This is a genomic window from Parabacteroides sp. B2-S-102, assembly GCF_023656665.1.
GTDB classification, from domain to species: Bacteria; Bacteroidota; Bacteroidia; order Bacteroidales; family Tannerellaceae; genus Parabacteroides; species Parabacteroides distasonis.
Window position 1 is genome coordinate 115343 of the sequence record NZ_JAMOKM010000006.1, and the last position, 115343, is coordinate 230685.

At 44.4% G+C, this 115343-nt stretch carries 105 protein-coding genes, 2 tRNA genes and 2 pseudogenes (2 of these 109 running past the window's edge); 52 read left to right on the top strand and 57 right to left on the bottom strand.

Features of this window, described 5'->3' with window-relative positions; all coding sequences use genetic code 11:
- A pseudogene (locus NBH07_RS10080) lies at positions 1-364 on the bottom strand (alpha-L-arabinofuranosidase family protein) (it extends 1588 nt beyond the left edge of the window).
- Positions 365-406: 42 nt separating this feature from the next.
- Positions 407-2005: an aspartate:alanine exchanger family transporter gene (locus tag NBH07_RS10085; RefSeq protein WP_008780166.1), complete on the bottom strand. Its 1599-nt coding sequence runs from the start codon at positions 2003-2005 to the stop codon at positions 407-409.
- 130 nt (positions 2006-2135) lie between these two features.
- On the opposite strand from NBH07_RS10085, the gene truA reads away from it, so the two are divergent.
- The 3 genes from truA to NBH07_RS10100 are packed head-to-tail and all read left to right on the top strand — an operon-like array spanning position 2136 to position 4435.
- Entirely contained in the window at positions 2136-2894 is a 759-nt protein-coding gene (truA, locus tag NBH07_RS10090) for a tRNA pseudouridine(38-40) synthase TruA (protein ID WP_039848834.1), read from the top strand.
- Between the two features lie 3 nt (positions 2895-2897).
- Complete coding sequence (locus tag NBH07_RS10095) at positions 2898-3794, top strand: DMT family transporter (protein WP_005854727.1); 897 nt, start codon at positions 2898-2900, stop codon at positions 3792-3794.
- Positions 3795-3805: 11 nt separating this feature from the next.
- Positions 3806-4435: a DUF3256 family protein gene (locus tag NBH07_RS10100; RefSeq protein ID WP_009018197.1), complete on the top strand. Its 630-nt coding sequence runs from the start codon at positions 3806-3808 to the stop codon at positions 4433-4435.
- Positions 4436-4544: 109 nt separating this feature from the next.
- Here the strand turns inward: NBH07_RS10100 and NBH07_RS10105 are convergent, their stop codons facing one another.
- The 5 genes from NBH07_RS10105 to NBH07_RS10125 all read right to left on the bottom strand — a co-directional run bounded on the left by NBH07_RS10105 (position 4545) and on the right by NBH07_RS10125 (position 8432).
- The gene (locus NBH07_RS10105; protein ID WP_009018198.1) at positions 4545-5387 is read right to left on the bottom strand and encodes a PepSY-like domain-containing protein; all 843 of its coding nucleotides are present in this window, start codon (positions 5385-5387) and stop codon (positions 4545-4547) included.
- A 49-nt stretch (positions 5388-5436) separates the two neighbouring features.
- Positions 5437-5880: a PepSY-like domain-containing protein gene (locus NBH07_RS10110; RefSeq protein ID WP_005854734.1), complete on the bottom strand. Its 444-nt coding sequence runs from the start codon at positions 5878-5880 to the stop codon at positions 5437-5439.
- Between the two features lie 67 nt (positions 5881-5947).
- Complete coding sequence (locus tag NBH07_RS10115; protein ID WP_008780170.1) at positions 5948-7219, bottom strand: sensor histidine kinase; 1272 nt, start codon at positions 7217-7219, stop codon at positions 5948-5950.
- A gap of 2 nt (positions 7220-7221) precedes the next feature.
- Positions 7222-7902: a response regulator transcription factor gene (locus tag NBH07_RS10120; RefSeq protein WP_005854737.1), complete on the bottom strand. Its 681-nt coding sequence runs from the start codon at positions 7900-7902 to the stop codon at positions 7222-7224.
- Positions 7903-7979: 77 nt separating this feature from the next.
- A complete protein-coding gene (locus NBH07_RS10125; RefSeq protein ID WP_005854740.1) occupies positions 7980-8432 on the bottom strand; it encodes a PepSY-like domain-containing protein in 453 nt (150 codons plus the stop codon).
- Between the two features lie 69 nt (positions 8433-8501).
- On the opposite strand from NBH07_RS10125, the gene NBH07_RS10130 reads away from it, so the two are divergent.
- The 7 genes from NBH07_RS10130 (at position 8502) to NBH07_RS10160 (ending at position 13314) form a co-directional block, all read left to right on the top strand.
- On the top strand, positions 8502-9053 hold the full coding sequence (locus tag NBH07_RS10130; protein ID WP_005854742.1) for a GFO_1088 family ECF-type sigma factor: 552 nt from the start codon (positions 8502-8504) through the stop codon (positions 9051-9053).
- Entirely contained in the window at positions 9044-9589 is a 546-nt protein-coding gene (locus NBH07_RS10135) for a PG0215 family putative anti-sigma factor (RefSeq protein ID WP_005854744.1), read from the top strand. Before NBH07_RS10130 ends, NBH07_RS10135 begins: the two co-directional genes overlap by 10 nt.
- 13 nt (positions 9590-9602) lie before the next feature.
- Complete coding sequence (locus tag NBH07_RS10140) at positions 9603-10067, top strand: DUF6108 family protein (protein WP_005854747.1); 465 nt, start codon at positions 9603-9605, stop codon at positions 10065-10067.
- Positions 10068-10088: 21 nt separating this feature from the next.
- A complete protein-coding gene (locus NBH07_RS10145; protein ID WP_008780172.1) occupies positions 10089-10994 on the top strand; it encodes a Rossmann-fold NAD(P)-binding domain-containing protein in 906 nt (301 codons plus the stop codon).
- A gap of 218 nt (positions 10995-11212) precedes the next feature.
- The gene (trxA, locus tag NBH07_RS10150; protein WP_005854752.1) at positions 11213-11683 is read left to right on the top strand and encodes a thioredoxin; all 471 of its coding nucleotides are present in this window, start codon (positions 11213-11215) and stop codon (positions 11681-11683) included.
- A gap of 119 nt (positions 11684-11802) precedes the next feature.
- The gene (locus tag NBH07_RS10155) at positions 11803-12639 is read left to right on the top strand and encodes a helix-turn-helix domain-containing protein (RefSeq protein ID WP_009018201.1); all 837 of its coding nucleotides are present in this window, start codon (positions 11803-11805) and stop codon (positions 12637-12639) included.
- A 93-nt stretch (positions 12640-12732) separates the two neighbouring features.
- Positions 12733-13314, top strand: coding sequence for a DUF417 family protein (locus tag NBH07_RS10160; RefSeq protein WP_009018202.1), 582 nt, complete (start codon positions 12733-12735; stop codon positions 13312-13314).
- Between the two features lie 54 nt (positions 13315-13368).
- Here the strand turns inward: NBH07_RS10160 and NBH07_RS10165 are convergent, their stop codons facing one another.
- Both NBH07_RS10165 and NBH07_RS10170 read right to left on the bottom strand, forming a co-directional pair.
- Positions 13369-14856 carry a RagB/SusD family nutrient uptake outer membrane protein gene (locus NBH07_RS10165; RefSeq protein ID WP_009018203.1) on the bottom strand — a complete coding sequence of 496 codons (1488 nt, stop codon included), beginning with the start codon at positions 14854-14856 and terminating at the stop codon, positions 13369-13371.
- A gap of 33 nt (positions 14857-14889) precedes the next feature.
- Complete coding sequence (locus NBH07_RS10170; RefSeq protein WP_008773400.1) at positions 14890-17976, bottom strand: SusC/RagA family TonB-linked outer membrane protein; 3087 nt, start codon at positions 17974-17976, stop codon at positions 14890-14892.
- A gap of 237 nt (positions 17977-18213) precedes the next feature.
- Between NBH07_RS10170 and NBH07_RS10175 the strand changes: the two genes are divergently transcribed.
- Complete coding sequence (locus NBH07_RS10175) at positions 18214-18606, top strand: YkvA family protein (protein ID WP_005854762.1); 393 nt, start codon at positions 18214-18216, stop codon at positions 18604-18606.
- A gap of 7 nt (positions 18607-18613) precedes the next feature.
- Here NBH07_RS10175 and bioD read toward each other — a convergent pair whose 3' ends face one another.
- The 12 genes from bioD to NBH07_RS10235 all read right to left on the bottom strand — a co-directional run bounded on the left by bioD (position 18614) and on the right by NBH07_RS10235 (position 33742).
- Positions 18614-19294: a dethiobiotin synthase gene (bioD, locus tag NBH07_RS10180; protein ID WP_005854764.1), complete on the bottom strand. Its 681-nt coding sequence runs from the start codon at positions 19292-19294 to the stop codon at positions 18614-18616.
- A gap of 219 nt (positions 19295-19513) precedes the next feature.
- Positions 19514-20275, bottom strand: a complete 762-nt coding sequence (gene bioC, locus NBH07_RS10185) for a malonyl-ACP O-methyltransferase BioC (RefSeq protein WP_034527241.1) — start codon at positions 20273-20275, stop codon at positions 19514-19516.
- On the bottom strand, positions 20266-20931 hold the full coding sequence (locus NBH07_RS10190) for a DUF452 family protein (RefSeq protein WP_009018204.1): 666 nt from the start codon (positions 20929-20931) through the stop codon (positions 20266-20268). The genes bioC and NBH07_RS10190 overlap by 10 nt, the downstream gene beginning before the upstream one ends.
- Positions 20932-20968: 37 nt before the next feature.
- Positions 20969-22162: an 8-amino-7-oxononanoate synthase gene (locus tag NBH07_RS10195; protein WP_005854770.1), complete on the bottom strand. Its 1194-nt coding sequence runs from the start codon at positions 22160-22162 to the stop codon at positions 20969-20971.
- A 30-nt stretch (positions 22163-22192) separates the two neighbouring features.
- Complete coding sequence (gene bioA, locus NBH07_RS10200; protein WP_009018205.1) at positions 22193-23473, bottom strand: adenosylmethionine--8-amino-7-oxononanoate transaminase; 1281 nt, start codon at positions 23471-23473, stop codon at positions 22193-22195.
- On the bottom strand, positions 23470-24453 hold the full coding sequence (gene bioB / locus NBH07_RS10205) for a biotin synthase BioB (protein ID WP_005854774.1): 984 nt from the start codon (positions 24451-24453) through the stop codon (positions 23470-23472). Before bioB ends, bioA begins: the two co-directional genes overlap by 4 nt.
- A gap of 19 nt (positions 24454-24472) precedes the next feature.
- Positions 24473-24922 (bottom strand): hypothetical protein, encoded by a 450-nt coding sequence (locus NBH07_RS10210; protein ID WP_008773395.1) that lies wholly within the window; start codon positions 24920-24922, stop codon positions 24473-24475.
- Between the two features lie 17 nt (positions 24923-24939).
- Positions 24940-26595: a peptide MFS transporter gene (locus NBH07_RS10215; protein ID WP_005854778.1), complete on the bottom strand. Its 1656-nt coding sequence runs from the start codon at positions 26593-26595 to the stop codon at positions 24940-24942.
- Positions 26596-26621: 26 nt separating this feature from the next.
- Positions 26622-27689 (bottom strand): DUF4831 family protein, encoded by a 1068-nt coding sequence (locus NBH07_RS10220; protein ID WP_005854780.1) that lies wholly within the window; start codon positions 27687-27689, stop codon positions 26622-26624.
- A 160-nt stretch (positions 27690-27849) separates the two neighbouring features.
- Positions 27850-28590 carry an endonuclease/exonuclease/phosphatase family protein gene (locus tag NBH07_RS10225; RefSeq protein ID WP_009018206.1) on the bottom strand — a complete coding sequence of 247 codons (741 nt, stop codon included), beginning with the start codon at positions 28588-28590 and terminating at the stop codon, positions 27850-27852.
- 86 nt (positions 28591-28676) lie between these two features.
- A complete protein-coding gene (locus NBH07_RS10230; protein WP_022192032.1) occupies positions 28677-30323 on the bottom strand; it encodes a RagB/SusD family nutrient uptake outer membrane protein in 1647 nt (548 codons plus the stop codon).
- Between the two features lie 17 nt (positions 30324-30340).
- Complete coding sequence (locus NBH07_RS10235; protein ID WP_009018208.1) at positions 30341-33742, bottom strand: TonB-dependent receptor; 3402 nt, start codon at positions 33740-33742, stop codon at positions 30341-30343.
- 81 nt (positions 33743-33823) lie between these two features.
- Here NBH07_RS10235 and NBH07_RS10240 point away from each other — a divergent pair, with 81 nt between their 5' ends.
- Both NBH07_RS10240 and NBH07_RS10245 read left to right on the top strand, forming a co-directional pair.
- On the top strand, positions 33824-34081 hold the full coding sequence (locus NBH07_RS10240) for a sigma-70 family RNA polymerase sigma factor (protein ID WP_005854787.1): 258 nt from the start codon (positions 33824-33826) through the stop codon (positions 34079-34081).
- A gap of 82 nt (positions 34082-34163) precedes the next feature.
- Entirely contained in the window at positions 34164-35033 is an 870-nt protein-coding gene (locus NBH07_RS10245) for a FecR family protein (protein WP_009018804.1), read from the top strand.
- Positions 35034-35150: 117 nt separating this feature from the next.
- Here the strand turns inward: NBH07_RS10245 and NBH07_RS10250 are convergent, their stop codons facing one another.
- From NBH07_RS10250 to NBH07_RS10270, 5 genes are all read right to left on the bottom strand, one after another.
- A complete protein-coding gene (locus NBH07_RS10250; RefSeq protein ID WP_005854791.1) occupies positions 35151-35441 on the bottom strand; it encodes an RNA polymerase sigma factor in 291 nt (96 codons plus the stop codon).
- 98 nt (positions 35442-35539) lie between these two features.
- Positions 35540-36394 carry a sugar phosphate isomerase/epimerase family protein gene (locus tag NBH07_RS10255; RefSeq protein WP_009018210.1) on the bottom strand — a complete coding sequence of 285 codons (855 nt, stop codon included), beginning with the start codon at positions 36392-36394 and terminating at the stop codon, positions 35540-35542.
- 21 nt (positions 36395-36415) lie between these two features.
- Positions 36416-37930: a glycoside 3-dehydrogenase gene (locus NBH07_RS10260; protein WP_005854795.1), complete on the bottom strand. Its 1515-nt coding sequence runs from the start codon at positions 37928-37930 to the stop codon at positions 36416-36418.
- Between the two features lie 28 nt (positions 37931-37958).
- Positions 37959-39200: a 3-keto-disaccharide hydrolase gene (locus NBH07_RS10265; protein ID WP_370510636.1), complete on the bottom strand. Its 1242-nt coding sequence runs from the start codon at positions 39198-39200 to the stop codon at positions 37959-37961.
- 721 nt (positions 39201-39921) lie between these two features.
- The gene (locus NBH07_RS10270) at positions 39922-41433 is read right to left on the bottom strand and encodes a bifunctional ADP-dependent NAD(P)H-hydrate dehydratase/NAD(P)H-hydrate epimerase (RefSeq protein WP_005854801.1); all 1512 of its coding nucleotides are present in this window, start codon (positions 41431-41433) and stop codon (positions 39922-39924) included.
- A gap of 123 nt (positions 41434-41556) precedes the next feature.
- Between NBH07_RS10270 and NBH07_RS10275 the strand changes: the two genes are divergently transcribed.
- The 9 genes from NBH07_RS10275 (at position 41557) to rny (ending at position 48097) form a co-directional block, all read left to right on the top strand.
- Positions 41557-42093 (top strand): phosphoribosyltransferase, encoded by a 537-nt coding sequence (locus NBH07_RS10275; RefSeq protein WP_034527250.1) that lies wholly within the window; start codon positions 41557-41559, stop codon positions 42091-42093.
- A gap of 36 nt (positions 42094-42129) precedes the next feature.
- Positions 42130-42702 carry an adenylate kinase gene (locus NBH07_RS10280; RefSeq protein WP_005854805.1) on the top strand — a complete coding sequence of 191 codons (573 nt, stop codon included), beginning with the start codon at positions 42130-42132 and terminating at the stop codon, positions 42700-42702.
- A gap of 15 nt (positions 42703-42717) precedes the next feature.
- Positions 42718-43872 (top strand): GTPase ObgE, encoded by a 1155-nt coding sequence (gene obgE / locus NBH07_RS10285; protein WP_009018212.1) that lies wholly within the window; start codon positions 42718-42720, stop codon positions 43870-43872.
- Positions 43844-44671 (top strand): peptidoglycan editing factor PgeF, encoded by an 828-nt coding sequence (pgeF, locus tag NBH07_RS10290; RefSeq protein WP_039848842.1) that lies wholly within the window; start codon positions 43844-43846, stop codon positions 44669-44671. Before obgE ends, pgeF begins: the two co-directional genes overlap by 29 nt.
- Positions 44672-44698: 27 nt before the next feature.
- On the top strand, positions 44699-45388 hold the full coding sequence (locus NBH07_RS10295; protein ID WP_005854811.1) for a B3/B4 domain-containing protein: 690 nt from the start codon (positions 44699-44701) through the stop codon (positions 45386-45388).
- Between the two features lie 122 nt (positions 45389-45510).
- The gene (locus tag NBH07_RS10300) at positions 45511-45711 is read left to right on the top strand and encodes a winged helix-turn-helix domain-containing protein (protein WP_005854813.1); all 201 of its coding nucleotides are present in this window, start codon (positions 45511-45513) and stop codon (positions 45709-45711) included.
- A 150-nt stretch (positions 45712-45861) separates the two neighbouring features.
- Positions 45862-46155 carry a coiled-coil domain-containing protein gene (locus tag NBH07_RS10305; RefSeq protein ID WP_005864886.1) on the top strand — a complete coding sequence of 98 codons (294 nt, stop codon included), beginning with the start codon at positions 45862-45864 and terminating at the stop codon, positions 46153-46155.
- A gap of 5 nt (positions 46156-46160) precedes the next feature.
- On the top strand, positions 46161-46451 hold the full coding sequence (locus tag NBH07_RS10310) for a cell division protein ZapA (protein WP_005864888.1): 291 nt from the start codon (positions 46161-46163) through the stop codon (positions 46449-46451).
- 107 nt (positions 46452-46558) lie between these two features.
- Positions 46559-48097 (top strand): ribonuclease Y, encoded by a 1539-nt coding sequence (gene rny, locus NBH07_RS10315; RefSeq protein WP_005854819.1) that lies wholly within the window; start codon positions 46559-46561, stop codon positions 48095-48097.
- 63 nt (positions 48098-48160) lie between these two features.
- Here the strand turns inward: rny and NBH07_RS10320 are convergent, their stop codons facing one another.
- The 3 genes from NBH07_RS10320 to NBH07_RS10330 all read right to left on the bottom strand — a co-directional run bounded on the left by NBH07_RS10320 (position 48161) and on the right by NBH07_RS10330 (position 52561).
- On the bottom strand, positions 48161-50029 hold the full coding sequence (locus NBH07_RS10320; RefSeq protein ID WP_009018214.1) for an LTA synthase family protein: 1869 nt from the start codon (positions 50027-50029) through the stop codon (positions 48161-48163).
- Positions 50026-51642: an ABC-F family ATP-binding cassette domain-containing protein gene (locus tag NBH07_RS10325; RefSeq protein WP_005854824.1), complete on the bottom strand. Its 1617-nt coding sequence runs from the start codon at positions 51640-51642 to the stop codon at positions 50026-50028. The genes NBH07_RS10320 and NBH07_RS10325 overlap by 4 nt, the downstream gene beginning before the upstream one ends.
- A 73-nt stretch (positions 51643-51715) precedes the next feature.
- Complete coding sequence (locus NBH07_RS10330; RefSeq protein WP_008773381.1) at positions 51716-52561, bottom strand: BRO-N domain-containing protein; 846 nt, start codon at positions 52559-52561, stop codon at positions 51716-51718.
- Between the two features lie 196 nt (positions 52562-52757).
- Between NBH07_RS10330 and NBH07_RS10335 the strand changes: the two genes are divergently transcribed.
- From NBH07_RS10335 to rodA, 9 genes are all read left to right on the top strand, one after another.
- A complete protein-coding gene (locus NBH07_RS10335) occupies positions 52758-53054 on the top strand; it encodes a nucleotidyltransferase family protein (protein WP_005854828.1) in 297 nt (98 codons plus the stop codon).
- The gene (locus NBH07_RS10340) at positions 53047-53397 is read left to right on the top strand and encodes a HepT-like ribonuclease domain-containing protein (RefSeq protein ID WP_005864896.1); all 351 of its coding nucleotides are present in this window, start codon (positions 53047-53049) and stop codon (positions 53395-53397) included. Before NBH07_RS10335 ends, NBH07_RS10340 begins: the two co-directional genes overlap by 8 nt.
- A 612-nt stretch (positions 53398-54009) precedes the next feature.
- The gene (locus NBH07_RS10345) at positions 54010-55104 is read left to right on the top strand and encodes an acyltransferase family protein (RefSeq protein WP_156682423.1); all 1095 of its coding nucleotides are present in this window, start codon (positions 54010-54012) and stop codon (positions 55102-55104) included.
- Between the two features lie 723 nt (positions 55105-55827).
- A complete protein-coding gene (purH, locus tag NBH07_RS10350) occupies positions 55828-57351 on the top strand; it encodes a bifunctional phosphoribosylaminoimidazolecarboxamide formyltransferase/IMP cyclohydrolase (RefSeq protein ID WP_005854829.1) in 1524 nt (507 codons plus the stop codon).
- An 11-nt stretch (positions 57352-57362) separates the two neighbouring features.
- Entirely contained in the window at positions 57363-58382 is a 1020-nt protein-coding gene (locus NBH07_RS10355; protein WP_005854830.1) for a rod shape-determining protein, read from the top strand.
- A gap of 102 nt (positions 58383-58484) precedes the next feature.
- Positions 58485-59339, top strand: coding sequence for a rod shape-determining protein MreC (mreC, locus tag NBH07_RS10360; protein ID WP_156682422.1), 855 nt, complete (start codon positions 58485-58487; stop codon positions 59337-59339).
- Complete coding sequence (gene mreD, locus NBH07_RS10365) at positions 59332-59850, top strand: rod shape-determining protein MreD (protein ID WP_009275822.1); 519 nt, start codon at positions 59332-59334, stop codon at positions 59848-59850. Before mreC ends, mreD begins: the two co-directional genes overlap by 8 nt.
- The gene (gene mrdA / locus NBH07_RS10370; RefSeq protein ID WP_250833507.1) at positions 59840-61708 is read left to right on the top strand and encodes a penicillin-binding protein 2; all 1869 of its coding nucleotides are present in this window, start codon (positions 59840-59842) and stop codon (positions 61706-61708) included. Before mreD ends, mrdA begins: the two co-directional genes overlap by 11 nt.
- The gene (gene rodA / locus NBH07_RS10375; RefSeq protein WP_008773375.1) at positions 61698-63143 is read left to right on the top strand and encodes a rod shape-determining protein RodA; all 1446 of its coding nucleotides are present in this window, start codon (positions 61698-61700) and stop codon (positions 63141-63143) included. The genes mrdA and rodA overlap by 11 nt, the downstream gene beginning before the upstream one ends.
- Here the strand turns inward: rodA and gldH are convergent.
- The 3 genes from gldH to spt form a co-directional block, all read right to left on the bottom strand.
- On the bottom strand, positions 63103-63675 hold the full coding sequence (gldH, locus tag NBH07_RS10380; RefSeq protein WP_009018219.1) for a gliding motility lipoprotein GldH: 573 nt from the start codon (positions 63673-63675) through the stop codon (positions 63103-63105). The genes rodA and gldH overlap by 41 nt on opposite strands.
- Positions 63596-65086, bottom strand: coding sequence for a PSP1 domain-containing protein (locus NBH07_RS10385; protein WP_009018220.1), 1491 nt, complete (start codon positions 65084-65086; stop codon positions 63596-63598). Before NBH07_RS10385 ends, gldH begins: the two co-directional genes overlap by 80 nt.
- A gap of 174 nt (positions 65087-65260) precedes the next feature.
- Positions 65261-66448: a serine palmitoyltransferase gene (gene spt / locus NBH07_RS10390; RefSeq protein ID WP_005854840.1), complete on the bottom strand. Its 1188-nt coding sequence runs from the start codon at positions 66446-66448 to the stop codon at positions 65261-65263.
- Between the two features lie 198 nt (positions 66449-66646).
- Here spt and NBH07_RS10395 point away from each other — a divergent pair, with 198 nt between their 5' ends.
- Positions 66647-67618, top strand: a complete 972-nt coding sequence (locus tag NBH07_RS10395) for a diacylglycerol/lipid kinase family protein (RefSeq protein ID WP_005854843.1) — start codon at positions 66647-66649, stop codon at positions 67616-67618.
- Here the strand turns inward: NBH07_RS10395 and NBH07_RS10400 are convergent.
- Complete coding sequence (locus NBH07_RS10400; RefSeq protein ID WP_009018222.1) at positions 67603-68316, bottom strand: tRNA1(Val) (adenine(37)-N6)-methyltransferase; 714 nt, start codon at positions 68314-68316, stop codon at positions 67603-67605. The two genes, NBH07_RS10395 and NBH07_RS10400, sit on opposite strands and share 16 nt — an antisense overlap.
- A gap of 88 nt (positions 68317-68404) precedes the next feature.
- Between NBH07_RS10400 and lon the strand changes: the two genes are divergently transcribed.
- Positions 68405-70876: an endopeptidase La gene (lon, locus tag NBH07_RS10405; protein ID WP_009018223.1), complete on the top strand. Its 2472-nt coding sequence runs from the start codon at positions 68405-68407 to the stop codon at positions 70874-70876.
- Between the two features lie 137 nt (positions 70877-71013).
- Here the strand turns inward: lon and NBH07_RS10410 are convergent, their stop codons facing one another.
- The 5 genes from NBH07_RS10410 to NBH07_RS10430 form a co-directional block, all read right to left on the bottom strand.
- Positions 71014-71829: a sugar phosphate isomerase/epimerase family protein gene (locus tag NBH07_RS10410; RefSeq protein ID WP_039848843.1), complete on the bottom strand. Its 816-nt coding sequence runs from the start codon at positions 71827-71829 to the stop codon at positions 71014-71016.
- Positions 71830-71831: 2 nt separating this feature from the next.
- Positions 71832-73313, bottom strand: a complete 1482-nt coding sequence (locus tag NBH07_RS10415) for a glycoside 3-dehydrogenase (RefSeq protein ID WP_009018225.1) — start codon at positions 73311-73313, stop codon at positions 71832-71834.
- Between the two features lie 51 nt (positions 73314-73364).
- Positions 73365-74246, bottom strand: coding sequence for an endonuclease/exonuclease/phosphatase family protein (locus tag NBH07_RS10420; protein ID WP_009018226.1), 882 nt, complete (start codon positions 74244-74246; stop codon positions 73365-73367).
- A 69-nt stretch (positions 74247-74315) separates the two neighbouring features.
- Positions 74316-75479: a Gfo/Idh/MocA family protein gene (locus tag NBH07_RS10425; RefSeq protein WP_009018227.1), complete on the bottom strand. Its 1164-nt coding sequence runs from the start codon at positions 75477-75479 to the stop codon at positions 74316-74318.
- Between the two features lie 21 nt (positions 75480-75500).
- Positions 75501-76277 (bottom strand): 3-keto-disaccharide hydrolase, encoded by a 777-nt coding sequence (locus tag NBH07_RS10430; RefSeq protein ID WP_005854859.1) that lies wholly within the window; start codon positions 76275-76277, stop codon positions 75501-75503.
- Positions 76278-76445: 168 nt separating this feature from the next.
- Here NBH07_RS10430 and NBH07_RS10435 point away from each other — a divergent pair, with 168 nt between their 5' ends.
- Positions 76446-77339, top strand: a complete 894-nt coding sequence (locus tag NBH07_RS10435) for an AraC family transcriptional regulator (protein ID WP_005854860.1) — start codon at positions 76446-76448, stop codon at positions 77337-77339.
- Between the two features lie 74 nt (positions 77340-77413).
- On the opposite strand, the gene NBH07_RS10440 is transcribed toward NBH07_RS10435, so the two are convergent.
- From NBH07_RS10440 to nusB, 10 genes are all read right to left on the bottom strand, one after another.
- Positions 77414-78004: a sugar O-acetyltransferase gene (locus NBH07_RS10440; protein WP_005854862.1), complete on the bottom strand. Its 591-nt coding sequence runs from the start codon at positions 78002-78004 to the stop codon at positions 77414-77416.
- Between the two features lie 64 nt (positions 78005-78068).
- Positions 78069-78998, bottom strand: a complete 930-nt coding sequence (locus NBH07_RS10445; RefSeq protein ID WP_009018228.1) for a glycyl-radical enzyme activating protein — start codon at positions 78996-78998, stop codon at positions 78069-78071.
- Positions 78988-81267, bottom strand: coding sequence for a pyruvate formate lyase family protein (locus tag NBH07_RS10450; protein WP_009018229.1), 2280 nt, complete (start codon positions 81265-81267; stop codon positions 78988-78990). The genes NBH07_RS10445 and NBH07_RS10450 overlap by 11 nt, the downstream gene beginning before the upstream one ends.
- Positions 81268-81332: 65 nt before the next feature.
- Complete coding sequence (locus NBH07_RS10455) at positions 81333-82073, bottom strand: N-acetylmannosamine-6-phosphate 2-epimerase (RefSeq protein ID WP_005854869.1); 741 nt, start codon at positions 82071-82073, stop codon at positions 81333-81335.
- Between the two features lie 11 nt (positions 82074-82084).
- Complete coding sequence (locus NBH07_RS10460; protein ID WP_156682420.1) at positions 82085-83050, bottom strand: ROK family protein; 966 nt, start codon at positions 83048-83050, stop codon at positions 82085-82087.
- Between the two features lie 207 nt (positions 83051-83257).
- On the bottom strand, positions 83258-83695 hold the full coding sequence (locus tag NBH07_RS10465; RefSeq protein ID WP_005864934.1) for a DUF5606 family protein: 438 nt from the start codon (positions 83693-83695) through the stop codon (positions 83258-83260).
- 210 nt (positions 83696-83905) lie between these two features.
- A complete protein-coding gene (coaE, locus tag NBH07_RS10470) occupies positions 83906-84487 on the bottom strand; it encodes a dephospho-CoA kinase (protein WP_009018231.1) in 582 nt (193 codons plus the stop codon).
- The gene (locus tag NBH07_RS10475; protein WP_009018232.1) at positions 84480-85493 is read right to left on the bottom strand and encodes a YbbR-like domain-containing protein; all 1014 of its coding nucleotides are present in this window, start codon (positions 85491-85493) and stop codon (positions 84480-84482) included. Before NBH07_RS10475 ends, coaE begins: the two co-directional genes overlap by 8 nt.
- Before the next feature lie 14 nt (positions 85494-85507).
- The gene (gene yajC, locus NBH07_RS10480; protein ID WP_005864940.1) at positions 85508-85822 is read right to left on the bottom strand and encodes a preprotein translocase subunit YajC; all 315 of its coding nucleotides are present in this window, start codon (positions 85820-85822) and stop codon (positions 85508-85510) included.
- A 62-nt stretch (positions 85823-85884) separates the two neighbouring features.
- Entirely contained in the window at positions 85885-86811 is a 927-nt protein-coding gene (nusB, locus tag NBH07_RS10485) for a transcription antitermination factor NusB (protein ID WP_005864942.1), read from the bottom strand.
- A gap of 223 nt (positions 86812-87034) precedes the next feature.
- Between nusB and NBH07_RS10490 the strand changes: the two genes are divergently transcribed.
- Positions 87035-87424 (top strand): DUF3276 family protein, encoded by a 390-nt coding sequence (locus NBH07_RS10490; protein ID WP_005864945.1) that lies wholly within the window; start codon positions 87035-87037, stop codon positions 87422-87424.
- Between the two features lie 107 nt (positions 87425-87531).
- Here the strand turns inward: NBH07_RS10490 and fdxA are convergent, their stop codons facing one another.
- Complete coding sequence (gene fdxA / locus NBH07_RS10495; RefSeq protein WP_005854886.1) at positions 87532-87702, bottom strand: 4Fe-4S ferredoxin; 171 nt, start codon at positions 87700-87702, stop codon at positions 87532-87534.
- A 153-nt stretch (positions 87703-87855) separates the two neighbouring features.
- Between fdxA and porT the strand changes: the two genes are divergently transcribed.
- Complete coding sequence (porT, locus tag NBH07_RS10500) at positions 87856-88557, top strand: type IX secretion/gliding motility protein PorT/SprT (RefSeq protein ID WP_008778155.1); 702 nt, start codon at positions 87856-87858, stop codon at positions 88555-88557.
- Here the strand turns inward: porT and NBH07_RS10505 are convergent.
- From NBH07_RS10505 to rsfS, 3 genes are all read right to left on the bottom strand, one after another.
- Positions 88544-89377 carry a phosphatidate cytidylyltransferase gene (locus NBH07_RS10505; RefSeq protein WP_005854890.1) on the bottom strand — a complete coding sequence of 278 codons (834 nt, stop codon included), beginning with the start codon at positions 89375-89377 and terminating at the stop codon, positions 88544-88546. The genes porT and NBH07_RS10505 overlap by 14 nt on opposite strands.
- A 142-nt stretch (positions 89378-89519) precedes the next feature.
- Entirely contained in the window at positions 89520-91574 is a 2055-nt protein-coding gene (gene ftsH / locus NBH07_RS10510) for an ATP-dependent zinc metalloprotease FtsH (protein ID WP_005864950.1), read from the bottom strand.
- A gap of 30 nt (positions 91575-91604) precedes the next feature.
- Entirely contained in the window at positions 91605-91964 is a 360-nt protein-coding gene (rsfS, locus tag NBH07_RS10515; RefSeq protein WP_156682419.1) for a ribosome silencing factor, read from the bottom strand.
- A 287-nt stretch (positions 91965-92251) separates the two neighbouring features.
- Between rsfS and NBH07_RS10520 the strand changes: the two genes are divergently transcribed.
- Both NBH07_RS10520 and NBH07_RS10525 read left to right on the top strand, forming a co-directional pair.
- A tRNA-Gln gene (locus NBH07_RS10520) sits at positions 92252-92322 on the top strand.
- A gap of 33 nt (positions 92323-92355) precedes the next feature.
- Positions 92356-92426: transfer RNA gene (locus NBH07_RS10525), tRNA-Gln, on the top strand.
- A 50-nt stretch (positions 92427-92476) separates the two neighbouring features.
- Here NBH07_RS10525 and NBH07_RS10530 read toward each other — a convergent pair.
- From NBH07_RS10530 to dnaG, 5 genes are all read right to left on the bottom strand, one after another.
- Positions 92477-95092, bottom strand: a complete 2616-nt coding sequence (locus NBH07_RS10530; RefSeq protein WP_156682418.1) for a sensor histidine kinase — start codon at positions 95090-95092, stop codon at positions 92477-92479.
- Positions 95089-97641, bottom strand: coding sequence for a sensor histidine kinase (locus NBH07_RS10535; RefSeq protein ID WP_044545649.1), 2553 nt, complete (start codon positions 97639-97641; stop codon positions 95089-95091). Before NBH07_RS10535 ends, NBH07_RS10530 begins: the two co-directional genes overlap by 4 nt.
- Before the next feature lie 260 nt (positions 97642-97901).
- Complete coding sequence (locus tag NBH07_RS10540; RefSeq protein ID WP_057319814.1) at positions 97902-99218, bottom strand: ABC transporter permease; 1317 nt, start codon at positions 99216-99218, stop codon at positions 97902-97904.
- Positions 99215-100087, bottom strand: a complete 873-nt coding sequence (locus NBH07_RS10545; protein WP_008780206.1) for an ABC transporter ATP-binding protein — start codon at positions 100085-100087, stop codon at positions 99215-99217. The genes NBH07_RS10540 and NBH07_RS10545 overlap by 4 nt, the downstream gene beginning before the upstream one ends.
- Before the next feature lie 12 nt (positions 100088-100099).
- A complete protein-coding gene (dnaG, locus tag NBH07_RS10550; protein WP_044546048.1) occupies positions 100100-102217 on the bottom strand; it encodes a DNA primase in 2118 nt (705 codons plus the stop codon).
- A gap of 226 nt (positions 102218-102443) precedes the next feature.
- Between dnaG and NBH07_RS10555 the strand changes: the two genes are divergently transcribed.
- The 14 genes and pseudogenes from NBH07_RS10555 to NBH07_RS10610 all read left to right on the top strand — a co-directional run.
- Positions 102444-102980 (top strand): UpxY family transcription antiterminator, encoded by a 537-nt coding sequence (locus NBH07_RS10555; RefSeq protein ID WP_008780208.1) that lies wholly within the window; start codon positions 102444-102446, stop codon positions 102978-102980.
- A 63-nt stretch (positions 102981-103043) separates the two neighbouring features.
- A complete protein-coding gene (locus NBH07_RS10560) occupies positions 103044-103451 on the top strand; it encodes a transposase (protein ID WP_039848847.1) in 408 nt (135 codons plus the stop codon).
- Positions 103409-104311 carry an IS3 family transposase gene (locus tag NBH07_RS10565; protein ID WP_156682416.1) on the top strand — a complete coding sequence of 301 codons (903 nt, stop codon included), beginning with the start codon at positions 103409-103411 and terminating at the stop codon, positions 104309-104311. The genes NBH07_RS10560 and NBH07_RS10565 overlap by 43 nt, the downstream gene beginning before the upstream one ends.
- Positions 104312-104970: 659 nt before the next feature.
- A complete protein-coding gene (locus NBH07_RS22605; protein WP_122368864.1) occupies positions 104971-105120 on the top strand; it encodes an IS66 family transposase in 150 nt (49 codons plus the stop codon).
- A pseudogene (locus NBH07_RS22610) lies at positions 105108-105470 on the top strand (IS66 family transposase); the annotation flags it as partial. The gene NBH07_RS22605 and the pseudogene NBH07_RS22610, both read left to right, overlap by 13 nt.
- Before the next feature lie 237 nt (positions 105471-105707).
- A complete protein-coding gene (locus NBH07_RS10570; RefSeq protein ID WP_232284140.1) occupies positions 105708-107132 on the top strand; it encodes a flippase in 1425 nt (474 codons plus the stop codon).
- Positions 107129-109141 (top strand): pyruvate formate lyase family protein, encoded by a 2013-nt coding sequence (locus NBH07_RS10575; protein ID WP_009018242.1) that lies wholly within the window; start codon positions 107129-107131, stop codon positions 109139-109141. Before NBH07_RS10570 ends, NBH07_RS10575 begins: the two co-directional genes overlap by 4 nt.
- Entirely contained in the window at positions 109128-109958 is an 831-nt protein-coding gene (locus tag NBH07_RS10580) for a 4Fe-4S cluster-binding domain-containing protein (RefSeq protein ID WP_009018243.1), read from the top strand. Before NBH07_RS10575 ends, NBH07_RS10580 begins: the two co-directional genes overlap by 14 nt.
- 7 nt (positions 109959-109965) lie before the next feature.
- A complete protein-coding gene (gene glf, locus NBH07_RS10585; RefSeq protein WP_039848909.1) occupies positions 109966-111093 on the top strand; it encodes a UDP-galactopyranose mutase in 1128 nt (375 codons plus the stop codon).
- A 3-nt stretch (positions 111094-111096) separates the two neighbouring features.
- Positions 111097-111987, top strand: a complete 891-nt coding sequence (locus tag NBH07_RS10590) for a DUF4422 domain-containing protein (RefSeq protein ID WP_009018245.1) — start codon at positions 111097-111099, stop codon at positions 111985-111987.
- 37 nt (positions 111988-112024) lie between these two features.
- Complete coding sequence (locus tag NBH07_RS10595; protein WP_009018246.1) at positions 112025-113362, top strand: O-antigen polymerase; 1338 nt, start codon at positions 112025-112027, stop codon at positions 113360-113362.
- A gap of 22 nt (positions 113363-113384) precedes the next feature.
- A complete protein-coding gene (locus NBH07_RS10600) occupies positions 113385-114128 on the top strand; it encodes a glycosyltransferase (protein ID WP_009018247.1) in 744 nt (247 codons plus the stop codon).
- A gap of 148 nt (positions 114129-114276) precedes the next feature.
- Positions 114277-115095, top strand: coding sequence for an AAC(3) family N-acetyltransferase (locus NBH07_RS10605; RefSeq protein ID WP_158593837.1), 819 nt, complete (start codon positions 114277-114279; stop codon positions 115093-115095).
- Positions 115096-115117: 22 nt separating this feature from the next.
- Positions 115118-115343, top strand: the 5' portion of a protein-coding gene (locus tag NBH07_RS10610) for an acyl carrier protein (RefSeq protein ID WP_009018249.1). It continues 14 nt past the right edge of the window; 226 of the gene's 240 nt are visible here — the first part of the coding sequence; its start codon is at positions 115118-115120; its stop codon lies off the right edge, out of view.

The window sequence follows — 115343 nt, forward strand, 5'->3', positions numbered from 1 at the left end:
CCGATACCTTTGAAGCCTTCGTTCTCCAGACCGGTTCTGGTGATTTGCCCGGTATAAGTCAGGTGTGCGTAATGGGGTTTTTGTTGAAACAGGGATTCTTCTCAGCTATACTTACATCGCCGAAAGGCTCCCAACCTCCCCATGGATTCTCAAACTCGAAGGAGCGGTTCTTGATTAGCTCCGCATACAATCCTCCATCTGCCCCGAAATTGATATCCTCGAAGAAGATTCCATACATGGTTGACTGGATAGGCGAGCCTACTTTCTGTATATCGATGTCAAACTCATGGACAGGAACGATGTCTTGTGCGGTCATGCAGTTTACACCTACACTTAAGAGGAATAAAGCCGCGGTTTTTTTCATGTTCTTTCTTCTCATATTCTATGTTTTTCAATAAATAAAGATTTAGACAATCAAATTCGCTATCATCTGTATAAACAAGATCAGGAATACCATCGCTATCGGATAAACCGTTGCGTAAGCCACGCTTGGGGCTGGGCTGTCTGTCATAGAATCTGCGGCGGCAAGTCCCGGGGTACTGGTCATACCACCGGCGATTGTTCCGACTAAATCGAGAATGTTGATCTTAAAGAAATAATATCCAGCTAATACGGCTATAATCATAGGGATCATTGTTATAGCGATACCGACTCCGAATAAAGTTAAACCGCTTGATTGGAAAGTGGAAACCAGATTTACACCGGCGGATGTCCCGACCTCGGAGAGGAATAGCAATAATCCCAATTGGCGAAGCAGGTTATTAGCGGAACCGGACATTGACCAGATGATCGGACCTGTTTTTCCGATGGCGCTTAATACCAAGGCAACCATAAGGATACCGCCGGTTAGTCCCGGAGAGAATGAGAAGGAATCCGAGAAGGATATATTTAATTTTCCAAACAATACGCCTAATACGATACCCATAGCGATCGGGAAAAAGTCTGTATCCGAAAGACGTTTCTCATCATTGCCAATGAATTGGGCGAGTTCATTTACGCTTTCTTTCTCGCCGGCGACCATCAACTTATCTCCAAACTTCAACACCAAATTAGGTTCCGGGGAAAGGTCGATTCCGCTTCGACGTACACGGGTTACCGTACAGCCGAAAGTACCTTGTAAATTTAAATGGCCTAGCGATTTATTGATAATGCTCTTATTGGTCAGTAACAGGGATTGCAAGGTCTGTCCGCCACTTAACGGCAGATCTCCCTCGATACGTTCTCCCAACAATAATGTCAGTTGCTCCAAGGCTTTGTCGTTACCTACGGCCTTCAGTAAATCTCCCTCGTTAAGCGTGGTATGGGGAGTTGGCATAGATATGACATTGTCGTGTTTTATACGGGAGACTACCGCTCCGGTCATGGCCCGTACCTGCAATTGTGCCAAACTCTTTCCGCAGATGTTTTTATTCGTGACTTTAAATGCGGCGGTATGTAATGTAGGATATTGGCTTTTCCGTTGGGCTTCCAGCGCTTTAGCCTCGGCTATCAAATCCTTGCGAAGCATTTTGGGCAATAGTTTCACGAAAAGGATCACGCCGATTACGCCGAACGGATAAGCGATGCCATAGGCGATGGATGCTGCGGATGATTGCGTGGAGTCGATCGCTACCGCTAAACCGGGCGTACTCGTCAATGCCCCGGCGATCAGACCGACGATACTCGGGGTATCGATATCCAAGATATACTTGAATAAGATTCCTGTCAAGCATGCCGAACCGACAATTAATAACGTCAGGATAATGAGTGTCTTGCCTTTGGAACGGAAGGAGTCGAAAAATCCGGGGCCCGCTTGGATACCAATGGTAAAGATGAATAACACCAACCCCATATTCCCTAATTCCTTGGGTATGATAACCCCAAAATGACCGAATAACAGGGCGATGAAAATAACTGCCGATACATCTAGCGAAAGACCTTTGATCTGTATCCGGCCTAGCATGAATCCAAGCGCTATGATCAGAAACAGGGCAAAATAAGAAGACTGAAGTAATGTTTCAAACATGTCAGATAGTTTTGAAGTGAAGCTATTAATGATGCAAAATTAAACTTTTTAGCCCATTCGGGCAACGGCTTGGCAGGATTTCTGTACCTTTGTGCCATATTTTAGAAAAGAGAAAGTAAAGAGCATAAGCGTGAGACGATATTTTATATATCTGGGATATAACGGAAAGAATTTTCGGGGCTGGCAGATCCAGCCGAATGGTATGACGGTGCAGCAATCTATAGAGGAGGCCTTGGCCATCTTGATGCGTAAGCCCGTGCCTATTGTGGGGGCCGGCCGTACCGATGCCGGCGTACATGCCCGCTTGATGATCGCACATTTTGATTGGGAGGAACCGATCGGGGATTTGGTATTCCTCGCGGAAAAATTGAATAGGCTCCTGCCCAAAGATATCGCCGTTTATAAGATCGTGCCGGTCGTACCGGAGGCGCATGCCCGCTTCGACGCTACCTCGCGAACCTATAAATATTATGTTACGACAAAGAAAGACCCGTTTAATCACGAGCTGGTTTATAAGCTTCCCGGTCGTTTGGATTTCGAGGCGATGAACGAGGCGTGTAAGGTCTTATTCGATTATATCGATTTTACGAGTTTCAGTAAGTTGCATACGGATGTAAAGACGAATAATTGCCATATCCAACATGCGGATTGGACGCAAGAAGGGGATATTTGGGTGTTTACGATCCGTGCAGACCGTTTCCTTCGTAATATGGTGCGTGCGATCGTTGGTACTTTATTGGAAGTCGGAAGAGGACGTTTAACGATAGACGGCTTCCGAAACGTGATTGAGGCAAAGGATCGTTGCAAGGCCGGAACCTCCGTGCCGGGACACGCCCTGTTCTTGGTAGATGTCACGTACCCGGAAGAACTCTTTCCAGTGGAGGATTAAACCATGTGGTTAGCTCTAGCCTTCCTCTCCGCCTTCTTGTTAGGTTGTTACGAGGTCAATAAGAAAATGTCGTTAAATGGGAATGCCGTTATTCCCGTTTTATTCTTCAATACGCTCATAAGCAGTTTGATTTTCGTCCCGTTCATCTTGCTCTCTTTTTATACGGATTGCTTGGACGGGACGATGGTGTATGTACCCCGTGCCTCTTTGGAGGACCATCTGAAGGTATTGATAAAGGCGGTGATCGTCTTATCCTCTTGGATATCGGGGTATTTTGCCTTGAAACATTTGCCGCTGACGATAACCGGGCCGATCAAGGCCAGCCAGCCCGTGCTTACATTACTGGGTGCGATGCTTCTGTTCGGGGAACGGCTGAATCTATTTCAATGGGTCGGAGTCTTGCTTTCTATCGCTTCCTTTTATCTCCTTTCCTCATCGGGGAAGAAAGAGGGGATTCATTTTGCCCATAATAAATGGATCTTCTTCACGGTCCTGTCTATCTTGACCGGGGCGATGAGCGGATTGTATGATAAGCATTTGATGCGTAGTATGGATGTAATGACGGTACAAGTCTGGTTTAATGTCTATCAATGTGTTATCATGTCATTTATCCTGTTGTTTCTATGGTATCCGAACCGGAAAAAGAGCACGCCTTTCCAATGGCGATGGAATATCATCTTTATCTCCGTATTCTTATGCGTGGCGGATTGGGTGTACTTTTATGCTTTGACATTCCCGGATTCCATGATCTCGATCGTATCGATGGTACGTCGGAGTAACGTATTGGTGACATTCTTGGCGGGAGCCATCTTCTTCCATGAAAAAAACTTAAAGAACAAGGCGATCGACTTATTCCTTGTGTTGTTAGGAATGATATTCCTATATTTGGGGACAAAATAGAAAATTAGATAATGAGACGAGTTATAGTTACGTTGTTGATCTGTGTCTTTGCGTTGGGAATGAACGCACAAGATATGACAAGTGTGTTCACGGCGATGCCAGACCAATACATTCCTCAATTGGAGCACGCTTGGCGAAAGGATTTGGTGGATCTTTATACTTCAGGAAAAGAATCCCGGCTGAAAAATACGATGAATGGCTTTTCTACCTTGCGAAAGCTAACGAACGATTACCTTTTGCTACAGACTACGGAGCGTAGCACGGTAGAGATGAAATTACTTCCCTTGGTAAACAATACCTACGTGGTTTGTATGATCTCTACGGTAAACGGCCCGGTTCCGGATAGCCGTATCGAGTTTTTCACGACCAATTGGGAGCCTTTGGCAACATCCGATTTATTCACGCAGCCAACTTCCGATTGGTATATCAAGCAGGGAATAGATAAGAAAGACGAAGCCTATCAAGAGGCCGCCTCACATTTGGATATGGATTTAATTCAATATCGATTGAGTCCGGATGATCAGACTTTGACCGCCATTTATACGACTCCTCAATATCTGAGCCAAGAGGCTCGTGAGAAAATAGAGCCGTATCTCAGTGAACCGAAAGTCTATACGTGGCAGAAATATCATTTTCAGTAATTCTTTCCTTATCCATCCACTCCGATATAGTTCATGAGGTTTTACTGCAACCCGCTTTGCAGTACTACTGCACGTGGGTTGCAGTAGTACTGCGATAAAGAGTCTTTTTTTAATGGGTAGGAGAGACTAAGATCCCTTCTTCATTAAAAAGAATTGTTATATCTCGGTCTCCTTGCTCCAGCTCGAACTCATAAGAGAGTCCTTCCGCTTTTTGAATGACATGGATATCATCGATTTGATAAGAGGCATATGCGGAGGCCTTGAATGCGGTCATCACGATATCGGGTACTTGGGAAGAGCGTATTTCCCACTCCGTATATAACCATTTGTTCTGGGTATCCAGCCAAACTTCCTTATGGATATTCTCATGAAGGATATCCACCTCGGTACCTTTTGTCTCCATATCTATCTCAAGGATTGTCGCTCCCGGATACATCTCTGAAATGAGTTCCTTAATAGCGCTGGGGGTAACAGAGGGACGATGCTCGTTGTCGCCGTTACCATCGGTTACTTCCTTGATGAGAATACCACCTTCCGTATAATGTAGGTCTGCATCTTGCTCGCCATTTTCAACGTCGAGAACGTAAATGGTACCAGCGTCCGGACGTTCTAGCATATCTACATCGTCTATCTTCCATTTAGCGTATAGGCTTGCCTCGAAACTGTTTTTTACGGTTTGGGGCAAAGCGTTGTAAGGAAGATCGGTCTCTGTCAGCATCCAGTTGCCTTGCGGATCAAACCACGCTTCAGCCTCATATGAACCGGTGTAAAATTCTGCTTTGACATAGCCTGCCTCGTTCTCCCAACTGACACGTTGCGCATCCGGATATTTTGTGTCAAAGGCTTTTGTTACAATACTCTCAGGTGTGAATTTGTCATCATCGTCATCACATGACATGAATACGAATGAGCTGCAAACCAAAGTTGCCATTATGAATGCTTTTGTTTTCATACGATTGATTTTAATTAAAAATATATTAATACTTATCTTAGAGTGTCTATTAGTCATCGATATCAATCAAGTTCCCTTTTAAGTCGAATGTCATCTCAAGACCGTTATCTAGCTTTATCTCATAATCCCGTATCTCTTTTTCTATTTTAACAACCTTATTCGATGAATAGTTTTTCTTGATAAGGTCTTGTATTACCTCCGGAATGATCGCTGGCGGGATAGGGAGCCCATGCCGTTTAATCTCTTTCCATTCTCCTTTATGGTTAAACTCAACATTGGTCCCGTCCGTGAGGATCACGTCGTAACTGCTAATCCGGATCAGATTTTTCTCTATTTGGATATGCGATACTGGGATGTCTTTAAAATGATCCGATATGAATTGGCGGCTGGAAACCGGCAATATGTTGGTGTCACTCGTGATCTTATCGTTGCCGGCACAAGCCATGACAGATAATAATGATAAGACTATCAGTAAATAATTGATCCTTTTCATATGCCTTGTTTTTTATTATACCGCAAAGAAAAGGATGCATTTTGGAAAAAATTGGGAATTTCGGCCGTTAATAGAATAATAATGTGAATGTATGCATGCCATTTGCGTATTGGTAATCTATCCGGATCGAATATAGATCGACTATTGATTTGACAATGGCCAACCCAAGGCCCGTCGATTCTTGTTGTTTGCTTTGGCTGGCAAAACGGGCAAATAATAATTCCTTATCAAGGGTTTTGTCGATTCCCGTATTTGCGATTGTAAGCATACGGCGAGAGATCGTGATTCCTATATCCCCTTTCTCGTAATTATGGACATAGGCGTTTTTAATGAGATTGGTGATTAACGTAGTGGCCAGCGATTCATTCATGGTGCATACCAAACTCTCTTTTTCTGAAACTCGTAAGTGGAGAGCTTTTCTTTCGTATATGTCATTAATTCCTTCTAATATCTTATGGATAAGATGATTTAGGCAAATATCCCGGGTCTCGGGGAATTGTTTGTTATCTATCCGAGAAAGTAATAGGAGGGATTTATTCAACCGGATGATGCCGTTCAACGCTTGATGCAAGCCAGCGATCTCTTTCAGTTGATCTTCTGTGCAATCTGGATGTTCGCTTAATAATTCTAATTTGTTCATGCATACGGCCAATGGAGTTTGTAACTCGTGGGCGGCATTCTCTACGAAATGTCTTTGTTTGTTGTATAGCTTGTCGCTCTGGTTGACGCTTTCTTGAACGGTCTCGTTTAATATCTTAAATTCCTCGATGGGTGTAGGGTTGTTTAATGGAGGATTATATTTGCCTACTTGAAAACTTTTCAGCCAGCTTAATAGCTTATATAAAGGCTTAAAGCTTCTTTTGAATCCTCGATGGATCACGAATAAGATGCAACTTATCAATGCGATATATAAGACGGCCATGCTCCAGATAATCGTCTCGATCATATCTTCTTGTTCTAAGGTGGATAACTCCAGCGTCAGTTCGTAGAATTTACGATCTTTTGTCATGAAATAAGTGCGTAAGGCACGAACCGGTTCGTATTCTTGCTCTATCTCTATGTATACCGTAGTATCGTAGAACTCGTCCTTATCTAGTTTCGCTTCGCTTTCCGGAACCTCACGAATGTAGTACCGGGTCATGATATCCACATGATCTTTCAGCAATGTGCTGTCCGCTAAGGCGGAGCGGATGATAATCTCTTTGTAGTTCTCAAGGCTGTCATTTGTCTCGTCTTCTACCTCATGTAGAATCATAAGGCAGAAAACACATCCCCAAGCGGCGAAAATGACCAATATGGGGACAAATAAATTGCGGAGGGTGTAATGGATTAGCTTCATATTTATTCCTCGTCGGTCATTTTGTAACCGAAGCCATAGACCGCCTTTATTTCGGGGATGGCTCCGGCGGCTTTTAATTTCTTTCGCAAGTTTTTTACTTGGCTATAGATGAAGTCGAAATTATCGGCTTGGTCTATATAATCTCCCCAGACGGACTCGGCTAAAGTAGCTTTGCTGATCAAACGGTTGGGGTTGGATATGAAATAGTAGAGCAGATCGAACTCCTTACGGTTCAATACGATCTCTTTCCCGTTTATATAGACGGAATGTTTATCGGGATATATCGTTAGGTTCGCTAAAGACAGTTGCAATTCCCCATCTTGTTGCTTGCGGCGGATAACGCTCTTGATGCGGGCGTTCAATTCCGCCAGATGGAAAGGCTTGGTCAGATAATCATCGGCCCCAAGATCTAATCCTGTAACTTTATCCTCGATAGAGTCTTTTGCGGAGATAATGATGATACTGTCTTTCTTGCGTAAGGCCCTTAATTCCTTCAAAAGGGTAAGGCCGCTACCTCCCGGAAGCATGATGTCCAATACGATACAATCGTAATCATAATCATTTATTTTAAGAGAAGCTTCCCGGAAAGAGGAAGCGCTCTCTACCACATATCGTTCTTTTTCAAGAGAACGAACGATAACTTCTCTCAGTGCGTTTTCATCTTCGACTACCAGAATTTTCATAGGCTAGCTTGTTAATCACACAAAGCTACTGAAATATTCTGATAAAAATCTGGAATAAGAAAAGATTCAGTATCGTTCTACTTCAATAATTGGGCCTCTGAGTTAAACGTGAGACGAACCTCATTGTTCTCATGCTCTAGTTTGAATACGTAAAATGTTCCCGAAGGCTTGTCTATTTGTGTCACCTCATCTATCTTATATTCATGATAAGCCGAATTTGTTAGGTTATCCATGATGTCTACGGGAACATCTTCGGCATGGATATCGAATTTCGTACTTAGCCACTCGTTATTTTTGCCGAGCAGAACCTCTTTCTTAACGCCTTTATCCTTGATGTCGACTTCTACACCTGCGGCATCTTTATCGTAATCGGTAATGGTCGCCCCCGGATATTTTATCTGGATCACCTTTTGAATCGCTTGAGAGACCGATTTGTCATCGAAACCTTGTTTCTTTTGTTGGCAACCTACGGTGAGGAATAAGCAGCAGCTCATGAATAAAATGGCTGTAAATGATACTTTTAGTTTCATAACGTTTAAGTTTTCTATTACAAACAAACGGGTGACAGGCAAAGTTTTTTCCAAATAAGTTAATTTTCCATGATATGTTTTTCTTCCTTTGTCGTCTTGATTATAGAAATGGAACTTGAGACGTTTAAAATAACCGTACTACCTCTCCGGCAGAAGATGTTGAATTTCTCCCGGAGACTGGTTGAGGACGCAGCCGATGCTGAGGATGTGGTGCAAGAGGCATTCATAAAGCTTTGGTATATCCGGGAAAAACTGGATGCCTACCATAGCGTGGAGGCGCTGGCTATGCAGGTTACGAAAAATCTCTCATTGGATAAGATAAAGTTGCGAAAGCCGCAGGGATCGGAGTTGGAGAGCGTTACATTGATATCGGAAGCGGTAAGCCCGGACGAACAACTGGAGCAAAAGGATGCCGCCGAGTGCATACGGCGCTTGATCGCCCAGTTGCCCACTTTGCAGCAAACCATTATCCGGATGAAGGATATAGAAGGCTATGAGTTAGCCGAGATCGCGGAGATCACGGCTACACCGGTCGAGAATGTCCGGGTGAATCTCTCAAGGGCTCGGAAAAAGATACGGGAACAGTTTTTACAATTAAATAAACAAGAGAAATGGACATAGACGAGTTATTAAACCGATATTTTGAAGGAGAAACCTCTTCGGAAGAAGAGCGGGAACTTCGAGCCTTCTTTACTTCCGGGAATGTTCCGGACAGGTTGGCGGTCTATACGCCTATGTTTACCTATTTGGAGGAAGAGAGTCGGAAGGAACGACAGCCAGATGAGGCATTGATTCCGATTGATGAGGATATCCTTTTTATGCTGGATGCGGAAAAGGTGGAGGAAAAGAAGACATTTACTTTACGATCCGTGTTGTATTTGGTATCCGGTATCGCCGCCAGTTTCTTGCTGCTTTTGGGGCTTAACCATCTGTTGAATCCGGTAGATCCTTGCTTCTGCTCGGATAATTATGTCGTTATAAACGGTCGTTGTTATACGGATATTCATAAAGTTCGCTCCATGGCGCTGGAAGCTTTGCAGGAGGTGGCCACTCCTACGGACGAGTACTTCCCGGAAGTGGATCTTGATGAGGCCGATCGTGTGATTATAGATAACCAATTGGACGAGCTTCGTTCTTTATTTGATGATAATGAATAAAAATACTGTAAATATGAGACGGTTCAAATACATGTTATGGTTGCTGGTGGCGGTATTTTGCTTAATGCCTTGTGGTGTCTCGGCTGCCGAGACACAGAAAGATTTGAAGATTCAGGAAGTCTTTCAACGATATGGCAAAAAACGTAATGTCACGATGGTGGAGTTGTCTAACGAGATGTTGGAAACGTATGGCATGACTCGTTATAAGAGTATTACGATCAAAGATGATCCGGAAGCCCTGCGGTTTACCCGCCAATGTCTGGAAGCGGACCAGAAAGGGGCCCGGAAGATCAAAGAGGTGACGGACGATGGAGGGGTAGTCTCCGCTTATTACCAGTTGAAGGGCGTAGAAGCAGATATCAACCGTTTTGTCCTTTTTAAGGTCAGCAAGAAAGGGGTAATAACCTTGGTGTACATTGAGGGAGATTTGGATAGTGATGATTTAATCACGCTATTATTTACGAAGAAAGATTTATAAACAAACAAAACAGATAGGAAGATGAAAAGAATACTTTTAGTCTTAATGGCTTGCTTCCCGGTAATCGGGTTGATGGCCGCTGAGGTTGAGCCTTTGGCTGGGGATACGATTATCACCCTTGAGAGAAAACGTATCGAGGTGAAAGATAATGGCGATCGCATGAAAGTCAGGGTGTATGAGGTAGACGAGGATGGTGATTCCGTGGACGACGAGTTGATCTTCGAAGGGCATTACCGGGACGGACAAAGCTATGAACGCCGTAAACACGTGAAGTCTATCAATATCCCTGTGCCTACTTGGGATAAAGACTTCAATCCGCATTGGGCCGGTTTTGGAATGGGCTTCGCGAACTTCGCGGATGGGAGTTTACATGTAAATGATGTAGACGGAGTCTCCCTTCGTAGTGGAAACTCATTGGAATATAATTTGAATGTATTGGAAAAAGCGTTCCCGTTCTCTCGGTATCGTTGGGCGGTGGTGATCGGTGCCGGTATGCGTTGGAGCCGTTACCGGATAGATACGAATGAGTATTTCAAGGAGATAGACGGTGTTACGGCTTTACGTCCGGCTCCTGAGAGTGTTACGTTGAAAGCGAGTAAGCTGAATATCACGAGTCTGACCATTCCGTTGTTATTGGAATGGCAACCTAAAAAGCGTTCGAGTGAATTCTTCTTGTCTGCGGGTGTAGTCGGTGTGATCAAGACTTGTTCTTCCTCGAAGATCGTATATAATGACGCTTCCGGTAAAAAGCACAAAGAGAAAATGGATTCCGGTATGAATATCCGTCCGGTAACTATGGATTTCTTATTTCAAGCCGGTTGGGATTGGATCGGTCTTTACGCCAAGTACTCACCGATCGACCTCTTTGAAAATGGGAAAGGTCCGAAGGTGCATCCGGTTTCTATCGGCTTGCAGTTGCATTTGTAGGTCGTTGAGTTTTTGCGAGATAAAGAACGTACGATATGCCGGATCTTGTTAGCAAGGTTCGGCATTTATCTTGAAAAAACTTATTTTATACTTTTTTGATGGGGATCGGGAAGTATTGCAAACTTATCCGGCGATATGGCCATTTCTTAATCGTGGAAATAAGATGAACTTTGCAATATAAATAGAAGACAAAGTAATAAATAAAAAGGAGGTTCAAGATGGGTTTTATTAAGGTCGGTGCCGTATTGTTCGCAAGTCTTTTGGTAGGAATGGCGAACGCTAGTAATGGAAATAAGAATAATAACAATAAAACAGAAAATAAAATGACAGTAACAGAATTAACACAAGAAGATTTCGTAAAGAAAGTGTATGACTTTGAGACAAACCCGAACGCATGGAAGTTCGAGGGTGATAAACCTGCGGTTATCGATTTCTATGCCACTTGGTGTGGCCCTTGTAAGATGATGTCTCCTATCTTGGATGAGATCAGCAAAGAGTACGAGGGTAAAATCAACGTATATAAGGTGAATGTCGATAAAGAGGCGGATTTAGCGAGTGTTTTCGGTATCCGTAGTATTCCTTCTTTATTGTTTGTACCGATGAAGAAAGAACCGAGTATGGTTCAAGGGGCTATGCCGAAGAATGAGTTGAAGAAATTGGTAGATGATATTTTATTAGAGTCGAAATAACTCGTATAGTGTGTTTTGGGGATTAGTGACGCGGAAGTTTGCTGGGAATAAAGTGAACTTCCGCTTTTTGTTTATATAATATTGTTATCTTTATCCGTCTTAAAATCCGGAAGAAATCTATGGAATATATTTTTAATACTCGCTTAAGAGGTAATATAGCGTTGACCGATTCGTATCACACGAACCTTGCTTTGCAGAAAGATAATACGCTTTACAAGTTTATTTGGGTACAAAGCGGTTCGTTGCAACTGGAGATCGATCACGTACCGACTACCTTAATGAAAGGTGAGATTATTCCCTTGACTCCTTTGCACCATATCGAGTTCAAGGCGATCAATGGCGAGTACTTGACCCTTCTGTTTAACAGTAACTTCTATTGTATTTTCGGACATGACAATGAGGTGTCGTGTAATGGTTTTCTTTTTAACGGGACTTCCAATGTGATGCAATTGAAATTGAGCGAATCCCAAGTTGCCTCTTTGCGCGATATCACCGACAGCCTAACGAGTGAGTACGCCATAAAGGATAATTTGCAAGAGGAGATGCTGCGTATCTTACTGAAACGTTTCATTATTTTGTGCACCCGGATCGCACGTGAGAAGTTTTCGGTAAGCCCGGAACGGGAAAAGGCGTTCGATATGGTTCGCCAGTTCTATGTATTGGTAGATAACCATTTTAAGGAAAAGAAGATGGTCCAAGATTATGCGGATATGCTGCATCGCTCCCCAAAAACCCTATCCAACCTTTTTACGACTTGCGGATTACCTTCTCCGTTACGGATCATTCACGAACGAATTGAGGCTGAGGCCAAACGATTGCTATTATATAGCCAGAAGAGCGCGAAGGAAATCACGGAGATCTTGGGCTTCGAGGATCAAGCCACATTCAGCCGTTTTTTCAAGAAAATGACGGGAGAAAGCGTCTCTGAGTACCGGAAAAGAGAGAAACAGGAATAATTGCTAACTCATCCGGTAAAATCGCCATTTACGGGATAGGTGTTTCTACCGATCTTTGCGGTATAAGTTCAATACTATAAAACAAATAATAAGATGAAAAAGTTGAATGATCTGTTTTACTTGTTTTTGCAAGTGGCGGCCTCTACTCAAAAGCTAGGTATTAATTTGATCCGTATATCGATCTTGATCATATTTGTGTGGATCGGCGGTTTGAAGTTCTGGAATTATGAAGCGGAAGGCATCGTTCCGTTTGTGGCGAACAGCCCTTTCATGAGTTTCTTCTATACGAAAAGCGCTCCCGAATATAAGACGTATAAATTAAAAGAGGGTGAGTTCGATCAAGCGAAGCATGAGTGGCATCAAGAGAATAACACGTATGGCTTCTCTCGTGGCTTGGGAATCTTGATCATGGCGATCGGTATCTTGACTTTCCTCGGCATTTTCTCGCCGAAGATCGGTTTGGTAGGAGCGGGGTTGGCTATAATCATGACGTTCGGGACGTTGTCCTTCTTGGTCACGACTCCGGAGGTCTGGGTACCTAATCTCGGCAGCGGGGAATTTGGTTTCCCGTTATTATCGGGGGCCGGGCGATTGGTGATAAAAGATACGGCGATACTGGCCGGTGCGATCGTGGTGCTGTCGGATTCGGCGCAACGGATCTTGAAAAAGAAATAAGCGAAACAAGAAAAAGGGGAATGGTTTTAATGCCATTCCCCTTTTTCTTGTTGGTTACCGTTTATTCTGTACGATATTCGGGTTTGCGTCGATCTCGCTTTGCGGAATCGGGAGTGCTACCCAGGGATCGGAAGCGTTGATCACCTGTGCGTCGGTAGGTAATTGCGGCAAATGCCAACCGCCCTTGCGGATTACCGGAATATTGTTACGCATGTAATCAAAGAACGCATGTCCTTCGCCAACCAATTCTTTGCGGCGTTCTTTAAGGATTCTCTCTAGGGAAAGCTCGGAGTCGCTAACGGATTTATTGGGGTTGGCTCGGCTTACGATTTGATTCAGGTAGCCTAACGCCTCGCTACGTTTTCCTAGCTTGAAAGCCGCCTCGGCCGCATTTAAGTATATCTCGGACAGACGGATGATGCATAGGTCATTGTCTTGCGGATTGCCGGTCAATACATCTCCTGTTTTTCCGGGATACTTCGCCAGATATTTAGGATGTCCGGTCGAACCGGTTGGAAGGATATCCTCGTCCGGTTTTTGAGGTAAGCGGCATAAGGCATGGCGAACATCATCCGGGTCTTCACCCAGTAAATCCAAGAAATCTTTCGTCAAGACCAAATTGTTCCAATCTTTCACGTTATCGGCATATACCATGGGAGCGCCCTCTCCGCCACTACCGCCGGAAGGCTCGGTAAGCGTAAAGTAGAACTCGAACAGGGATTCGGAATTGAAGTCTTTTCCCCATACGGAGGTATACTCATCGTGCGTGAACAAGGTATAAAGACCTCCGTTATTGATTACTTCTTGAGCGTATTTAAGGGCGTTCTCGTTATCGTTCATATATAAATAGATACGAGATAGAAGTGCTTTCACGCTCCATACATTTTGGTGACCGTCGGATTTGGTTGTAACAAGGTTGGGTAAGGCTTCGGTCAGGTCTTTGATCACTTGGTTGTAGCATTCGGCTACCGTGTTGCGAGACGGTTGGTGAGTCGGCAACTCCGTCTTGATCTCGATGGGCACACCCAAGGACGCTCCATTATCCAGTGTATAAGGCATACCAAAGAGGCGGGTTAAATCGAATAAGGCCAAGCCACGCATAGCTAACGCCTCTGCTTTTATACGGGCGATTTCTTGCGTGTCGGAGGTTTGGACGCTACCGTTGTCTATTTTCTCGATTAAGCTGTTCGCTTGATGAATCACGATATAGGGTTGGTTCCATACTCTCGTGATATTAAAAGCGTCGTCGGCGGCTACGTTGAACAGATAGTACGGAGAGACACGTCTGCCGGGACCTTTGTCAATACGAGCTTGTACGTCTTCGCCACGGCAGTCGGCATAATAGAGGTAGTTGTCTCCATAATAACTATGCTCGGATGCTATGCGATAGATTCCATTTAATGCGGTTTTAGCGTCTTCCAGTGACTGAATAGCGTTATCGCTGGTCACGGAAGTGGAGGGATCCAGATCCAGCCAATCTCCGGAGCAAGCCGTGAATAAGAAAGGAAGAGCGCTTACGATATATTTAATTGACCATTTCATTGTATTTCTTTTTTATCGAATGAATTGTTGTGTTTAGAAATTAACTTCCACGCCGAAACTAAAGGTGCGCATGGGCGGTGTCTCACAGAATACCTCGCCGGATACGGGCACTTCCGGATCATATTGCTTCCATTTCGCCCAAGTCAGCAAGTTGCTGCCGGAGAAATAGACACGGACTTTATCCAGCAAGACTTTATCGGTCCAGTTATGAGGCAGGGTAAACCCGAACGTCAGGTTCTTTAACCGCAAGTGATCCGTACTATGTACGAAGCGAGAGGAACCACCGCTCACTTTGTCGGAGCGTCCCAATACGAAACGGGGAATGTCGGTGATATCACCGGGCTTTTGCCAACGGTCTAACTCATAGATGGGCAGGTTGCGGTTTCCTTCGCTGGCTCCGTCTGTCTCGATATACGTACCGGTCTTGTCGAAAGAATAGCCGCCCAATGAATAAGAGAGCGTAAAGGCCAAGTCGAACCATTTATAAGAAAGGATATTGGTAAGGCCGCCGGATATCTTCGGATCTACTTGTTTATAAGGAACCGCTTGCGCCTCATTGACATCTTGGGTCAAGGTGCGGTCTAGATTGCCGTTCTCGTCTTCCGTATTTTTATAATACAGCGCATTTCCGCTCGAGGGATCTACCCCGGCGAATTCCTTTACATAGAATGTATTGAATGGCAATCCTATTTTCCGGATAAACCAACTACTTTCCACCACTTGATCGAGATTACCATCAAGGGCCACGATCTTATTCTTGTTATGTGTCAAGTTCAATACCGTAGTCCAATTAAAATCTGCGTTTGAGATATTCAAGGAACGAACCTCCAGCTCGACACCTTTATTGTTTAACTGCCCCAGATTACCCAGATAGTTCAGGAATCCGGTCGTGGCGCTGATCGGACGGTTGTAAAGCAAATCCTTGGTGTCACGATTGTAATACTCGAGCGTTACGAAGATGCGATCGATAAACGCGAGGTCTAGTCCGAGGTTCATATTATAGTTCTTCTCCCATTTTAGATTGGGATTAGCTTGTGTGCTTTCATACGAACCGGGGTTATCCATATAGTTCTTTCCGTAACTATATAAACCCATATAACCGTAATAAGATCCCGGCTGATTACCGTTCACGCCATAAGAGGCACGGATCTTGACATCGCTCAACACCGGCTTTACGGCTTTCATGAAATCCTCGGCTCCCAGATGCCACATGCCTGAGACCGACCAGAAATTACCCCAGCGATGCTCCGGTGCCAATCGGGAACTACCATCCCGGCGGAAACTTCCGGCGATATAATACCGGTTGTCGTAATCATAATTCAAGCGGGTTAGATAAGAAAGCAACCGATAATCCTGTGTAGAGGATACGAAACTGTTTATAACGGCGGCATTGTCCGGTTCGAATAATTGGTCGGACGGCATCTTGCTTTTCTCACCGGCGGCTTTATCCGTCTGGAAACTTTCCGCCTCATAAGCGGCTAGTACATCCAGATGATGTTTGTTGGCGAATGTCCTCACGTAGTTCAACGAGGTAGAAGAGATCAATTTCCCGTATTCGATAAAACCTTTGGACGATTGGGCATCGCTACCGCTCTTGGGACCCGCCCCGCTTAATGCGTTGAAATAGCGGGCATCCTTTTGGATGCTATAATCATAGCTGAGTACTTCCTTTAATTTAAGTCCTTTGATAATCTCTACCGCACCGTGCGCCGTACCGAAGATACGGGTCATACGAACCCGGTTATAGTCGGTACGCATATCCCGCAAAGGATTTACGTTCGTTCCGGGATAGGTATTGGCGTAGGAACCATCCTCGTTAAATACTGGGTAGGAGGGAGGAGTGGCTACTGCCATGCAATAGAAAGGATTGATACTGGATGTACGTTCCTCGTTCATCTCTTGATTCACTTGCGAGAACATGAGGTTCGCTCCGGCCTCGCCTCGTTTGCCGATCTTTTGTTGTACGTTAAAGCGTCCGGAGTATCGTTCCATCGATGAGTTCTCCACCAGACCCTCTTGTTTTTGATAACCCAAGGAGCTGTAGACCGTCGTGTTCTCGGAGCCACCGGAAACGGAAGCCTCATAATTTTGATGTACGGCCTGTCTCATCAACACGTCTTTCCAATCGGTATAGCCTAAAGCGGGAACAGAGGTGTATGCCCCGATATTGGCGTTGGCGTACTCTTCCGGAGTCTGGGTGAAAGATGCGGGATCTTTGGCGATCTGGTCTTGCGCGTAATTAACCAAGCCTTCATAAAGTAGTTCCCGGCGTTGCTCTCCGTTGAGGGTCGGGCGGAAGTCTACCGCCGCGTCCGAGAATCCTGCGCTAGCGTTCAACGTGACCCGGGTACGTCCTTTCGATCCTTGTTTGGTCGTGATCAAGATAACACCGTTGGCCGCACGGGAACCGTAAAGGGAGGCGGCGGCGGCATCCTTGATAACCGTGATATTCTCGATATCGGAGGGATTGATCGTACTCATGATGTTGGTCTTGGCATTGTTCATGTAGGAGGCCTCCGATCCGCTTCCGGTACTTAGGTTTCCCGAGGTGACGGGAACTCCGTCTATCACAAACAAAGGTTCGTTCGATGCGTTGAACGAGCCCATACCACGGATACGGATGGATGCGTTCGCTCCCGGTTGCCCGGAGCTTCCCGTGATATTGACACCGGAGGTCATGCCTTGTAGTTTTTGTTCTATGGAAACCACCGGCATCTCTTTCAGTAGGTCAGCCCGTAAAGTGTTGGCGGAACCGGTAAAGGAAGAACGTGAGAAGTTACCGTAACCGGTTACCACGACCTCATCGAGGTTCATCGCCTCCGGTTGTAAAGCCACGTTTAAGATACCGCTTTTCGGGATAGGTACTTGGGTCTGCTTCATGCCGATGTAATCGACAATAATGAATTTGGCGTCAGGATCAACTTCCAGCGTGAAATGCCCGTCAAGATCGGTCTCCGCTCCCGACAGGCTCCCTTTTACGATAACGGTCGCTCCTATCAGAGGCTCCTTGTCCTCTTGGGAAATCACCGTTCCTTCGATCTGTCTTTTTTGCGCATACGCTACCCCGGGCAATAGAAGTAGACATAGGAATAGTATGCCCCATGTTTTTACATTTCTCATCTCTTTTTGTTTAAAACGTCTTATTAATACCTATACTAACTAAAGGATTATCTGAAAAAGGCGTGCCAGATGTGATAAATCCTGTAGATTTCTTTATAATTGTTTTCTTATGAGATTATTACGAAAAGCTTTGAATACGGGTGTGGAGGTGGCATTGTGTAATATTTCCTCATTTGATGTGCAATTTTTCTACACTACTTGTTATCTTTGTGAAAGATGATTTAATAGGATTCGTTTATGGACACAAGAAAGATTGAGGATGTTCCTTTCGAGGAAGTACATGAGATACAAAGATATGGGACTTATTTCTCGGAGAAGAGTTTCTGGAAGAAGATAGAGCGGGTAGCGAAGAAAGTGGGGGCTACGGTATTGCGTCCTGTCTTCACGCTGTATTATATGTTGCAGGATGAAAAGGTACCTCTTCAACATAAGGCTTATATAATCGGGGCTTTAGGATACTTTATATTGCCTTTCGACTTGATCCCGGAGAGCGTGCTCCCCATTATCGGCTTCACGGACGATGTGGCGGTGATGACTTTCGTATTGAAAATGGTGAAGGATAGCATTACACCGGAGATCCGGAGAAAAGCGGATCAGAAAATATTGGATCTGTTTCCTGATCCGGCTTGATAGGGCGTTATAGCAACGGGCGAATATCGGGAAGCTCCTCGCTTCCCTTTTTCATTTCCGGAAGGAGGATTAAGGGGATCTCCGGGAATTTGGCCTTTAGATACTCCAAGGTATTCGCCTCGATCAGTGGGTCGATGCTTGGATATTGGTTATAGACGATGGCTTTTACCTCGATACCGTATCGTTCGCAGGCGTACAGGCTGAGCAAAGTATGATTGATACTTCCCAGCTTGCCGGACGTGACTAGTATCAGGGGATACGCCTGTTCCTTCACATAATCGATCGTAAGGGATTCCATGTCGTTCGGAACCATCAGTCCTCCGGCTCCTTCCAGTAATACATACTCGTAGGTCTCTCGCAATCGCCGGGTGGCTTGGGTGATCGTTTCTAAATCGATACGTCTTCCATCTTTCGCCGCCGCCATATGAGGAGAGCAGGGATAGGTGAAGATATAAGGACAAGTCAGTCCTTGCGTATCCTCGTCGGTAAAGGGGAGCCCTTGGATTTGGCGGTGTGCCTCGATATCCTCCGATACGTGCTCGCATCCGGTCTGTATCATCTTTTGGGTGATCACTTTCTTTCCGGCTTTCGCCAATGCCTTGGCGATCATTCCGGTGGCTACGGTCTTTCCGACGTTCGTGTCTATGCCGGAGATAAATAATACATTTTCTTTCGTTTGATGGTTCATTGTTCTGTTGTTTAAATAGTTGCTTGATTAATCTTTTGTCTCTATGGATATTACTCCTTGTCTCTAAGAGATTTATTCCTTTTCTTCTGCGCTATTGATCTTTTCACCTTTGTGAAAAGAACGTATCACCTTTGTGAAAAGATCGTTTCACCCTTGTGATACGATCATATCATATAGGTGAAAGGATCAATACCTCGGAAGAGGCGATCTACCTCACCTTTATCTTTTGACCACTAAGATATAGAGTGGACGGTAAGTTAATGTGACCCCACCATCCGCCGAGGGGAATCTCTCTTGATAATCCCGGCAGAAACGTTCCTGTTTTCCCCGTGTCCAGACGCAAGAGGCGTTGGCCGTGACACCCGTGTACTTTAGATGTCTTAGCACCTCCAGCGGGTGCCGGAAGGTCAGGGCGATATTTCCTTCCTCTTCATGGACGATCCGGAAGTAGGTGGATAACCACTCCCTTAATTGTCCGGCGGTAGGATAGGTGAGCCCTTCTCCGGTCAGTTCCTTGATCTCGTGAAGGTTGTCTGGCGTGAAGGTGTTGAAAGCCAGCATGCCTCCGGGCGATAGGGTGGACGATAGCTTATGGAGGAAACGTGGAAGGTCTTTCATCCATTGCAGGGCGGAGGCCGAGGCAATCAAGTCGAACGTGCCGGGAAAAGCCAGTCGCTCGGCATCACCGGCCAAGAATAGAGGAGTGGCGGAAGGAAACAACTCCTCGATGGCGCTTTGCCAAGTCTCGCAAAGATCGTTGAGTACCCATTCCTCGATTTGGCATTCTTGTTTTAATAAACGGGTGAATCCGCCGCTTCCGCAACCGATTTCCAGCACCCTGCGGAAATGAGAGGAGGTGTATACGGTCAATAGCTGTACCAGATGGGCGCATATCCGTTTCTGGGCATCCGCATGATCGTCGTATGTATTCACCGCTTGGCTGAAACGCCGGCGGATCCGTTCTTGTTCGATTACTTCCATAATTCGTTCCATGATTGATAGTGGTAAAAAGGAAGATGAGGCGCCTTGATCTCTTGGATGGGGCAACGGCCTTGCCAGTAGTTCCGGAGGTTGGTTGCCGGGAATATCTTATCTTCGGTGGATAGGATGGCTTGATCCCAGAAGGTGGATATCCGCGGATCGGCTGATTCGAGCTTTTCCGGGAGGATCTGATTATATAGAGATTCCAGTTCCTCCTTGATCTCCTCCAGCGGACGTGGTGAGAGTTCCGAATAGCAATTGAATGTCTCCTTGTCTCCGCACATCCTGCGGTTAAAGCGACGCATACCTTCCTCGCTGATATGATGGAGGGTTCCCTCGAAGATTGCGGTCGGGATGCCTAGCGTATCGTGCATGGGAAAAGGGGTACCGTTCAGGGCGGTCGCCGTGGTAAAGGATCGGTGGCCTGCCCAGAGTCGGGTGGCTACCCATACGCCTAGAGACCAAGCGACCAGATGTACCTCTTTATAGGGGGCGAATGTCTCTTCGAATGCGAGCGTCCTGTAATCGTAGGCAATCCATAGGTCTGTCTGCTCCGGTACTTCCAGATGGCGGAAAAGCTCCGGCGAGGTGGACCAGCCGGCGAGACAGAGGATCAGACTAGGGGATAGCTTATTTATTATCTTATCTATATACATACTATCAATTCAATTTATATACATACTATCTATCCAGTTATCTATCCGGGGGTGTAGAGACGGGGCATGTCCCGGTGGGAGACAAGGCACGCCCCGTCTCTACAATCAGTTGATGAATATTTTTTATTGTGAGGTTTGCCGTAAGGGAGAAGCGGATACGGGAGGTACCTTTGGGCACTGTCGGCGGGCGAACGGGGAGGCAGTAGAAGCCTTTTCGTTGTAGCTCTTCCGCTTTCCGTACGCAATCCTCGCTCTCTCCCACAATGAAAGGGATGATGTGGCTTTGGCTGATCTCGCCTCCTTTGCCCGTTAAAGCCTCCGCCAGCAATCGGCTATATGCTAGAAGATTCTCCCGTTCCTTCGTGAACGAGGGGAGTTGCTCCCAGATGAAGGAAGTCCATGCGATTTGGAACGGTGGCAGGGCCGTACTGAATATGAGCGGTCGCATCGTATTGACCAGATATTCCCGTATCGTACGGGAACAAACCAAATAGGCCCCCATAGACGCTAACGCCTTGCCGAAAGTACCGACCAATAGATCGATCTCTTGGATACAACTTTGTTCCTCGGCGATACCTAGCCCCGTCTTTCCACGGGCTCCGATGGCATGAGCCTCGTCTACGTACAATAGGATATTGGGATATTGCCTTTTGATAGCTATCAGGCGGTTTAAATCCGCTACATCCCCGTCCATGCTGAAAATGCTTTCGGTCAAGATGATGATCGTCTCGTATTGACAGGCGTTCTTTTGTACGAGGCGTTCCAGTTGGTCATAGTCGTTGTGGCGGTAACGGAGGAATGGGGAGCCACTCAACAAGATGCCATCGATGATGCTGGCGTGCACCAGCTTGTCGGCGAGTAATAAGGTCTGTTTATCGGTTAAGGCCGGGAGGATTCCGGTGTTGGCATGATAGCCGCTATTGAAGATCAATGCGGCTTCCCGGTCGAAGGAGCGGGCGATCTGTTTCTCCAGTTTCGTATATACGGAGAAATTACCCGTCAGCAAGCGGGATGATGATGAGGAGTAGGGATAGAAGCGGTCTTGTGTGGATGCTTGAAACTCCTCTTGTAAATCCTGCCGGCTGGCTAATCCAAGATAATCGTTGGAAGAGAGATTCAGCATACGCTTTCCCTCTTTTAATATCCATATTCCTTGATGCTCGACTTCCGGTAGGTGCCTAAGATTCCCGGAGGCTCGTAAAGCCGTAAGTTGCTCGTTATATGATTTCATATATCTATATATTACCCGGTTGTAGATATGTTAATTATGCGTTAATACTCTCAATAATCCGGAGGTTAGTCTGGATAGTTCATTCATGGAGATAATGAAAGGAGGCATGAGGTAAACCAGCCGTCCGAACGGACGTACCCATATCCCTTCCTCTACGAATTGGCGTTGTAATACCGCCATATCCACCGGATGCTTCATCTCGATAACCCCGATCGCTCCCAATACCCGTACCTCAGCGACTTCAGGCAGCTTGGCGGCTGGCGCTAACTCCGCCCGCAATTGCTCCTCTATAAGCTTCACTTTCTCCTGCCAGTGACTGGCGATCAATAAAGAGATCGAGGCCGAAGCGATAGCGCATGCCAAGGGATTTCCCATAAACGTAGGCCCATGCATAAAGCATCCCGCCTCGCCGGAACAGATCGTGTCGGCTATCGGCTTCGTCGTGATCGTGGCGGAAAGCGTAAGATAACCTCCCGTCAATGCCTTTCCGATACACATGATATCGGGTTCGACTCCCGCATGTTCCCATGCGAACAACTTTCCGGTACGTCCGAAGCCTGTCGCTATCTCGTCGAATATCAATAAGACGTTATACCGCTCGCAAAGTTCCCGGGCACGAACGAGGAAAGTGGGGGAGTAGAAATACATACCTCCTGCCCCCTGTACGACCGGTTCCAAGATCAAGGCGGCGATCTCGTCGGCATGCCGCTCTAGTAAATCCCGCAAGGGAGCCATGGCCTCCTCTCTCCATTCCTCGCCGAATCGGACCGAAGGTTGAGGTATGAAGTATTGGATGGGTAGGCTTCCGGAGAAGATCCCATGCATACCCGTCACCGGATCGCATACCGACATGGCGTGCCAAGTATCCCCGTGATAACCGCTACGGATCGTGGCGAAGGTATGTTTTCCCGGTATGCCTTTGGACTGCCAGTATTGGATCGCCATCTTTAAGGCTACCTCCACGGCTACCGAGCCGCTATCCGCTAGGAATATCTTTTCTAGGGAAGGGGGCAATAGCGGTAATAATTTAGCGGCCAACTCGACAGCCGGCTCGTGCGTGAATCCCCCGAACATGATATGACTCATCTTATCCAATTGGGCTTTAGCCGCCGCGTTAAGTACCGGATGGTTGTATCCGTGGACTGCCGCCCACCAAGAAGACATTCCGTCTATTAGCTCCCTGCCGTCCGCAAGGGTTATCGTTACGCCCTCCGCTTTGGATACCAGATAGACGGGAAGTGGATCGATGGTCGAGGTGTAGGGATGCCATAGATGATCCCGGTCGTATTGTAAAAGTTCGGTTGTTGTCATTTTTCCCAATCGGTGTTTTCGGTGAGTGAATAGCCTTCGGAGGTAAATAAGACTTTGTCTTCCTCTACCTTGCTTCCGATAGTCGTTAATAAGTCTCCGATGATTGCGGAGTTAATCCCTATATATAGGGATTTCCGTTGCGTGGCCTCGCTTAATTGTGCCCGTCCGCCGGAGAAACGGAGAAATGCGTTCGGATTGATCAAGCGGAAAAGGGCGATCGTTGTTAGCCATTCCTCTTCTTCTAGGATATGTGTATTCTCCATAGGAGTTCCCGGTATCGGCTGTAATAAATTGAGAGGGATGGATAAGACACCTTCTTTCTGTAAGAAACAAGCCATCTCGATTCGTTCCTCCATCGTCTCGCCCATGCCGATAATACCACCGCAGCATATACGGAAACCGATTTCCCGGGCGGTATGGATGGTTTCCATCTTCTGCTCGATCGTATGCGTGGAACAGAGTTGACGGAAATAGGAAGGGGCGGTCTCTATATTGCAGTGATAGTTCTCCACTCCGCTATCGTAAAGCGATTGGAGTTGGGAGCGGGTTAGCAATCCCATGGAGGCACAGCATTTAATATCGCTTTGCTGCTTGATTTGCCGGATCGTATCGGTGATCTGTTCCAATTCTTTATCCGATACTCGCTTACCGCTAGTCACCAAGGCAAAACGCCGGATGCCCTGTTTCCGGTTATATACCGCATGATAGACACATTCCTTGGCCGGAAGCAAAGGATATAAGTTTACGAGGGTCTTGTAATGTCCCGACTGTGCGCACCATTTACAATCCTCGCTGCAATTACCGCTTTTGGCGTTGATGATGGAACAAGTGTCGAACTTATTCCCCATAAAATGGCGGGTGATTTGGTGGGCGGCCTCGTAAAGTGCCTCTTTGTCCGGGTGATTCGCCAAGCTTAAAGCCTGTTCCTCAGTAATCTTCCTACCCTCTAGGATGTACTGCTTTGCTTCTTCTATTGTCATTTTCTCTCATTTAATAATTCTACGTATATATACCCAGTTGTAGAGACGGGGCGTGCCCCGTCTCTACAACCAGATGGAAATAAGAAAGGCGGGAAGTATCCGAAAGAATACTTCCCGCCTTTACTATATTATATAATGTATAGTGAGCTACACGATGAGCCGGATGAGCGATCTCATTTGATACCAATACCGGGAGTAATGCCGTAAACAGTCCATGCGATACCGCGAGGCTCCGTTTGTTCTCCTCGGTATTCTCCCTCTCCTCGTCATCCTCTTCGGAAAATCCGTCCGTGAACGTACCGATACCGGTATGTAAAGACTGGTTCTTTTTCTCGAAGCGATCGGCTACGGAAAAGGATAATTGTCCGATCGTAACAGCTCTCTGTACACTGATGAAAGCCGCATACGCCTTCCGGCTCCATCTTCTGAAACGGAGTGCCTGCGAACGATATGTATACGACTTCCTCATCCTCTAATTTTCAATTGTCAAGCCACTTTATCCAGTTTCTTCATGATAGAGAACATGAACAACGCAGACAGTAAACAAAGAACGATCAACACGCTCCATACCATCCATAACTGCATGCCTCCCCACAAATAACCGATGATAGCGACCAGATAGTTACCGATAGCCGTAGCCACGAACCACCCACCCATCATCATACCTTTGTATTTAGGAGGAGCCACTTTGGATACGAAAGAGATACCCATCGGAGAAAGCAATAATTCGGCGAAGGTCAATACCAGATAAGTCGATATCAACCAGTTCGGAGAAACCAATACCTGCAATTTGCTATCCGCCGCTAAAGCGTCCGGTGTAGGCAAGCCCATAGAACCGATCGCCAAGATCAAGAAACCGCAAGCGGCGATCATCATACCCAATCCGATCTTACGAGGAGCGGACGGCTCTTTCTTCTTATTAGCCAGATAACCAAAGATCGCCAACGATACCGGAGTCAATACAACCACGAAGAACGGGTTAAATTGCTGGAAGGTCTGCGGAAGGATCGTTACGGTTTCCGGCATAGCCATATATTTGATACCTAGAGCGGCTAATGCGGCCACGGTCACGATGCCGGCGATCGTTTTGCCTTTGCTCGTTGTGGATTGTGCGATAGCGAATCCTCCATACACGGCGATAACCAATAATGTTAAGTTAATCACATCAAAGCCGATACGATCCAGTCCGGTCACTTGGTTGGCCGTATAGTCGCGAGCAAAGAACGTCATTGTCAGACCATTTTGATGGAAAGCCATCCAGAAGAACAATACCACGGCGAATACCAGCAGCAAGGCGGTGATACGTTGTTTCGTCTCGGCAGGTGACAATTCCTCTTGCGGAGCGTGGGAAGCCTTTGCTTGTTTGGTATTGACATCCGCATGCTTAAAGGTAGAGCGGAATCCCATATAGATAGCCATCGATATGATCAATGAGATACAAGCCACACCGAATCCATAGTTGTATGCCTCAGACAACTTCTCGATATACGTGGAACAGAACGTAGCCATATCGCCGGTGAAACCTTGTGCGCTTTGCAGAGCGGCGAGTGCCTCTTTGTTCTCTGCGGAGATGGTTCCGTTTAAGAATTGGTGAGCGAGTGCCGGAATTTGTGACTCGTAGAAAAGGTTATACTTACCCAACATCCAGTCTGTCATTTTAGTGGCAGCCGTAGGTGCGTACATGGCACCGATATTGATCGCCATATAAAACAAACTAAAGGCTTGGTCACGTTTACTTCTATATTCCGGGGCATCATAAAGATTACCTACCATCACTTGTAAGTTACCTTTAAATAATCCGGTACCGCAAGCGATTAGCGCTAGCGAGCCGAACATCATGATTTTTCCCGAGGCGGCATCTGTTGGGATGGCTAATAAAAGATAACCGACAAACATGATGATGATACCCGAGGTAACCATCTTTCCATAACCGAACTTATCGGCCATCATACCGCCAATCAATGGCATAAAATACACGAACGCTAAGAAGCTAGCGAAAATCGTTGATGTCTCAGCGGCCGTATAGCCGAATTTCGCTTGCAAGAATAATGTGAAAATCGCAAGCATCGTGTAATAACCGAAGCGTTCGCCCGTGTTCGCGAGTGCTAGGGCATAGAGACCTTTAGGTTGTCCTTGTAACATGTGTTTTAGATAATATTAGTTTATACTTATTGAATAATTTGCTTTATGGCGCCGGTTTCCGGATAGAAAAGAACTTTGACGGGGGCTTTCTTATCCTCAAACATAACAGGGGCTAATCCTTCCCGTGTTCCGAATTGAGTGATTTGGGCCTCTCCTTTGTAGAGCGTTTTTTTGTTCATTAGTATTTCTATGCTGGCTTTTCCCGGAACATTGTAGACGATTCCTTTCAATGATTTGTCTTTCTTCTCGGCTTCCTTGGCATCAAGGATCGGAGCTCTTTCTGTCGCTTTCAAGTTCATATAGACAGGGGTACCGCCCAAATCGTCAGCGTCTACGATACCTAGCTGCTTGGAGAAACGGAACAATACTTCTTTATCTAGGTTGTCGTGGGGGATGATACTTACCTCATAATGCTCGGTTTCTTTGGTCAAGATTCCGGTGAATAGGTTTGTTAATGCTTTTTCTTGCTCCTCCAATTGCTGGATCACCAGTTTCATGGCTTCACCATCGGGAGGTAAATTATCCGCCTCGCCGGTCAAGATGTTCAAACGGCTTTCCCGGATACGGTAAATTTGTTTAGCGGCCACCTCCGCTTGTTTGGCGGTGGAGCCTGCCATTAGTAATTCCTCTGAGAAAACGGAAGCGTCTGTCACTTTTTGTTGGGAGCCTTTATTTTTCTTTGCGGCATCTAGCTCGGATTCAACTGGTGTATATTCTGCGTTTATCGAGCATAATAATCCATCTTCGGTAAGATAAGCGTAAGGGGCGACCGTACCTTGTTTGAATTCTACGATATAGGTATTATCCGCATCGGGTAATCCCCGGTTGATCAGACTGATTTTTCCGAGATCGAAATAAACCTTGTCTTCCGTGACCGCATCCTTTACGCCTAGATACTTCTCTGCATATTGATAGTAAGGCCCGGCTTTGCAAGTTACTTTCGTCACTTCGGCGTCTACGACTAGCGAGGTCTTGGGCAACGAGTAGGTGATTCCGAAATTATTGGCTTTTACGGCGTTCTTTTTTACCACCTTGGTTTGTGCCATAAGCGGCATCCCGAGGAGTAAACTAGCTATAATGATTATATTCTTCATATCCCAGTTTATTTTAATTCTGTATATTATTGCGCAAAACTAGGAAATATTTTGCTTAAAACCAATTGGAAGTATTCTTATTGCATGAAAATCCCGGACAACATTAAGAATTTCTAGATTCGCATTGTTCGGGATTCTGAGGATGTCCGGGGGAGAAAGCTTAAAATAGCACGTCTATATAGATCGGCAGGTGATCGGACGACTGGATATCGATCACTTGGTCGTTGATAATCCTAAATTCATGCCTTAGGTCGCCGAAGATATAATCTAAACGCAAACGGGGATGATCCGAGGGGTAGGTCTCTAACGTAGGGTCGGATAAGAGCCTCCACGTTTGTTTCATCGCCTTGAATTCCTTAGAGTCTGGCTCCATGTTGAAGTCTCCGGTGATCAGGATTGGTTTGTTTTCGCTTTTCATCGTCTCATTGATGAGTCGTATAGAGGCCAGGCGAGAGTCTGGGTCGAGCGAGAAATGTGTGTTACACAAGGTATAGTTCGGATATTCGAGACAAAGGAAGGTACGTGGCTCTTCCTTTCCCGGCAGAGGTATGTATTGGTAGCTACGAGGTTTTTTGCGGGAGAGTGCGGCGATTCCGTATAATCCCTTAGAACGTTCTGTGGCAGGTGCGAAGATTGGATACATGCCGGTCAACCGTGCCAATTCTGCATATTGGTTGATCCATCCAGAGCGTTCGCATACACTGTCCACCTCTTGTAGCCCGACATAGTCCGGCTGGATCTTGTTGATCACTTCAGCGATTCGCTTCAAATTGGTCTGTTGGTCCATACCGATCCCGATGCGGATGTTGTAGCTCATGATTCTTAACGATTGTCGTGTCTTGCATAGGCCACTTCCCAAATTTAGGAGGGCGATGGTTAGGAGAAATAAGATTCGTTTCATGGATTTCTAAGGTATTTCGTGAATAGAAACCCCCGCAGACAACAAGAAGGACTATCTGCGGGGGCTACAGTAATAAAAATTGAAGATTAATAATTATCGTTCTGTGTTAATGCGCCTCCTACATAGTCGATCTCGCTTTGTGGAATCGGGTAGGGGTATGTCTTATCGGTGACGAGTGTCCCGGCACCGGAATACTTGCCCTCATCAGTCTTGCCGAATTTCTGCATTGTAGATACGAAGGTGCCCCAGCGAATTAAGTCGTAGAAGCGTAATCCCTCGCCTGCAAGTTCGATACGGCGTTCGTGGCGAACGGCGGCACGCAGATCATCGGAAGCTTTCACTTTATACTTAGCGTTGAAAGTATCCTCGGTCACTCGATCGCTCTCCTTGAGGTTGAACTTACGGTATTTAGCGTAGCTATCTGTCAAAGAGGTTGTCACGAAGGCACGATAACGTACTTGGTTGATCAGGTCGGCCGCTAGTTGTTTGTCGCCATCCGTCTCGATCAGGCATTCAGCGTACATCAGCAATACATCGGCATAGCGGATGTGATAGTGGGTCCAATCCGTGTTCAATAAATCGTTTAGTGGCCGTCTGGAGAAGTCTGGATACTGCTTACGGCTGTGTTGCTGTGGGAAATTGTCGTAGCCGGAATAGTCGTGTACCTCTTCGGAACCATCGTTCTTGACGAATATATCGCCGGATGACAATACCGTGTGTACCAAGCGTGGATCGCCTACCTCATATTCGTCTACCAAATCCTTCGTCGGACACTCGCCGCCCCATCCGCCGGCAATACCGCGACCGACATTCATTTGTGGACAAACGCTACCGCTAGTGTAGCTAGGAATGTAAGAGCGCAGGGTGATGAAGACGGACTCTTTTGACATATAGCCCTCTGTGGCGTTATTGAATAGCTTCTCGTAGTCATCTACTAATTCATAGCTTCCGGATTCGACAACTGCCTTCAGGTCTTTCAGAGCCTCTCCGTAGTTGCCGTAGAACATCAATACCCTAGCACGGAAAGCCATGGCGGCCTCTTTGGTGATTCGCCCAATCTCGCTGGTCGGAAGGCTTTTTGCATTAGGTAGATTAGGTTCGGCGATTGCGGTGTTCAGGTCTTTCAGGATAAAGTTCATGACCTCCTCTTTGCTGGATTTCGTGATCGTACTTTTGTCGACGACTTCCATGGGCTTGTCAATTAGTGGAATATTCTGGAAGATTGTAGCTAGGTCGTAGTAATAGAACGCACGCATGAATTGAGCCTCTGCGATCCATCGCTGTTTGGTTTCTGTGCTGACCAAGCCTCCGGCATCATCGATCAATTCTGATTCAGGTGTGATTAGCGACAGGAATACGTTGCAGGCTGAGATCGCTGTTTGGTAGCGATGAGTCCAAAGGTCGGACAAGACTTGATTAGTCGCCATTGGTGTTCCGCGGGCGATTTCCGTGATACGAACGCGGTCTCCTGCATCAGAGCCGCCTTTGGAGCAGTCGTCGCTCAATTGATCTCCCAAGACAAATTTCATGTCCTGATAGTTCCAGCTATCTTGTAAGGGCTGATAGCAATTGACCAAAAGTTTGTAGCCGGCATCCTTGGTACTCAGATAAGTTACCTCATCCAATGTTCCCAATGGCGGGCGGTCTAGAAAGTCGCTGTTACAGCTTGTCGTAAGGGCACCGACGCATGCGATCGATACAAGTAATTTCCCTATGTTAACTATAGATTTCATAATAATTCATTTTAAGATTATAATTTCAAACTAAGACCGAACATGAATGTACGCGGTTGCGGATAGAATCCCATATCACAGCCTTTGTAAAGAGGCGAGTTATTGATCTCTCCGATCTCAGGATCTAGTCCGGAATAACCGGTGATCGTGAATAAGTTCTGTGCGGCAACAAAGAAACGAAGGTTGTTGATCGTGATCTTCTTAGTCCATTCGGATGGAAGCGTATAACCGATTGTCAGGTTCTTCAAGCGAACATAAGAACCATTTTCCACATACCAATCGGACATCTCCAAGTTCATGCGGCTATCCGCATCGATTGCGAAGTTCTCGTTTGTACTACCCGGTCCGTTCCAGTAGGTTGTTAATATATCCTTCGGAGCATTGTACCAACCGGTACCTGAATAGATGTCATATTTCAATATGTTTAAGATGTCATTGCCGACTGATCCTTGGAAGAAGGCGGAGATGTCGAATCCTTTCCATTCTGCGCCTAAGGTCAAACCAAAGGTGAAGTCTGGATGAGGATTTCCTGTCATCGTGCGGTCTTCGTCGTCTAGTTTACCATCTTTGTTCAAATCTTGGAACTTTAAGTCGCCCGGCTTTGCGTTTGGCATTACCATTTGACCGTTGTTCTTGTAGTTGTCGATCTCTTCTTGGGTCTGGAAGACACCATCGGTTTTATATCCGTAGAAATAACCGATCGGTTGTCCTGGCTCTGTCATCGTATAGGAGAAGTATCCTAGATGGATGCCTTTACCCGGAATATTCGCTCCACTACCTAGGCTTTTTACCTTATTTTTATAGGTGGATACGTTTCCGTTGATATGATATTGGAAGTCGTTCCCGATCTTACCGTCGTATCCGAGCGTTACTTCAAAACCTTTATTGCTTACGCTACCGGCATTCATCCACGGCGTGTTGGGGAATCCTAGTGAACTGGGCACGGGTACTTGCACCAACATATCACTTGTCTGACGGTCAAAGTAGTCGAAGGTTGCTCTCAAGGAACCTTGGAAAAAGGCCAAATCCAATCCGAAGTCCAGTTGGCGAGTAGTCTCCCATTTCAGATCCGGATTACCCACCTGCGTACGTCCGGCATACAAGTTCGTCTGATACGGATTACCGAAGAGGTAGTAGCTACCATTTCCGAACGTATTCATATAGGCTCCGGAGGAGATAGTCTGGTTCCCGATCTCACCCCAAGCTGCTCTTAACTTACCTTGTGACAGCCACTCAAGGTTCTTCATGAAGCTCTCTTCCGAGAAATTCCAACCGGCGGATACGGAGGGGAAGTAACCCCAGCGATTACCATCCGCAAATTTAGAGGATCCATCCCAACGGATATTGGCTGTGATCATATAACGGTTGTCAAAGGAATAAAATACACGACCGAAATAAGAATTCAGCGTACTCGTGGCGTAGTAGCCTGATGCGGCGGGATTCATGGTACCGGCGTTGATGATCTGCTGGTTCGGGTTGTTGTTGACCTGTCCTTCTTTATAGGCGTAGATCTCCTCGTAGCGCTCTTTCTCTGCGGAGGTACCGACCATGGCTGTTACCGCATGTTTGTCGAATTTTTCATTGTAAGTTAGGTAATTGTCGAATACCCAGTAATCTTTATTCGCTACGCTCCGACTGGCGCCCGCATAAGTGGAGTACTCATCTCCATCCAGATAGTAAGAAGGACGGAAAGAGTCGCTTTGGTTACGGACTAAGTCAAGAGCGATACTGGATTTGAAGGTCAAGAAGGGTAACAACTTGACTTCGCCGGAGATATTACTTTTCGTGGCGATCCCGTGCCATTGATTTAATGCGGAGCGGTCTACCTGTCCAACCGTGTTCGGTTTGTTTGAGTAAATTACGCCTGTATAGCGAGACCAAGGATTGGTCGGCTCATAACCACCCATAATTCGGTTTTGCAAGAAATCTGGGATATCCACTAGGTTGTCGCGATATACCGGAGTGATTGGGTCTGCCGCAAGGGTACTGAACACGGTTGCTGTGTAAGAGTTATTCTCATCTAGGTTGCGCCTGGATTCGTACGTGACGTTCACATTTGCGGAGAGGTTCAACCACTTGGTTACCTCAGAGTCTACGTTCAACCGACCGGAGAGGCGTTCATAGTCGGAACCTTTCAAGATTCCTTGTTGATCCATATAGCCAAAGCTAGCACGGTATCTGAGTTTCTTCATACCTCCGGAGAAAGCTAGGTTGTAATTCTGACTGATAGCTTCCTTGGGTTTACGGGTGCTCTCTTTCCACCAATCCGTACCGGATCGTCCTCCGTTTTTCCCTAGGAAAGTAAGGATCTGCTCTCGCTTCTCTGGTGTGGCGAAATCATCGATCAAGGCTTTCCCGGATGCGGCGTAAGCCCGGTTCTTATATTCCATGAAACCTTCGGCGTCTAGCATGTCATACGTTTTCACTACATCTTGGAAACCAATGTTCATATCAAACTCGATGTTGCTTCGGTAACTCTCGCCGGAAGCTCCTCGCTTTGTGGATACTAGGATCACACCGTTGGCAGCACGGGCACCATAGATCGCTTGTGCGGAAGCGTCTTTCAATACCTCTATGCTCTCGATATCACGGGCATTTAACCAACCGATATCACCTTGAGGTAGACCATCTACTACATACAACGGATCATTATTATTGATAGTACCGACACCACGGATACGGACATTACCGAGTGAACCTGGGCTACCGGAACTAGATGTTATGGTTACACCGGCTGCTTTTCCTTGCAAGGCGTCGGCGGCGCTGCGAAGCGGTAGGTTCGAGATCTCGTCTCCTTTTACTTGAGAAACAGCTCCGGTTAAATCTCTTTTCTTGAAGGAACCGTAACCAACAACTACTACCTCATCCAACTTTTGAGTGTCTTCCGCTAAAGTGACGTTGAGGTTACTTTTATTGCCTACGTTGATACTTTGTTGGAGATAGCCGATGTACGAGAATTCAACGGTAGCATTGGAGGGAACATTCTCTAGAATGTAGTTTCCGTCCATATCGGTCATAGATCCGATTGTAGTACCTTTCACTACAACGTTTACTCCGATCAGAGGCTCCCCATCTTGTCCTACTACTTGTCCGGTTAGCCGTTTGCGATTTTGGTTGGTGGATGGCAACTCCGTATCTTTCATGGTCTTGTTGGTAAGTACTACGTGATTCTTGACGATCTTATACGTAATATCCGTACCTCTAAAGACATTGTTTAATACTTGTTCTATGGATTCTTCATGGATATTGACATCAACCCGTTTATTCAAATTGATTTGATTGTCATTATAAAAGAATTTATATTCACTTTGGTCTTCAATCGCCTTAAAAACTTCAGTGATAGTTCCTTTTGTGATATTTAAGGATATAATTTGTGCTGATGCCGCTACTGTGTACGGCTGGAAAAAGGTTAAGCACAAACCTAAAAGTAATGATTTTTTCAGGGTTCTGTAATTAGTTCTACCGGAACCATTGACATTCCCCGATATGAAATATCAGAGATGGATAAACAAGAGGCTGTGGAAGATAATGATCCTTATTCGATACTTAGTATTTTTGAAATAGAACGAATCACGGAAAATACGATAGAGGAATTACCAGATCAATGTAAATCCATTTTTAAATTGAGTCGTATAAATGGACTCAAGAACCAAGAGATCGCAGATAAATTGGATATCTCCGTCCGTACAGTGGAAACACAGATATATAGAGCCCTTAAGATTTTGAAAAGTAGATTGAAAGATTATCTGGTTTCTTGAAAAAATATAATACAAAAATCTATCAATCTTGTAAGTAGCACATCGTTTTGAAGTGTCATACATATAGAATCGAGAAAAAACAATGAAAGAATATATAAAAAATATAATTGCGGAAAGTCTCAAAGACGAAGTAGATGTTGATAGGGAGTGGGAGCGTTTGTTTTCATCCATAGAGAAAAAAACTATTTCCAAAATGAAAACAAGAAGGCTATTCCTTCAATACATGAAATATGCCGCTGCCGTGGTTTTGGGCATAGGTGTTTCACTATCAACGTTGTATCTTACGAATCAAGAGAACTTATCGACAGTTGGAAATTATAAATTAGTAACGAGCAAAGGAGAGAAGAGCTATTTGCAATTACCGGATGGTACGAGGGTTTGGCTTAACTCTTGTACAACTCTAGAATATGCGGAGAACTACGGCCATTCCAATCGTAGCATTTATTTGGATGGAGAAGCTTATTTTGAAGTCGCAAAGAATAAAGACTTACCATTTGTTGTAAAGGCAAACGGTATTGATGTGAAAGCGATTGGTACGGCCTTTAATGTTTCCGCTTATATGGAAGACTCGCAACTAACCACAACCTTGTTCAATGGCAAGGTCGCCGTACAACCTACGTTGACTAAACAAGAGGTCTTACTTGAGCCTAACCAAGTGGCGGTTTATGATAAAAGTAGAAATAAGATAGAAGTAGTACCTTACGATAAGAAACTATTCGCTCAATGGAGAGGAGGTTTCTTGTCTTTTGAAATGATGTATCTGCAAGATATAACAAAGTTGTTGGAAAGGAACTATAACGTTGTATTTCGTTATGAAAATCAAGGGATAAAAAAATTAAGGTTTAGCGGTAGTTTCCGTAACAACGAAGATTTATCGGAGATTCTCAATGTGATAAAGACGAATACGGGTATTCGCTATCAAATACTGAAAGATACTATAGTAATCAAATAATAAATCATTGAATTATTAATCTTAAAAACAGTCTTGCTTATGAGAAATGGATGATTTTTAGTGTAATACGGATAAAAAACGTAACATTGTTAGATCTTATTATTAATCTTAAATTTATTAATTATGGCTAATCAGATAGGGAGTTCCGGTAGAACGAAGGTAATTGAGGCATTCGTTCTGTATAGCCCTGTATAAATAAGCGTTTAAAGACGTGTGAATATCGATGTTCTCACGCTTTTCCCAAAAGCGGAGGAAGACGTTTTGTAAGATGTCTTTTGCGTCTTCCGGGGCGGGGATAAATTTTCGGCAATGTATATAAAGTTGGAGATAAACAGACTTGAACAGGGTATTAAAGGCGGCTATATCTCCTTGTTTGATCAATTCGATTATTTTGTTGTCAGATGCCATTTTATTCCCGTGTATTATTAGAAAGGTGGAGCGTATAGGCTAGGAGAACGTCCCTTGGGCCTATACGCTTACTACCTGTCAATTAATGCTAATCCCTATTATAAGATTTCGTTTGCGGTTTTATTGAAGTATTGGATACATTCTTTAATGTCCGGTACAGAGTTTTCCCAGTTGTATTCATACTCGATAGAGAATACTCCCTTGAAATTCTGGGATTTGAGTTCTTTCAACATTCCCTTTACATCTAGGATGCCTGTGCCCCAGATCACGTCGTACTGCTCATTCTCTCCTGCTTTTTTCGGGGCGATATCCTTGAAATGCAAAGAGATGATTCGACCTTTGAGTTGCTTTAAGCAATCAATCTGGTTTAGCCCCTCCCGACGCCAATGCCCCACATCGGAACAAGAACCAAGCGATTGACTGCGTCCGGAGATGGCTTTCAACAGGTTCTCAGGTTTCCAGTAGTCGGAAGGCTGCGGGTGATTATGGACGGAGATCTTAATGTTGTATTGCTTGGACAATTTTTCTACCAAGTCCCAGTCACTTAAAGCCGGTTCGCAAGTAATGAACTCTAGGTCCATCGCTTTCGCGAATTTGAACATCTTTTCCCAATCGGACGACTTTTCGGCTACATACACCCCGGTTCCTACGATCTTGATACCTTTGGATGCCGCAAGCTCCTTGATCTCTTTCTGGGTCTGCGCATCAAGGTTGAAATCGAATACTTTATCTCCCCATTTACCACCGAGCTTATGGCCGGGATAAATCTCGATGTATTTCAATCCCAGTTCTTGTGTCTTATCGAGAGCTTCCGTCAAAGGGAACAGGTGGAAACTATAGGATTGCATCCCTAGACGCCATCCGTTCTTCTCGGCCTTCGTTTGCGCTTCGCTTGGAATAGCCAATAGGCAGCAAACGATCGCTATCATTATTTTATAGATATGTCTTATCATATTTGGCTGTTATTAAAAGGTTTATCTTGGCATATCCGGCAAAGAGAAACCGTTGTTATACGTATGCTTGATCCATTCGTTGGCCATTTCCGCAGCGTTAAACTCGGCGAAGCGACGGTCGAAACGCGGATCTCCGTCAATTACCTTGAAATCATCCACCGTGACGATCTTGATCTTATCGTTCGGGGAGATGTTCGTAAACCGCATGTTCTCTCCATCCCATTGCAACTCACGATGCAAACCTTGCAGTCCGGAGAGGCGAACGGCCAAGACTCCCATCACGACCATCTCGTTGAACGGACCGGAGAACTGGAAGTTGGATGAGGCTTCCGTACGATTTTCCGGGGATTCCTTGCAAGCCCGGATCCAGTCTTGCTCATGGGCATTGGTGGACCATATGTCTCCATTGCCACCTTTCACTCTCGGGATCGTCGGTTTGGGCTGGTTGAAATGTTCCATGTCGGAAACCGGTAATAAGGTCGGGTTCATTCCATAACAGCCTGTCATGATCTTTCCTTTCGTTCCGATGAAGATGATACCGCCGTTCTCGTCGCCCATCATCTGCCCGTCTTTCAATTCTTCCGGACGGGGAGGCATCAGACCACCATCGTACCAATAGACTTTCACTTCCGGCATCTTGACATTTCCTTTGGGTGGACGTGCGGGGAATGTATAGGTTACGATCTGTGCGTGAGGAGGGGAGTACAGGTTACTCAAAGTAGAGCTGCCGATTACGCTGGTCGGATATTTTAAGTCGAGTGCCCAATACAACGGGTCCATGATATGGCAAGCCATATCGCCCAAGGCCCCGGTTCCGAAGTCCCACCATCCACGCCAGTTCCAAGGGGTATAGACCGGATTATAAGGCCGCTTTTGAGCCGGGCCGATCCATAAATCCCAATCCAGTGTCTTCGGGCACTTCGGGGTATCGTTCGGCTTCATCAAGCCTTGGGGCCAGATGGGGCGGTCTGTCCAACAATGTACCTCATATACATCGCCGATTACGCCAGACTGTATCCACTCCGCGATCTGCCGGCACCAGTCGAATGAGTTACCTTGGTTACCCATTTGGGTGGCTACCTTATATTTCTTCGCCAGTTTGGTAAGCAAACGCGATTCGTAAACGGAGTGGGTAAGCGGTTTTTGCGTATAGCAATGCTTGCCTAGCGTGATTGCGTGGGCGGTCACGCCGGCATGTGTATGGTCTGGGGTGGCTACCATAATCGCATCGATTGATTTACCCATCTCATCGAACATGACACGCCAGTCTTTAAAGCGTTTAGCCTTCGGATAGTCCTTGAAGGTCTTGTCCGCGTAGTGCCAATCTACATCGCATAAAGCTACGATATTCTCCGTGTTCATGTTGGCGAGGTTACGACGTCCCATACCGCCGACACCGATACCCGCGATATTCAGTTTGTCACTAGGAGCTGTATAGCCAAAGGATTTACCGAGTACAGAACCCGGAACGATCGTTAGTCCGGCTGCCGCTACGGCTCCGGTCTTGAGGAAACTTCTTCTCGAAATGTTTTTCATAACTATTAAATTTTAAGAAAACGATATTCTATAATGTTTGTAAATGAAGGTTGCGCCAAAGAACCTTGATGCCGCCACCATCATGTATTTGCAAAGCGATACGCCCTTGACCGGCTCCGATCTTTTCATCCCGGATGTTTACCATCTCCTCTCCGTTGAGCCAAGTCTGTACATTATCTCCTTGTACCCGGATACGCATCGTGTTCCACTCTCCTTGTTTTAGGATGTTCTCCTTCTCGTCCGGGATCTGTATCAACCATCCTCGTCCGTAGGATTCGTAGATACCGCCCGTGTCAAAGCCTTTGGGGGCGACTTCCACTTGCCAGCCGTTTACCTTTACATCTTTTTCTTCTACAAAGGAACGAATAAATACGCCAGAATTACCATCCGCTTCCTGTTTAAATTCCACGGTAAGGTCAAAATCGTCGTAATATTCCCGGGTGGCTAGATAGCCGTATTGTTTATCCGGGCCACTTTCGCATACTAATAAACCATCTTTTACATACCATAATTCTGTGCCGTATTTATCCCAGTTTGTAATGTCCTCGCCGTTGAATAAACGAGCCTCTCGTGTCTTGCGGGGAAGTTCCTTGATCTTGATATTACGGAACCATGCGGGATAACCGTGGTCTTGCAAACAAATCAAGCCTTTATGCGCTAATCCGTATTCAGGAGCGTTCGCCCATTTACCGCTGTTCTTACGGGAGAACCAATCATCAGACCATGCATCGAACTCTACGGTTTTGTGCCCGTTCATAAAGTAGGTGACATGTCCGTTGTCAAAAATAATCTTAGAGTTGTTCCATTCGCCGGCCGGATGTACTTTTATCGTGTTGAAGTCCGGTAAATACATCGCGTAATCCACTCCGCAACGTTGCCAATCTTCCAATGGCTCCGCGAAATTGATATCATCAATCAATTGATACTCGGGGCCGGTAACGTAGGGAACCGGGAATTGAGGACGTTCTACCACATGATATAATAAACCGCTATTTCCTCCTTTCGAGATTTTCCAGTCCCACGAAAGCTCAAAATTCTCATAAGCCTTGTCGGTGACGATGTATCCGCTGGCATCGCTACCTTGCCCGTCCGCTTGGATGGTTCCGTTTACAACTTCCCAAGGTCCGGTCAAGGCAGTTCCGTTATAATCCCGCCAGCCATCCAAGGTTTCCCCATCGAATAGAAGTTCCCAACCTTCCGCTTTCTCTTGTTCGGTCAATGTGTTATGCTTCGTGTTATCACAGGCGATTAAACCGAAAGCAGCTGCCATTGCGAACGATACGATTGTTATTTTCATGTACGTATAGCTTTATTGTTAATACAAATTTGTCGGTGTTTTATATATGAGACAACTCTGGGGCAAGGGATACGTAAGCTCTTTTTCCTTTTTTATTTATTTTAACGGAAGTGTATGGCAATCGGTCATTTATTAGTCGGCAAACGCAGTAGTACTGACTTTGCCAAGTAATATATACAAACATCGCCAACGCTGTATATCTGATTTGGATACACTAAATACATTATATGATGTAGCCAAATGTTGCTGTAATAGTTATGGTATCAACGACTGAAGCTTTTCTTTACAGAAAATACTACAATAAGCCAGTAATCGAATACTTTATTTAAAGTGTTGATAATCAGCATTGTGAAAATATCATGATGTTTATGCTGAAACACGTACGTGTTTTCGAAAAAAGTCGTACATGTTTGAAAAAATTCATGTACGTGTTTTTCTATAAAATGATAGGGATACAATTATACATGTTTAAAAGTTACAATAACTCTACTTTACAGAGCTTTGTCATAAAAGATATCGCCGACATTTATCGAGTGAGTAAGAAAAGGTTGAAATGTGATAGCAAAAGGCGTTGGGGTACCATGAAAATTTACTACCACCATTCTATATGTACACTGTAAGTCCGTATAATATATGGAATAGCGGTAGTAATTGTAACAAACGAGAGTAAAAACGCCCGTTGTTTTTGCTGGATTTATTTGATTTGCTTAAACGCTTTTCCGAGCATATCCGTGATGTCGCTGGCGATCATGCTCTCTTCCGAGCGGAAAGCGGCGGCGAGATCACCGGCTGTACCGTGCAAGAATACTCCGACTACAGCGGCAGTTTCCGGAGAATAGTCTTGCGCCAATAAGCTGAGGATGATGCCCGTCAGCACGTCTCCGCTACCGGCGGTTGCCATGCCCGGATTTCCGCAACTATTGAAATAAATGTTTCCTGCCGGAGAACAAATAGCGGTATAAGCACCTTTCAATACGATACAAATCTTATGTTCGGCGGCGAAAGATTGCGCTTTCATCAAACGGTCGTATGAGTTCGTGCTTTCACCCGCTATCCGATCGAACTCCTTCGGATGGGGAGTGAGGATGCTCCGTGGCGGGATCTTATTGAATAAGTCCTTGTTGGATGCCATTATATTAATAGCGTCCGCATCGATAACGACTGGTTTTGTGCTGGATTGCAGGATACGTTCGATCGCTGCTGCGGATTCTAAATGCTGTCCGAGTCCCGGTCCCATACCGACAGCGGAGTAACTACCTATCTCGGGAACCGTAGAGAAATAATCAGGATTTGCGTCTAGACTTAACATCGCTTCCGGGAAAGCGGTCTGGAAGATTGATTCGCCTCGGGTCGGGATATGCACGGTCAATAGTCCGGCTCCACTCCGTAAGCATGCCTTCGCGGATAATAGGGCGGCTCCCATTTTTCCTTTACTTCCGGCGATCAATAAAGCATGTCCGAACGTTCCCTTATGGGCGAAACGTTTGCGAGACTTTAACGAATAGGATATATCTTCTTCCGTAACCAATGAGTAAGGGGAAGCCGTCTCATAAATTGCGTCCGGATGGATTCCGATATCCAGTATTTTCCACTCGCCTACGTATTGTTCATTCTCCGGAAAAAGAAACGCCAGTTTCGGGAAGCCGAATGTCAAGGTTAAGCTGGCCTTGATGATCGCCTCCGAGTCATTCTTACGATTATCTTCCCCGAATAAGCCGGAAGGAATATCGATCGCTACGACTTCCGCCTCGGATTGGTTGATATAATTGACCATAGCGGCGAAACCTCCGGTGAGAGGACGGTTTAATCCCGAACCGAACAAGCCATCGATCACCACGTCTCGGTCGGTTAGCGTCGGCGGCTCAAAGTCACGGACCACTTCCGTAAATTCGATCCGTTCCATGTCGAGCAGACGCTGCTTGTTTTGCTCACACTCTACGGACAGATGCTCTGTCGGGTTGAATAAATACGTCTCTACCCGGTATGATTCCTCGTTCAAAAGGCGGGCGATGGCCAAAGCGTCGGCTCCGTTATTGCCTTGACCGGCGAAAATCACGATGCGGACCTGCTTGGAGTAGCGCCGGCAAAACTCATGGACGAACGTCGTAGCGGCACGCTCCACTAAGTCGATCGAACTAATTGGCTCGTGTTGAATCGTATATTGGTCGAGCTCCTTTACCTTGTCTGTAGCGAATATCTTAATCATAATTCTAGATGTCTGGGGTTTTATTCTGCTTACAAATGTATAACAAACTTTGGTATGTTGCTACACTTTTTTGTGCATCGCCGAAAAAGTTGTACATTTGTCCCCTCGAAAACCGAAAGATTTATGGACAGAATTCGTCTAAAAGACAAAGAATTTGAACTGTTTATTCCGGAGTCGGATATTCAGGCGGCTATCGCTAAAATGGCCGTTCAGATTAAAGCGGATGTGGAAGGGAAAAATCCTCTATTCGTGGGTGTGCTAAACGGGGCTTTTATGTTTGTCGCCGAGCTGATGCGTGAGCTGGATGTTCCGTATGAGCTGACATTCGCTCGTTATTCCTCGTATCAAGGAACTTCCAGTACGGGCATATTGAATGAGATCATGCCGGTGCAGGCTGATATTTGCGGACGTATGGTGATCTTATTGGAGGATATTATCGATACGGGCTTTACGATGAGCTACGTGATGGAGAAGCTTCGGAGCGAGGGTGCCGCCGATGTAAGATTGGCAACGATGCTTTTCAAGCCGGAATCCTTGAAATGCGAGTTGACTCCGGATTATGTAGGCTTACAGATACCCGCTGATTTTATCGTGGGACATGGTTTGGATTATGATGAGTTGGGCCGCTCATATAAGGATATCTACAAGGTTGTGGAATAAAATAGTATACATTATATATAATAAAGGAACAATAGTATGTTGAACGTGGTTATTTTTGGTGCTCCCGGTTCAGGTAAGGGAACACAAAGTGAGTTGATTATTAAAGAATACGGTTTGGATCATATCTCTACTGGCGATGTATTGCGTGGCGAGATGAAGGCTGAGACAGAACTGGGCAAGATCGCTAAGGATTATATCGAGAAGGGACAATTGGTTCCGGACGAGTTGATCGTTGATATGTTGGCGAATGTATTGGATAGCAAGAAGCCGGCTAAGGGCGTAATCTTCGATGGTTTCCCTCGTACGATCCCTCAAGCGAAAGCCTTGAAGAAGATGTTGAACGAGCGTGGAACAGACGTTTCCGTTATGTTGAACCTTCAAGTAGAGGAAGAGGAGTTGATCAAGCGTTTATTGGAGCGCGGTAAAGTATCCGGACGTTCTGACGATAACTTGGAGACGATCAAATCCAGACTGGATGTTTACCATACTCAAACAGCTCCTTTGGCAGACTACTATGTAGGTGAAGGCAAGCACGTGGCCATCAAAGGGATGGGAACAATCGAGGAAATCTTCGGTCGTATCAAAGAGGCGGTTAATAACGTAAAATAATTGAAATAAACCAATATGGCTGAATCGAACTTTGTAGATTATGTCAAGATCTATTGCCGCTCAGGAAAGGGTGGAAGAGGGTCTTCTCACTTCCGTCGTGAGAAATACATTCCGAAAGGAGGTCCCGACGGGGGCGATGGAGGGAGAGGAGGTCATGTGTATCTCCGTGGTAACCGGAATTACTGGACGCTCCTTCACTTGAAATATGAGCGTCATATCATGGCCACCAATGGTGAGAGTGGTAGCGCGAAGCGTAGCTCGGGTAAAGACGGGGAGGATCGAGTAATCGAGGTTCCTTGCGGTACGGTTGTTTACGATGCTGAGACCGGAGAGTTTATTTGCGACGTTACGGAAGACGGTCAGCAAGTGATGTTGCTGAAAGGCGGTCGTGGCGGTCTGGGGAATTTTAACTTCAAGACGGCTACCAATCAAGCGCCCCGTTATTCGCAACCGGGTGAGCCGGCATTGGAACGTACGGTGATTCTTCAGTTGAAATTGCTGGCCGATGTCGGTTTGGTAGGCTTCCCGAATGCGGGTAAATCTACCTTGCTTTCTGTCGTATCCGCCGCTAAACCGAAGATCGCTAATTATCCTTTTACTACGTTGGAGCCTAATTTAGGCATCGTGAGTTATCGCGATAACCGTTCGTTCGTAATGGCCGATATACCGGGTATTATCGAAGGAGCAAGCGAGGGAAAAGGTTTGGGACTTCGTTTCTTACGTCATATCGAACGTAATTCATTGTTATTGTTCATGGTTCCCGCTGAGGCAGACGATATCAAGAAAGAATACGAGATATTGCATAATGAGTTAGTGAAGTATAATCCGGAATTGCTGGATAAACGCCGTGTACTGGCGATCACCAAGAGCGATATGCTGGATGAGGAATTGATCGAGGCTTTGTCGCAAGACTTGCCGGAGGGAATTCCGTATGTCTTTATATCTTCTATCACGGGACTGGGTATTGTCGAGTTGAAAGACCTTTTATGGAAAGAGCTGAATAAGGAGAATTTCCATGAGGCAGAGCGAATTGTCCATAAGAATATAGATGTAAGCACGTTGGAATTTGAGGACGACGACGAATACATCTTCCCCGTGGACGAGGATGACCCGGATGAGGAATACGAGGAATACTGGGACGATGATGAAGATGAAGATACAAGAAAATAAGCAAATAGAGGTGTCGCGGTTCTCCGGGTTAAGCGGATACCGCGACATTTCTCATTTTACGACAACACGTCATGGCGGCGTGAGTACGGGAACGTACGCTTCGATGAATCCGGGCGTTTATACCGAGGATGATCCGGGCTTCATCCGGAAGAACTTGGAACTTCTTTCGAATGCGGTCGGGATTTCCCTAGAGAATATGGTTATACCTCATCAGACCCATGAGGATCGAGTATTGGCGATCGACGCGTCTTTCCTTTCGCTGAATGATAAAGAGCGAAAGCTACGTTTGGAAGGCGTGGACGCTTTGGTGACGAATGTTCCGAATGTATGTGTAGCCGTATCTACGGCGGATTGTGTCCCTGTCTTGTTATATGCGCCGGATCGTAAAGTGGTAGCTGCTGTCCATGCGGGTTGGCGGGGTACGGTTTTACACATAGCTCGTAAGGCGGCAAGCTTGATGATCGAGGCATACGATTGCGATCCTACTCAATTGGTTGCCGGAATAGGTCCCTCTATCAGTCAAGCGGCATTTGAGGTGGGAGAGGAAGTCGTAAAAGCTTTTCAAATGGCGGGCTTCCCAATGGAGCGGATTCTTCGACGTAATGCGGAGACTCAAAAAGCGCATATCGATCTATGGGAAACCAACCGTTTACAATTGTTAGAGGCAGGATTGCTCTCCGGGCATATAGAGATCGCTGGCATCTGTACTTATATTCGGTATGAGGATTATTTCTCCGCTCGTCGCCTCGGTGTCAAAAGCGGCCGGATCCTTACCGGGATATGCTTGAAAAAATCTTAGTTATATTGGCTCAAACTTATAATAGACATGATTTCAATCACTCTTTCATCTGAGATATCGGAGGCTTGCCCCGATCTTCACGTGTTGGCTATCGCCTGCCAAGTAAAGAACACGGAGCCCGATGAACGACTTTGGGAAGAAATAACCCGTGTTGAGGAGGACATCCGTTCTACCTGTAAGATAGAGGATATTAATAAGTGGACTCCTATTTTCGCTACCCGTCAGGCTTATAAACGTCTGGGGAAAGACCCGAACCGGTATCGCCCTTCCGCCGAGGCGTTAAGACGGCGGATACTTCGCGGGCTTCCTTTATATAAGATAGATACCTTGGTGGATATCGTCAATCTGGTTTCTATCCGTAGCGGTTATTCTATCGGAGGATTTGACGCAGATAAGATTGTAGGCGGATTGGAACTAGGTGTCGGAAAAGAGGGGGAAATTTATCACGGTATCGGACGTGGTGAATTGAATATCGCCGGTCTTCCAGTCTACAGGGATGGAGTAGCGGGTGTCGGAACGCCTACCAGCGATGAGGAACGTACCAAGATTGAAATGTCGACCACTTCATTGTTAATGATTCTGAATGGTTATTCCGGTAAGGAGGGCTTATTGGAAGCGGGTGGTTACTCGGTTGACTTATTAAAAAGATATGTCTCAGCGGTAAACGTGGAAGCGGAACTGATATGCCGAGAAAACAGAGGAAAAATAACGTTATAACCGTGTTAATATTGTTTACAAAGCGAAAAATGTCCATCTTTTATGCTAAAAAACATCTATAATCTTTTGTTTTAATCATTTAATCTATAAATTTGTCCCCAGTAATCAAATGTTATCATAAAATGATTGAATTAATTGGTACAAACGCCGGCCTTGTATGGAACGTTTTAAATGAAGGCGGTAAAATGAGTTTTAAGGCAGTGAAGAAAGCCACGAAGATTAAAGCGGAAAAAGATATGTACGCCGCTTTTGGTTGGTTGGCGAAAGAAGGTAAATTAGCTTTCGAGGAGATTGAAGGTGAAATGTATGTTTCTTTAGTGTAAACAAGAGGAACGTTTACAAGAATTAGGGAGGGCTGTTCGATTTTTTTGGACGGCCTTTTTATTTGTCCATACGTTTTCTGTCAAAATAATTAAGTCTACAGTTGGTTAATTCAATTCAAAAACTTACTTTTGTGTAGAATTTGGTGTGAAATGACCGAAGATCATAAGAGATTGTTAGCTGTATTTGAGGTTAGAGTTCGTGATTTGATGGCGTTATGCGATCAGCAGAAACGTAGAATTGACGAACTTACAGCTGCTTTGAGCCTTAAAGACGAGGAGTTGCGGCAGGCGAAGGATATGATTGAAGGATTGAATGCCAAATGTGATAACATGCTGACGGCGCGAATTGTTTCCACGAACGAGGAAGAGATGAAGAACGCCCGGATGCGGTTATCAAAATTAGTGCGGGAAGTAGACAAGTGCATCGCACTTTTAAATGAATAGAAGCGATGGACGAAGAATTTCTTATAAATATAGTGATAGCCGGAAAGAAATATCCGCTTACGATCAAACGTCATGAGGAAGAGTTGGCGCGTGCCGCCGCTGATCAGATCAACAGCAAGATTCTTCAATACAGGCAGCATTTCGCGGTCGAGGTGGATACGAAAGATTTGTTAGCCATGGTGGCTTTTCAACTCTCGATGCATAATCTGGAGTTGGAAAAACGGAATGATACAAATCCTTTTACGGATAAGATACAGGAGCTTACAACCGAGTTGGAAGGATATCTGAAGAAATAACATACATATTGTAAGAAGAGAGTTTCCGCACTGCTTTGCACGGTGAGACCGTGTGATGGTAGTGCTTTTTTTGTATATAAATAAATGAATCTTAAATTATTAGTTAAATGGTTGGAATGTATATAATCATACCGATAGTAACCTTCATCATTGGTGGGTTGCTTGCGTGGCTGGGCATGCGTTTCCTTCTGAAGTCGAAGTACGACTCCGTGCTTCAAGAGGCGGAGAAGGAGGCCGAGGTGATAAAGAAGAACAAGATGCTGGAAGTAAAGGAGAAGTTTCTTCATTTGAAAGCGGACTTGGAAAAACAGGTATCACAGCGTAACGCTAAGATCCAGTCTGTCGAGACTAAATTGAAACAAAGAGAACTGACGATGAATCAACGTCAGGAAGAGTTACAGCGTAGGAATAACGAGGTAGAGGCTGTAAAGGAGAATTTATCTTCTCAGTTGGAGTTGGTGGAGAAGAAGAAGCAAGATTTGGATAAACTTCATCAGAAGGAAGTGGAGCATTTGGAGGCTATCTCCGGGTTGTCCGCCGAGGAAGCCAAAGAGCGTTTGATCGAGTCCTTAAAGGATGAGGCAAAGACGCAAGCCGCTTCTTACATCAACGAGATCGTCGAGGAGGCGAAGATGACCGCTAATAAGGAGGCGAAGAAGATCGTGATCCAGTCTATCCAACGGGTAGCGACGGAGACGGCTATCGAGAACTCTATTACCGTGTTCCATATTGAATCGGACGAGATCAAAGGCCGTATCATCGGTCGTGAGGGACGTAATATCCGTGCTTTGGAGGCCGCTACCGGTATTGAGATCGTGGTGGATGATACGCCTGAGGCTATCGTTCTTTCTGGATTCGACCCGGTTCGTCGTGAGATCGCTCGTTTGGCCTTGCATCAATTGGTACAGGACGGACGTATCCATCCGGCTCGTATCGAGGAGGTGGTAACGAAGGTGAAGAAGCAAGTGGAAGACGAGGTCGTAGAGACCGGTAAGCGTACCGTGATCGATTTGGGAGTGCACGGTTTGCATCCGGAATTGATTCGTATGATCGGTAAGATGAAGTATCGTTCTTCTTATGGACAAAACTTGTTGCAACATGCTCGTGAGACGGCCAACCTTTGTGCCGTGATGGCTTCCGAGTTGGGATTGAACCCGAAGAAAGCGAAACGTGCCGGATTGTTACATGATATTGGTAAAGTGCCCGATGATGAGCCGGAATTGCCGCACGCTATCTTGGGTATGAAGCTTTGCGAGAAATATAAGGAGAAACCGGATATTTGCAACGCCGTAGGCGCTCACCACGATGAGGTGGAGATGCAGACGCTGTTGGCTCCGATCGTACAGGTTTGCGACGCTATTTCAGGTGCTCGTCCGGGCGCACGTCGTGAGATCGTAGAGGCTTATATCAAGCGTTTGAATGATTTGGAACAATTGGCTTTATCGTATCCGGGTGTTGTCAAGACTTACGCTATCCAAGCGGGTAGAGAGTTGCGCGTAATCGTTGGCGCTGATAAGATTGACGATAAGGACACCGAGAACTTGTCCGCTGAGATCGCTAAGAAGATTCAGGATGAGATGACTTATCCGGGACAGGTTAAGATCACGGTGATCCGTGAGACTCGTGCGGTAAGCTACGCTAAGTAAGAATATATTTAATATAAATAAAAAAGGCCGGCTTGTGTAAGTCGGCCTTTTTTATATCTGTCGCTATCGATTTCCCAGATCGTCGTATAAAGTTTGTAATAGGACTTTTCCTTTCTCCAAGCGGGTCTCGTTTCCGCTTTCAGGTTCTTCTACTAAAATCTTGTTCCCTTCATTGTCGTATACGGAAACACCGGATTCGTCTATAAAGCCAAATCCATTATTGAATGTATAAAAGGCGTAATGCGGGACGCAAGGATTCAATATATCTTTGCTGAATGAGAACTCATCCGTGGGGAGACCCATCTGATTTAATAAGGTGGCTGCCAAATCGGTTTGGTTTGCGTACGTATCGATCACTTTAGGTTCAGCGATCGCTCCGCCTAGCCATAGCATAGGTATGTGGAAACGTAAAGGTCCGTACTCCTGCATGTTTTCAGGGTAACGGTATCCGTGGTCGGAGACAAAGATGACTACCGTATTTTTCCATGCCGGCAGTTCCTTGAACGTATCAATGAAATTACCGATACAGCTATCCGTAAACGCGACGGAGTTTAGATAAGGATGCTCCAAATGGTGAAACGGGACCTCGAATGGCTCATGGCTACTTAATGTCAGGAATGTACTTAACCAAGGTTTGCCGTCGACTGGTCTTTGCTTGATATCCTCGTAAAGATGCGAGAACGTGATATCGTCGTTTGCTCCCCATTTACTCAGACGGCTGCTCAAGGGAAAATCACGGTCTGCCGTTATCTTGCTGTAGCCGGAACTATAGAAATAACTTTGCATATTCGTGAAATTGATATCACCTCCATAGAGCATATCTGCCGTATATCCTTCTTTGTTAAGACTCTTTGCGATAGATGGAAGGGTCTGGCTTTTCACCGGATACTTCATGATGGAGGTGGTGGGTTGGGCTAAATAGCCGTTCAATACGGAGACTAAGCCTCGATCGGTACGGAACGAGTTGGCATATAGGTTCGTGAATAATACACCCTCTTTGCTCAGCCGATTCAAGTTCGGCGTAATTCCCGGCTCACCGCCAACAGCCTCGATAGCATTTGCCGTGAAACTCTCCATGATGATAATGAGAATATTGGGACGAGTCGTTGTCAATAGCTTGACAGGCTCTGTAGGTATGGAATCTCCCGGGCATAAGGAGTCTTGGGCTTGAATGAGCGTATCGAATAAGGCTTTCCGCTTTTCCTCCGGGTAGAAATCGAATTGCGAGGCAAAATCCTGTTGCTTACTCAATGAGGCTATCAGACTGAAACACGGGTTGATCGCCGAATGATTCAAGAACTGGTTCTGGCTGAAATAAACCATGCCGACATTTGCCGTAGACGTAGTTACGCCTCCCCGGATCGGAATAAACAATATTCCCCCTGCTAAGAGGATGGCGAAAGTACTTCCCAATTGTTCCAATCCCGTAGGTGGAAAGCTAGGCTTTACTGGCGCGAACCGGAGGATGAAGGTGAACCAAGCATAGATACTTAGCGTATATGCCACGAATACCAATAATTGGATAAAGAACATTCCCAACGGAACACTCGCCATCGCATCGGCGGGCGATTGCAGGTAGAAGAATAAAGTAGCGTCCAACCTGAATCCCCAAAAGCTGTATAAAGCCACATCTACGGAGAAGATCGCAGATACCAGAATTCCCATGATCAAGAAGTACCCTTTCAATACCTTCTTCAACCAAGCGCCCGGAAGCCAAACTGATACTAAAGTCAATAGGAGAGGGATGGCCGTAAGGTATCCCGCTATCGTACAATCCAGCTTCAGCCCATGAAGCATAACCTGTAGGAAGTCCGTGAAGGTACAAGCCTCGGACAACGCATGCTGATAAAACATAAATACCGGTTTTTGAATAACAAAAACCGGTAGCCATGCGATAAAAACGATTAGTATGAATAATAATCTTTTTTTCATTTCGAATATAACTTTTCCCGTAACTCCGCGATAGCCGGATCTGTGATGTAATCATCGTAATCCATCATCTTATCGATGATACCGTTAGGAGTCAGCTCGATGATACGGTTCGATACAGTCTGTATGAACTCGTGGTCATGACTGGAGAACAGGATATTTCCCTTGAATGTCTTCAATGTATTATTGAAGGCTTGGATGGATTCCAAGTCCAAGTGATTGGTCGGAGTATCCAAGATCAAGCAGTTGGCGTCGGTGAGCATCATACGTGAGATCATACAACGCATCTTCTCACCTCCGGAAAGTACGCTTACCTTTTTCATGAGCTCCTCGCCCGAGAACAACATACGTCCGAGGAAGCCTTTCAAGAATACCTCGTTAGTATCCGGCGAGAACTGGCATAACCAATCGAGCAGGTTGATATCTGTATTGAAATATTTGGAGTTATCGAGAGGAAGATAAGAGGTCGTGATCGTCTGTCCCCACTGATACGTACCGGCATCCGCTTTCTCCTCACCGTTGATGATCTGGAACAAGGCGGTCATGGCACGAGGGTCGTGACTGATAAATACGATCTTGTCATCCTTCTCCACGAAGAAGTTCAAGTCCTTGAACAATACCTGTCCGTCGATACTCTTCGACAATCCTTTCACCTCAAGGATCTGGTTGCCCGGTTCGCGGTTAGGCGTGAACAAGATTCCCGGATAGCGGCGTGAGGACGGTTTGATCTCCTCGATATTCAGCTTCTCCAACATCTTCTTGCGACTGGTGGTCTGCTTGGACTTCGCTACGTTGGCACTGAAACGGCGGATAAATTCTTCCAACTCTTTCTTCTTCTCCTCGGCTTTCTTATTCTGGTTCTGCTGTTGACGAAGGGCTAACTGGCTAGACTCGTACCAGAAGCTATAGTTTCCGGCGAATAATTGTAATTTACCGAAGTCGATATCCACGGTATGCGTACAAACGGAGTCGAGGAAGTGACGGTCGTGGCTAACAACCAATACGGTATGCTCGAAATTAGAGAGATAATTCTCCAACCAAGAAACCGTCTCAAGGTCCAAGTCGTTCGTCGGCTCATCCAATAATAGGTTATCGGGCTGTCCGAACAAGGCACGGGCCAATAAGACACGTACTTTCTGCTTACCGCTCAAGTCCTTCATATACATATAATGCAAATCCTCCTTGATGCCTAGTCCGCTCAATAGGTTGGCGGCGTCGCTCTCTGCGTTCCAGCCTTCCATCTCGGCGAATTTCTCTTCCAGTTCCGATACGCGGATACCGTCGGCGTCGCTGAAATCAGGTTTCTCGTAAAGGGCGTTTTTCTCGCTCATCACCTCCCATAAGGTCGTATGTCCCATCAATACGGTATCCATAACCGTATATTCATCGAACGCGAAGTGATCTTGGCTCAATACGGAAAGACGTTCGCCCGGTCCTAGGTTAACGCTACCTCTGGTAGGGTCTAATTGCTTGCTGATTACACGGAGAAACGTAGATTTTCCGGCCCCGTTAGCACCGATAATACCGTAGCAATTGCCCGGTGTAAACTTCATGTTCACATCCTGAAAAAGGATGCGTTTTCCAAACTGTACGTCCAGATTGTTAACTGTTATCATATTTCGTATACCTATTAAATTGCGATTGAGGATGCAAAGGTACGAAAAATATTGTTTATCTTATCATTGGATGTCATACATCCCGCTCGTTCTCTCCCTTTTTTAGGCTAATTATCTTTTGGGCGTTGAGCGGTGAGATAACGCTTTTCCCGGTTTTGGCTTCCAGCTCTAATCGGGCGTTACGAGCCACCTCGCCTCCTTGTTGGGCGACATTTATGTGCTCGCTAAAGGTGTCTGGTTCCGATGCTTCTGATATTTCCTTGGTAGATAACTCGGCCAGCATGTTTAATACAAGCTCTTTGTTTGTCATATTATCTCGAAGATTCTCTTTTCTTAATCCTTTGAATCGTTTATATTCCTTGGAGGTCATGTCGGACCATGACTTATAGATTATGTCGGTTAATGTAGCGAAATGGAGGCCTTCTTCCAGTCCTCTCTTCTTCCATTCGTCTGTTAGATCTTTCCGTATCTCGATGGATTTCAATCGTTGGTTGATCCAATTATCCGAATAGCCCAATCGTTTATAATCGGCCATGGCTTGCTCGATAGACAATTCCGGGTCTTGCATTTGATCCAAACGTTCCTTCGCTACTTGGGCGATCCATAACTTAAAAGGTTCTGCTTTTGGAGATGGTACTGATTGGATAAGGCGGAAGAGTTGCTCGGTATTGGCTACGTCGGTTAAATATTTCTTGCCATCAGCGGCCTGCATTTTCAGTTGACTACAATTTGTAGTCAACTCGCTACCTTCTCTTTTCAATCTGGTTTTTAATACACTCCAGTATTTTCGAGGGTTGGGGCTATCTGTTAAAATAGATATAACATCAACGATCGAGAAATACCATTCCTCTTGTTCGTCATCCCATATGGCGCGAACTTTTCTTTCTTCGAATAAGCGGATAGATTCTTTTTGTGTCATTTGTAGTTGCTTTGAGTAGTTATAGACAAAGGTAAATGAGGATTTAGTATATCCATAGTTTAATAGTTTGATTAAAAGTTTATTTATCGCAAAGTAAGTATATTAATCTCATTTAAGCAAACGATACGCGGTTTAAATGAGAAGGTACGAAAAATATTGCTTATCTTTGCATTATACATTAATATCCAATTGTGTAATGAATAAACAATCTGTCATATCTCTTCTTCGGAAAGCAAAGCAGCCTTTGTCGCAGAGTTGCGGTGTAAAGCAGTTGGGGCTTTTTGGCTCTACTGTTCGTGAGAGCAATACGGAAAGTAGTGATGTGGATATATTGATCGACTTTGAGGATGATAAAGAGACTTATTCCAATTTCCTTTTGGCTTGTGAGATATTAGAGAAGCTTTTTGACAGATTGAAAGTGGACATAGTCACCCTTAAAGGGTTAAGCCCTTTTATTGGCCAGCAGATATTAAAGGAGGTAGAATATGTGTAAGACCCCTATCGCTTATTTGCTGCATATATTGGAGGAATGTAACTACATCCTTTCTGTAGTTACGGATGATCTGCCTATGTATCAATTTCTTTCGGATGAAACGTTAAAGAGGGCGGTTTGCCGTAGTTTGGAGATTGTCGGTGAAGTGACTAAGAAAATTCCCGCAGATGTTAAATATCAATGGAGTGACATTCAATGGAAACATATGGCTGGAATGAGAGATCGGTTGATTCATGACTATATGGGTGTTAATTATCTGATTGTTTGGGATGTGGCAAAGAATATTATTCCAAAATTGCAACCTCAAATAGAAGCGGTGATAGAGAAAGAACAGAGTCGTTGAGAGAGTTGTTGTGTTAGATATGTTTAGAAACCCTGCTATTTCGTAGGTGCTTATCTAGCATGGAACAGTTTTATGTCGTATATTTGCGGCGAATATAAAAACGAAATAATAAGAAACAGAGAGTAAACGATAGAGATATAAGAGATTGACATATTAGTATTTGCTATTTATTTCTTAATGTAGTAAAACGACCAAATAATAAAGCTCAAGAAGAAATAAGTTCGATAGTGAGTACACCCAAACGGGGTGTGTTCCTAGTGCTTATTTGGTTTGGGCTTGGGTGCTTGGTCGTACCTTCTACGTTCTGAATAAGTAGGGTTCACACCTTTTTTGTGTCCTTATGTCTCTTATTTATTAACCTTATAATATTATAGCCTATGATTTAGAACCATTCTTTCCTTATTCCTTAATTTATGCTTCGCCGCATTTCTCCGGAAGAAAAACGACCAATTTTATTCTTAAAGCCCAGAGAAAGGTAAAGGTGAATGCGCCCCCGTTTTATTTTGTTTCGAAATGGGTGCGACACGCTTTTGCATTCTTTTCCCTGTTGGATGGAGATGCAGAGCGTGGCGCACTTTTAGTTTCAAACAATTTAAAACGAATCTTTTTACGATGACAAATGATGAGTTGCAATCGAAGACGATTGCCTTTTTGCGCTTTCCCTTGATCGTGGGGGTGGTATTGATACATTGCTATTATAAAGAATTGCCGATAGGTGGTGTTAAGGTTCCCGTAATGGATGAATATCCCATTTATAAATTAATAGCGGACCTGTTTTCTCAAGTGCTGGCACGTACTGCCGTACCTCTTTTTTTCTTGATATCCGGTTATCTGTTCTTTTATAAGAGTTCCTTTAGTTGGCCTATGTATGGCTCTAAATTGCGAAAGCGGGCACAAACCTTGCTGTTGCCTTATCTGTTTTGGAATGGAGCATTGGTGGGTTTGCACCTCTTGATAGAACTTTTGTTTCCATCTGTGCTTTCCGGTGAGGCTAAACCTGTGCTGGATTACGGATGGTGTGATTGGTGGGATACCTTTTGGGCGAGAGAACCTAGTGAGCCGGGAGGAATGCCGATGCCGATCAACTATCCGTTGTGGTTTATCCGTGATTTGATGGTATTGGTGGTATTCTCGCCATTGGTGTATGCTATGGTACGCTATTTACGGCAATATGCGTTAGCGCTACTTGGCTTTCTTTGGCTCATTTACGATGGGGCCAGTTCGCCGGGTTTAAGTCCGACCGCTTGGTTCTTTTTCTCGCTTGGTGCTTTCTATAGCGTGCATCGGCGGAATTTTGTAGTGGAGACGCGTCCTTTATTACGGGGGGCGGCATTGCTTTATGTGGTTTTGGCTTTAGCGGATCTTCTTTCAAAGGAATTAGGATGGAATGTTTATGTGCATAATGTAGGCATTCTTGTGGGCTGTGTCTTTGCGATCTCTCTTTCTGCGTATGGATTGGAAAAGGCTCTTTGGCGGACTAACTCCTTCTTGGAGGGGGCTAGTTTCTTTGTCTTTGCGTCCCATGTAATCGTGCAGATCTTTATATATCGATTGATATTATGGTTCTTCCGGTCTTCTGCGGAATGGGCGATTATTGGGATTTACTTCGGGGTTGCTTTGGGAGCTATTTTGATCTGCTTGGCTTTCTATGTCATGCTTCGGCGCTTTCTGCCTAGGCTTCTCTCTGCAATCACGGGAGGCCGATAGCTTTCTGTGGGGGTGATGACTTGTCAGTGGGAGGCGCTTTGCTGTGACTATTTGGTCAGGATTGGCGTTTTTCGCTGACAATGCCTTTTTATAGGCAGGGTGAACTGGAGGGAAAGGAGAGCGAAAAAGGTCGGTTTTTACCGGTTTTCGGGTCTGCGGATAGGCATTGTAAGGTTGTTACGATCCAGTTGTAGGGTGTTTACGGCGGCGTTGTTAGTTGCTTTCGACTGCGAATGCTATTGTTTTCGGAGCGAAACACTATTGTTTTCGAGTGAAAAGTCTATTGTTTTCGAATAAGAAGTCTATTGTTTGTATGTTTGAGGGTGATAAGAGACGGGAATCCTCGCTAGAATAAAAGCCCCAAAAACGATATATCATTGAAAAATAACTAATTGCGGATTTTTATTCTCAAATATGGAAACCGACTGTACTCTGGGGCGAAATATTCGATTCTCTGGAGCTTTAGAATACAAAATGTCAGAATGTCAAATTGGGCGATTTTCTATTATTAACAAAGGAAATCTCATTATCTTAGGGCAATGTCATATGTTGTAGAGACGGGGCGTGACCCGTCTCCCGTATCATGTGCGATGGATTCATGTTTCTTTGGCTATGGATGAAATTTGGTATGGTTGCCTTGTTTTTATCTGAATAATAAGGCTGGATTGGAAATAAATATCTACTTTTGTGCTCTAAAACATTAAAGTAAACGAAAATAGAAAGATGGCTGCAACGAAACGAATGAAACGTGCCTTGGTCTCTGTGTTTCACAAAGACGGGCTGGACGAAATCCTAAAGAAATTGCATAGCGAGGGTGTGAGCTTTGTATCAACAGGTGGTACTCAATCATTTATCGAGTCATTGGGTTTGCCTTGTGATGCGGTAGAGGACTTGACTTCTTATCCGTCTATTTTGGGCGGTCGTGTGAAGACGCTTCATCCGAAGGTATTCGGTGGTATCTTGGCTCGCCGTGAGAACGAGAATGACCAGAAACAATTAGCTGAATATGAGATCCCGGAGATTGACTTGGTTATCGTTGACCTATATCCTTTCGAGGAGACTGTCGCTTCCGGCGCTGAGGAACAGGCAATTATTGAGAAAATAGATATAGGCGGTATCTCTTTGATACGTGCCGCCGCGAAGAACTTCAAGGATGTGGTAATCGTAGCTTCCAAGGCTCAATACCAGCCGTTGATGGATCTTTTGAACGAGAAGGGCGCTGAGACAAGCATCGAGGATCGTAGATGGTTCGCCAAAGAGGCGTTCGCCGTTTCCTCGGGTTACGACTCCGCTATCTTCAATTATTTTGATGGCCGCGAAGGTTCCCATTTCCGTGCAACGGTAGATAGTCCGATGCATTTGCGTTATGGCGAGAATCCTCATCAAGCCGCTAAGTTCTATGGTAAGTTTAACGATATGTTCGATCAAATCCATGGAAAAGAGATTTCTTACAACAACTTATTGGATATCGACGCTGCCGTGAACTTGATCGATGAGTTCGACGAGCTGACGTTCGCTATCTTAAAACATAATAATGCTTGCGGTATCGCTTCCCGCGGTAATGTGGTTGAGGCTTGGAAAGAGGCTTTGGCTGGTGACCCGGTTTCCGCTTTCGGTGGCATCTTGATCACGAATACTACGATTAACAAGGAAGTGGCCGAGGAAATCAACAAGATTTTCTTCGAGGTGATTATCGCTCCGGCTTACGACGCTGACGCGCTGGAGGTACTTCAACAGAAGAAGAACCGTATCATCTTGATCCGTAAGGATTGCAAGACTTGCCCGATGCAGTTCCGTTCTTTATTGAATGGTGTCTTGATGCAGGAGAAGGACTTGAGTATCCAAGGTAAGGCGGATTTGGAGCCTATGACGGATAAGCAGCCGACAGCCTCGGAGGTTGAGGACCTGTTGTTCGCCAACAAAATCGTGAAGAACAGCAAGTCCAATGCGATCACCTTGGTGAAGAACAAGCAGCTTTGCGCCAGCGGTATCGGGCAGACCTCTCGTGTGGACTCTTTGAGACAAGCCATAGAGAAGGCTAAATCATTCGGCTTCGACTTGAATGGCGCCGTGATGGCTTCCGACGCTTTCTTCCCGTTCCCCGATTGCGTTGAGATCGCAGACCAAGCAGGTATCACGGCCGTAATCCAGCCGGGAGGCTCTATCAATGATAAGTTGTCTGTCGAGTACTGTAACCAACATGGTTTGGCTATGGTGAAGACAGGTGTTCGTCATTTTAAACATTAATAATAAGACTAATGGGATTGTTTTCTTTCACACAAGAAGTTGCCATAGATTTGGGTACCGCTAATACCATTATCACGTGTAATGATAAGATGGTGGTAGACGAACCTTCGGTGATTGCTTTGGATGCTCGCTCGGACAAGGTGCTGGCTGTCGGTAAGGTGGCCCGTGAGATGTACGAGAAGACGCACCCGAATATTCGTACCGTACGACCGCTTCGTGAGGGAGTTATCGCGGATTTTTACGCTGCCGAGCAAATGATTCGCGGCTTTATCAAGATGGCGAGCGGAAGGAAGCGCTGGTTCGCTCCGTCCTTACGTATGGTGATCGGTATCCCTTCAGGTAGTACGGAGGTAGAGATACGTGCCGTGCGAGACTCTGCCGAGCATGCCGGTGGACGTGATGTGTACATGGTTTTTGAGCCGATGGCTGCCGCTATCGGTGTCGGTATAGATGTCTTGGCCCCCGAGGGTAATATGATCGTGGATATAGGCGGTGGTACTACCGAGATCGCTGTCATCTCCTTAGGTGGTATCGTGTCGAATAAATCAATCCGTATGGCGGGTGACGATTTAACGGCTGATATCGTGGAGTATATGCGTCGCCAACACAACGTGAAGGTGAGTGAGCGTATGGCCGAGCGTATCAAGATCAACGTGGGTTCTGCGCTTACGGTATTGGAGGACGCTCCGGAGGATTACGTGGTTCATGGTCCGAATCAGATGACTGCCTTACCGATGGAGGTACCTGTCTCTTATCAGGAGATCGCCCACTGCTTGGATAAGTCTATCTCGAAGATCGAGGCGGCTATCTTGAGTGCCTTGGAGCAAACCCCTCCCGAGTTATATGCCGATATCGTGAAAAACGGTATCTATTTGGCTGGCGGTGGTGCTATGCTTCGCGGTTTGGATAAGCGCTTGCGGGATAAGATGAATATCCAGTTCCATATCGCCGAGGATCCGTTGCATGCCGTGGCGAAAGGTACGGGAGTCGCTTTGAAGAATATTGAGAAGTTTAATTTCTTAATCCGATAAGAGTAAATAATTGAGAATTGAGAATTGAAAGTTGAAAATTAACGAGCCGATAGGTCTGGTTCTTTTCAATTTTCAATTCTCAACTTTCAGTTTTCAATTCCTATGCGTAAGTTACTAGAATTCCTGATCGGGAAGAGGCATTGGTTTTTGTTCATTCTGCTTGAGGCTGTTTCGTTGATGTTGGTCTATCGTAATAACGCGTACCAACGGAATATTATATTCAGCTCAGCGAATGTCGTGACAGGATATATCGCCTCGATATCCGGATCTGTCACTTCTTATTTGAATCTTCGGGATATCAATAAGGAGTTATTGGAGCGTAACGGACAGTTGGAATTGCAAATGCTGGATCTGCAAGATCAGTTAGATGCGCTGATTGCGGATACGGTTAGTTTTAAGGGATTTGCGCCGGATTCGACGGAGCAATTTCCTTATTCGTTTGTCGTGGCGGATGTAGTGAACAACAGTGTCACGCATTTGTCTAATTATATTACCGTGGATAAAGGGAAGCTGGACGGGATCATGCCCGATATGGGAGTTGTCTCGGAACGAGGTGTGGTTGGTATCGTATCGACGGTTTCCGATCATTTCTCCGTGATCATTCCGTTGCTGAATCCTAAGTTCCGGTTGAGTTGTAAGGTATTAGGTAGTAGTTATTTCGGGTCATTAAGCTGGAATGGACGCAATACGATGTACGCCAACCTCGATGAGTTGCCGCGCCATGTGGAGTTCCAGAAAGGCGATACGATCGTGACGAGCGGTTACTCCGCCGTATTCCCCTCGGGTATTATCGTAGGTACGGTCGCTGATTTCGAGAAACAACACGATGATAATTTCTATTCATTACAGGTCGAGCTGGCTACGGATTTTCAAGCGTTGAACAACGTGCGTATTATCAAGAATTTCCGTCAGACGGAGCAAATTGGTGTAGAACAAGAGGCGAAAAGAAATGATTAATAATTTACTGCGTGGTTTCATATATTTCGTGGTGTTTGTGTTGATTCAGGTCTTGATCTTGAACAACATTCATTTCTTGCGGATCGCTACCCCGTTTCTGTATCTCTATTTCATTATTAAGATGCCGGTCGGTAGCTCACGGACGCAAGTCGTTTTCTTCTCTTTCATAGCCGGGGTGGTTATCGATACATTCAGCAACACACCGGGTATGCATGCGGCCGCCTGTACATTGGCGGGATTTTGCAGGGAGCCGTTAATCCGTGTATTCATGGGGAAAGATTTGCCGGAAGGTATTTACCCGTCTTATAAGACCTTTGGTTTCGGAGGCTTTTTCCGATATGTGTTATCGTTTGTGTTGATACAACATACGACTCTTTTCGCGATTGAGTCGTTGACTTTATTTGACCCGTTGTTTCTGGTTGTCCGTATCCTCTCGAGCGTGGTGATGACAACCTTATTGATTTGTACGGTAGAAGCATTCAATATAGAGTCTCAGAAAAGTGGAGAATAATACCAAGTATGAGTTTGAGAACAGGCGCTATGTCTTAGGTGGGGCGGTGATCCTGTTGGTTATCATCTTTATTATCCGTTTGTTCATCCTTCAGGTGGTCGACAACGATTATAAAGCTTGGGCGGATAGTAACGCTTTCTTGAAAAAAACCTTATATCCTTCCCGGGGTATGATGTACGATCGTAATGGTAAATTATTGGTCTATAACCAGCCCGCTTACGACGTGATGCTTATCATGCGTGAGATACAGCCTTTCGATACCCTCGATTTCTGTGATGTGCTGGGCATCACGAAAGAGCAATTCCTCAAACGTATAGCGGATATTAAGAACCGGCGGTTAAATCCCGGTTATTCTTCCTATGTCCCTCAAGTATTTATGAACCAGCTTTCCGCACAAGAATATGGCGTGTTGCAGGAGAAGTTATACAAATTTCCCGGCTTCTATATCCAGAATCGCACGATCCGCCAATACGAGTATCCCAATGCCGCTCTTGTGCTGGGAAATATCGGCGAGGTAAACCGGAAAGATATAGAGAATGACGCTTATTATACACAAGGCGATTACTCCGGCAGAACCGGGATCGAGCAATCGTACGAGGAATATTTGCGGGGCGTGAAAGGAGTCGAGATCCTGTTGCGTGACGCTCACGGACGTATCAAGGGGCGATACGAGGAAGGCAGGCACGATATCCAGCCGGAATCCGGCAAGAACTTGAAATTATCCTTGGATATGGACTTGCAGGCTTATGGGGAGAAGTTAATGCAGAATAAATTAGGGGGTATCGTGATGATAGAGCCGGAGACAGGGGAGGTGCTTTGTATGGTTTCCGCCCCTACGTATGATCCGAGTATCTTGATCGGGCGCCAGCGGGGAAAGAACTACGTGGCTTTGCAGAAAGACCCGTTGAAACCTCTGTTCAACCGTCCGCTCATGGCACAATATCCTCCCGGATCTACATTTAAACCGACCCAAGGTTTGATATTCTTGCAAGAAGGAGTGATTACTCCGGAAACTCAATATACCTGTGCGCATGGATATACCTTCCGGGGAGGTAAGCCGGCTTGCCACGGGCATCCGTCTCCTCTGAATCTGGTCGGGGCCTTGGCGACCTCTTGTAACTCTTTTTTCCCTTGGGGACTGCATGATATGATCGACAGCCGGAAGCGATATCCGTCGGTACAGGAGGCTTTTGAGGTTTGGAAGAATTATATGGTTTCTATGGGGTATGGCTATAAGCTGGGAATCGATCTTCCGGGGGAGAAGCGAGGGTTCATTCCGAATAGTAAGTTCTACGATAAGGTGTACCGGGGACGTTGGAATTCCAGTACGGTTATCTCGATCGCTATCGGTCAGGGTGAGATATTGGCTACGCCTTTGCAAATCTGTAATTTGGCGGCTACTGTCGCTAATCGGGGATATTATATTACTCCGCATGTCGTAAAAGATATTCAAGACACTCCGCTGGATACATTATATAGTAAGAGGCATTATACATCGGTGGATACGCATTATTATAGTTATATTGCCGAGGGTATGCGAGGGACTGTTACGGGAACCGCTTATGGTGGAACCTGTCGTGGGGCGGCTTTACCGGATATCGAGGTTTGTGGAAAGACGGGAACGTCGGAGAATCCGCATGGTAAGGACCATTCTATTTTTATGGGATTCGCTCCTTATCAAAAGCCGAAGGTCGCCATTGCCGTGTTTGTGGAAAACGCCGGATTCGGTGCTACCTATGCGGTGCCTATCGGTAAATTGATGTTGGAGAAATATTTGAAAGGAGAAATATCCGAGGCAAACAAGGCGACGGAGGAATATATTATGAATGCCGTAATACTACCGAACAATGCGCTATAGGAAAACGGAAATATGGAAGTCGGTAGACTGGATTACCATTTTGTTGTATTTGATTATGGTAATCGCCGGTTGGTTTAGTATTTGTGGGGCGAGCTACGAGTTTGATAACGTTGGCTTGTTCGACCCGTCGGGCCGTCCGGGGATGCAGATGATTTGGATCGGTACCTCACTTGCCCTTATTTTCGTCATATTGATGCTGGAAAGTGACTTCTTCGATATATTCGCCTATCTGATCTATGCGTGCGTGATCGTATTGTTGATCGCCACTATATTTTTAGCACCTAATATCAAGGGATCGCATTCTTGGCTCGTATTGGGACCTATCCGTTTGCAACCAGCGGAGTTGGCTAAGTTCGCTACCGCTTTGGCCGTGGCGAAGTTTATGAATGGCTATGGCTTTAAGCTAACGACGGTCAAGAATTTCTCAATCACTTTGTTCTTGATCTTCTTGCCGATGGTTTGTATTCTTTTACAGAAAGAGACGGGGTCGGCATTGGTTTACTTGGCATTCTTCCTGATGTTATACCGGGAAGGAATGACTGGATATATTTTGTTGATAGGAGTTTGTGCGGTCGTCTTTTTCGTTACGGGAATGAAATATTCAGAGGTGATGGTGGGTATTACCCCATTGGGTGAATTAATCGTCTCTTGCCTTGTCTTATTAATAACCATGGGATTAGTTGGGAGTGTCCGTAAGGATTATATAAGCGTTAAGATCATGCTTGGGGGGATCGCTTCGACATTCTTGATCGGGTATGTCGTTTCTTTGTTTGTCCCGGTAAACTTCGCTTGGATATCGATAGGCTTGGTAGGAGCCGCATCAATCTATTTATTCTATTTATCCATTCGAAACTGGGTATGGCATTATGCGTTAATCGCTCTGTTCGCTTTAGGTTCTATCGGTTTCCTGTTTTCTGTGGATTATGTGTTTAATGACATATTGGAACCTCACCAACAAATTCGTATTAAAGTCTCTTTAGGCTTGGAGGATGATCCTAGCGGGGCGGGGTATAATGTGAATCAATCCAAGATCGCTATCGGTTCCGGAGGATTATCCGGAAAAGGATTCTTGAATGGGACGCAGACCAAATTGAAGTATGTGCCGGAACAGGATACGGATTTTATCTTTTGTACGGTAGGCGAGGAGCAAGGCTTTTTGGGAGCCTCTGCCGTATTGATCGTATTCGGACTTTTTATTCTTCGTCTGATTGTATTGGCGGAGCGGCAAGATAATGCTTTCGGGCGAGTCTATGGCTATAGCGTAGCCTCCATATTCTTTTTCCATCTGGCGATTAATGTCGGCATGGTGACGGGATTGACTCCGGTTATCGGCATTCCCTTGCCTTTCTTTAGCTATGGAGGTTCCTCGCTCTGGGGATTTACGATCTTATTGTTTATTTTTCTTCGTTTGGACGCTTCCCGGAAGGAGCGTTAGTGGAAGAAGGTAAGACCCGTAAGCCGATTTCCTGAATGCCCGGAAGTTGGTCGTTACGCATCCCCTGCCGGAAGCTAAAGGTATATTGCCCTTTAACGGGGAAATAGTAAGCAGACCGTATCGGGAAACTGGATTGAAACAGGGAGATCCCGTGCCCATACCATTTCCCGAACTCATCAGCTAACATACATTCGATCGTATCCCTTTTTAAAGGACCTATCGGAAGTTCCTCGCTGCAAAATACCCATAGGTTCTGATACGGATACATATTATTGTTCCGTACTTCCAAGGTTAGGTCGTACGGAACCGATATATCCTCAATCAAGAAAGTGAAATAGTACTCCTTATTCTTCTCCCACGAGGTGTTTTGGATAGCTTGATACTGATCGTATACAGCTTCATTCTCGCAAGAGAAGCATAAGAAACATGTTACACAGGCGGCAATGAACTTTTTAAGCCTCAGGCTTTGTCTCTGGCCTATTCTCCGTTTTATCAGGTCTGGCCTGTTTGATCGGTTGCTGAGGTTTGTCATTATTCGCAGGCTTGTCATTGTTGGATTGCTTATCGTTATTAGCTCTCGGCCTTTGTTTCGGGCGATTGTTTCGGTTGTTCTCCCGATTCTCCCGACTGTTTTCCCGGCTATTATCTTTGTTATTCTCCCGGTTATTCTCTCTGTCCCGGTTATTCTCACGATTGCTATTCCTATTATTTCCTCCGTTGCGGCGATTATTGCCACCGGCTCCGTTTCCTCCGTTGTTCTTATTCTCAGAAACAGGTGCGTCGGTGTTGGTAACTGCCGTCGCGGTGGTGTTAGCTCCGTTCCCGTTTCCATTGTTCTCGCCATTATTCTTGTTGGCCGGACGTTTTTTCTTTTTCTTTTTAACAGAGTCGAAACGTGTGACGCTTTCTTGGCCAAGAATATCTTGAGCGTCTCGTTTCGGTGGTTGTGGCTTCGTATCCGCCTCTAGAGATATCGGCTTCATGCCTTTCTTATTCATGTTAATGACATCGAAAGCACGGCTTGCCGGAATCGTGATAAGATTAGCCGCAAATGATTTATCCGTAGAATAGGTAATTTCCCGTTTGAAAATATCCGTCTTGAAATGATAGTAATTATTATCTTTGGTCTCCAAGACAATTTCCCGGGAAGGAAGGCGTTTCTGGGCTTCCACATATGTATCTACCTCATAATTGATACAACATTTCAATTTAGCGCATTGTCCGGCCAATTTCTGGGGATTCATGGAAATATCTTGATAACGGGCAGCTCCGGTAGCGACCGATACAAAACTTGTCATCCAACTGGAACAGCAAAGTTCTCTACCGCAAGGGCCGATACCACCGATACGTCCGGCTTCTTGACGAGCACCGATTTGCTTCATCTCGATACGAACACGAAAAGCCTCCGCTAGCACTTTAATTAGTTGACGGAAATCTACACGTTCATCCGCTATATAATAAAAGATAGCCTTATTACCGTCACCTTGATACTCTACATCACCGATTTTCATATTCAATCCTAAATCGGCTGCGATTTGCCGCGAGCGAATCATAGTGGCATGTTCCTTTGCTTTCGCTTCCTCATATTTCTCGATATCGGTCGGTTTTGCCTTTCGGTAAATCCGTTTTGGCTCAGCTTCCGTGCGCACGTTGTTCTTCTTCATTTGCAGCAGAACCAATTTACCCGTTAAAGAAACCGTACCGATATCATGACCGGGACTTGCCTCTACGGCTACTATATCACCTTTTTCCAAAGGTATTTTAGCACTATTCAAGTAATACCCTTTGCGGGTATTTTTAAATTGAACCTCTACGAAATCAGTCGAGCCTTCCGCGTCGGGTACATCGCACAACCAATCATAGGTATTCAGTTTATTGTTTTGCCTTTTGCTGCAACCTTTGCAGCCCATATGGCTACTTCCTTTATCTAATATGAAATCCATTTATTTTTAATTTGTAAGAGGGCCATCGACATAACCGCCCAATTTATCTAAATATGCAAAAATAGTGATTTATTCCCATTCAAAATCATAGTTATGATTTTTTCAGTTATAAAAAAAGACCCGAAGATAGGTGTTATACCTAACCTTCGGGCCTTTTCTTATATATTTACACGATTAGTCTACCAACCCATGGCTCTTGAATACCTTGTGGATTGTCTCCAAAGCGTAATCTAGTTGCTCTTTCGTGTGGGTAGCCATAAGGGAGAAGCGGATCAGTGTATCCTCGGAAGCAACTGCGGGAGCTACTACCGGGTTTACGAAGATTCCGGCCTCAAATAATTCTTTTACGATAAGGAATGTCAAGTCGTTGTCACGGATAAACAACGGGATGATCGGGGTAGAAGTATGTCCGATCTCACAACCCATGTTACGGAAACCATCCAATGCGTAATGAGTCAAATCCCATAAATGTTGGATACGTTCCGGTTCGCTTAACATAATATCTAATGCCGCGTTCGCTGCGGCAGTAGCGGCAGGCGTATTGCTTGCGCTAAAGATATAGGAACGGGAGTGGTGACGTAAGTAATTGATAACCGGTTCGTCTGATGCGATAAAACCACCGATAGAAGCGAAAGACTTACTGAAAGTTCCCATGATCAAATCAACATCGTTCGTAACGCCGAAGTGATTACAAGTACCGCGGCCATGATCACCGAATACACCGATACCATGAGCCTCGTCAACCATTACACTTGCGTTATATTTCTTTGCGAGAGCTACGATTTCCGGTAATTTAGCGACATCACCTTCCATGCTGAAGACACCGTCGATAACGATAAGTTTCACCTTGTCTGGCTCGCATTTCTGGAGTTGTTTCTCCAAGGAGTCCATATCGTTATGCTTGAATTTCAATTTCGTGGAGAAAGAAAGACGATGTCCTTCGATAATGGATGCATGATCCAACTCATCCCAAAGGATATAGTCCTCACGTCCGGTGATACAGGATACAACACCTAGATTAACTTGGAAACCTGTAGAGTATACGATGGCGTCTTCTTTACCAACAAATTCTGCTAAACGTTTTTCCAACTGGAGGTGTAAGTCCAACGTTCCGTTTAAGAAACGTGAGCCGGCACAACCTGTACCATACTTTTTAATGGCCTCGATCGCTGCTTCTTTTACTTTAGGATGATTGGTTAATCCTAAGTACGCATTAGAACCAAACATCAAGACTTTCTTCCCGCTGATTAGAACTTCCGTGTCCTGATCGCTCTGGATTTCCCTGAAGTAAGGATAGATTCCCATTGCCATGGCTCTTTGAGGAGCGTCGTACTTTGCTAGTTTCTCTTGTAAAAGTTTCATATTATTATAAAAGAGAATGATTTATCTCGCTATTTATTTATTCTAATAAAGAACACAGGTTCGCCGCGTACATAATCCCATGTTTCGGCAAATCCAGCCGCAAAAGTAGTAAAAAAATAACTTATAGTAGTCGAAATGCTTTAAAAGTTTTATAAAAGCATTATTTTTGTCCTCTCAAATAAAAAAGAAGAAGTGAGGATGAGCGAACGGGATATAAAAGTACAAGCTATCATAAACCCTATATCAGGTGTAGGGTCGAAGCGCAAGATACCTAAGATGATCGAAGGGATCTGCTCGAAAAAGAACTGTTCGTTAAACATTTCTTTTACAGAGTATGCAGGCCATGCCAGCGAGTTGACTCGGCAAGCCATAGAGGAAGGAGCTGAATATATTTTGGCGGTAGGCGGTGACGGGACGGTGAATGAGATAGCGAGAGCTATGATCCATTCGAACGCGATCTTAGGTATCATCCCGAAAGGTTCGGGCAATGGCTTAGCTAGAGAATTGCACATACCGATGGACGTGAAAAGGGCTATCGATCTGATCGCGAAAGGGCATGTTACGACGATAGATTGCTGCCGGGCGAACGGACAGGTCTTTTTCTGTACCTGTGGAGTCGGTTTTGATGCCGCCGTCAGCCAGAAATTCGCAAATGAGAAACGGCGCGGGTCTCTTACTTATATAAAGAATACGATAGAGGAGTATCTGAGCTATAAGCCTGAGCCTTATGAATTGGTGGTAGATAATCAGACGATCAAGGAGAAGGCGTTTCTAGTCGCTTGCGCGAATGCTTCGCAATATGGTAATAACGCGTTTATCGCTCCGCACGCGAATATACAGGACGGACGGATGGACGTTACGATCTTATCCCCTTTTATGCCATTGGATATCGCTCCTTTGGCCATCCAATTGTTTACCAAACAGATTGATCGGAATAGTAAGATTAAGACGATGAAAGCCCAGCAAGTCACGATTATTCGCCAACATCCGGGCGTGATGCACTTGGATGGAGAACCGATCATGGCAGATCGCCGTATCGATATTACGGTGGAACCAAAAGCCTTACATGTGCTGACTCCGGAGGTTGTGTCTTTCACCAAGGAGGTACATAATTTATTTGACGAGGTAACTCGCTTCTTCGATAAAAAGCTTCCTTACATTTTCAAGTAAAAGTCTTTAGCTATAGCGGTGAATTCTTCGCTATATCGATGCCGCTCAATTTCTAGGGTCAGATGAGACGACTTGGGCTTTGCTACCGGCGTCGCTGAGAGTTCTATTAATAAACGCTTAGGAGGGGCGTCCGGTATGGGGGAAACGTGGGCTTCTCTCGATGGAGACAAAGACTCTTCTCGAGCGAGGTCTATTAAAGACTCCCGTTGATCGAAGGGAAGCACCAAGGCGATATTTCCTTCGGCTGCCAACAGTTTGCGGCTATCACGCAATAAATCCGGGAGTGATAGAGTATCCGTATGCCGGGCTAGATTACGTTTAGTATCCGGGCATTTCAATGAATCAATAAAATAGGGTGGGTTGGATACGATCAAGTCATATTTGATATTCTCATCCGGCATATATTCGGAGAGCGAGGTTTGATAGACTTGTATCCGGTTGGCGAAAGGCGATTTCGCGATGTTTTCCCGAGCTTGTAAACATGCGTCTGAATCTATATCGATAGCGTCTAGGATCGCGGTGCTACGCTGCGCCAGCATGAGGGCGATCAATCCCGTTCCGGTTCCCACATCCAAAATCCTCTGACATCTCTCTATGCTAGCCCACGCCCCAAGCAAAACGCCATCCGTTCCGACTTTCATGGCACATTTATCGTGCCATACCGTAAATTTCTTGAATTGAAAATAAGGATTTGCCATATCTCTATCGATTGTATGCCGCGAAATTAGTAAGAATTGAATGAAAAGCTGTAACTTTGGCACGTTTATTGTATTAACATATACAATGATGAATGTATATATGAAAGAAAAGACGAGAGTATTTTGCCAGAATTCGTTTGATGACTTGGATGACAATATTGGTATCGTAATGCCAATTCTTACAGAATGCGATGTAGATGAGGATTTCACAGAAGGAATAGAGAAAGTTGGAGACACTATACCCATTCTTCCGTTAAGGAATATGGTACTCTTTCCGGGTGTTGCCATGCCGGTGATTATCGGGCGTCCTAAATCGATGCGCCTGATCAAAGAGGCTGTACATAAAAAGAGTTTGATCGGTGTTGTTTGCCAGAAAGAGATGGATACGGAAGATCCGGTTTTAGGGGATTTATATACTACCGGGGTAATCGCTGACATCGTTCGTGTCTTAGAGATGCCAGATGGTAGCACTACTGTTATTCTTCAAGGTAAGAAACGCTTTGAATTGAATGAGTTGACCGAGACAGATCCGTATCTTTCCGGTAAGATCACCGTGTTGGAGGACACGAAGCCGGACAAGACAGACCGCGAGTTCGAGGCTTTGATCTCAACGATCAAGGATTTGACCATCAAGATGCTTGGGGCCGTGGCTGAACCTCCCCGGGATTTGATCTTCTCGATCAAGAATAATAAGAATGTCTTGTATGTGGTCAATTTCTCTTGTAGCAATATACCGAGTGGATCGGCCGAGAAACAGCAATTGTTATTGATCGGGGACTTAAAAGAGCGTGCGTATCGGTTACTTTTTATCTTGAACCGCGAGTATCAGCTGGTGGAGTTGAAAGCTTCCATCCAGATGAAGACACATGAGGATATCAATCAACAACAAAAAGAATATTTCCTTCAACAGCAAATCAAGACGATTCAAGAGGAATTGGGCGGGAATATCAATGAGTTGGAGATAAAAGAATTACGGGAGAAAGCCAGTCGTAAGAAATGGCCTGCCGAGGTAGCGCAGGTCTTTGAGAAGGAATTGCGAAAATTGGAACGATTGCATCCGCAATCTCCGGATTATTCCGTACAGACGCAATATGTCCAGAATATTGTTAACTTGCCGTGGAACGAGTATAGTAAGGACAATTTCAACTTATCTCATGCCCAGAAGGTCTTAGATCGTGATCATTATGGTTTGGAGAAGGTGAAAGAGCGTATTATCGAGCATCTGGCCGTATTGAAACTGAAAGGGGATATGAAATCTCCGATCATTTGTTTGTACGGTCCTCCGGGAGTCGGCAAGACTTCATTGGGGCGTTCCATCGCAGAGGCTTTGCGCCGCAAATATGTACGTGTTTCTTTAGGTGGATTGCACGATGAGGCCGAGATCCGCGGACATCGTCGTACCTATATCGGCGCTATGTGCGGACGTATCATCCAGAATATACAGAAGGCGGGAACATCGAACCCTGTCTTTATCTTAGATGAGATCGATAAGATCACGAATGATTTCAAGGGGGATCCGGCATCCGCTTTATTGGAGGTCTTGGACCCGGAGCAGAATAACGCGTTTCACGATAATTATCTGGATATCGATTACGATTTAAGCAAGGTGATGTTTATCGCTACCGCTAATAATTTGAATACGATTTCCCAGCCATTGCTGGATCGTATGGAACTGATCGAGGTGAGCGGTTATATCATGGAGGAGAAGGTAGAGATCGCAGCGAAGCATCTCGTGCCTAAGCAGATGGATGTACACGGCTTGAAGAAAGGTTCCGTGAAATTCCCCAAGAAAACCTTACAAGTGATCGTTGAAGCCTATACACGCGAGAGCGGTGTCCGGGAATTGGATAAGAAAATCGCCAAAATCATGCGTAAGCTAGCCCGTAAGGTCGCTAGCGATGAGCCTATCCCGACTAGTATTAAGCCGGAGGATTTGTATGAATATCTAGGGGCGGTCGAATATTCCCGCGATAAATATCAAGGGAATGACTATGCCGGCGTGGTTACGGGATTAGCTTGGACGGCTGTTGGTGGTGAGATTCTTTTCGTGGAGTCGAGCTTAAGTAAAGGTAAGGGGTCAAAGCTTACTTTGACCGGGAATCTGGGAGATGTGATGAAAGAGTCTGCCATGTTGGCACTTGAGTATATCCATGCGCATGCGGCTCAGTTTAATATCAACGAGGAGTTGTTCGAGAACTGGAATGTGCATGTCCACGTACCGGAGGGGGCGATCCCGAAAGACGGACCGAGTGCCGGAATAACGATGGTGACTTCTCTTGTCTCCGCCTTTACTCAGCGTAAGGTGAAAAAGAACTTGGCTATGACCGGCGAGATTACGTTGCGTGGCAAAGTGCTTCCCGTAGGTGGTATCAAGGAGAAGATCTTGGCGGCTAAACGTGCAGGGATTAAGGAATTGATTCTTTGCAAGGAGAATGAGAAGGATATCAATGAGATTAAACCGGAGTATTTGAAAGGCTTGGTGTTCCATTATGTGAGTGATATTCAACAGGTGGTGGATCTGGCGTTGCTGAGAGAAAAGGTGGATAATCCATTGTTTTAATAACGACTTTTTATGCATATATTGGTGTGGGCTTATACGTATATATGTGTAGGCCCATATTAATATCGGCGTAAGCCTATACGTATATACGTGTGGGCCTATGCCGATATAGGTGTTTTTAAAGGAAGAGTATGCCTTTATTTAGAGCATTTCTGTAGGAATTCCAAGCTGTTGCGTATCTCTTGGATATCGGATTTGAAATCATCGTACTCAATGGAGATAAGTCCGTTGAAATGCTGACGCTTCAGCTCGTTGACGAACGCTTTTACCGGTAAGATCCCGGTTCCCCATGTAGCGTCTTCCATCTTGTCGGTGAGGTCTTTCAAATGTGCCACCTTGATGCGTCCGGATAACTTCTGGAGATTTTTGAGCGGATCTTCACCCACCCGTTTCCAATGGCCGATATCGGCGCATACTCCCATCAAGGAAGAACGGCCTTTCAGCGCTTTCTCTACCACCTCGGCACTTGCGTAAATGCATGGACTCGGATGGTTATGGATCGCTACCTCCATATCGTACTTCTTGGCGAGGGATTCGATGTAGTCTAACTGGTTTAACTCCGGTTCGACAGTCACGATATGCGCGCCTATTTTATGAGCGAACGCGAAGAACTTATCCCATTCCTCGTTAGTCCCATAAGAGGCTACACCAAAGGCGATCGGCTTGATTCCCCTTTTCTTGAACTCATGGCGTAATAAAGCGCAGTCGTCATCGCTCAAGTCGTAATTTAAATACGTCTCTTTTGGGAACGGAGCGCCCAATTCTTGGAAAAAGAAAGCCTCCGCATACCCCATGCCCAGTTGTTGGGTCTTATCCAAGGTCTCCATCAACGTAAGATTGTGGAAAGTCCAAGTCTGTATACCCACCTTCCAGTCCGCTTTTTGCGCCGCCAGCTGTACGGCCTGCCCAAGGAGCATGACCGTACATAGTGCTAATATAATATATCGTTTCATACTTATACCGGCATTTCCGGAAGGCTCCAGCCTTCACGATAGGTATGTTTGATATATTCGTTGGCAGCCTCTAGCGCATTGAACTCTGCGTATTTCGTATCGAAATAGGGGTGACCGTCTATCACCTTGAAATCATCGCTGGTTACGATTTTCAATACGTCGGAAGAGGATATGTTGGTGAAACGCATGTTTTGGGCGTCCCACATCAATTTCTTGTTCAAGCCTTGCAGACGGATCGCCAATACGCCTAATAACACCATCTCGTTGAATGGTCCGGAATAAGCGAAGTTGGAAGTTCCTTCCACACGGTTCTCAGGAGATTCTTTACAAGCACGAATCCAGTCTTGCTCATGGAAACCGTCAAAGTATCCGGTAGCGTTCGGGATACGGCGCAAATAGGGGGTTACTTGAGGTACACGGCCGGATAATAACCGGGAGTTGAAACCTCCGCAATCGCAGATCAACGTGTCTTTAGTACCTACGAAGATACATCCACCCAAACCGTCACGCATCATATCTACACCATCCGGTAATAAGTCCGGACGCTGAGGAAGCATACCGCCATCGTACCAATATACTTTCACCTCCGGTAAGGCTACCTTTGGAAGATTGTCACGAGCCGGGAAGCGGAATTCTACCACCTCCGATTGAGGAGCGGATTCCGTATTGATCTGGGTAGAACGGCCTTGTACACGATCCGGATAACCTAACTTCAAGGATTGGTAAACCGGGTCGAGTACGTGGCAAGCCATATCTCCGAAAGCTCCGGTTCCGAAATCCCACCATCCACGCCAGTTCCAAGGGGTGTAGATCTCATGGAACGGACGCATGGCGGCCGGGCCGATAAATAAGTCCCAATTCATCGTCTTCGGACAACGTTGTTTTTCGGTTGGGCGCTGTAATCCTTGCGGCCAGATCGGACGGTTGGTCCATGCGTGTACTTCTTTTACTTCACCGATCTCTCCGTTCCAGATCCATTCGCATAATTGACGGACACCATCGCCGGAGTTCCCTTGGTTACCCATCTGGGTCGCTACCTTATATTTAGCGGCGAGTTTTGTCAATAAACGGCTCTCGTAAACAGAGTGGGTAAGCGGCTTTTGGCAATATACGTGTTTACCCATTGTCAAGGCCGTGGCCGCGATCGTGGCATGAGTATGGTCCGGAGTAGCTACCATGACACCGTCGATCTGGTCGCCCAACTCATCGAACATCTTCCGCCAGTCCCAATAACGTTTAGCGTCCGGGAATTCCTCGAAGCAGTTCTTCGCGTATTTCCAGTCGATATCGCAAAGCCCGATGATGTTCTCGGTTTTCATGCCGACCAAGTTCGGGTGGCCTTTACCACCGATACCGATACCGACAATATTCATTGTATCACTTGGTGCCTTATGGCCTAATCCAGCGATCGTTTTAGAGGGAACGATTGTTAGACCAGCTGCCGCTACGGCTGCTTTTTTCAGAAAATCTCTTCTTGATTCCATGTTGTATAATTTGTTTTTTTAGTAGTTACTGTTAGAAATTGAAACAGGAGGTTATGAAGGGTAAGGGGAGACTACCACGTCCGAGGTGGCCTCGCTTTCGCCTGTGATAAATGAGTCTGTTACCTTACATCCGGAATATAGTACGAAATCCAGACGGTCTAGTATTTCTTGTTCGCTAGGAACGGGAGTCCATGTATAGCCGGGTGTGGAGACCTCGTCCGGATGGATTGTCCGGTAGGAGTCGTTCATCCCGATCTCAGAGAAAGCCTTGGTTGCCGGCCACTCCACCTTGATCTTGTGGATACCGGCATCGGCGGCCCGTTGTGTCCAGTCCAAGAAAGAAGGCTCATTAAAATCTCCTGTTAAAAAGACAGGATAACCTTCTTTCATGACTTGCTGTATATCCTTTTGATAACGAGTTACTTCTTCACGCCGGGCCTCGTTGGCGAACCAGACAGCTTCCTCCTCGGTATCGATAAACGGATAATCGCCATAAGGAATCCCATTCAATTGATAAGGCTGATACGGGATATAATATAGATGGCAATTAAACATCCAGCAGAATTTGTCTTTGCCTACCTGTATCTTCACCCCGTAGCGGGAAGCCGTACTGTCGACGACCGGATAACGAGATAAGATATAATGTCCCTCCCCTTGGTTGAAAAGGTGGAAACCTAGGGATTCCGCGATTTCCGGCACATGATCGTGCTTGATGCCGTCTTCTTCATAGATATGCCCTTCTTGGATTCCTACGATATCCGTCTGGCTAGCCTCGATCACTTTCGCTGTCTGGCTAGGGGGAAGCTTTCCCCCTAGGGTATTCAACCAAATATTGAAACTACTGACTTTTACCGTTGCCGGCTTGTCGCTACATGCGCTCAATGCACAACAAAGTATGGCTACGCAGCATAAAATTTCACTTATCTTCCTCATGTTTCTCTGGTATTTACAGGAACAAATATATTAAATGTCCCGTTCTTTTCACTACTAAGACTTCTTAATTTATTTTACCATCGGCCAAGGAAACTTCGATACAAGTTGGATGCGTTGACCTGTAGCTTGTGATTTTCGGGCGGCCTCGATAATCTCTAATACGTGTAACGCATGCTCGACATTTATACGTGGTTCCGTGTTTAATGCCATGTGTTTGCTGATATCGGAAGCACCTTCTTGCCAAACATAGCCATTGGTGTCCGGAACGAAACGCTGGGGTACCGGATGATCCATCGTCGATAAGTCCACCCCGTTCGGTGCCCAGTCGTAACCTACCATATGCATATTGCCGTGTGAACCGTATAAGGAGATCGTCGCTTTCTCCTGTCCTTTACCTAAATGTCCGTATGGATCGAAATAGTTGAAACCACACTCGATATGAGAAAGGACTCCCTTTTCGTGTTCCATGATAATCATGGCATTATCTTCTTCTCGAACTTTGATTTTGCCCTTATCGTCTACGGTTCTCTCCGGGGTTACGATTGTAGTCATGGCAACAACGGATTTAGCCGGTCCCAATAATCCGGTTAGGGTAGCGATGTTATAGACTCCTAAGTCGGGCATACTGCCACCTAGCGGTTCGTAGAAGAAAGCGGACCAAGAAGGGCCTTCATGTCCGTAATGTCCGTGCGCACATGCCAGATTACCTAGGGTTCCTTTATTGATTTGTTCGGCCATAAAGGCAAATTGAGGACTGTTTACAACAGCGGGCGCACCCCAGATACGAAGTCCCTTGCTCGTAGCGAGATCGTATAATTCTTTGCCTTCCTTATAGGAATTCGCCAAAGGTTTCTCGCTCCAGACATTTCTTCCCGCCATCAAAGCCTTACGGTTCAACTCTCCGTGAACCTGCATATCGGTCAATGTAAGCATCAAGTCGAACTTGGAACCACTAAGCATATCATCGATATACTTGTACCATTTAGGTATATTATATTGCTTGGCCGCCTTTTGAGCACGATCCGGTTTGATATCGCAACAAGCTACGATTTCTACATACGGGCACTTCGATATATGGGGAAAATATTGGGTAGATACACTTCCGCAACCGATAACGGCTACTTTCACCTTTTTACCTTCCGATTCGAATTTCTCCGCATAGGCGGAAAGGGGTGATAGTAGTGACGCGAGACTTGCCGCGGCCGATACTTTAAAGAATTCTTTTCTATTCATGGCATTGATTTCTTAATACAATTAGTCTAAATCCTTAATCTTCACATTCTTGAAATATACTTTACTTCCATGGTCCTGAAAACAAAGTTTACCGGTGGTAGAGATACCGTAATCGGGGAAAGCTTCCCATTTACCGCTATAACGACGCATCTTCCAATCTTCGGACCCTTCTTGGAAAGAGAAAAGTTTTTCTCCGTTCAGCCAGTGCTCAACATATCCATCCTTGTAAAGTACCATAGAGGAGTTCCATTCTCCCGGAGGGTTCACCTGTTTGGTTTCCGGTACATACATAGCGTAGTTGCAACCCGTTTTCTGCCAGTCTTCCAATCCCTCTTTTCCGGTCTCGCTGACCCAAGGATAGTTATCGTCATCGATCAACTGGTATTCCGGGCCGGTTTCAAAAGGAGCTTTGTACTTAGGCCCTTCTTGTACGTGATATAAGAATCCTGAGTTTCCTTGTGCCCCGATTTTCCAATCCCATTTGATCTGGAAGTTATGGTAATTCTTAACGGTAACGATATCGGTACTTACCTTGATCGTGGTATCCGCTATCACGTCACCACCGTTTCCGTAGCCGACGATCACCCCGTCTTCTACCTGCCATCCCTTGACATCACCCCCGTTGAACATTTTCCAACCGGTAAAATCCTTGCCATTGAATAACAAGGTGTAGCCTTCCGCTTTTTCCTCCTCAGTCAATACATTATCTTTTACTTCCGTGGATGAGGAACGACTTCCACATGCAACCATACACATCCCGTAAATGGTTACTAGAAAAATAGATACGATCTTTTTCATATATTAGAATATTTAGTTTAATTATCTCCTTATGATAACGCCATTTGATATGGTTTATTTGTTCATTGGCAAAAATACTGTACATAAAGGATTTGGATAATAGAGTATCTAGCTAAAAAAAATGGATTATCTTTGCGTTATTCAGTAACCATCTAAAAGTTCTGGTTTATGGCGAAAATAAAGCATGGTTTTTCCGGTCAGCGGTTGATTGTCTATCCTTTCTACGTTATAGAACAAGCGTTGAACAACCCGTTAGTCGCGGACTTGGTCGTACACTCTATGGGGTATTTTCCGAAGGCGGAAAGCCATTATATTGATCGTGCGTCCGGTTGTGGAGAGTACCTTTTAATTTATTGCACCAAAGGAGAGGGCTGGTACGTGTTGGATGGAAAACGATATGTCGTACCCGAGAATCATTTTTTCATCCTCCCGGCAGAGAAGCCCCATCAATATGGTTCGAGCGAGCATGATCCTTGGTATATTTATTGGGCACATTTTAAAGGGAAAAAGGCGAAGTATATCAGCGATCAACTGCAAGGGGTGATCCCGATCGACATGGATGATAATTCCCGTATCGGCGATCGTATCGCCTTCTTCGATGAACTATTGAATGTGTTGGAGAGTGGGACGGATGAGGCTACGGTTAATTACGTCAATTTAAGTTTCAATCATTTGATCGCCTCTTTCCTCTATGTGAAGACGTATAGGGAGGCTAAATTCTCCAAAAGCAAGGCGGAGAATACGTTCTTTATTAGTTTGGCGACCCACTTCATGACGGAGAATCTGGAGAATAAATTGACATTAAAGGAATTGGCCTCTCATTTCGGCTATTCGGAATCTTATATGTACAGGCTTTTCTTCAAGGAAACCGGTTATGCTCCGATGAATTATTTCTTGCATATGAAAATAGACCGGGCTTGCCAGCTATTATTACATACGAATATGAAGATCAATCAAGTCGCCTTGAAACTGGGCTTTGACGATCCCTACTATTTCAGCCGTATCTTTAAGAAGATAGTAGGTACATCGCCCAAGGATTACCGGCACTCGTTGCCGAAGTGAGATATTTACGATGAACCTAAACGGGAATTTAGGGCTGCCCTAAACGAGGGCTTAGGGATACCCTAAACGGGAGCTTAGGGCTGGCGGTATTTATTCCGGTCGGCTTCCGTTATTTCCCGGATTACACGGCAGGGATTGCCGGCGGCTATGACATTGGCCGGAATATCTTTGGTTACGACGCTTCCTCCGGCGATTACCGTGTTATCGCCAATGGTCACCCCCGGAAGGATACAGGCTTGCGCACCGATCCATACGTTATCGCCGATAGTCACGGGAAAAGCGTATTCCAGACCTTCATTACGTTGCTTTACGTCAAAAGGGTGGCCGGCGGTATAGATGCCTACGTTCGGGGCGATGAACGCGTTATTGCCGATACGAACTTTCGCTCCATCCAAGATAACGAGATTCACGTTGGCGAAGAAATTATCCCCAATCTCGATATTATAGCCATAATCGCATTGGAAAGGGGATAGGATAACGGTGTTCTTCCCTTTCTTGCCTAGAAAAGAGGTTAGGATCCGATCTTTTTCTTCCTCTTGGTCGGGGGGCAATTGGTTGTATTTGAAAAGGACGCATTTCGCTCTTTTCATCTCATCTTGAAGCTCACTATCATGATTCGCATTGTATAATAGACCTTCCGCCGCTTTTTCTTTTTCTGTTTTCATATGTCTCTTACTAAGATTTATAAAACGATGATTTGCGCGAAGATACTATTTTATTGGGAGGAGTTTATCCTCCGATTCGTATTTCCAAACCCATTTTTTCCCCCATCTCCTTAAAGGGGAACAGCTCTTCTTTGGCTAGCATTTGCTCGCAGGGATAAGGATAGGTGAGACCTAATTGCTCGTATTTATCTTTTCCCAATGTATGGTAGGGAAGCAGGTGTACGCATTTGATACGATTTTCTTTCGCCAGCATGAATATTTCCCGAAGCGTATTCTCATTGAAATTGAAACCGGGGATTACCGGTACACGGATCGTTACTTTATTAGCGCTCTTACTGGATATATACCGTAAATTCGTGAGGATCGTATCCAAGTTCGCTCCGGTTTCTTTCTGAAGTAAATCCTTGTCCGTATGTTTGATATCGAACAAGAACAAATCGATAAGCGGAAGCGCTTGCTTTATCTTATCAAGATTCACTTGCCCGCAAGTCTCCACGGAGGTATGCAGTTTCTCGTTCTTGCATTGGATCAGCAAATCCATCAATCCCTCGAATTGCGTGAAAGCTTCGCCACCGGAAAACGTAACCCCTCCACCGGAATTCAGGTAATAATCCCGGTCACGTAAAAGGATTTCCATGATCTCGGATGAGGTAATAGATTCACCGACAAACTTAATGGCGTTCTGCGGGCATATACGCTCGCAAGCCTTGCAGGCTACACAGGCCTGACGATTAAACACCGGAAAATGGTCTTGGATGGCGATATTGCCCCGTGGACAAATCGCCTCGCAACGTCCGCATCCGATACATTTATTCTTGACATGGAGCAGATGCGGTTTCCTTTTCTGGGATTCCGGATTGGAGCACCATGGACAATGTAAAGGACACCCTTGAAGGAAAACGACGGTCCGGATGCCCGGGCCGTCGTGAACGGCGAACCGTTCGATCTCCATGATTGATAACCTATTCTCGCTAACCTTATATTTATTTATCATACAATACCCTGCTTAAAAGTTCCTGTTGAATATTGGGAGATAAATCGACGAATACCGCGGAGAACCCGCTTACCCGGACGATTAGGTCCGGGTAATTTTCCGGGTGCTCTACCGCGTCTTCTAAAACTCCCTTATCTACTACAGTCACCATCAAGTGGCAACCCCCTTTCGCAAAATAAGTCTTGAACAGGCTCTTGATGACAGCCCTGTTCTCGTTGAACATGGAAGGAGAAAACTTAATGTTTTGTACCGAGCCTCCATGATACTTGGCGTCGAACTTCGCCAAGGAATTCAGCATGGCCGTGGGGCCGCTTTTATTCGCTCCCCCTTGCGGATTATTGGCAGGATTCATATACATGCACGATAATCGTCCGTCGGGTGAGGCGGCGGTCCGGTTTCCCCATTCCGTGTTTAATTGATTATTGCTGATAACGATCAAGAAGTATTGCATACCGATGGCGATACCGCGATTGCGTACGCCTTTCGCTACGAACTCGTACAAATCGTTGGCCATCGTATCAGCAGTCTCAAGGTCGTTACCATATTTATCACAGTTCAGGCAATCTTTTCGTAAAGCCTCATAGCCGTTGAAATTAGCTAGCATGGCATCATTCAATTGCCGTAACGTGTATTTTTTTTGATTGAATACCAGATCCCGGATTACCCACAGGGAATCGGAAGTGTTGATATTGCCATACGTCTCGTTTGTCCCGCCTAGATAACGTACGCCTCCGTCCAAAAGCGCTTTTCCCCGTGCGATGCAATCATCGGTCAATAGGCTGGTAAACAAGAAACTTACGTGCTGGTTCATCACCTCATACGAATGGTATTGGGCTTTGACAGACAGATCCAGATAATAATCGAGTAAAGCCTTGTAACCGTCATAGAATTCCTCGAATGTCTGATACTCCTCTAATTTCTTTAGAGGTACCGGCCCGGATTTACGTTTACCGTCAATCGGGTCAATACCATCATTCATATAAATCGTAAGTAGTTTTAGTAAATTGATGCAGATGTTGGGCGTACCCGTACTCTGTCCTTGTATCACGAACTCGGTACAACCGAAAGGCACGTATTGTTCCGCCGTTTTCTCGTCTACACGCATTCCGTACATGACGGCCGGGACGTTTACATCATCATTGTAAAGGGTCGGGTAAGTAGCTCCCGCACCCAAAGCGTCCAACGCTTCGTCCCAGATTTCCTCGGAGGTCTCTTTATCGAAGCGCAAGGTGAATTGCGGCTCTACATATCTGCAATTTTTCGCTACTTTCATGGCGATATGCAGGAATACGTCGGCCTCTTTCGGGTGTTTGCGTCCTTTACCGCCTACGATGATACGTCCGTTTACGGTGGTACGGCGATTCTCAATCATGGTCCAAAGCGAGTGGATATATCGGTATGCCTCTTCGTCGGTCAATCGCCCGGACTCAAGGTCGGCTACTAAATAAGGGCCTAGATAATCATCCAGACGACCGTAGTTTATAACACCGGCCAACAAGGCGAATAACCAGAATAACTGCATCGCTTCATGGAACGTACCGGGTTTCTTCTCCTTGATGTTCTCTAGGGCTTGGCAGATACGCTCTAATTCTTTTTGCCTTTTCTCGTCGGCTGAAGCCATTTGATCTCTAGCGTCTTGCTGGAGATGAGAAGCACAATCTACAAAAATATCCAGACATTGGATGCCTGCTTTGTAAAAGTTATTATCGGGTTGCTCTTTGAGTTTCTCCTGTAAATCAGAGCGAAGGCCACCGATGCCCTTATCCAATAGTTTCGGGTAATCCAGCATCATTCCAGATAGACGTGCGGTAGCGATCATCGGGTACTCGCAGTCGATGAACATACCCAATGTATCCTCGGTGAGGACCTCCTTGTTGAATTGGGTCTTTAAATCGTGATCCAACCAATAATCATATAACGCATCCACCCGTTTTCGTTCAGTTTCATCCAGTTGTAGCTGGAAGGCACGGAGTTTCTTGAATACGCAATAATGCCCGACACCCCCTAATGAGGTTACGCATCCGAACCCGATCGGTAGGAAGTCCGTACGTCCGGCGATCAAGTCTTGATTCGTGATCTTGCGAAATAGCGTGGGGTATAAAACTTTTAGGCATTCCACTTCACGTATCTCTTTAGGTAGGGCGGCACAGGCTTTATGGACTGCCGTATACCGCTCCATGATCTCCAGTTGTACGATCAGAGGTTTCTCGCAAGGTATTTTCTTGCTGATCTCTACGTTTTGCGCCCCTTCTACATTGAAATTTGCCATATGATTATTGTTATTAATATTGTGTAGAGACGGGGCATGCCCTATCTCTACAAGCAGATGATTTTTTAATGTTTGCTTCTTTCGGCTTCCCGCCAGTTATTTTGGTAACCGGTTAGTAAGTCCGTAAAACGTTTCGTGATCAAGTGCGGACGGGTGATCGCGCTGCCTACTACTACGGAGTGAGCTCCGAGGAAGATACATTTCATGGCATCTTCCGGCGAGTAGATATGCCCCTCCATAATGACATAGGCTTTATCTTTAAAGTCACGGCACATACGGGCGAATTCCCGTAAATCCGGTTGCTCGATATGCTTGGTTGCTTCCGTATATCCATATAAGGTAGGGCCAACGATATCGGCTCCCATTTCTACGGCACGTACGGCTTCCTCATAATTAGAGACATCCGCAAAAATGATAGCTTCCGGTATCTCTTTCTTGACGATTGGTAGCAATTCGTATGCAGGGCGGCCTTCATGGGTTATTTGGCTCGTACAGTCCAAGGCGATAATCTCGGCTCCGGCTTCCCATACGGCTTTAGCGGCCTCTAAGGTTGGGGTGATAAACACATCCGTGTCATCGTGCCAGATTTTCCAAAGCCCGATTACTGGTAAATCCACTTCTTTTTTAATCGCCTTGATCTGCTCTGGGTCGTTGGCACGGATACCCACGGCTCCTCCCCATTGGGCGGCTTTTGCCATTTTTACGACAAAGTCTACTGAAAAAGTCGGATCATCGTGTTGTACTTGACAGGATACGATCAGTCCTCCCTTGAATGAATCTAAAAGTTCTTTCTTATTTGTTTTCATATTTTTTTTCGTTACATCGTTTTCTCTAAAAGCGCGGCGCCGATTATTCCGGCGTCATTTCCTAATTCCGCACGGATGACTTGAGGGATACCTATTTCCTCGGCGGCGAAGGTACAAGTATGTAGTTTCTCGTTTAAAGGTTTCAACAGCAGGTCACCTGCATGTGCGATACCCCCCCCTAAGATGATTACTTGCGGACGGAAGATGGTTATGAACGTGGAGATTCCGGCGGCCAGTTTACTGATATAGTCATCGACGATCTGTTTAGCGAGGGAATCCCCTTGTTTAGCGGCCTCGAAAAGGATTTCTCCAGTGACTTTATTTTCGTCTTCGCCGCAAAGTTTCCATATCAAGGTGTCCTTATTCTCTTGTAAGGCCTCTTTCATGATGCGGATTAATGCGGTAGATGAGCAATAAGCTTCCAAACAGCCTTTTTGCCCGCATGTGCAACGTTCGCCATTGTATACCAATTTGGTATGTCCAAGCTCTGCTCCCATATTATCGGCTCCGGAATAAATCCTCTTACCCATGATAATTCCGCCTCCGACTCCCGTTCCTAGCGTTAACATGATGGCATCGGTATATTGGCTGGCCGATCCGGCCAAGACCTCTCCATAGGTCGCGCAATTGGCGTCGTTGGCTATATAAGTAGGCAATGAGATATGCTTCTTTAAATAGTCGTAGATGGGGACATTCTTCCATCCGAAACAATTGGCATGTACCAAAAGGTTCGTCTTTGGATTTACGTAACTGGGCATGCCGATGCCCCAAGAAGAGATGTCTTCCATTTGCAAGCCTACTTTGAGAACCGCTTTTTTGCTGACTTCCGCCATGTCGGTGGTGATCTCCTCGATCGTGCGTCCGGCTTGTGTCGGTATACTCTCCTTTGCGATAATCTGGTGATTCTCATCTACTACGCCAGCGACCATATTGGTACCGCCAACGTCCAGACCGAGATAATACTTGGTGCTTTCCATCTTTGCTCTTTATTTTATGAGGTCAATAGAGTGAATTATTTGTTGGCAAAGATAGAGGAGTTGTCTGCCCTAGACAATGTGAGGTTTAGCCTAAAATAATGGACTATTTTTGCATAAGTGCTCTTGTTGGTTAATGTGGCAATATAAAAAAAGGACCGGACGATGGGTATCGAACGGTCCTTTCTTTAATCTTTATGTCGTATGCTGTTATTCAGCTTCTTTTTCAGCAGCTTCCTTTTCTGCCGGAGCATCTTCCGGGGTGAAGTCAGTGATACCTGCGTTGATCAAGATGTTATACCAAGAGAGTAGTTTCTTGATGTCGCTTGGATAAACACGCTCACGATCATAGCTAGGCAATACCTCGGCAAAGTACGCACGCAATTGGTCTGTCGTGGCTTTGGAAGGTACCAAAGAGGCGGTTTTTCCCTCTTCCTTGTTCTTTACGCTAGTCAATACCTCATGCAAAGGCACTTCTGTTTCATCCGTATAGATTGCGATATCGCCTAATGAGATTACTTTATCTTTTGCGTATGCGGGTACTCTCTTGTTATCAGTCAGCGATTCAACGATCAACATGTTTTTTCCATGGGAAACCAGTTTATACAGACCGGGTTTTCCCGAAATAGACAAAATAGTCTTCAACATAATGTTTTTATTTTCTATTAGTGTTAAACTTCGAGGTGGCAAAGGTAATAAGAAAAAGTGGAATTCTTCCGTCATGAGGACAGTTAACTTCGTTGGAGAAGTATCTTAGGTGCATCGACAAAGTATCTTAGGTTCGTTGACGAAGTATCTTAGGTTCATTGGATGATGAAGGTAAGATACTGTAAAAGCCACTCGTCCCGCTATCGGTGATTATTGGGATTGAAGCCAACATAACAGTTTGCCTACTTGCGGTATAAGGGCCTGTCTGTTGTCATTATAGATAACGTAATCGGAGCGATCTTTCTTTTCCTCGTCCGACATTTGGCTGTTGATTCTGCGTTCGATTTCTTCTCTCGAGGCTGAGTCCCTCCCCAAGGCTCTTTCGATGCGGAGTTCTCTTGGGGCATAGACCATCAAGCTTATGTCTACCACTTTGTAGAAACCGGATTCGAATAATATGGCGGATTCGATGGCACATAAAGGGGAAGTCTGTCTCTCTACCCAAGCCGAGAAATGACGGTTTACCTCAGGATGAATGATCTGGTTGACCTGTTGTAATTGTTCCGGATTATTAAAGATGTGGGAGGCTAGAAGTTTCTTGTTCAATCCCTCATTCGTATAAATCTCCGGACCGAAAAGGGCTGTTAATTTCTCACGGATAACCGGGGAGTTATTTGTCAGCCATTTACTTTCCTCGTCCGCTATGTATACGGGTACACCGGATAACGCTAATAAAGAGGCTACGACGGATTTGCCGCTCCCGATCCCTCCTGTAATACCTATTTTAATCATGCTTATTGTTGTGTTCCAAAATAAATTCTACCTTATCTGGCAATAAGGTTGCCGTATGCACCCAGTCTGGTTTCTTGGTGAGTTTGACGGGTAGGGTACCAGATACGTTTTGCTCCAGATCCTCAAAAGGTATATGAATCGAGAACATATCTTCCGAAAGTCCTTTGAATCGGGACAAGGGCACACTGCAAGTCACTTTTACGACCGCCGGAAACATACGTACCGTATAATGTGGCGGTATATGACTGCAAGAGACAGGTATTTCCAATGTCTTCTCCGTGTACTCCTCTATCGGAATCGTGATGGATACACTTTCCGGATCGAAGTTAACGCCGTCTACCTTGATCAGTTGTACGGTTCTCGTAATGTTTTTATTCGCCTTTTTAACCTCGGTGAAGACCGTCTTAACCGAGGTCAGTGTATCCAAGATCGCCGCGGTGGCATAAGCGTTGATCTTTTGAGGGGTGATTCGGATATCCCCGGATAGTTGAAAGCCGGCTTCCAGATGAATATCGCCATTAAAGACGACCGGTATTTCCTTATGGACCCGCTGACTGAAATCCATATCTATTTGTTGCGGATCAAAACTTTGTAATGCCGTAGTGGCTATCAATTGTTTTTGAATATCGTTCTCGATCTGCCTTTTACTTACTTGAACCGAACCATTTTTCTCCTTCGTATTCTTCATGTTCACTTCAATCGGAGCAAACGATCTTCCAAAAGTATAGTTGAGTAAAACGCTACCCTTGTCTTTTACCTTTGCGGTAATCGTTTCCACCTCAGGGACATTAAACGCTATATCGACAGGTACGTTCTTATACTTAACCGGAAAAACAAGTTCTATCTCATATTCCTGCTGCAAGCTTTGGAGTAGCCAGAAACCGAAAGCCAAAAGGGCGAAAAAGAAAAAGACCAAGACCTCTTTCCATCTGTCTCCGTGGAAAAAAGCCTTAGTCTTTGCTTGGATAGACTTGAAGGAATTTTGTATGTTCTCAAGTCGTGACATATTCTGTAGTTAGATTATTTCTGCTGCTGAGCGTCTTCCGCTGAAGCGAAAATAGAAGTTTTATCTACACGGATACGTACTCCATCCGCTACCTCGATTAGCATATAAGTATCACCGATCTCTTTGATCTTTCCATAGATACCTCCGGCGGTAATCACTTTATCGCCTGTTTTCAACGCCTCACGTGATTTCTGGATTTCTTTTTGTTTCTTTTGTTGCGGACGGATCATGAAGAAATAGAAGATAGCTACGATAACTACCATCATCAAAATACCGGACCACTGACTTCCTCCAGCTGGAGCTTGAAGTAAAATACTGAGTAAGTTCATACTATAATAATCGTTTTACAAGTTAATATCAATAATGATATGCACAAATGTAATGATAATAATTAATCTTTGAGCAATAACTTCTCTTTTTTTAATTCGTTGACTATTGAATCCAGAATTCCGTTAATGAATGTTCCGCTTTTAGGTGTACTATAATACTTTGCGGCATCGATATATTCATTTAAGGTAACGTTGATGGGAATGGTCGGGAACGATAAAATCTCGGCTAAGGCGACTTGCATGATGATCAAGTCCATATTGGCGATACGTTCGGTTTCCCAATTCTTCATATGTTTGTCGATGCGTTCACGATATTCCTTACCTTTCAACAAACTTTGACGGAATAACTTGATTGCGAAAGCCTTGTCTTCCAAATCCTTGAACATTGGCAATAAGGCTTGTTTACTACCTTTCTTCTCCTCGAATTTCTTGATAGTCTTCAAGGCGAAAGTCTCTACGATCTCGATATCGTCGTTCCAGTAGATGCTTTTGTCTTCCAGATATTCCTCTATCATCTCGTTCCCACAGATTACTTTCTTGAAGATCTGGCGCCAGAACTCACGATCCGTCTCGTACGAGTCTTCTTCGTTTTTCAAGTATTCGGCGTAAATTTCAGAGCTTAAGATCGTATCCAATACGTTTTTAACAAACTCCTCGTCGTTACTCCATGAGAGACCTTGCTCGTCCACATACTTTTTCAACGTATCGTTTTCCGCTAATTGAGCGACAAAACGATTGTCTACGAAGCGTGTATTCGGGTTTAACTCCTCATCGGTAGGCATGTATTTGCACTTCCGGGTGTCAAGGATCCTTCTTTGCAGGTTGGTAACTTCGATAATTAGGAGTAAGAAATAATAATATAAGTCATATGACTTCTGAAGGCTGAAAAGCAATTCGTTTTCCGCAACTTTGAGGTCACCGTTTCCGTTTTGATAGTAAGAGTATACTATCTGTAAAACTTTAATGCGGATTAAAATTCTGTTGATCATCGTTTGAAGGAACTTCTTATTATAAATTAGGCTGCAAAGGTAGTCGTTTTTTCCATAAAAGAATCCGGATTTACTTAATTTTATATGTGTTAGATGATATTTTACAAATTTAGCCTCAATGGGCGTATTTTCGATCGTTAAAATAGTTGCTAATTAAAAAAAAATGCACATATTTGAAGCAAGTTCTATAAAGTGGGTGGGTTTTTAACGAATGTTAGCTGTCATGGAAGAATCAAGGAATAAAAAACATGTTGAAGGTGGCGACAGGGAGATTCTATACTCTAAAGCCATTAAAGCGGGAAAACGGATTTATTATCTGGATGTGAAGAGGAATTTGAAAGATGACCTATTCGTTGCCGTTACGGAAAGTAAGAAAATTCAATCAAAGGATGGTTTGCAAATCTCATTTGAGAAGCATAAGATTTTCCTTTATAAGGAGGACTTTGAGAAGTTCATGGAGGGAATGCAAGATGTAATCAGTTATATCAAGAACTCAAATCTGAAGAAATCCGCGGAAGACGTGGTGGAACCTGAAGAGGAGGAAACGATTCATGGCGATTCCCCAGAGGAGGATATGGCTTCCGGTGCTATAAAGTTGGATATTGAGTTTTAATGTAACACGAAGAGAAAAAGATAACGGGCTGTTTTACTCATGGAGAGAAACAGCCCGTTATGTGTTAGGAGCTTTCCGCAAAGGAAAATCCTATTCTTTGCTGCGAATTATTCAGCCGGGTGGATAGCCTCTGTAGGACATGCGTCAGCGCAAGTTCCACAATCTGTACACATTTCAGGGTTGATGCTGTATTTATCACCTTCTGAAATTGCTCCTACCGGACACTCATCAATACAAGTTCCGCATGCAATACAATCATCGCTAATTACGTAAGCCATTTTTTTAAACGTTTAAATTGATAACTATTAGTAGGTGCAAAAATATAGCTTTCTTTCTATTTAAAAAATATCTACTGGCTTATTTTCTTCAAAAATCTTCTTTTTTGCAATATCTTTGTCGGGTTTTCGTTATTAAACAAAATAGGTTGAGATTTGAGACGATTATTACTTATATTATATGTGGTAAGCTTGGCTACCATGGGAGCCATGGCTCAAAAGGAAAGGGTGAGGAATCAGCCGTACGCTGATTTGAAATGGCTTCATCTGGGGTTTCATGTGGGTATTCACTCGCAGGATTTGTTATTGACCCATACCGGTGTCATGACCAATGGAGAGACTTGGTTCGCGGAGATTCCTTCTTACTCACCCGGCTTTAGTGTCGGGGTGATCGGAGATATGTATATGAATCCTTATTTCAATTTACGCTTCACGCCTTCTATCCATTTCGGAGATAAGAAATTTAAGTTTCGGGAACAGGCTACGGGAGAGGAATTCATCACGAACGTTCGTTCCAGTTATCTGAATTTCCCCTTAGACGTTAAATATACGGCTTTACGCTTGAATAATTACCGTCCTTATTTGATCGGCGGTATCTATGGCTCCGTGGATATAGGCCGTAAGAAAGGTAATCCGATTCTATTGAAAAGCACGGACTTCGGATTTGAGTTTGGCTTGGGATGTGATATCTATCTACCCTACTTTAAGTTATGCCCAGAGTTGAAATTCTGTTTCGGATTGGTTAACCTATTGGAGAAAGATCGTCCGGACTTGGTAGATCAAGCAAATATCAAATATACGGATGCCTTATCGAAAGCTACATCCCGTATGGTGATCCTGACATTTAATTTCGAATAAATAACTCGATATAGATATAAGCGGCCGGAATAGCCATCATTACGCTATCGAAGCGATCCAGCATGCCTCCATGTCCGGGTAATACATGCCCGGAATCTTTCACGCCTAACGTACGTTTCATCAAAGATTCGATCAAGTCGCCCCAAGTCCCGAATACTACGATTGTGCCGGCTAATCCAAGCCATGTGTACCAGTTCGTGGCCGGCATGAACCAAGCGAATATTTGGGAGGTTATTAATACGAATGCCAACCCTCCGTAAAAACCTTCCCAGGACTTCTTGGGAGAGATACGTTCGAACAATCTTCTTTTTCCAAGCATAGATCCCACTAGATAAGCTCCCGTATCATTTACCCATACGAAAACGAAAATAGCCAAGGCAAAATAGGGGATATGTACGATCTCGCCCGGCGTATTAGGTACCGATGTAATAAAGTTTAGCAGAGAGAAAGAGCCTGCGCAATAGATTTGACCGAATAAGGTCAATGCCCAGTTATTGATTGGATTACTGGCTTTATCGTAAAGCTCGGTGATCATGGTATACATTAAGAATAAAAGATAGGGGAGAAATATATTGCCTCCAACCAAGCCATTGGCGTAACCGAATGTGGCGGCGAAGAGGTAGGCTCCCCCCAAGGAACTGACAAATCGTTTGATGGCGGCATTCTCATAATGTTTGACCAATCCGTAGAACTCCCATAGAGAAAGTCCGGTAATGAGTCCAAATACCGTAAGAAAATAATAGGAGTGGAAATAGATCGCACCGACTAATACCGCGACGAAAATGATGCCAGTCAATGCACGTGTAATCAGATTTTTCAAAACAATAGTGTTTTTGCTTGTTTGTAATTTTGGCTGCAAATATAACTAATAAATTGATAATACAGCAATAAGGAAGGCTGGATAGTAACTTTTGATCAAAGATACACCCCAGCCTTACTTGTTATGAATGTCTTGACTTTGGTCAAGCTATTTTCCCTGTCTTGTTTTCTTCGGTAGGAGTATCGGTTACGTTTTCCGTTGTTGCGTCCGCTTCCGCCTCCTTATCCGCATTCTCCTTGTTCTTTCCGTTAGCCTTTTCCTGCAACTCCAGAATCTCTTGGGAACGGGAGATCCAGGCGCGTTTCCCGAAGATATGCTCTACATCTTCCGAGTAGATTACCTCACGATCCAATAATACCTGCGCAAGTTTACTATGTCCTTCCTTATTCTCGGATAATATCCGTTTTGCCCTGTCGTATTGCTCATTGATGATCTTCTGTACTTCCGTATCGATCAATTTCGCGGTCTCCTCACTATAAGGCTTGGTGAATCCCCAATCCTGTCCGGTGGAGTCGTAATAGTTCAAGTTTGGAAGTTTATCGCTCATACCGAAGTAAACGACCATCGCATATGCTTGTTTCGTGACACGTTCCAAATCGTTGGATGCGCCTGTGGATATTTTTCCCAAAACTAATTCCTCTGCGGCACGTCCTCCTAAAGTAGCGCACATCTCATCCTGCAATTGCTCGCGGGTGGTGATCTGTCTCTCTTCCGGCAAATACCATGCCGCACCTAATGCCTTACCACGGGGAACGATTGTCACCTTAACCAGCGGATTGGCATGTTCCAACAACCAACTTAACGTAGCGTGACCGGCCTCATGGTTCGCGATACATTTCCGTTCTTCCTCCGTCGTGATCTTCGAACGTTTTTCCAGACCGCCGACAATGCGGTCTACCGCATTCATGAAGTCTTCTTTCTGTACGAATTTCTTTCCGTTACGGGCGGCGATCAAAGCGGCCTCATTACAAACATTAGCGATATCAGCACCCGAGAAGCCCGGAGTCTGCCTTGCTAGGAACTCAGCGTCTACGCTTTCATCTATCTTGATCGGACGCAAATGCACCCCGAATATCTCTTTACGTTCATTCAAATCCGGTAATTCAACATGGATTTGTCGGTCAAAACGTCCGGCACGCAACAACGCTTTATCCAAAATGTCCGCACGGTTTGTAGCGGCTAAGATAATAACACCACTGTTAGAGCCGAAACCATCCATTTCGGTCAACAACTGGTTCAACGTGTTCTCACGCTCATCGTTGCTATTCATATTCGCGTTCTTCCCACGGGCACGGCCTACCGCATCGATCTCATCGATAAAGACGATACAAGGAGATTTTTCCTTCGCTTGGCGGAATAAGTCACGCACACGGGAGGCGCCTACACCGACAAACATCTCCACGAAATCAGAACCAGACAAGGAGAAAAACGGCACATTAGCTTCTCCGGCAACAGCCTTCGCCAATAATGTCTTACCGGTTCCCGGAGGGCCTACCAACAATGCACCCTTGGGTATCTTACCTCCTAATTCAGTATATTTTTCCGGATTCTTCAAGAAAGAGACGATTTCCTCTACCTCTTGTTTCGCTTCCGCCAATCCGGCGACATCCTTGAATGTCACCTTACGGTCATTATCTTTATCAAAAAGCTGAGCTTTTGCCTTACCAACGCTGAACACGCCACCCGGACCTGCGCCGGTACCACCGGACATACGTCTCATCAAGAACATCCATACACCGATCAATAAGATAATCGGGCCGAATGAAACCAAGAAATTCCAGATAGCGTCATCGCCTTCCTCGAACCGGACTTGTGTATCGATATGACTATCGGCTACCGCTTTGTCATAGAAATCGGAAAACTTGTCGGCCGACGGGATCTTTACGTATACTTTCGGAGAAACCCCGATTTTAGAAACGTCCATATTCCCAAAGACCTGTTCAGTCTTTCCATTTTTCACTGTAGCCTCCACCAAATTCTTCTTGTTGTAGACTGTCATTTTATCGAATACGTTTTCCTGCGCTAGTTTCTGGAACTCTGTCCAGCCTAGCTCTTTCGTTCCCGAAGAATCATTTGTCATGTATAGGGCAACAAGCATGATGAAGATCAACCCGTACATCCAATACAAATTAAAGCGGAACATCTTAGGTTTCCCGCCCTTCGGTGTTTTATTAAATATATCGTTTTTATTTTCCATAAGAGATTATCATCAAATATTTAGGCCGGCTTAATCAATGTTAGGTACTTGTATAACCTTCGAGTCTGCCCAAAGGTTCTCTAAGTTATAAAATGCACGTTGTTCCGGCAGGAATATATGTACAAGAACCGTGCCATAATCCATGCCGATCCATTGAGCGCCCTGTGTACCGTCAATGGATAATGGTTTCTCGTTCGCGTTCTTGCATGCGAAATCCCATACGGAATCAGATAACGCTGAAACTTGGGTAGGAGTGTTTCCCTCACAAATAACCATATATTGACAAATGGCACCAGAAGTCTGGCTTAAATCTACTGTTACAATATTTTTGCCCCTTTTTTCTTGAAGGCCTTCAACAATCGTTTTTACTAATTCTTTTGTTTGATCCATTTATTTCTATTGATATAATTTTCCAAGTCGCAAATATACTTCTTAATTCGTTACATACGTCTTTTTCTTTCATTAATATATGTGTAATACCTTGTTTGAGACTATCTCCTCGATCGTTATAAGCTTTTAAAAAAACACGTACGTCTTTTTGAGAAAACATGTACGTGTTTTATCCGAAAGACGTACGTGTTTTTTCTGGACATTTTTTTCGAAAGTTTGTTTGCAAATTTTGAAAAAGTATATACCTTTGCATCCGCTAACAAGAGAGTTGGTGATTTGTTAAATATTGTTCTATGGTGTAATGGTAGCACAACAGATTCTGGTCCTGTTTGTCCTGGTTCGAATCCAGGTAGAACAACGTTTTAGGTTTACTCGACGATTTTGTGGATATTGTTCTATGGTGTAATGGTAGCACAACAGATTCTGGTCCTGTTTGTCCAAGTTCGAATCTTGGTAGAACAACAAGAAAGCCTCGTTATTCGATAAGAGTGGCGAGGCTTTCTTGTTTCTTGTCATTGGCGTTTGGATGTTCTGGGGATCTTCACCTTGAAACAAGTCCCTACACCTACCTCGGATTCCACCGTAATCTCTCCTCCGAACCGATTCACGAACATTTGGCAAATGGAAAGCCCCAATCCGGCCCCTTGCACGTAATTGTCCTTTTTGAAATAGCGTAGGAATATGTTTTTCAGATCCTTCTGCGGAATGCCCCGGCCGGTATCTTTTACGAAGAATTCGAGAAAGCCGGGATTGTTGGCGGTATACCCAATCGTGATAGAGCCTTGTTCCGTGAATTTTACGGCGTTATTGATCAGATTGGTGATCACTTGATTTAAGCGTAGTTTATCGATATAGATGAAAGTCGTTTCTTCCGGTATTTGCTTGATCAAGTTTAAATGGCCCGGTATGATGACCCGTTGCGTTGTTACGATTTGGTTGATCTGGTCGTTTACGTCGCACTCTTCGAAATGGTAATTGATGGTATTACTTTCGATGCAGGATATATCGATAATATCACTGATGAGGGCTAATAACAGGTCGCAATTTTTCTTGATAGTCTCGATAAAGGTCGTGATTTCCTCTGGCTCAAATTGTTCGCGGTCACATAGTAGATTCGCGAACCCTACGATTCCGTTCAACGGGGTACGTATCTCATGGCTCATATTTGCGAGGAATGCGCTTTTTAGGCGGTCGGACTGTTCTACTGTCTGACGGGCTTTTTCCAATTCATCCTCAAGTTGCTTATGGGCTTGTATGTTGATGAATACCCCGAACAGGGTATAAGAAGAACCTTGGGCCGATAAATAAAGGGAGGTAAATCGGGATTTCCACCAGATATATCCTCCTCGCGGATCTTGTATCCGTATTTGGATGAGAGGATGATTCTCTCCCGGTTCGAGGGATTGCGTCAATTCATTTCTCCATACAGGGATGTCGTCGGGATGTATTTTACTTTCAAATTGTTCAATAGGCAATACGTTAATCTGTTTGGAGGTATTTCCCGATAGGAAATCATAGTTGGAGAACATTTGTTGGGTTTGCGGATTATATTGCCAGATAATGATTCCCTTGTTATTCATGATCGAGTTAATATAGTCGCTCTGCGCCTGTTCTTCCGTGATGTCGCGGAGCGTAATGATTACCCCGATGATCTGTCGCTCTTGCAAGATCGGGGAGATTTCCAGAAAAGCGTTGAAAGAGTGGGCATGCCCTAAGCTGATAAGCCTGCATCCATAGTGACTGAATGATTTTTCATTCCGCATCGCGTTGTCAAGGAGGGACCTTAAGGATATGGATTGGTCCGGTATGATCACATTGAATAAGGAAAGTACAGACTGCCCGGTATACGATTCTATATTTCCCTTCAGTCGCAATAGCTTTAAAGAGACTTGGTTGATCTCGAAAATGTTAAATCGATTGTCGATACAGATAACCCCTTCTTGGATAGAGGCGATGATCGTTTTCAGATGCTTCCTGTTCCTTTCCCGTTTTTTCCAGGCGGCTTGCTTTTGTTGGTATTGGCTTTTATAATAAACATATAACAGCATGAAGCAAAGGACTAGGAATATAAAGCCGATTAGCAAAGGCGTTTGGTGACGTACCAAGAACGGTTGGTTGATGAAATAGGAATCTTTAGGAAGCTGTTTGGTGGTAAGATGAAATTTTGTCATGACATTCCAATCGAAAATATAACGAGGCGTAAGTGGATCGATCGTGAAATCGGATACTTTCTTGCCTTTTAATATCTGGCAGGCACGATTAGCGGCAGCGTAAGTCTCATCGTAACTACTGACCATATATCCACCCAGCACACCCTCGCCAAGTCCTATGTAGCAGGTTGTCAAGAAAGGATACTCGCCAACTTTAGTTATACGGGAGAAAAACTCTTCCCAATAAGGAATGATCCCTACATTATTATAATGTACGGAAAAGGCCGGATCCTTTAGGTTGACTAATACTTCCTTTGTTGTCTTATTCTGTAAATAAGATGTATCTATGTTGATATTTGGAGGAGGATCCAGTGTGGGGAATAAGCGTGCCATTTCGTTGATGATAAGCGTATCCGCTTGCAGAAAATGGATATTTTCCGTTTTTGGGAATAGCTTTTGGCTGAGTCGCACTATCTCGTTTATATCAGGGCAAGAGGTAAACCCTGTGATATTAGGATTGTTACGAAGGATCGAGTCTTGATGGCAGCTTATGGAACCGCAAAAAATAACGGGAATATCCAAAGGCCTGTTCTTTGCTTCTAAGAAGTATGCGAGCGTGAATTCATGTTCGAGCAGGATGATATCCGGTCGGTCATCCGCATCGAATGTCAGTGCGTTTTCTAAAGTCTTAAGCAGATGCTTATTATAGCCATATCCCAAGTACATGTCCTTCAAGCGTAAAGGTATGTCGTTATCTTTAAAAGCGTCGGCGATTCCAGCCAGCGACTCTTCGATATGATAAGCGGGTATAGAAAAATTTGCTTCTTCCTGTGGCGTAAGGATATCGCCTTGGGGAGCTGTCAGACCTTTGTGGAAAGCATGGATAAATAACACGTTATATGCTTTTTCCTCCGGCCGCGTCTCTTTACAGCCGGATAGTAGACATAGCAGAGAACATAGAGTATATAGGATTTTCATGATAGTTCCATATTTGTTCCGGTATCCTCAGAGGGGGAAGTTACCGGTAAGGTGATGAAAAATGTAGTACCAACCCCTAGCTCGGATTTTAGGGTGATACTACCTTGAAAGCGTTGTATGATTTCTTTGCAAATCGGTAATCCCAATCCGTTTCCTTTCGTGAAATGATCCACCCGGTAAAAACGATCGAATATTTTCTCTTGTTGCTCGGGGGAAATCCCTATCCCTGTATCTCGCACATAGATAGATATTTCATCCGGCTTTTGTTCCAACCCGATCTCGATAGATCCTTCTTTCGTGAATTTAGAGGCATTGTTTATGAGATTGCATAATACCTGCTCCATCCGGAAAGAATCTCCTTCGAGGATGACTGGGTTCTGGGGAAGATTGACCCTAAGTTCGATAGGAGCGGGTATTTTCCCTTGTTGTTCTTCTTGCACCTTCCGGATAAGGTCGTTTAGTACAAACGGGGTTTGTTGGAAACTGATACCGCTTTCAATACGTGATATATCTAGGATATCGTTGATGGTGACAAGAAGGGATTGGCTGTTCTCGTTGATCAGGTCTATAGCCATTTGCCGCTCTTCTGCGGATAAGTCGTCGGATTCAGCGAGCAAGCTGCTGAAACCGACGATAGCGTTTAGCGGAGTTCGTATCTCATGGCTCATATTGGCTAGAAACAAGGTCTTGTTCTCGTCGGAGATTTTCGCTTCTTGTAGTAAGGCTTGTAATTCGTTTTGTTTGTTTTTCAAGTTATCTATATCGGAACATAGACCGAATGGCTGCCTTAGATAGCCTTGGGGGGTTGGTATATTATGGGAGCTTATGGTAAACTCGGTCCAGAGATAGGTGCCTTGGGCCGTGAGTAACCGTATCTCGATCGTAAGTAGCGTGTCCTCAATGAGAGATTGCTTAATCGCCTTATCCCATAAATCCCTGTCTTCCGGATGCATCCAGGAAATAAATGTTGGCAGCGGTAGTTTATCCTCCTCATCCGGTGTGATTGGGAATTGGTAGTTGGAGAAGAAGTTTTTGTTGAATAATATCAACTGCCGTGCGTCGTCGAAACGCCATGGATAAGTTTCTCCTGTCGATATGCCCAGTTCTTGGAACTCGTTTTGGGTTATCTCCTCAAGGATGTTTCGGAAGGCGAGAACGACTTCTTTGTGACCGGTCTTTTGCTTGATCGGAGTGATGCTTACGGATATCGGGAATGTATGCTGATTGGACGTAACCAGATAAGTCAGCCGATCCGACCATTGCGGCTTGCCGGTCTGTAGCGCGATATCTATATTTTGTTTGAGATAGGATGGCGTGTTTTTCGAGGAGATATTACACAAGGTATTGACGTCTACGTTCAATACGTTCATCTCGTCCGGTAAATTCAGTAAGGTTCTTGCGGTCTTATTTATTCGGAGCACTCGATAGTTCCCGTCGATGGCAATGATCGCCTCTTTTAAGGAATCAACGGTGGTCATCAACCTTTGTTCCTCTATCTTGAGCATATGTTTAGAGTGCCTCTTACGAAGTGTCTCTTGCTTGGACAGTTTAGCTAAGGCTATTAGGGCATAGAGTATAATGAGGCAGATGATGACACTGGCAATATATATACCGGTCTTATATCTCTCCTCAAATGGCCAGTTGATAATCGTGCTGTTGGCTGGTAGCCGATCGAGTGGTATGTCCCAATATTGAAGCGCCTGCCAATCAAAATGATATTCCTTGGGACTGGTTGATATCTCGATAGAGGAGGGGCTTTTCCCTTTTAGTATCTGGATTCCGGTATTCATGGCCCGATAAGTTTGCTTACGGCTGGGGGTAAAATATCCTCCGATATAGCCCTTGCCAAATCCTTCATTTGTTACGCTGAAGAAAGGGGCAGTCCTTCCTTCTACGATAATGCCGGCGAATTCATTCCAGCATGCGGTCGTATAATAATTCTGATTGATGTTACGAAGTTGGGCAAATAACAGAGAGCCTTTACTATCGTCTATTAATTTGATTGATATCATATATTTGCCCGGGCTGAACGGATCTCCTTCCCTCAGGAGATATACATTTTCTTTCCATCCCATGGTACTGTCGGGGGCTAGAGGTTGCCATACGGGGCCAAGGATCGCGCTGGCTGAGGTATCCGTCTGGAATTGCCGGCTGATTTCCTTCATGGCGAATATGCCGGCAGGAGAGCCGTCAACCAGATTTCGCTGGTTTTGCCTGAAACCCATTAACTGGCTAGCTAACCGCTGGGTCTCACGGAAATCCGGAGTGGTTAGTTGGCCGGTGGCGTTCTTATACTGGGTTAGATACTCTTTCGGTAAATAATTTATGCCACTAAATACGACAGGTGTACTCTTTACGAGAGGATGCCGGGTGGATAACAAGGCGTGCGTGGCATTATCCCCGTTTGTAATAATTAAATCGGGAGGCGTTAATGAAAGGGAATCCAATAGAAGTCGCAAAGCCGTGATACTAGCCGTGGTATCAGAGGGATCGGACGTTTGCTCTAGGTAGGTATCGCGTACGTCTGCTTGGATTTGATTGTCTGCCAAACAATCGTGGATGCCCTTTCTCAATGCGTTGACCCAATGTGCCTTATCGGGAGAATAGGAGTATAGTACTAAAATAGTATAACTTTTTTCTCTATTATTGTGGTCTAACAACGTACAAGAGTAAAAAGTTAAATATAAGGTGAGCAAAAGCAAGATCTCTAGAATCCTCTTTTGGATAATCCCCTTACTTATACAGCTTTTTATGGTAGAGTTTCGCATTACTGCCACAAATATAGAAAATGTTTTTCACAGCTTTACTTCTATTTATAATTTATCCATTTAAAAATCTCCTTAATACTTGGTTTTTTCCCATACATTAATATACCTACCCTGTATATCTTGGAGGAGATCCAAGTCAAGCAGATCGCCGTAAGAAAGAGCGATGCGATGGAGAGTGCGATTTGCCATAAAGGAACCTCGAAAGGCATACGCACCATCATCACGATCGGAGAGGTAAATGGGATCATGGAGCACCAGAAGGCTAGAGGCCCGTCGGGATTTTCCATACTGTAGATTCCCGCATAAAGAGCGAATACCAAGAGGAGCGTTACCGGTAGCATGAATTGTTGCGTATCTTCTTGGCTGTCCACGGCGGAACCGATGGCGGCGAACAGTGAGGAATATAATAAGTACCCGCCTATAAAGTAAACGACAAACAAAATACCTATTTCGGCGAAATTAATCGTTCCCAGCATCTCTATCCATTCATTACTTGGTTGTTGGGCGCTCATCATGGTTATATCAGGAGCCGTATTAAGTGCCATCCCGGATTGTACCATCTCGTTATCGATACCTCCTCCTACTAAGAAAGAGCCTCCGGCAATCAGGATGAGTGTCATGATAGCCCATAAGAATACCTGTGTAAGTCCCACGAAACCTATTCCGATAATTTTTCCCATCATCAAGTCGAAAGGTTTGACGGACGAGATCATGATCTCGATGATCCGGTTCGTCTTTTCTTCCATAACCCCTTGCATGACCATTGCCCCATAGATCATGATGAACATATAGATAAGCATGGTGAAAATACCCCCGATTATGGAGGCTACTACGGATGAGGATTGCTTTTCGCTTCCGTCATCCCCCCATTTGATCGTTTGTATGTTGAAATCTACTTTACTTTCTTTTATGATCTCTTGTAGATTGGGGATATTGAATGTTGCCAGTTTGTCACTCTCTATCTGCTTCTTTAATGTCATATTGACGAGTCGGCTCAAATCCGCCGGGATTTGTTTCTTGGAATAGAGGGTTGCGTTTTTCGGATTTTTCTGCAAGTCGTCGGAGATGTTGAGAAATGCGAATATCTCCTTTTCCGACATTTGCCTGTACTTATCCATATCTTTGTCGCCGTTGATAAAACGATAGCTTTCCGTATCCTCGAACAACGGGGCGTATTTGCCGGTGGCGTCGAGTATGGCGACTGTATGAACCTCATCTCCCTTGATGGAAGAGAGCCATAGGGGGACGAACGCAAGTGCAGCGAATAGAAACGGTGTGAGGAACGTGAGCAGGATAAATGACTTTTTACTTACTCTCCGGAGATATTCCCGTTTGATGATTAATCCAATTTTGCTCATACCTTTGATGTGTTTGTACCGGAAACGGTGTTGATAAAAATGTCATTCATAGAAGGGATCTCCTCCGTGAAGGAAAGAATCTCATATTGGGACGCCAGCCGGGTAAGCCAATCGGAGTTACTGATATTTTCTTCCTTGCGTATCCTTAACTCCTCAATACCTCCAGTCTCCTTGCGTACATTTAATATATAGGTATTACTCTTAAACCGTTCCCGTACCTCCTTGACATTGCCGGACAGGACGACCTCAGAGCGATTGATTAAAGCAATCTCGTCACAAATCTCCTCAACGGAGGACATGTTGTGAGTTGAGAATATAATGGTATGTCCGGCCGCCTTCAATTCCAATATCTCTTGTTTAAGGCGATCGGCGTTGACCGGATCGAATCCGCTAAATGGCTCGTCAAAGATCAATAGCTCGGGTTCGTGTATCACGGTAATGATGAACTGTACTTTCTGCTGCATACCTTTCGACAGCTCTTCCAGTTTGCGATTCCACCAAGGCATGATGTCAAATTTCTCGAACCAACGGGTCAAACGACTGCGTGCCTCTGGGTAGGAGAGACCTTTCAATTGTGCCAGATAGATCGCCTGCTCCCCGACTTTCATCTTTTTATACAACCCTCTCTCTTCCGGCAAGTAACCGATCTGGTAGATGTCTTCCGGGCTGGATTCATGGCCGTTGAAGCGAACGATTCCGCTATCCGGTGCCGTAATCCGGTTGATGATCCGGATCAAGGTTGTCTTGCCCGCCCCGTTAGGCCCCAGTAATCCAAAGATTGTTCCTTGAGGAACTTGGATACTTACCTTGTTCAGCGCCAGATGCCCGGCGTACTGTTTTACCACGTTTTCTGTCTCAAGGAAATTCATAGCTGTTTTTTATTACATTTTTAATACGATACGCTCACCCAGCTCTTTGCAGAGCACGTTCTTGATCTCGTTGAGGTGGGCGTTCTGTTTCATTAAATCAAAGATCTGTTCCATGTCACCCTTGTTTTGAGCCTCTTTGATTTTCGCTTGGATATCCTTTATCTTATAGAGGATATAGGCATCTTTCATGGAATAGATTTCCCGGGGTACCAAGTAATCCAATTTATCTTCTTCTTGTTCCAGTTCCCTGAACTTCGTATGATATTTACTAAGCTGGTACTTATCGCTGATAAGGTTGGCGGCAAGCCGGCTGATGTTCGGGTCCGGATGGGCAAGGAAATAACGACTGGCCATAAAGCCCTCGTTTTGACAATGTTCAGCAGCTTCGTCCAGCATTTGTTTGAAGGCTGGCGTATAAAACGTAAGGTCATCACGTTCCAGATCGAAACGGATATAATCGGCGACCCTCATGATGACATGCTCGTTGGTCTCCTCATCTACGTAGTCATAGAGGACACGTTCGCCATATCGTACGATATAGCGCAGAAGAGCCAACTCATAAGCCTCAAAAGGAGAACGTTTCGGTTGGACCTGTATGTTGGGAGCCGTCGGAACCTCGTAGGGAGGAGTAGGGGGCGGACCCGCTTCCTCTTCCGGAATATAGTCCTCGGGCAGTGGAGGCGGAATATTTTCCGGAGGAAGGGTATTCGCCTCTTCCGGTGTATACGGTTGGTAGCCGGGGAAATCCGGATACTCCGGAATCGTATTGACGGGAGATTGAATGGGCGGTGTATTCCTTACGGATTTAGCCGCTTGGTTCTCTTCCTTGTTGAGACGGATCTTATTGACCTCGTTGAGTAAGACTTGCTCGTCTATCTCCATGGTCGTACTACATTCCCGGATATACACGGAGCGAGCGATATTATCAGGTATGATCGCTACCGTACGGATAATATCCGAGATCAGGGCGGAACGTTTGATCGGATCACCCCCCGCTTCCGCCAATAGTAACTTTGTCTTGAAACGGATGAAATCCGTCTCGTTCTGGCTGATAAACTCTGCGAACTCGCTCGCGCTATGGCTACGGGCAAACGAGTCCGGATCTTCTCCCGCCGGAAGAAGCACGACCTTGACGTTCATCCCTTCTTCCAATAACATATCGATACCCCGGAGAGCCGCTTTGATTCCGGCGGCGTCTCCATCGTATAATACCGTGATATTATTCGTGAAACGATGTATGAGCCGGATTTGCCCTTGCGTGAGCGCCGTACCCGAGGAGGCAACCACGTTTTCTACGCCCACTTGGTGCATACCGATCACGTCCATATATCCTTCCACCAAGAAACAGCGATCCTGTTTCATGATTGCTTGCTTGGCGAAATAGATGCCGTAAAGCTCGTTACTCTTATGATAAATCTCGCTTTCGGGAGAGTTTACGTACTTCGCGGTCTTCTCGTCCTTTTTCAATACACGTCCGCCGAATGCCACGACCTTTCCGCTTAGCGTATGGACGGGAAAGATGACACGTCCCCGAAAACGATCGTTCACGTTTCCATTATCATAAGCGATAACTAAACCGGTTTTCTCGAGGAATTCCTTTTTATAACCTGCTTTTATAGCGGTTTTGTATAAAGCATCCCGCTGGTCCAAGCTATACCCGAGCTGGAATTTACGGATGATATCTTCCCTCAATCCTCGCTCGGCAAAGTAACGCATACCTACGCTTTTCCCTTCAACATGCTCATGTAATAAAGTAGAGAAGTATTGTCCCGCCCAACTATTGACGATAAGCATACTTTCCCGGTCGCTACGGATTTGTTTCTCTTTCTCGGTAAGTTCCCGTTCCTGTATCTCTATATTGTATTTTTTCGCCAGAAAGCGTAAAGCGTCGAAATAGCTGAGTTGCTCATGCTTCATGATGAAGTGAACGGCGGTTCCACCTTCTCCGCAAGCGAAACACTTACAGATATTCTTTGAGGGGGATACGTAAAAAGACGGTGATTTGTCCGAATGAAACGGGCATAATCCTACATAGTTGATCCCTCGTTTCCGAAGAGTCACGAATTCAGAGACAACATCCACGATGTTCGCCGCGTCCAATATCCGGTCTATGGTAGGTTGATCGATCATTTTAAATTACTCCTTATTTTAGCGAACACAAATGTAGTGAAAAATAACCAAACACAAACAAGGCTTGATGTTTGCTTGTGTTTGGTTATTTTTTGCTATATTTGCGGCGTGAAACGAATGCTACTCTCCAAGTACGCCTTCCAACTTATAAGATTATATTTTGTAACTGATTGGATATTAATAGAATATACATCCTTTCAGGACTAGAAGAATTATCCATCATTCTGTGGAACATCCTTTGACAGACAATTGGTTCGTATTGCGAGACTTGACCCGTCCCAATGCTAAACGCCCGGCCTATAGGTTGCTGGAGGAAAAGGGCATAGAGGTTTTCACTCCTATGCGTTGGCAGTTGGTCGAGAGGAAGGGTAAGCGGATTCGTGAGGAGGTTCCTCTTCTGCACGATTTACTTTTTGCCCATACGACCTGTGCGTGTATGGATCCAATCGTAGAAGAGATCAGTACTCTCCAATATCGTTATTTGCGTGGTGGCTACCGTAAGCCGATGACGGTAGGCCATGCGGAGATGAACCGTTTTATCCGTGCTGTCCATTCCGATGATTCCCCGCGTTATTTCTTGGTTGAAGAATTAACTCCAGCGATGTACGGTCGCATGATCCGCATCGAGGGTGGCCCATTGGATGGCTACGAGGGACGTTTACTCTCTATACGAGGGGCCCGTGTGAAACGTTTGATCGTGGAGATCCCCGGTCTGTTGGTCGCCGCTGTGGAGGTCGATCCTGAATATATTCGATTATTATAACATATATTGACATGATACAGATTTACTTCACACGCAATTAACAATTAAAAGAACGTGTGTAAGATGTCAAACAAAGCAAGAGAACGTAAAAGTTACAGCCAGGATTTCAAGCTCCGTATGCTGAAGGAGTATTATGAGAGTGGCTCAACCAAGTACAGCCTATGTAAGAAATATTCGGTTGATTACGTGACATTTAGTCGCTGGGAACGTTATTTTGAGTCAAAAACGCTATCTTTACCGTCCGATCTGACAGAGTTAGAGCATCAGGTATATATGGCACGAAAGAAATCCGAATCATCCAAGGCGACCGGTCCCCAAACGGAGAGCGAGAGGCTCCGGGAGGAGAACTTGTGCCTACACAAGGCGTTGGCCTACTCAGAGTTGCGCAATGAGGCTCTGCATGAGCTTCTTAAGATCGGGCGGGAACAATATGGCATCGACCTGCTAAAAAAAGCTGGCGCCAAGCGGTAGACAACCTTCGGCTCAGGCATCCCAAGGAATCGATCGGTAGCCTGAGCGGGCTGTTTGGCAAGACAAGAGAAGGTTATTACTCCGTGAGCAAGGAGAAATGCATGTGCAGGGAATTGTCAGAGAAAGAGATACTTGACACCGTGAGGGATATCCGGCATGAGGCTCCGGGCATCGGGGCGTACAAGCTGTACCTGATGTTCAAGGAACTCTATCCGGACGAGATGCGTGGCCGGGATTGGTTCTACGGGCTGATGCATGAGTCACACCTGATGCTGAAGCCCGGGAAGCGCCGTCACACGACAAGCTCCAACCATCCTTACAGGAAGTACAAGAACATGATCAAGGGATTGACCGTCAACAGGATCAACCAATTGTGGGTGGCCGACATCACCTATATCGACACCGATGAGGGCGTGGCCTACCTGCATCTCCTGACGGACGCGTTCACGCATGAGATCATAGGCTGGATCCTATCCGACAGCCTTGTCGCCTCCAATACCGTGACGGCTCTGGACATGGGTATCTCGCACGTGTCACCCCTAGGGTTCGATGGACTGATCCACCACTCCGACCGCGGCGTTCAATATTGTTGTAATCAATATATTGATCGTCTACAGGCCATTAAAGCCACGATCAGCATGACGGAGGACTACAAGCCTACCGATAACGCGATCGCCGAGCGGGTCAACGGCATCATCAAGCAGGAATGGCTCTACAGGATGAAACGCCCCCCGGACGTGGTGGCCGCAAGGGATTTGTTGGCGAGGATCATAGACTTCTACAACAATAGGAGACCGCATAGGAGCAACAGGGACATGCTCCCACCAGTCAGGTTCCGAGAAGCTCTGACTTGTATGTGATCGCTCAATGGAGGCTTCGCGCCTCCAGCCGCGAGGCTTCCTCCGCAGTGGTTTTTTCATGGTTGTTTTGCATGGAAAAAGAAAAACGGTATTTTTGCCGCTGTGAACCGGTTCAGGAAACAACTTTCAACCCTGTGGAGTTTTTCAGGAGAAGGTTCTCTAAGATGTGAAGTACCTTAGAAAATAACAGTAAAATCTGTAAAGTAAATTTAGGCAAATTCATATGAATACTCTTGGATTAGACAGATATATACTACCTTGCCTAAGGAGTATATCTTCTATGTCTGGAGGAGATATCTCCTTGGGCTAAGTAAGTAGTACTTCGTATATATAATCTCGTAAGCGCTCAATTTTTGAAAGCTGAGCAAAAAAGTATGTTAGATGACTTGTGCCATGCACTTAAGATACTTTTAGTGAGTATTCAAAAAAGGGCTCATGGCTAATGTTAAAATCAAAATTAATTTTTAATACAACCCGGTTTAGGGCACAGTAAAGTACCCCATTCAAAGGGGTATGCCCTAAATTGAGTGCTTACAAGTATGTCTGGGCTTTGGTGAACAAACAGGAGAATATCACTTATTGTCTCTTATGACAAAGACGAGGATGACAGCCGTGGTAGCCGTCCTATTGAAACTTTCTAGGGAAGCTTTCTTGGAAGTATACAGTCTGACGGATATGTGGTTTACAAGCACTTGGCAGAGGTAAATCCTAAATGTGAGTTTATACTCTGTTGGGCGCATGTACGCAATAAGTTTGCCATGACCTTTGAGGCAAGGATGCGGATGCCGAATGGTTTGTTCAGAAAATAGGCGAGTTGTATAAGATAGAGGCTGAATGTATCCTGAAACGCTTAAAGCCTCATGAGATAAAAAATCAACGGTGCCAGGATGATGTAACACGCATATTGACTTCTATTTATGAAAAGGCGGTGAAGCTGTTGAAGAATAAACGAAAACATTATAGTGAGATGATGCGGAAGTCGCTGAGTTATATGATCTATGGTTGGGAAGAACTTCAGAATTACAGGAAGGACGGATGTTACACCATAGACAATATCTTTGTAGAAAGAGCCATTCGGCCTTTTACGGTACATCGAAAAACTCTTTGTTTTTTAGTAGCGAAGAGGGTGTTGAAACAGCACTGGCATTTTTCACTCTGATTGAGACCTGCAAGAATGTAGGTCTCAATCAGAGTGACTATATCGCAACTACAATCAAGCTTTTGATGGACGGGAATAAGAATTATGATGACCTCGTTCCTATGTCAATGGCTATATAATACATGACAAATCGTTAAATTTAAAAATATTCAAAAGTTCATCTTCTTGATTTTTAAGAAGGTGTACATGGTTGAGTGCTTACTATTTACAATGGCAAAGACAATAAAGAGGAACTTTGTGTATAATCTGTTGTTGCAGATTTCTGCCGTATTGTTTCCTATCATTACAGCTCCGTATATTGCGCGGGTGTTGGATCCGGACGGTGTGGGTATCGTCAATTTTGTCAATACCTATGCTTCCTATTTTGCCCTGTTCGCTGTTCTTGGCATACCGACATATGGGATTCGTGAAATTGCGAAGCGGCAGGGCAACTTGAAAGAAATGGAACGATTCCTTTCACAAATGATTAGCATTGAACTGGTATCGACATTTGTCATTAGTCTGCTTTTCATAGGTTCCGTGTTGTGGATAGATCAATTGAAAGAGAATGCGCTATTGTTTCTGTTGGCGGGAATATCTCTTTATATGACGCCTTTTAAGATAGAGTGGTTTTTTAAGGGGCAAGAAAAGTTTGGCTATATAACATTTCGCTCATTGGTTATTCGCACGGTCAGTATCCTATTGCTGTTCGTCTTTGTTCGTACCAAACATGATCTGGTTAATTACGTTTTGCTAAGCCTTTTCTCTACGATTGCGAATGAATTTTGGAACTATTTAAAGGTTTTGAAATTAGGAATAAGACCTTATATTACATTCAAGGGATGTAAGACGCATTTGAAAGCTGTCTTGGTGTTATTGGGTTCTTCTGTCGCTATCAGCATCTATGTGATGTTGGATACGTTAATGCTGGGTTTCTTGGCCGATTATTCAGAAGTGGGATATTATAATTCGGCAATACATCTGGTAAAAGCCGTTTTGCCATTGGCCACAGCCCTATCAGCGGTTGCTTTGCCAAGGGTCGCAAGTTTTATGCAATCCAATGACATGGAAAGCGTTAATGCTCTCATGCAAAAATCCTTGAATATTGTTTCTTTTTTGGTATTTCCGATGACTATGGGAATAATCCTGGTAGCGCCTACCTTTGTTCCCTTGTTTTTTGGCTCTCAATTTGAGGGAGCCATATTGCCCATGCAAGTTGGAGCCGTCTTGTTGATAGCCATAGGGCTAAATAACTTGAATGGTATCCAGATCCTTACGGGCATGGGAAAGGATAAGCAATTCTTAATGAGTGTAACCAGTGGTGCGGTATCCAATTTTATATTGAATTTGATACTTATCCCCCGATATGGGGCTGTCGGTGCGGCAATCTCGTCTGTCTATGCGGAGGTGCAGATATTTTTGGTGAATGAATATTTCGTGAGGCGTGATACGGTTATTCGGGTGAATCATTATGCGGATGCCGCCAAGTCATTGATAGGGGCCTGCCTTTTCGTACCGTTATGTTATGCGATTGGTCGTTTGCTTGAGGGATGGACTTTTGTGATTGTTGCGGTATTGGCATGTTCGATCGCCTATATGATATCTCAATATGTGCTTAGAAACTCAATATATGGTTTGGTGAGCAATCTCATACTTCCAAAAATTAAAGCAAGGTTTTCATGAAAAGAAAGATTAAAGAAATAATAAAGAAAGCGACATCCGGAGCTTTGCGATTAAAAATTAGAACTTATCAAAAGGCTTTTGATCGTATGTCGATATGGGATACTTTGTTTAAGTATCATTGTTATTATGACAAATTGCCGGGTAGCCTCTCTTCCGCAAATCTGATGGCTAAGATAATAGGTAGATCAGATATTTGTTTGGCCCATGGGTTTATCTATACGTATGATCCAACCAAGACTCGTTTGGTTAGGGCGGGAGTTGAACCGTTAACCAGTATAACGCCGGACTATGCCTTGATAATCAATTCTGATTTACGTGAGATAATGCGTAGTCTTCCTGAAAGAAGCGGGGATAATTCGGATTTCATAGGCACTTTGCATATAGTGACCAAGGCGATTGAAGATAAGGCGAGGGCCATATCGGAGCAACGATACGAGGATGTGCGCTATGAGGCAATGGCGAAAAGACTTCCGGACTTGCTTTATCGAGATTGTCAATCTTTGGTGGAGGCCATACAAAAAGTCTTGTTTTACAATGGATTGCTATGGCAAGTGGGGCATCGGCATGTGGGCTTGGGTCGTATGGATTTAGTATTGTATCCTTATTATAAAAAGGATGTGGAAGCCAATAGGCTAAACTATGAGCAGGCGAAAGGTTTGCTAAAAGAAATGTGCTTGTTGTTGGGCAAGGATTCTCCCATGAAGAGCTTGAATCTGATAGGTGATAGCGGTCAGTATATTATATTGGGAGGTGTTGACAAGAATGGGAAAAATACCGATAATGAATTGACCCGTATGTTCTTGGAACTTTTTGAGGAATTAAGAATCCCTGATCCCAAACTCATCTTCCGGGTCAATGAGGAGACACCAATGGATACATGGAAACGTTCGATAAGGTGTTTGGCGAATGGTTGTGGATCTCCGTTGTTTATGAATGAGACCCTTATTATGGAAAATATGGTGAAGTTTGGTTATCGGAACGAGGACGTGTGGAATGTGGGTACGTCAGCCTGTTGGGAACCTCTGATTATAGGAAAATCCTCGGATCAAAATAATCCATTCATAAGTATACTCGCTTGCAATGCTTTAAAGAAGGCCTTGACAGAGATGGAAGACGAATTGGATTATGGCGGTTTGCTACAATTGGTGAAACGAAATTTAGCGGAAGAGACACGATCGGTTGTTGTTGATAAGGATTACGATTATTCCCCCATCATGTCGTTATTCAATGAGTCATGTATCCGTTCAGGCAAAGACTTTGCGCATCAGGGAAGCGATTATATGTATCAAGGCGCCCAATTACTAGGCTTGCCCAATTTGGTGAATTCCTTGTTGAACATCAAGAAATACGTTTATGAGCAGGGATTGGTCTCCTTGGGCATATGCAGGGAGATCGTACAGACCGATTATGAGAATCACCTTGATATAAAGCAATTGTTCAAGTCGGCTAATGACAAGAAGTTTGGCTTATGTGACGAGTATGTTCTTCGTCTAAGCCAGGAGTTGATTGGAACGGTGAGCGAAACGATAGGAAAACTTACCGCCAACGGGTATAACGTGAAGTTTGGACTAAGTTCTCCAAGTTATATTTCGCGGGGAAAAGTAGCCTCTGCCACACTGGATGGTCGGAATGCCGGTGAGCCATTTGCGGTACACATTTCTCCTCTATCTTCTACGATTGATATTGCGGAAGTCTTGGACTTTGCGAGTTCTTTGTCTTATCCTGTAAATTGCCTGAACGGAAATGTGGTGGATTATGTGATTCCTCCGGTTTATTTGAATAATTCAGACAAGTTGGTTCCCATTTTACGGGATGCGTTCAAGAAAGGATTGTATCAGTTGCAGTTAAATGTCTATGATAGGGCAACTTTGATAGATGCAAAATTGCATCCGGAAAAATATCCGACCTTGGTCGTTCGAGTATGGGGCTTTAGTGCCTATTTCAATGACCTGCCGGAAGAATATAAAGATAACCTGATAGCTAGGGCCGGGGAATATGAGCGCGCTTAATGTAATCTCCATCCAGCGAGGTTGTATTTATGACGGTCTAGGTGTTCGTACGACTGTTTTTTTGAAAGGATGTCCGTTCAGTTGCTCTTGGTGTTGCAATCCGGAAGCGCTCTCTGGTAAAGAATATTATATTGACAATCAGAAATGCCTAAAGGAATTGGGCGTATATTCCTTGTTATGCGAAAGTTGTGAGCGAAAAGGAGGTGCTCGTTCTATCATAGAGTGCCCATTTAGTGTATGTGCGCCTATCGCTAAACGGTATGACTCAGAAGATTTATTGAAAGAGTTATTAAAGGACAGCTCCTTGTTTGAGCAAAGTGGAGGTGGCGTTACGCTTTCGGGAGGTGAGCCACTGTTGCAGTGGAAACCCCTTGTTCCTTTATTGTCTGAATTAAAGGCTGCGAATATTCACGTGTCCATAGAAACAACTTTATATATGCGTGATAAACAAGTTGTGGAACATTTAATTCCATATATAGATGAGTGGATTGTCGATTTGAAGCTACAAAAGGAGCATACGAAAGAGGATTATTTCTATGTACTGCATGGCAATCTTGGATTACTTCGTGAATCGATGTCGAGGATTGCTTATCGATTGGTTTATGTGGAAACTCTACAAGCTGAAAAAGTGATTTCTCAATTGCAAGATTTGGGTATTAATGCTTTTGAGCTATTGAAGTGCCATTCTTTGGCCAAAAGTAAATATGATAAATTGGGAATCCCTTTTATGGATTATACTCCTTCAGATACTGCTTATAATGTATTCTATAGAAAAATGTTGGAGGCTGGTTTACAGATTGTAAAACACGAAATTTAATCATATGATGCAACATTACGATTACTTAATAGTTGGTTCCGGATTGTACGGATCTACGTTCGCTTATAAGGCGAAGCAAGCAGGTAAGACTTGCTTGGTGATTGACAAGCGATCACATGCCGGGGGAAATGTTTATTGTGAGAAAGTAGAGGGCATTAATGTACACAAATATGGAGCGCATATCTTTCATACGAATAACAAGAGTGTATGGGATTTTGTGAATTCTATTGTGGAATTCAATCGTTATACAAATTGTCCGATAGCAAATTTCAAGGGCGAATTATATAATTTACCTTTCAATATGAATACTTTCTATCGGATGTGGGGTGTGACTACACCAACCGAAGCTGTAGCGAAACTTGAGGAACAGCGTGCAGAGGCAAGACGGAGACTGGCAGATTTAAGTGTGTCTGAACCCCGCAATTTAGAAGAACAGGCACAGTTGTTGGTGGGTAAAGATATATACGAGATCTTGATTAAGGAATATACCGAGAAGCAATGGGGGCGTAAGTGTACAGAACTCCCCGCATTCATTATCCGTCGTTTACCAGTTCGTCTCATATATGATAATAATTACTTCAATGATAAATATCAAGGCATTCCTATTGGTGGCTACAATAAACTGATCGAAGGCTTATTGGCTGGAGTTGAAGTGAGATTGAATACGAATTTCTTTGCCAAAAAGGAAGTCCTAATGGCCATAGCTGATCGGATTGTTTATACGGGTGCCATTGATGAATACTTCGATTACTATTATGGTAAATTAGAGTATCGAACAGTTTCGTTTGATATGACTGTCGAAAATTGCACGAATTATCAAGGTAATGCCGTAGTGAACTATACTTCTCATGAACAGCCGTATACCCGTATTATTGAGCATAAGCATTTCGAGATGTTCGGAGCTGAGATAGATGCTTGTCCCAAAACAGTAATCTCTAAAGAGTATAGTTCAGAATGGAAAGATGGGTTAGAACCTTACTATCCAGTGAATGATACTCCTAATAATGAATTGGCTGAGAAATATCGGGCATTGGCAGCTAAAGAAGAGAACGTAATTTTCGGAGGGCGTCTAGCGGAATACAAATATTATGATATGGATCAGGTAGTGAGTCAAGTATTAAATTTAGAAATGTAAATAATGGAGAATCATAAAGTTAAAATATTAGTGTGTTGCCATAAAGAGGCTTATGTTCCTAATGATGATATCTATTTACCGATACATGTAGGAAAAGCTATATCTAAGAAGGATCTAGGTTTTCAGGGGGATGATGAGGGAGACAATATAAGCTATAAAAATCCACATTATTGTGAGTTAACCGCATTGTATTGGGCTTGGAAAAATTTGCGTAATGTTGATTATATAGGGCTTTGTCATTATAGAAGATATTTTGATTTTAGAACTAAACCTTTTGTGAAGAAAGAAGCTGTTGTAGTTTCCGAAGAATGGTTTCGTATGCATTCGAAATCTCTTTTACTAAATGTTGATACCTTCAATTTTGATGTTGTTTTGCCAATGTCTATTCCGTTTAGAATGAATATATTAGAGCATCATGCCTTGAATTTGAATTTTATGGATATGGCGGTTATGGAGAAAGTAGTATTGAAGTTGTATCCTGAATATAGAAAATCATTAGAATATGTATTTTATCATTCCTCGGATGTGCCTCAGAGAAATATGTTTTTAATGAAGAAAGAATATTTTGATCGTTATTGTGAGTTTTTGTTTAATATATTATTTGAGGTAGAAAAGTATGTGAAACTTTCACCATATGCCTATTATAGAAGGGTTTTTGGATTTATGGGAGAAATGTTACTCCCTTTGTTTTGTTATCATAATAAATTAAAGACGCAACGCCGCTATATTGTATATATTGATAATAACGGGAAAAATAAATCTGATATGTTTTATACGGTAAAATATATTCTTTCTAATATCTCATTTAAACTTAATGAATTGTCTACTAAGCCTATTTATTCAGTCTGGAAGAAAGATTTATTAGAGAGTGAGTTCCCTGATTTGTTTAAATAGCTATGTGAACTGTATATGTTAATGCTGAGGGCTTGATATGCTTATTTTTGTAATTGTTTTCTTTCTGATTTTTTTAGTTGGGATAAATAAAATTTGTTGTAAAGACAATATTTCACGATTATGTGTTAATATTCATACGATATGGTGGTCTTTATTGGTTGTTATATCATTGCTTAATATGTTTTCAATGAAGGATGTATCTTTGTTTACATATTTTTTGATATGTTCTTATTATATTTCGTTTAATATTGGCTTTTTGATGGCAAATTACGTTTTTGGAAGTAAAGTATATGCGCTTTGTAATCCTACTAAGAATTTGGATTATTATTTACGTAGTAGAGTTTTTAATATTGCATTGTTGTTATTTGCTATATTTTCAATATATTTAGTTTATCGCTTTTTAGATGTAATATTAATTTCTACATTTGCTGAAGCTCATTTGCTTAGCATCGATTATGAATTATATGGGTCTCCTTTAGCCATGATCATTTTTAATAATGCAACGGTGCCGTTATCTTATTTTTCAATGGTCTTGTTTGCGTTCTTATACCTGAAAAGAAATTTTAGTTTAGTGTTTTTGTGTTTGTTTTTCTATATTACATTGGTCTTTCTAGTAGGATTTGATAAGGGTACTATATTAATGTTTGTTCTGCAATTTGTTTTGATTTGTTTGCTCTTGTATAAAGTCGATATGTCTTATATAGTCGGATGCTATAGTATGAACAAACGTCAAATAACAAAATCTGTAATATTTGTTATGATATTGATTATGATAACAGGTGTTTTGAGTTCTTTGAGAAAGACAGATCGTATAGATATAGTTCTTCTTAGTTTGTACGATTCTTTATGCGATTTTTTAGAGGAAATTGTTGTGTATTTAGTTGGTCCATTTAGAGCTTTAGACTATGCGGTGAATTCTGATTATTTTTTGGATAAACTAGGTGGTTGTTATTTTGGAGAGGCTACATTTTTAGGTTTTAATAAGCTTCTTGATTGGATATTCTCACTGGTCGGAATAGATTATAATAGCTCATATGAGCTTGTAGGTAATACATTGCAGGAGACTTCTGTGGACATTAATTCTTCTGCAACTTCCTTTAATTTTGCTTTCTCTTCAATTCTGTATTATTATCTTGATTTTAAGGTTTTGGGTGTAATTACTATTCCTTTTTGTCTTGGAATTGTATTAAGAATATTAATAAATAAATTTCATCGTTATCCATCAATTCCTGCTTTTGCTTTGTTTGTCTATTTGCTTACTATTTGCTTGACAGGTTTCTTTACTTGGGATTTATCAAAACCGGGGCCTGCTGCCTATTGCCTGTATTTGTTGTTTTTCCATTATTCTTTTGTGTTTAAAAGAGTTTATACATAATGTTTGTAAATAGAATATAGTAATGAAAGTATCTGTAGCTATGGCTGTTTATAATGGAGAGAAATATGTGAGAGATCAGATTGTTTCTATACTCAGCCAGTTGAGAAAGGATGATGAACTTATCATATCCTATGATGAATCGTCTGATAATTCATTGTCAATATTGACAGAGTTCGCTCAGTCTGATAAAAGGGTGAAGATATATGATAATCCCTATAAACCAGGTGTTGTGAAAAACTTTCAAAATGCGGTGGAACATTGTTTGGGGGATATTATCTTTCTGTCAGATCAAGATGACGTGTGGTTGCCTAATAAAGTCGATAAGGTACTTCGTGAATTTGAAAATCCCCATGTTGCCGTAGTGATTCATGATTCAAAGCTTACAGATTCAGACTTGAATGTAAGGTTTAAGTCAACGTTTAAATTAAGAGGTGGTGTAAGAACCTCTTTCTTGGGAAATATATATAGGCTTAGCTATATTGGATGTTGTATGGCTTTCAGATCCTTTTATAAGGAACTGGTGGTACCTTTCCCTACAATTTATAGATCTCATGATTGGTGGATAGGGAGTATGTTATCTTGTGGAAAAACAAAAATTAAAGCTATAGATGAAGCTTTGATTCTGCATCGTGAGCATGCGAATAATGCGACGCCTAAAAGTAGACCTCCATTGAACTATCAGCTTCAAGTTCGTTGGATTATTATAAAAAATGTAATAGCCAGATATCTCTATAAAATCAGGATTGATAAATCTCATAATCTCTAGTCTTATGTCAATGTCTCTTTTTAAAATATATAGTAAGATAGCTCTGTTATCACCTAGGATTGAAGTCTTACTTCGACAAATGTATTGGTATAATCACAATTTAGTATCGAGATATAATCCTAATACGGTTTCGGCAAGTATATTTCCTGTGACAGACATACATACTGTTGATTTTGATGCGATTCTTGAACGTTTAGAGGGCTGGGGAGTTCGTAAAGGTTCTTTATTAATAGTTCACTCTTCATACGACTCATTAAAAGCTACGGGATTGTCTCCTCTTGAGATAATAAATAAACTTCGTGGTTTGATAGGAGAAGAAGGCACTCTTGCTATGCCTGTAATACGACATTATAAAAATGAGCCATCTCCAATTGAGAAATTAAAACGAGATTTCGTTTACCCTGAATGTGTGTATAATCCAAAAAGGACACCTGTTGTATCAGGCTTATTGCCCACTTTCTTGATGAGGATGCCTGACGCTGAAATAAGTCTGCATCCATTGAATCCTCTCTGTGCCATAGGTCCTTTAGCCAAAGATATGATGCGGCATAATATTGAAGGGGACATTCCATCTCCGCATGGCATTTATTCTGCATGGCATTTTTGTGTGAGTCATAATGCTTTCGTGTGTAGTTTAGGAACAGATCTTAGGCACCATAATACTATTGGACATGTGGCTGAAGAGGCTTTTGGTAATTGGTATTGGGGTGATGATGATTGGTATAGTGTTCGGAATTTTAGAATAGAAATAGAGAGAAATAATACTATTGATTTAAAGGTTAAGGAGCGAAAAGCTAAGTGGGGAATGTTGCATCAAGCAGAGCTGAATAGATATAAAGATCTCTTAGATAATAGAATTATCAAATCTCAAAGATTTGATAATGTCCTAGTTGAATTTGAAGAATCTTCTAAACTTATAAACTATCTAATGTCTAAGAATAGTAGGGGTTATCCATATTTTAAATAAACGATTAATAGATGTTGTTATCATGAATAATTTAGAAAAACTTAATCAAGCATTTGTCGATGCTTTTGCTATTGATAAAAAATACTTAAAGGATTTGGTATATAAAGGTGTTAGCAATTGGGATTCTGTAGGTCAAATGGTTTTGATCGCTAACCTTGAGGAAGCCTTTGATATTGAAATAAAATCTGATGATATTATGGATATAAATTCTTATAAGGCTGCGGTGTTGATTCTTATGCGAAAATATA

Excerpts from the sequence above, each read along its gene's own strand:
- NBH07_RS10275 (WP_034527250.1), top strand. The coding sequence starts at position 41,557 with ATGGACAGAATTCGTCTAAAAGACAAAGAATTTGAACTGTTTATTCCG.
- NBH07_RS10320 (WP_009018214.1), bottom strand. The coding sequence starts at position 50,029 with ATGAAAAAAAGATTATTATTCATACTAATCGTTTTTATCGCATGGCTA.
- NBH07_RS10430 (WP_005854859.1), bottom strand. The coding sequence starts at position 76,277 with ATGAAAAAGATCGTATCTATTTTTCTAGTAACCATTTACGGGATGTGT.
- bioA (WP_009018205.1), bottom strand. The coding sequence starts at position 23,473 with ATGACAACAACCGAACTTTTACAATACGACCGGGATCATCTATGGCAT.
- obgE (WP_009018212.1), top strand. The coding sequence starts at position 42,718 with ATGGCTGAATCGAACTTTGTAGATTATGTCAAGATCTATTGCCGCTCA.
- NBH07_RS10190 (WP_009018204.1), bottom strand. The coding sequence starts at position 20,931 with ATGTATATAGATAAGATAATAAATAAGCTATCCCCTAGTCTGATCCTC.
- NBH07_RS10160 (WP_009018202.1), top strand. The coding sequence starts at position 12,733 with ATGAAAAAGTTGAATGATCTGTTTTACTTGTTTTTGCAAGTGGCGGCC.
- nusB (WP_005864942.1), bottom strand. The coding sequence starts at position 86,811 with ATGATCAACAGAATTTTAATCCGCATTAAAGTTTTACAGATAGTATAC.
- NBH07_RS10575 (WP_009018242.1), top strand. The coding sequence starts at position 107,129 with ATGAAAAGAAAGATTAAAGAAATAATAAAGAAAGCGACATCCGGAGCT.
- purH (WP_005854829.1), top strand. The coding sequence starts at position 55,828 with ATGGCTGCAACGAAACGAATGAAACGTGCCTTGGTCTCTGTGTTTCAC.
- NBH07_RS10250 (WP_005854791.1), bottom strand. The coding sequence starts at position 35,441 with ATGGCATCTGACAACAAAATAATCGAATTGATCAAACAAGGAGATATA.
- NBH07_RS10115 (WP_008780170.1), bottom strand. The coding sequence starts at position 7,219 with ATGAAGCTAATCCATTACACCCTCCGCAATTTATTTGTCCCCATATTG.
- NBH07_RS10210 (WP_008773395.1), bottom strand. The coding sequence starts at position 24,922 with ATGAGGAAGTCGTATACATATCGTTCGCAGGCACTCCGTTTCAGAAGA.
- spt (WP_005854840.1), bottom strand. The coding sequence starts at position 66,448 with ATGAAACTTTTACAAGAGAAACTAGCAAAGTACGACGCTCCTCAAAGA.
- NBH07_RS10425 (WP_009018227.1), bottom strand. The coding sequence starts at position 75,479 with ATGAATAGAAAAGAATTCTTTAAAGTATCGGCCGCGGCAAGTCTCGCG.
- NBH07_RS10400 (WP_009018222.1), bottom strand. The coding sequence starts at position 68,316 with ATGGCAAATCCTTATTTTCAATTCAAGAAATTTACGGTATGGCACGAT.
- trxA (WP_005854752.1), top strand. The coding sequence starts at position 11,213 with ATGGGTTTTATTAAGGTCGGTGCCGTATTGTTCGCAAGTCTTTTGGTA.
- NBH07_RS10420 (WP_009018226.1), bottom strand. The coding sequence starts at position 74,246 with ATGAGGAAGATAAGTGAAATTTTATGCTGCGTAGCCATACTTTGTTGT.
- NBH07_RS10085 (WP_008780166.1), bottom strand. The coding sequence starts at position 2,005 with ATGTTTGAAACATTACTTCAGTCTTCTTATTTTGCCCTGTTTCTGATC.
- NBH07_RS10295 (WP_005854811.1), top strand. The coding sequence starts at position 44,699 with ATGATTTCAATCACTCTTTCATCTGAGATATCGGAGGCTTGCCCCGAT.
- NBH07_RS10530 (WP_156682418.1), bottom strand. The coding sequence starts at position 95,092 with ATGAAAATCCTATATACTCTATGTTCTCTGCTATGTCTACTATCCGGC.
- NBH07_RS10130 (WP_005854742.1), top strand. The coding sequence starts at position 8,502 with ATGATATGTTTTTCTTCCTTTGTCGTCTTGATTATAGAAATGGAACTT.
- NBH07_RS10135 (WP_005854744.1), top strand. The coding sequence starts at position 9,044 with ATGGACATAGACGAGTTATTAAACCGATATTTTGAAGGAGAAACCTCT.
- NBH07_RS10580 (WP_009018243.1), top strand. The coding sequence starts at position 109,128 with ATGAGCGCGCTTAATGTAATCTCCATCCAGCGAGGTTGTATTTATGAC.
- NBH07_RS10280 (WP_005854805.1), top strand. The coding sequence starts at position 42,130 with ATGTTGAACGTGGTTATTTTTGGTGCTCCCGGTTCAGGTAAGGGAACA.
- NBH07_RS10105 (WP_009018198.1), bottom strand. The coding sequence starts at position 5,387 with ATGAAAACAAAAGCATTCATAATGGCAACTTTGGTTTGCAGCTCATTC.
- dnaG (WP_044546048.1), bottom strand. The coding sequence starts at position 102,217 with ATGATCGATCAACCTACCATAGACCGGATATTGGACGCGGCGAACATC.
- fdxA (WP_005854886.1), bottom strand. The coding sequence starts at position 87,702 with ATGGCTTACGTAATTAGCGATGATTGTATTGCATGCGGAACTTGTATT.
- yajC (WP_005864940.1), bottom strand. The coding sequence starts at position 85,822 with ATGAACTTACTCAGTATTTTACTTCAAGCTCCAGCTGGAGGAAGTCAG.
- NBH07_RS10410 (WP_039848843.1), bottom strand. The coding sequence starts at position 71,829 with ATGAAACGATATATTATATTAGCACTATGTACGGTCATGCTCCTTGGG.
- NBH07_RS10165 (WP_009018203.1), bottom strand. The coding sequence starts at position 14,856 with ATGAAATGGTCAATTAAATATATCGTAAGCGCTCTTCCTTTCTTATTC.
- NBH07_RS10170 (WP_008773400.1), bottom strand. The coding sequence starts at position 17,976 with ATGAGAAATGTAAAAACATGGGGCATACTATTCCTATGTCTACTTCTA.
- NBH07_RS10220 (WP_005854780.1), bottom strand. The coding sequence starts at position 27,689 with ATGAAGAATATAATCATTATAGCTAGTTTACTCCTCGGGATGCCGCTT.
- coaE (WP_009018231.1), bottom strand. The coding sequence starts at position 84,487 with ATGATTAAAATAGGTATTACAGGAGGGATCGGGAGCGGCAAATCCGTC.
- NBH07_RS10230 (WP_022192032.1), bottom strand. The coding sequence starts at position 30,323 with ATGAAATCTATAGTTAACATAGGGAAATTACTTGTATCGATCGCATGC.
- NBH07_RS10305 (WP_005864886.1), top strand. The coding sequence starts at position 45,862 with ATGACCGAAGATCATAAGAGATTGTTAGCTGTATTTGAGGTTAGAGTT.
- NBH07_RS10255 (WP_009018210.1), bottom strand. The coding sequence starts at position 36,394 with ATGATAAGACATATCTATAAAATAATGATAGCGATCGTTTGCTGCCTA.
- NBH07_RS10145 (WP_008780172.1), top strand. The coding sequence starts at position 10,089 with ATGAAAAGAATACTTTTAGTCTTAATGGCTTGCTTCCCGGTAATCGGG.
- NBH07_RS10415 (WP_009018225.1), bottom strand. The coding sequence starts at position 73,313 with ATGGAATCAAGAAGAGATTTTCTGAAAAAAGCAGCCGTAGCGGCAGCT.
- NBH07_RS10445 (WP_009018228.1), bottom strand. The coding sequence starts at position 78,998 with ATGATAAATAAATATAAGGTTAGCGAGAATAGGTTATCAATCATGGAG.
- NBH07_RS10125 (WP_005854740.1), bottom strand. The coding sequence starts at position 8,432 with ATGAAACTAAAAGTATCATTTACAGCCATTTTATTCATGAGCTGCTGC.
- gldH (WP_009018219.1), bottom strand. The coding sequence starts at position 63,675 with ATGACAAACCTCAGCAACCGATCAAACAGGCCAGACCTGATAAAACGG.
- NBH07_RS10455 (WP_005854869.1), bottom strand. The coding sequence starts at position 82,073 with ATGAAAACAAATAAGAAAGAACTTTTAGATTCATTCAAGGGAGGACTG.
- NBH07_RS10100 (WP_009018197.1), top strand. The coding sequence starts at position 3,806 with ATGAGACGAGTTATAGTTACGTTGTTGATCTGTGTCTTTGCGTTGGGA.
- NBH07_RS10545 (WP_008780206.1), bottom strand. The coding sequence starts at position 100,087 with ATGAATTTCCTTGAGACAGAAAACGTGGTAAAACAGTACGCCGGGCAT.
- NBH07_RS10435 (WP_005854860.1), top strand. The coding sequence starts at position 76,446 with ATGGCGAAAATAAAGCATGGTTTTTCCGGTCAGCGGTTGATTGTCTAT.
- NBH07_RS10140 (WP_005854747.1), top strand. The coding sequence starts at position 9,603 with ATGAGACGGTTCAAATACATGTTATGGTTGCTGGTGGCGGTATTTTGC.
- NBH07_RS10340 (WP_005864896.1), top strand. The coding sequence starts at position 53,047 with ATGTGTAAGACCCCTATCGCTTATTTGCTGCATATATTGGAGGAATGT.
- bioB (WP_005854774.1), bottom strand. The coding sequence starts at position 24,453 with ATGACAATAGAAGAAGCAAAGCAGTACATCCTAGAGGGTAGGAAGATT.
- NBH07_RS10155 (WP_009018201.1), top strand. The coding sequence starts at position 11,803 with ATGGAATATATTTTTAATACTCGCTTAAGAGGTAATATAGCGTTGACC.
- glf (WP_039848909.1), top strand. The coding sequence starts at position 109,966 with ATGCAACATTACGATTACTTAATAGTTGGTTCCGGATTGTACGGATCT.
- NBH07_RS10560 (WP_039848847.1), top strand. The coding sequence starts at position 103,044 with ATGTCAAACAAAGCAAGAGAACGTAAAAGTTACAGCCAGGATTTCAAG.
- bioC (WP_034527241.1), bottom strand. The coding sequence starts at position 20,275 with ATGGAAGTAATCGAACAAGAACGGATCCGCCGGCGTTTCAGCCAAGCG.
- NBH07_RS10265 (WP_370510636.1), bottom strand. The coding sequence starts at position 39,200 with ATGGCAGCTGCTTTCGGTTTAATCGCCTGTGATAACACGAAGCATAAC.
- NBH07_RS10460 (WP_156682420.1), bottom strand. The coding sequence starts at position 83,050 with ATGGAAAGCACCAAGTATTATCTCGGTCTGGACGTTGGCGGTACCAAT.
- pgeF (WP_039848842.1), top strand. The coding sequence starts at position 43,844 with ATGATGAAGATGAAGATACAAGAAAATAAGCAAATAGAGGTGTCGCGG.
- rodA (WP_008773375.1), top strand. The coding sequence starts at position 61,698 with ATGCGCTATAGGAAAACGGAAATATGGAAGTCGGTAGACTGGATTACC.
- NBH07_RS10395 (WP_005854843.1), top strand. The coding sequence starts at position 66,647 with ATGAGCGAACGGGATATAAAAGTACAAGCTATCATAAACCCTATATCA.
- NBH07_RS10450 (WP_009018229.1), bottom strand. The coding sequence starts at position 81,267 with ATGGCAAATTTCAATGTAGAAGGGGCGCAAAACGTAGAGATCAGCAAG.
- NBH07_RS10540 (WP_057319814.1), bottom strand. The coding sequence starts at position 99,218 with ATGAGCAAAATTGGATTAATCATCAAACGGGAATATCTCCGGAGAGTA.
- NBH07_RS10590 (WP_009018245.1), top strand. The coding sequence starts at position 111,097 with ATGGAGAATCATAAAGTTAAAATATTAGTGTGTTGCCATAAAGAGGCT.
- NBH07_RS10330 (WP_008773381.1), bottom strand. The coding sequence starts at position 52,561 with ATGACACAAAAAGAATCTATCCGCTTATTCGAAGAAAGAAAAGTTCGC.
- rsfS (WP_156682419.1), bottom strand. The coding sequence starts at position 91,964 with ATGGATCAAACAAAAGAATTAGTAAAAACGATTGTTGAAGGCCTTCAA.
- NBH07_RS10225 (WP_009018206.1), bottom strand. The coding sequence starts at position 28,590 with ATGAAACGAATCTTATTTCTCCTAACCATCGCCCTCCTAAATTTGGGA.
- NBH07_RS10095 (WP_005854727.1), top strand. The coding sequence starts at position 2,898 with ATGTGGTTAGCTCTAGCCTTCCTCTCCGCCTTCTTGTTAGGTTGTTAC.
- NBH07_RS10490 (WP_005864945.1), top strand. The coding sequence starts at position 87,035 with ATGGAAGAATCAAGGAATAAAAAACATGTTGAAGGTGGCGACAGGGAG.
- NBH07_RS10300 (WP_005854813.1), top strand. The coding sequence starts at position 45,511 with ATGATTGAATTAATTGGTACAAACGCCGGCCTTGTATGGAACGTTTTA.
- mreC (WP_156682422.1), top strand. The coding sequence starts at position 58,485 with ATGCGTAAGTTACTAGAATTCCTGATCGGGAAGAGGCATTGGTTTTTG.
- NBH07_RS10120 (WP_005854737.1), bottom strand. The coding sequence starts at position 7,902 with ATGAAAATTCTGGTAGTCGAAGATGAAAACGCACTGAGAGAAGTTATC.
- NBH07_RS10335 (WP_005854828.1), top strand. The coding sequence starts at position 52,758 with ATGAATAAACAATCTGTCATATCTCTTCTTCGGAAAGCAAAGCAGCCT.
- NBH07_RS10475 (WP_009018232.1), bottom strand. The coding sequence starts at position 85,493 with ATGTCACGACTTGAGAACATACAAAATTCCTTCAAGTCTATCCAAGCA.
- NBH07_RS10355 (WP_005854830.1), top strand. The coding sequence starts at position 57,363 with ATGGGATTGTTTTCTTTCACACAAGAAGTTGCCATAGATTTGGGTACC.
- NBH07_RS10345 (WP_156682423.1), top strand. The coding sequence starts at position 54,010 with ATGACAAATGATGAGTTGCAATCGAAGACGATTGCCTTTTTGCGCTTT.
- NBH07_RS10595 (WP_009018246.1), top strand. The coding sequence starts at position 112,025 with ATGCTTATTTTTGTAATTGTTTTCTTTCTGATTTTTTTAGTTGGGATA.
- NBH07_RS10270 (WP_005854801.1), bottom strand. The coding sequence starts at position 41,433 with ATGATTAAGATATTCGCTACAGACAAGGTAAAGGAGCTCGACCAATAT.
- ftsH (WP_005864950.1), bottom strand. The coding sequence starts at position 91,574 with ATGGAAAATAAAAACGATATATTTAATAAAACACCGAAGGGCGGGAAA.
- NBH07_RS10245 (WP_009018804.1), top strand. The coding sequence starts at position 34,164 with ATGAAAGAATATATAAAAAATATAATTGCGGAAAGTCTCAAAGACGAA.
- NBH07_RS10465 (WP_005864934.1), bottom strand. The coding sequence starts at position 83,695 with ATGTTGAAGACTATTTTGTCTATTTCGGGAAAACCCGGTCTGTATAAA.
- NBH07_RS10175 (WP_005854762.1), top strand. The coding sequence starts at position 18,214 with ATGGACACAAGAAAGATTGAGGATGTTCCTTTCGAGGAAGTACATGAG.
- NBH07_RS10195 (WP_005854770.1), bottom strand. The coding sequence starts at position 22,162 with ATGAAATCATATAACGAGCAACTTACGGCTTTACGAGCCTCCGGGAAT.
- NBH07_RS10260 (WP_005854795.1), bottom strand. The coding sequence starts at position 37,930 with ATGAAAAACATTTCGAGAAGAAGTTTCCTCAAGACCGGAGCCGTAGCG.
- bioD (WP_005854764.1), bottom strand. The coding sequence starts at position 19,294 with ATGAACCATCAAACGAAAGAAAATGTATTATTTATCTCCGGCATAGAC.
- NBH07_RS10215 (WP_005854778.1), bottom strand. The coding sequence starts at position 26,595 with ATGTTACAAGGACAACCTAAAGGTCTCTATGCCCTAGCACTCGCGAAC.
- NBH07_RS10600 (WP_009018247.1), top strand. The coding sequence starts at position 113,385 with ATGAAAGTATCTGTAGCTATGGCTGTTTATAATGGAGAGAAATATGTG.
- rny (WP_005854819.1), top strand. The coding sequence starts at position 46,559 with ATGGTTGGAATGTATATAATCATACCGATAGTAACCTTCATCATTGGT.
- NBH07_RS10440 (WP_005854862.1), bottom strand. The coding sequence starts at position 78,004 with ATGAAAACAGAAAAAGAAAAAGCGGCGGAAGGTCTATTATACAATGCG.
- lon (WP_009018223.1), top strand. The coding sequence starts at position 68,405 with ATGAATGTATATATGAAAGAAAAGACGAGAGTATTTTGCCAGAATTCG.
- NBH07_RS10385 (WP_009018220.1), bottom strand. The coding sequence starts at position 65,086 with ATGGATTTCATATTAGATAAAGGAAGTAGCCATATGGGCTGCAAAGGT.
- NBH07_RS10240 (WP_005854787.1), top strand. The coding sequence starts at position 33,824 with ATGGATAAACAAGAGGCTGTGGAAGATAATGATCCTTATTCGATACTT.
- mreD (WP_009275822.1), top strand. The coding sequence starts at position 59,332 with ATGATTAATAATTTACTGCGTGGTTTCATATATTTCGTGGTGTTTGTG.
- NBH07_RS10325 (WP_005854824.1), bottom strand. The coding sequence starts at position 51,642 with ATGATAACAGTTAACAATCTGGACGTACAGTTTGGAAAACGCATCCTT.
- NBH07_RS10110 (WP_005854734.1), bottom strand. The coding sequence starts at position 5,880 with ATGAAAAGGATCAATTATTTACTGATAGTCTTATCATTATTATCTGTC.
- NBH07_RS10310 (WP_005864888.1), top strand. The coding sequence starts at position 46,161 with ATGGACGAAGAATTTCTTATAAATATAGTGATAGCCGGAAAGAAATAT.